The 111,920-nt window shown below is 66.2% G+C and carries 100 protein-coding genes and 4 pseudogenes (1 of these 104 only partly in view); 34 read left to right on the plus strand and 70 right to left on the minus strand.

What is annotated here, in order from left to right:
- The first annotated feature begins 282 nt into the window (after positions 1 to 282).
- The 3 genes from M6E97_RS15630 to M6E97_RS15640 are packed head-to-tail and all read left to right on the plus strand — an operon-like array spanning position 283 to position 2,571.
- On the plus strand, positions 283 to 1,761 hold the full coding sequence (locus M6E97_RS15630) for a flagellar hook-length control protein FliK (RefSeq protein ID WP_015503193.1): 1,479 nt from the start codon (positions 283 to 285) through the stop codon (positions 1,759 to 1,761).
- Positions 1,758 to 2,093 (plus strand): EscU/YscU/HrcU family type III secretion system export apparatus switch protein, encoded by a 336-nt coding sequence (locus M6E97_RS15635; RefSeq protein WP_009314781.1) that lies wholly within the window; start codon positions 1,758 to 1,760, stop codon positions 2,091 to 2,093. Before M6E97_RS15630 ends, M6E97_RS15635 begins: the two co-directional genes overlap by 4 nt.
- Positions 2,053 to 2,571, plus strand: coding sequence for a hypothetical protein (locus M6E97_RS15640; RefSeq protein ID WP_224429331.1), 519 nt, complete (start codon positions 2,053 to 2,055; stop codon positions 2,569 to 2,571). The genes M6E97_RS15635 and M6E97_RS15640 overlap by 41 nt, the downstream gene beginning before the upstream one ends.
- Positions 2,572 to 2,615: 44 nt before the next feature.
- Here M6E97_RS15640 and M6E97_RS15645 read toward each other — a convergent pair whose 3' ends face one another.
- The 4 genes from M6E97_RS15645 to M6E97_RS15660 form a co-directional block, all read right to left on the minus strand.
- Positions 2,616 to 3,353, minus strand: coding sequence for an SDR family oxidoreductase (locus tag M6E97_RS15645; RefSeq protein ID WP_003087132.1), 738 nt, complete (start codon positions 3,351 to 3,353; stop codon positions 2,616 to 2,618).
- Between the two features lie 133 nt (positions 3,354 to 3,486).
- Entirely contained in the window at positions 3,487 to 4,209 is a 723-nt protein-coding gene (locus tag M6E97_RS15650) for a polyphenol oxidase family protein (protein WP_003133181.1), read from the minus strand.
- A gap of 59 nt (positions 4,210 to 4,268) precedes the next feature.
- Positions 4,269 to 4,685, minus strand: a complete 417-nt coding sequence (locus M6E97_RS15655) for a hypothetical protein (RefSeq protein ID WP_003087127.1) — start codon at positions 4,683 to 4,685, stop codon at positions 4,269 to 4,271.
- Positions 4,686 to 4,775: 90 nt separating this feature from the next.
- Positions 4,776 to 5,747 carry a helix-turn-helix transcriptional regulator gene (locus tag M6E97_RS15660; protein WP_003140266.1) on the minus strand — a complete coding sequence of 324 codons (972 nt, stop codon included), beginning with the start codon at positions 5,745 to 5,747 and terminating at the stop codon, positions 4,776 to 4,778.
- 108 nt (positions 5,748 to 5,855) lie between these two features.
- Between M6E97_RS15660 and M6E97_RS15665 the strand changes: the two genes are divergently transcribed.
- Positions 5,856 to 6,542, plus strand: a complete 687-nt coding sequence (locus M6E97_RS15665; protein WP_003083103.1) for a glutathione S-transferase family protein — start codon at positions 5,856 to 5,858, stop codon at positions 6,540 to 6,542.
- 27 nt (positions 6,543 to 6,569) lie between these two features.
- Here the strand turns inward: M6E97_RS15665 and M6E97_RS15670 are convergent, their stop codons facing one another.
- From M6E97_RS15670 to M6E97_RS15790, 25 genes are all read right to left on the minus strand, one after another.
- Positions 6,570 to 6,977: a DUF2802 domain-containing protein gene (locus M6E97_RS15670; RefSeq protein ID WP_003083101.1), complete on the minus strand. Its 408-nt coding sequence runs from the start codon at positions 6,975 to 6,977 to the stop codon at positions 6,570 to 6,572.
- A gap of 30 nt (positions 6,978 to 7,007) precedes the next feature.
- Positions 7,008 to 7,487: a chemotaxis protein CheW gene (locus M6E97_RS15675; protein ID WP_003083098.1), complete on the minus strand. Its 480-nt coding sequence runs from the start codon at positions 7,485 to 7,487 to the stop codon at positions 7,008 to 7,010.
- 45 nt (positions 7,488 to 7,532) lie between these two features.
- Positions 7,533 to 8,423, minus strand: coding sequence for a CheW domain-containing protein (locus M6E97_RS15680; protein WP_003087116.1), 891 nt, complete (start codon positions 8,421 to 8,423; stop codon positions 7,533 to 7,535).
- Between the two features lie 91 nt (positions 8,424 to 8,514).
- Positions 8,515 to 9,303, minus strand: a complete 789-nt coding sequence (locus M6E97_RS15685) for a ParA family protein (RefSeq protein WP_003083092.1) — start codon at positions 9,301 to 9,303, stop codon at positions 8,515 to 8,517.
- Between the two features lie 94 nt (positions 9,304 to 9,397).
- A complete protein-coding gene (gene motD, locus M6E97_RS15690; RefSeq protein WP_003083090.1) occupies positions 9,398 to 10,288 on the minus strand; it encodes a flagellar motor protein MotD in 891 nt (296 codons plus the stop codon).
- Positions 10,289 to 10,300: 12 nt separating this feature from the next.
- Positions 10,301 to 11,041, minus strand: coding sequence for a flagellar motor protein (locus M6E97_RS15695; RefSeq protein WP_003083089.1), 741 nt, complete (start codon positions 11,039 to 11,041; stop codon positions 10,301 to 10,303).
- An 88-nt stretch (positions 11,042 to 11,129) separates the two neighbouring features.
- A complete protein-coding gene (locus tag M6E97_RS15700) occupies positions 11,130 to 12,236 on the minus strand; it encodes a protein-glutamate methylesterase/protein-glutamine glutaminase (protein ID WP_003087115.1) in 1,107 nt (368 codons plus the stop codon).
- 53 nt (positions 12,237 to 12,289) lie between these two features.
- Entirely contained in the window at positions 12,290 to 14,551 is a 2,262-nt protein-coding gene (locus M6E97_RS15705; RefSeq protein ID WP_033989282.1) for a chemotaxis protein CheA, read from the minus strand.
- A 200-nt stretch (positions 14,552 to 14,751) separates the two neighbouring features.
- On the minus strand, positions 14,752 to 15,540 hold the full coding sequence (locus M6E97_RS15710; RefSeq protein WP_003083075.1) for a protein phosphatase CheZ: 789 nt from the start codon (positions 15,538 to 15,540) through the stop codon (positions 14,752 to 14,754).
- A 19-nt stretch (positions 15,541 to 15,559) separates the two neighbouring features.
- On the minus strand, positions 15,560 to 15,934 hold the full coding sequence (locus M6E97_RS15715) for a chemotaxis response regulator CheY (RefSeq protein WP_003083073.1): 375 nt from the start codon (positions 15,932 to 15,934) through the stop codon (positions 15,560 to 15,562).
- 101 nt (positions 15,935 to 16,035) lie between these two features.
- The gene (gene fliA, locus M6E97_RS15720) at positions 16,036 to 16,779 is read right to left on the minus strand and encodes an RNA polymerase sigma factor FliA (protein ID WP_003083070.1); all 744 of its coding nucleotides are present in this window, start codon (positions 16,777 to 16,779) and stop codon (positions 16,036 to 16,038) included.
- Positions 16,776 to 17,618, minus strand: a complete 843-nt coding sequence (gene fleN, locus M6E97_RS15725; protein ID WP_003083064.1) for a flagellar synthesis regulator FleN — start codon at positions 17,616 to 17,618, stop codon at positions 16,776 to 16,778. Before fleN ends, fliA begins: the two co-directional genes overlap by 4 nt.
- Positions 17,619 to 17,756: 138 nt before the next feature.
- Positions 17,757 to 19,046 carry a flagellar biosynthesis protein FlhF gene (gene flhF / locus M6E97_RS15730; RefSeq protein ID WP_009314788.1) on the minus strand — a complete coding sequence of 430 codons (1,290 nt, stop codon included), beginning with the start codon at positions 19,044 to 19,046 and terminating at the stop codon, positions 17,757 to 17,759.
- An 83-nt stretch (positions 19,047 to 19,129) separates the two neighbouring features.
- Positions 19,130 to 21,253, minus strand: coding sequence for a flagellar biosynthesis protein FlhA (gene flhA, locus M6E97_RS15735; protein WP_003083059.1), 2,124 nt, complete (start codon positions 21,251 to 21,253; stop codon positions 19,130 to 19,132).
- Between the two features lie 139 nt (positions 21,254 to 21,392).
- On the minus strand, positions 21,393 to 22,745 hold the full coding sequence (locus M6E97_RS15740) for a TPM domain-containing protein (protein ID WP_033939380.1): 1,353 nt from the start codon (positions 22,743 to 22,745) through the stop codon (positions 21,393 to 21,395).
- 32 nt (positions 22,746 to 22,777) lie between these two features.
- Positions 22,778 to 24,037 (minus strand): TPM domain-containing protein, encoded by a 1,260-nt coding sequence (locus tag M6E97_RS15745; RefSeq protein WP_033939401.1) that lies wholly within the window; start codon positions 24,035 to 24,037, stop codon positions 22,778 to 22,780.
- Between the two features lie 72 nt (positions 24,038 to 24,109).
- The gene (gene flhB / locus M6E97_RS15750) at positions 24,110 to 25,246 is read right to left on the minus strand and encodes a flagellar biosynthesis protein FlhB (protein ID WP_003083056.1); all 1,137 of its coding nucleotides are present in this window, start codon (positions 25,244 to 25,246) and stop codon (positions 24,110 to 24,112) included.
- Positions 25,247 to 25,248: 2 nt separating this feature from the next.
- Positions 25,249 to 26,025: a flagellar biosynthetic protein FliR gene (gene fliR, locus M6E97_RS15755; RefSeq protein ID WP_003083054.1), complete on the minus strand. Its 777-nt coding sequence runs from the start codon at positions 26,023 to 26,025 to the stop codon at positions 25,249 to 25,251.
- Entirely contained in the window at positions 26,025 to 26,294 is a 270-nt protein-coding gene (gene fliQ, locus M6E97_RS15760; RefSeq protein ID WP_003083053.1) for a flagellar biosynthesis protein FliQ, read from the minus strand. The genes fliR and fliQ overlap by 1 nt, the downstream gene beginning before the upstream one ends.
- A gap of 44 nt (positions 26,295 to 26,338) precedes the next feature.
- Positions 26,339 to 27,106 (minus strand): flagellar type III secretion system pore protein FliP, encoded by a 768-nt coding sequence (fliP, locus tag M6E97_RS15765; RefSeq protein WP_003083052.1) that lies wholly within the window; start codon positions 27,104 to 27,106, stop codon positions 26,339 to 26,341.
- Positions 27,103 to 27,555 (minus strand): flagellar biosynthetic protein FliO, encoded by a 453-nt coding sequence (fliO, locus tag M6E97_RS15770; RefSeq protein WP_033939378.1) that lies wholly within the window; start codon positions 27,553 to 27,555, stop codon positions 27,103 to 27,105. Before fliO ends, fliP begins: the two co-directional genes overlap by 4 nt.
- A gap of 1 nt (position 27,556) precedes the next feature.
- Positions 27,557 to 28,030, minus strand: coding sequence for a flagellar motor switch protein FliN (gene fliN / locus M6E97_RS15775; protein ID WP_003083049.1), 474 nt, complete (start codon positions 28,028 to 28,030; stop codon positions 27,557 to 27,559).
- Positions 28,031 to 28,057: 27 nt separating this feature from the next.
- Positions 28,058 to 29,029, minus strand: coding sequence for a flagellar motor switch protein FliM (gene fliM, locus M6E97_RS15780; protein ID WP_003083045.1), 972 nt, complete (start codon positions 29,027 to 29,029; stop codon positions 28,058 to 28,060).
- A gap of 7 nt (positions 29,030 to 29,036) precedes the next feature.
- Positions 29,037 to 29,558: a flagellar basal body-associated protein FliL gene (gene fliL, locus M6E97_RS15785; protein WP_003083042.1), complete on the minus strand. Its 522-nt coding sequence runs from the start codon at positions 29,556 to 29,558 to the stop codon at positions 29,037 to 29,039.
- Positions 29,559 to 29,801: 243 nt separating this feature from the next.
- Entirely contained in the window at positions 29,802 to 31,085 is a 1,284-nt protein-coding gene (locus M6E97_RS15790; protein WP_033939376.1) for a flagellar hook-length control protein FliK, read from the minus strand.
- A gap of 187 nt (positions 31,086 to 31,272) precedes the next feature.
- Between M6E97_RS15790 and M6E97_RS15795 the strand changes: the two genes are divergently transcribed.
- Together M6E97_RS15795 and M6E97_RS15800 are read left to right on the plus strand one after the other, a co-directional pair.
- Positions 31,273 to 31,860, plus strand: a complete 588-nt coding sequence (locus M6E97_RS15795; protein WP_003083037.1) for a YecA family protein — start codon at positions 31,273 to 31,275, stop codon at positions 31,858 to 31,860.
- Between the two features lie 11 nt (positions 31,861 to 31,871).
- Positions 31,872 to 32,279, plus strand: a complete 408-nt coding sequence (locus tag M6E97_RS15800) for a YbaN family protein (RefSeq protein ID WP_003087079.1) — start codon at positions 31,872 to 31,874, stop codon at positions 32,277 to 32,279.
- Positions 32,280 to 32,287: 8 nt separating this feature from the next.
- On the opposite strand, the gene M6E97_RS15805 is transcribed toward M6E97_RS15800, so the two are convergent.
- The 4 genes from M6E97_RS15805 to mexM all read right to left on the minus strand — a co-directional run bounded on the left by M6E97_RS15805 (position 32,288) and on the right by mexM (position 38,768).
- On the minus strand, positions 32,288 to 33,733 hold the full coding sequence (locus M6E97_RS15805; RefSeq protein ID WP_003083034.1) for a sensor histidine kinase: 1,446 nt from the start codon (positions 33,731 to 33,733) through the stop codon (positions 32,288 to 32,290).
- A complete protein-coding gene (locus M6E97_RS15810) occupies positions 33,711 to 34,400 on the minus strand; it encodes a heavy metal response regulator transcription factor (protein WP_003083028.1) in 690 nt (229 codons plus the stop codon). The genes M6E97_RS15805 and M6E97_RS15810 overlap by 23 nt, the downstream gene beginning before the upstream one ends.
- Before the next feature lie 103 nt (positions 34,401 to 34,503).
- Positions 34,504 to 37,614 carry a multidrug efflux RND transporter permease subunit MexN gene (gene mexN, locus M6E97_RS15815; RefSeq protein WP_003109919.1) on the minus strand — a complete coding sequence of 1,037 codons (3,111 nt, stop codon included), beginning with the start codon at positions 37,612 to 37,614 and terminating at the stop codon, positions 34,504 to 34,506.
- Positions 37,611 to 38,768, minus strand: a complete 1,158-nt coding sequence (gene mexM, locus M6E97_RS15820) for a multidrug efflux RND transporter periplasmic adaptor subunit MexM (RefSeq protein WP_003122947.1) — start codon at positions 38,766 to 38,768, stop codon at positions 37,611 to 37,613. Before mexM ends, mexN begins: the two co-directional genes overlap by 4 nt.
- A gap of 180 nt (positions 38,769 to 38,948) precedes the next feature.
- Between mexM and lapG the strand changes: the two genes are divergently transcribed.
- A complete protein-coding gene (gene lapG, locus M6E97_RS15825; RefSeq protein ID WP_003140286.1) occupies positions 38,949 to 39,662 on the plus strand; it encodes a cysteine protease LapG in 714 nt (237 codons plus the stop codon).
- On the plus strand, positions 39,663 to 41,615 hold the full coding sequence (gene lapD / locus M6E97_RS15830) for a cyclic di-GMP receptor LapD (protein WP_033938818.1): 1,953 nt from the start codon (positions 39,663 to 39,665) through the stop codon (positions 41,613 to 41,615).
- Positions 41,616 to 41,721: 106 nt separating this feature from the next.
- Here lapD and lasI read toward each other — a convergent pair whose 3' ends face one another.
- Positions 41,722 to 42,327: an acyl-homoserine-lactone synthase LasI gene (lasI, locus tag M6E97_RS15835; RefSeq protein ID WP_003083017.1), complete on the minus strand. Its 606-nt coding sequence runs from the start codon at positions 42,325 to 42,327 to the stop codon at positions 41,722 to 41,724.
- A 131-nt stretch (positions 42,328 to 42,458) separates the two neighbouring features.
- On the opposite strand from lasI, the gene rsaL reads away from it, so the two are divergent.
- Positions 42,459 to 42,701 (plus strand): quorum-sensing transcriptional regulator RsaL, encoded by a 243-nt coding sequence (rsaL, locus tag M6E97_RS15840; protein ID WP_003083010.1) that lies wholly within the window; start codon positions 42,459 to 42,461, stop codon positions 42,699 to 42,701.
- Here the strand turns inward: rsaL and lasR are convergent.
- Positions 42,691 to 43,305: pseudogene (lasR, locus tag M6E97_RS15845) on the minus strand (transcriptional regulator LasR); the annotation flags it as partial. The gene rsaL and the pseudogene lasR overlap by 11 nt on opposite strands.
- A 49-nt stretch (positions 43,306 to 43,354) precedes the next feature.
- On the opposite strand from lasR, the gene M6E97_RS15850 reads away from it, so the two are divergent.
- A complete protein-coding gene (locus M6E97_RS15850) occupies positions 43,355 to 44,335 on the plus strand; it encodes an IS5-like element ISPst7 family transposase (protein ID WP_014595514.1) in 981 nt (326 codons plus the stop codon).
- Between the two features lie 142 nt (positions 44,336 to 44,477).
- On the opposite strand, the pseudogene M6E97_RS15855 reads toward M6E97_RS15850, so the two are convergent.
- From M6E97_RS15855 to M6E97_RS15865, 3 genes and pseudogenes are all read right to left on the minus strand, one after another.
- Positions 44,478 to 44,606, minus strand: a pseudogene (locus M6E97_RS15855) (LuxR family transcriptional regulator); the annotation flags it as partial.
- 450 nt (positions 44,607 to 45,056) lie between these two features.
- Positions 45,057 to 47,765: a cation-transporting P-type ATPase gene (locus M6E97_RS15860; protein ID WP_033938819.1), complete on the minus strand. Its 2,709-nt coding sequence runs from the start codon at positions 47,763 to 47,765 to the stop codon at positions 45,057 to 45,059.
- Positions 47,766 to 47,930: 165 nt separating this feature from the next.
- Positions 47,931 to 48,362, minus strand: a complete 432-nt coding sequence (locus M6E97_RS15865) for an acetyltransferase (RefSeq protein ID WP_003082981.1) — start codon at positions 48,360 to 48,362, stop codon at positions 47,931 to 47,933.
- A gap of 260 nt (positions 48,363 to 48,622) precedes the next feature.
- Between M6E97_RS15865 and M6E97_RS15870 the strand changes: the two genes are divergently transcribed.
- Positions 48,623 to 50,212 carry an antimicrobial peptide ABC transporter ATPase gene (locus M6E97_RS15870; RefSeq protein ID WP_033938820.1) on the plus strand — a complete coding sequence of 530 codons (1,590 nt, stop codon included), beginning with the start codon at positions 48,623 to 48,625 and terminating at the stop codon, positions 50,210 to 50,212.
- Here the strand turns inward: M6E97_RS15870 and M6E97_RS15875 are convergent.
- On the minus strand, positions 50,178 to 51,794 hold the full coding sequence (locus M6E97_RS15875; protein ID WP_079381500.1) for an ATP-binding cassette domain-containing protein: 1,617 nt from the start codon (positions 51,792 to 51,794) through the stop codon (positions 50,178 to 50,180). The two genes, M6E97_RS15870 and M6E97_RS15875, sit on opposite strands and share 35 nt — an antisense overlap.
- A gap of 196 nt (positions 51,795 to 51,990) precedes the next feature.
- Between M6E97_RS15875 and M6E97_RS15880 the strand changes: the two genes are divergently transcribed.
- Positions 51,991 to 52,326 (plus strand): hypothetical protein, encoded by a 336-nt coding sequence (locus tag M6E97_RS15880; protein WP_033938822.1) that lies wholly within the window; start codon positions 51,991 to 51,993, stop codon positions 52,324 to 52,326.
- On the opposite strand, the gene M6E97_RS15885 is transcribed toward M6E97_RS15880, so the two are convergent.
- Complete coding sequence (locus tag M6E97_RS15885; protein ID WP_033938823.1) at positions 52,284 to 52,895, minus strand: tRNA-uridine aminocarboxypropyltransferase; 612 nt, start codon at positions 52,893 to 52,895, stop codon at positions 52,284 to 52,286. The genes M6E97_RS15880 and M6E97_RS15885 overlap by 43 nt on opposite strands.
- Before the next feature lie 293 nt (positions 52,896 to 53,188).
- On the opposite strand from M6E97_RS15885, the gene bdlA reads away from it, so the two are divergent.
- Positions 53,189 to 54,442, plus strand: a complete 1,254-nt coding sequence (gene bdlA, locus M6E97_RS15890; protein ID WP_073647509.1) for a biofilm dispersion protein BdlA — start codon at positions 53,189 to 53,191, stop codon at positions 54,440 to 54,442.
- 3 nt (positions 54,443 to 54,445) lie between these two features.
- Here the strand turns inward: bdlA and M6E97_RS15895 are convergent, their stop codons facing one another.
- Positions 54,446 to 55,339: a LysR family transcriptional regulator gene (locus tag M6E97_RS15895; RefSeq protein ID WP_003087025.1), complete on the minus strand. Its 894-nt coding sequence runs from the start codon at positions 55,337 to 55,339 to the stop codon at positions 54,446 to 54,448.
- A gap of 207 nt (positions 55,340 to 55,546) precedes the next feature.
- On the opposite strand from M6E97_RS15895, the gene speB reads away from it, so the two are divergent.
- From speB to M6E97_RS15930, 7 genes are all read left to right on the plus strand, one after another.
- Positions 55,547 to 56,506 carry an agmatinase gene (gene speB / locus M6E97_RS15900; RefSeq protein ID WP_003087022.1) on the plus strand — a complete coding sequence of 320 codons (960 nt, stop codon included), beginning with the start codon at positions 55,547 to 55,549 and terminating at the stop codon, positions 56,504 to 56,506.
- Between the two features lie 14 nt (positions 56,507 to 56,520).
- Positions 56,521 to 56,940, plus strand: a complete 420-nt coding sequence (locus M6E97_RS15905; protein ID WP_003087020.1) for a YybH family protein — start codon at positions 56,521 to 56,523, stop codon at positions 56,938 to 56,940.
- Between the two features lie 18 nt (positions 56,941 to 56,958).
- A complete protein-coding gene (locus M6E97_RS15910) occupies positions 56,959 to 58,470 on the plus strand; it encodes a purine-cytosine permease family protein (protein WP_003112429.1) in 1,512 nt (503 codons plus the stop codon).
- Positions 58,471 to 58,563: 93 nt separating this feature from the next.
- Positions 58,564 to 59,955, plus strand: a complete 1,392-nt coding sequence (locus M6E97_RS15915) for a sodium:solute symporter (protein WP_003087011.1) — start codon at positions 58,564 to 58,566, stop codon at positions 59,953 to 59,955.
- 75 nt (positions 59,956 to 60,030) lie between these two features.
- Positions 60,031 to 61,632 (plus strand): 5-guanidino-2-oxopentanoate decarboxylase, encoded by a 1,602-nt coding sequence (locus M6E97_RS15920; RefSeq protein ID WP_024947411.1) that lies wholly within the window; start codon positions 60,031 to 60,033, stop codon positions 61,630 to 61,632.
- Between the two features lie 13 nt (positions 61,633 to 61,645).
- Positions 61,646 to 63,028: an FAD-binding oxidoreductase gene (locus M6E97_RS15925; protein ID WP_033938824.1), complete on the plus strand. Its 1,383-nt coding sequence runs from the start codon at positions 61,646 to 61,648 to the stop codon at positions 63,026 to 63,028.
- 44 nt (positions 63,029 to 63,072) lie between these two features.
- A complete protein-coding gene (locus M6E97_RS15930; RefSeq protein WP_009314810.1) occupies positions 63,073 to 63,801 on the plus strand; it encodes an MBL fold metallo-hydrolase in 729 nt (242 codons plus the stop codon).
- 59 nt (positions 63,802 to 63,860) lie between these two features.
- Here the strand turns inward: M6E97_RS15930 and M6E97_RS15935 are convergent, their stop codons facing one another.
- Positions 63,861 to 63,995 (minus strand): PA1414 family protein, encoded by a 135-nt coding sequence (locus tag M6E97_RS15935; protein ID WP_003087006.1) that lies wholly within the window; start codon positions 63,993 to 63,995, stop codon positions 63,861 to 63,863.
- Positions 63,996 to 64,149: 154 nt separating this feature from the next.
- Complete coding sequence (ptrR, locus tag M6E97_RS15940) at positions 64,150 to 65,022, minus strand: putrescine utilization regulator PtrR (protein ID WP_034005790.1); 873 nt, start codon at positions 65,020 to 65,022, stop codon at positions 64,150 to 64,152.
- A gap of 104 nt (positions 65,023 to 65,126) precedes the next feature.
- Here ptrR and M6E97_RS15945 point away from each other — a divergent pair, with 104 nt between their 5' ends.
- Complete coding sequence (locus M6E97_RS15945) at positions 65,127 to 66,320, plus strand: MFS transporter (protein ID WP_003133268.1); 1,194 nt, start codon at positions 65,127 to 65,129, stop codon at positions 66,318 to 66,320.
- Here M6E97_RS15945 and M6E97_RS15950 read toward each other — a convergent pair.
- The 3 genes from M6E97_RS15950 to aphA all read right to left on the minus strand — a co-directional run bounded on the left by M6E97_RS15950 (position 66,280) and on the right by aphA (position 69,529).
- Positions 66,280 to 67,191, minus strand: a complete 912-nt coding sequence (locus tag M6E97_RS15950; protein WP_033938826.1) for a DMT family transporter — start codon at positions 67,189 to 67,191, stop codon at positions 66,280 to 66,282. The genes M6E97_RS15945 and M6E97_RS15950 overlap by 41 nt on opposite strands.
- A gap of 195 nt (positions 67,192 to 67,386) precedes the next feature.
- Positions 67,387 to 68,478 carry an extracellular solute-binding protein gene (locus M6E97_RS15955; RefSeq protein ID WP_033938827.1) on the minus strand — a complete coding sequence of 364 codons (1,092 nt, stop codon included), beginning with the start codon at positions 68,476 to 68,478 and terminating at the stop codon, positions 67,387 to 67,389.
- 10 nt (positions 68,479 to 68,488) lie between these two features.
- On the minus strand, positions 68,489 to 69,529 hold the full coding sequence (gene aphA / locus M6E97_RS15960; protein ID WP_003082940.1) for an acetylpolyamine amidohydrolase AphA: 1,041 nt from the start codon (positions 69,527 to 69,529) through the stop codon (positions 68,489 to 68,491).
- A 209-nt stretch (positions 69,530 to 69,738) separates the two neighbouring features.
- On the opposite strand from aphA, the gene M6E97_RS15965 reads away from it, so the two are divergent.
- From M6E97_RS15965 to M6E97_RS15975, 3 genes are all read left to right on the plus strand, one after another.
- On the plus strand, positions 69,739 to 72,162 hold the full coding sequence (locus M6E97_RS15965; RefSeq protein ID WP_003124946.1) for a DUF3772 domain-containing protein: 2,424 nt from the start codon (positions 69,739 to 69,741) through the stop codon (positions 72,160 to 72,162).
- Positions 72,163 to 72,228: 66 nt separating this feature from the next.
- Positions 72,229 to 73,170: a class I SAM-dependent methyltransferase gene (locus M6E97_RS15970; protein ID WP_003109570.1), complete on the plus strand. Its 942-nt coding sequence runs from the start codon at positions 72,229 to 72,231 to the stop codon at positions 73,168 to 73,170.
- A gap of 35 nt (positions 73,171 to 73,205) precedes the next feature.
- Positions 73,206 to 73,964 carry a nucleotidyltransferase domain-containing protein gene (locus M6E97_RS15975; RefSeq protein WP_033938828.1) on the plus strand — a complete coding sequence of 253 codons (759 nt, stop codon included), beginning with the start codon at positions 73,206 to 73,208 and terminating at the stop codon, positions 73,962 to 73,964.
- 19 nt (positions 73,965 to 73,983) lie between these two features.
- Here the strand turns inward: M6E97_RS15975 and M6E97_RS15980 are convergent, their stop codons facing one another.
- Positions 73,984 to 75,903 (minus strand): UvrD-helicase domain-containing protein, encoded by a 1,920-nt coding sequence (locus M6E97_RS15980; protein ID WP_049311503.1) that lies wholly within the window; start codon positions 75,901 to 75,903, stop codon positions 73,984 to 73,986.
- 170 nt (positions 75,904 to 76,073) lie between these two features.
- On the opposite strand from M6E97_RS15980, the gene M6E97_RS15985 reads away from it, so the two are divergent.
- Entirely contained in the window at positions 76,074 to 76,301 is a 228-nt protein-coding gene (locus M6E97_RS15985; protein WP_003082927.1) for a hypothetical protein, read from the plus strand.
- Between the two features lie 130 nt (positions 76,302 to 76,431).
- Here the strand turns inward: M6E97_RS15985 and M6E97_RS15990 are convergent, their stop codons facing one another.
- Positions 76,432 to 77,064 carry a TetR family transcriptional regulator gene (locus M6E97_RS15990; protein WP_019485197.1) on the minus strand — a complete coding sequence of 211 codons (633 nt, stop codon included), beginning with the start codon at positions 77,062 to 77,064 and terminating at the stop codon, positions 76,432 to 76,434.
- 92 nt (positions 77,065 to 77,156) lie between these two features.
- Between M6E97_RS15990 and M6E97_RS15995 the strand changes: the two genes are divergently transcribed.
- Entirely contained in the window at positions 77,157 to 77,822 is a 666-nt protein-coding gene (locus M6E97_RS15995; protein ID WP_019485196.1) for an O-methyltransferase, read from the plus strand.
- Between the two features lie 77 nt (positions 77,823 to 77,899).
- Positions 77,900 to 78,307: an ester cyclase gene (locus M6E97_RS16000; RefSeq protein WP_003118664.1), complete on the plus strand. Its 408-nt coding sequence runs from the start codon at positions 77,900 to 77,902 to the stop codon at positions 78,305 to 78,307.
- A gap of 27 nt (positions 78,308 to 78,334) precedes the next feature.
- Here M6E97_RS16000 and M6E97_RS16005 read toward each other — a convergent pair whose 3' ends face one another.
- Positions 78,335 to 81,622 (minus strand): acetyl-CoA carboxylase family protein, encoded by a 3,288-nt coding sequence (locus M6E97_RS16005; protein WP_033938830.1) that lies wholly within the window; start codon positions 81,620 to 81,622, stop codon positions 78,335 to 78,337.
- 204 nt (positions 81,623 to 81,826) lie between these two features.
- Between M6E97_RS16005 and M6E97_RS16010 the strand changes: the two genes are divergently transcribed.
- Positions 81,827 to 82,747, plus strand: coding sequence for a LysR family transcriptional regulator (locus tag M6E97_RS16010; RefSeq protein ID WP_003133284.1), 921 nt, complete (start codon positions 81,827 to 81,829; stop codon positions 82,745 to 82,747).
- A 15-nt stretch (positions 82,748 to 82,762) separates the two neighbouring features.
- Here M6E97_RS16010 and M6E97_RS16015 read toward each other — a convergent pair whose 3' ends face one another.
- From M6E97_RS16015 to M6E97_RS16045, 7 genes are all read right to left on the minus strand, one after another.
- Complete coding sequence (locus M6E97_RS16015; protein ID WP_003086981.1) at positions 82,763 to 83,104, minus strand: hypothetical protein; 342 nt, start codon at positions 83,102 to 83,104, stop codon at positions 82,763 to 82,765.
- Positions 83,105 to 83,483: 379 nt separating this feature from the next.
- Positions 83,484 to 85,721 carry a lipase family protein gene (locus tag M6E97_RS16020; protein ID WP_033938831.1) on the minus strand — a complete coding sequence of 746 codons (2,238 nt, stop codon included), beginning with the start codon at positions 85,719 to 85,721 and terminating at the stop codon, positions 83,484 to 83,486.
- The gene (locus tag M6E97_RS16025) at positions 85,718 to 86,512 is read right to left on the minus strand and encodes a hypothetical protein (RefSeq protein WP_033938832.1); all 795 of its coding nucleotides are present in this window, start codon (positions 86,510 to 86,512) and stop codon (positions 85,718 to 85,720) included. Before M6E97_RS16025 ends, M6E97_RS16020 begins: the two co-directional genes overlap by 4 nt.
- 143 nt (positions 86,513 to 86,655) lie before the next feature.
- Positions 86,656 to 87,447: a hypothetical protein gene (locus tag M6E97_RS16030; RefSeq protein ID WP_033938833.1), complete on the minus strand. Its 792-nt coding sequence runs from the start codon at positions 87,445 to 87,447 to the stop codon at positions 86,656 to 86,658.
- On the minus strand, positions 87,444 to 88,292 hold the full coding sequence (locus tag M6E97_RS16035; protein WP_015503224.1) for a DUF4123 domain-containing protein: 849 nt from the start codon (positions 88,290 to 88,292) through the stop codon (positions 87,444 to 87,446). The genes M6E97_RS16030 and M6E97_RS16035 overlap by 4 nt, the downstream gene beginning before the upstream one ends.
- On the minus strand, positions 88,289 to 90,364 hold the full coding sequence (locus M6E97_RS16040) for a type VI secretion system tip protein VgrG (RefSeq protein WP_033938834.1): 2,076 nt from the start codon (positions 90,362 to 90,364) through the stop codon (positions 88,289 to 88,291). The genes M6E97_RS16035 and M6E97_RS16040 overlap by 4 nt, the downstream gene beginning before the upstream one ends.
- Positions 90,365 to 90,669: 305 nt before the next feature.
- Positions 90,670 to 91,302 carry a response regulator gene (locus tag M6E97_RS16045; RefSeq protein WP_009876145.1) on the minus strand — a complete coding sequence of 211 codons (633 nt, stop codon included), beginning with the start codon at positions 91,300 to 91,302 and terminating at the stop codon, positions 90,670 to 90,672.
- 145 nt (positions 91,303 to 91,447) lie between these two features.
- Here M6E97_RS16045 and M6E97_RS16050 point away from each other — a divergent pair, with 145 nt between their 5' ends.
- Positions 91,448 to 93,070, plus strand: a complete 1,623-nt coding sequence (locus tag M6E97_RS16050; RefSeq protein ID WP_016253649.1) for a two-component system sensor histidine kinase — start codon at positions 91,448 to 91,450, stop codon at positions 93,068 to 93,070.
- Between the two features lie 26 nt (positions 93,071 to 93,096).
- Here M6E97_RS16050 and M6E97_RS16055 read toward each other — a convergent pair whose 3' ends face one another.
- Together M6E97_RS16055 and M6E97_RS16060 are read right to left on the minus strand one after the other, a co-directional pair.
- Positions 93,097 to 93,513 carry a hypothetical protein gene (locus M6E97_RS16055; RefSeq protein WP_003086969.1) on the minus strand — a complete coding sequence of 139 codons (417 nt, stop codon included), beginning with the start codon at positions 93,511 to 93,513 and terminating at the stop codon, positions 93,097 to 93,099.
- 15 nt (positions 93,514 to 93,528) lie between these two features.
- Positions 93,529 to 93,783, minus strand: coding sequence for a hypothetical protein (locus tag M6E97_RS16060; RefSeq protein WP_034005791.1), 255 nt, complete (start codon positions 93,781 to 93,783; stop codon positions 93,529 to 93,531).
- Between the two features lie 505 nt (positions 93,784 to 94,288).
- On the opposite strand from M6E97_RS16060, the pseudogene M6E97_RS16065 reads away from it, so the two are divergent.
- Positions 94,289 to 94,621 (plus strand): annotated as a pseudogene (locus tag M6E97_RS16065) (adenylyl-sulfate kinase); the annotation flags it as partial.
- Between the two features lie 426 nt (positions 94,622 to 95,047).
- Here M6E97_RS16065 and M6E97_RS16070 read toward each other — a convergent pair.
- The 5 genes and pseudogenes from M6E97_RS16070 to M6E97_RS16090 form a co-directional block, all read right to left on the minus strand.
- Complete coding sequence (locus M6E97_RS16070; RefSeq protein ID WP_126620851.1) at positions 95,048 to 96,640, minus strand: hypothetical protein; 1,593 nt, start codon at positions 96,638 to 96,640, stop codon at positions 95,048 to 95,050.
- 254 nt (positions 96,641 to 96,894) lie between these two features.
- Positions 96,895 to 97,875 carry an IS5-like element ISPst7 family transposase gene (locus tag M6E97_RS16075; protein WP_014595514.1) on the minus strand — a complete coding sequence of 327 codons (981 nt, stop codon included), beginning with the start codon at positions 97,873 to 97,875 and terminating at the stop codon, positions 96,895 to 96,897.
- Between the two features lie 69 nt (positions 97,876 to 97,944).
- Positions 97,945 to 98,130: pseudogene (locus M6E97_RS16080) on the minus strand (hypothetical protein); the annotation flags it as partial.
- Entirely contained in the window at positions 98,127 to 98,480 is a 354-nt protein-coding gene (locus M6E97_RS16085; protein ID WP_174217704.1) for a suppressor of fused domain protein, read from the minus strand. The pseudogene M6E97_RS16080 and the gene M6E97_RS16085, both read right to left, overlap by 4 nt.
- Positions 98,481 to 98,628: 148 nt before the next feature.
- The gene (locus tag M6E97_RS16090; RefSeq protein ID WP_019726005.1) at positions 98,629 to 99,162 is read right to left on the minus strand and encodes a GNAT family N-acetyltransferase; all 534 of its coding nucleotides are present in this window, start codon (positions 99,160 to 99,162) and stop codon (positions 98,629 to 98,631) included.
- Between the two features lie 135 nt (positions 99,163 to 99,297).
- Here M6E97_RS16090 and aceK point away from each other — a divergent pair, with 135 nt between their 5' ends.
- Positions 99,298 to 101,031: a bifunctional isocitrate dehydrogenase kinase/phosphatase gene (aceK, locus tag M6E97_RS16095; protein WP_003082886.1), complete on the plus strand. Its 1,734-nt coding sequence runs from the start codon at positions 99,298 to 99,300 to the stop codon at positions 101,029 to 101,031.
- Between the two features lie 34 nt (positions 101,032 to 101,065).
- Here aceK and pdxB read toward each other — a convergent pair whose 3' ends face one another.
- Positions 101,066 to 102,208: a 4-phosphoerythronate dehydrogenase PdxB gene (gene pdxB, locus M6E97_RS16100; protein WP_034005793.1), complete on the minus strand. Its 1,143-nt coding sequence runs from the start codon at positions 102,206 to 102,208 to the stop codon at positions 101,066 to 101,068.
- 214 nt (positions 102,209 to 102,422) lie between these two features.
- Positions 102,423 to 102,929 (minus strand): winged helix-turn-helix transcriptional regulator, encoded by a 507-nt coding sequence (locus M6E97_RS16105; protein WP_003086962.1) that lies wholly within the window; start codon positions 102,927 to 102,929, stop codon positions 102,423 to 102,425.
- A gap of 108 nt (positions 102,930 to 103,037) precedes the next feature.
- Between M6E97_RS16105 and fabF the strand changes: the two genes are divergently transcribed.
- Both fabF and M6E97_RS16115 read left to right on the plus strand, forming a co-directional pair.
- Positions 103,038 to 104,306 carry a beta-ketoacyl-ACP synthase II gene (gene fabF / locus M6E97_RS16110; protein WP_034005795.1) on the plus strand — a complete coding sequence of 423 codons (1,269 nt, stop codon included), beginning with the start codon at positions 103,038 to 103,040 and terminating at the stop codon, positions 104,304 to 104,306.
- A 720-nt stretch (positions 104,307 to 105,026) separates the two neighbouring features.
- Positions 105,027 to 105,500: a GNAT family N-acetyltransferase gene (locus M6E97_RS16115; protein ID WP_071534443.1), complete on the plus strand. Its 474-nt coding sequence runs from the start codon at positions 105,027 to 105,029 to the stop codon at positions 105,498 to 105,500.
- Positions 105,501 to 105,894: 394 nt separating this feature from the next.
- On the opposite strand, the gene M6E97_RS16120 is transcribed toward M6E97_RS16115, so the two are convergent.
- On the minus strand, positions 105,895 to 106,455 hold the full coding sequence (locus M6E97_RS16120; protein ID WP_015503228.1) for a hypothetical protein: 561 nt from the start codon (positions 106,453 to 106,455) through the stop codon (positions 105,895 to 105,897).
- A gap of 250 nt (positions 106,456 to 106,705) precedes the next feature.
- Between M6E97_RS16120 and M6E97_RS16125 the strand changes: the two genes are divergently transcribed.
- Entirely contained in the window at positions 106,706 to 107,542 is an 837-nt protein-coding gene (locus M6E97_RS16125; RefSeq protein ID WP_003109588.1) for a PhzF family phenazine biosynthesis protein, read from the plus strand.
- Between the two features lie 159 nt (positions 107,543 to 107,701).
- Here M6E97_RS16125 and M6E97_RS16130 read toward each other — a convergent pair whose 3' ends face one another.
- From M6E97_RS16130 to M6E97_RS16145, 4 genes are all read right to left on the minus strand, one after another.
- Complete coding sequence (locus M6E97_RS16130; protein WP_031633514.1) at positions 107,702 to 110,143, minus strand: TonB-dependent siderophore receptor; 2,442 nt, start codon at positions 110,141 to 110,143, stop codon at positions 107,702 to 107,704.
- 77 nt (positions 110,144 to 110,220) lie between these two features.
- The gene (locus tag M6E97_RS16135; protein ID WP_003140338.1) at positions 110,221 to 111,063 is read right to left on the minus strand and encodes a FecR family protein; all 843 of its coding nucleotides are present in this window, start codon (positions 111,061 to 111,063) and stop codon (positions 110,221 to 110,223) included.
- Positions 111,060 to 111,584, minus strand: a complete 525-nt coding sequence (locus M6E97_RS16140; RefSeq protein ID WP_034005207.1) for an RNA polymerase sigma factor — start codon at positions 111,582 to 111,584, stop codon at positions 111,060 to 111,062. Before M6E97_RS16140 ends, M6E97_RS16135 begins: the two co-directional genes overlap by 4 nt.
- Positions 111,585 to 111,812: 228 nt before the next feature.
- A protein-coding gene (locus M6E97_RS16145) for a hypothetical protein (protein WP_023112165.1) crosses the window boundary here: on the minus strand, positions 111,813 to 111,920 show its 3' portion. The gene runs 216 nt beyond the window's last position; the window shows 108 of its 324 coding nt (coding positions 217-324); its start codon lies off the right edge, out of view — the gene reads right to left on this strand; its stop codon occupies positions 111,813 to 111,815.

The following is a 111,920-nucleotide window of genomic DNA, read 5'->3' on the forward strand; positions in this document are numbered from 1 at the left end:
ACAACATCGCCAAGCGTCTCTCCTCGTCGCGGCGCCGGAGGCCTTCACGGAACAGACCCTAAAGTCGGGATAAACACGGCCGCTATACTGGTGACGACGCGGCCAGCCTGTTTGACAGGCGCGGCATTATACACGCCCTTCCCCAGCCTCCGCAGGGTCGTTTAAGACAGGTTGTTACCCATGCCAGCCGAGATAGGCGCTTCCCCATCACTACCCCCGGTTTCCGCCCCGCGCCCGCTGCCGCCGGCGCAATCGCAGGGCAACGCCCAGGCCGACGCCGAGATGACCCTGAAGCTGGTGCAGACCCTGGCCGGCCTGCTGGGCGAAGGCGAGTCGGGCAAGGCCGAGGTGCTGGCGGTCAAGGAAGGCCTGGCGAACAATTTCCAGGTCCTGCTCAAGCTGACCCTGGCGAACAGCGGGCAGAGCCTGGTGGAAGTGCAGAGCAACCGGCCGCTGGTGCCGGGCAACCTGCTCAACGTCAGCGCCACCAGCAGCGCCAGCGTGGTTGCCACCCTGCTCGACAGCATGGCCGGCGCTGGCCCGCTGAGCAGCCTCGACCTGGAGCAACTGCCGCCCGGCACCCTGCTCCAGGGCAAGGTCCTGTCCAGCACCGCGCTGCCGGCGGACAAGGCCCAGCAGGTGGTCTACCGGGTCCTGCTGAACCTGCTCAACACGCCGCTCGCCGGCAGCAAGCTGAGCCTCGACTCGCCCCAGGCGCTGCCGGTCGGCAGCCTGCTCACGGCGCTGGTTAAAAACAGCCAGCAGATCGACTTCCTGCCGCTCAGCGGACGCCTCGACCAGCTTGCGCTGGGCCAGCAACTGGCCGGGCAGAGCGCCCGCCAGGCTTCCCTGGAAGGCCTGTTCGCCGCCCTGCAGGGGCTGAACGGCCGCAACGACCTGCCGGACAGCCTGCGCCAGGCCGTGGAGCGCCTCTTCGCCGGCCTGCCGGAGGCGCAGAAGATGGGCGATTCCAAGCTGCTCGGCCAGGCCCTGCAGCAGAGCGGCCTGTTCCTCGAGGCGCGCCTGATGCAGGGCGCCACCGATCATCTCGGCCAGGACCTGAAGGCCAACCTGTTGCGCCTGTTCGCCCAGCTGTCGCCGCTGCCGCCGACCGGCGCCCAGGCGCCGGGCATGTTCGCCGGCAACACGGCGAACCTGGCCCAGGCGCTGCCGGCCTTTGTCCGCAACGCCCTGGGCAACCTGGGACAGAGCGCCAACAAGACCCAGGCACTGAACTTTCCCCTGCCGAGCAAGGTTCTCCAGCTGTTCGACGAAGACATGGAGCTGGAGTCGCTGCTGCGCCTTGCCGCCGCGGCAATCTCCCGCCTGCAGACCCATCAGTTGTCGAGCCTGGCGCAGACCAGCACCCTGCCGGATGGCACCCAACTGGCGACCTGGCAGATGGAGGTGCCCATGCGCCATCAGCACTCGGTGGTGCCGTTGCAGGTGAAGTTCCAGGAAGAACAGCGCAAGACCGGCGAAGAGGCCCGCGAAAGCCTCTGGCGCGTCGAACTGGCCTTCGACCTGGAGCCGCTGGGACCGCTGCACGCCCAGGCGACCCTGCTGCGCGGCAGCCTGTCCAGCCAGCTTTGGGCCGAGCGCGACGCGACCGCGCGGCTGGTCGAGCATGAACTCGGCCACCTGCGCCAACGCCTGCGCGACGCCGGCCTGACCGTTGGCGAGATCACCTGCCAACGCGGCCGCCCGCCCCAGGGCCCGCGAGCGACCATCGAACAACGCTGGGTAGACGAAACCGCATGAACAGAAAGCAGTCACCCGCCCCGCGCCAGGCCATCGCCCTGAGCTACGACGGCCAGGCCGCGCCGACCCTTTCCGCCAAGGGCGACGCCGAACTGGCCGAGGCGATCCTGGCCATCGCCCGCGACTACGAGGTACCGATCTACGAGAACGCCGAGCTGGTCCGCCTGCTCGCCCGCCTGGAACTCGGCGACGCCATTCCGGAAGCGCTGTATCGCACCATCGCCGAGATCATCGCCTTCGCCTGGCACCTGAAAGGCAAGTGTCCCGAGGGATTCGCGCCGGACGCCGCGGATGGCAACGAGATGCTGCTGCTCGGCGGTCCCGGCGACTGAGCGGACCCGCCACACGTCGAAACCGAAGCGCCGGAACCGGAATCCGCGAGAGCGGTCCCAGCACAGTCCACCTGCCACTTCCCAGGCCGCCCATGCCCTCGCCAAGCCCCTCCTCCTCGCCGCCCTGCTGCTTATCGCCAGCCATGTCCAGGCCGCCCCGGCCATCCTCGGCGACGAGGAAAAGGATGCAATCATCGATCGGCACCGGCTGACTCCGGAGTTCCGCATCAATCGGCAAGCCAAGGTACGCCATCACGAAGCAACCATCGACCGCGTGGTCCTGCTTCAGGATAGGGACCGCTTCACCTACCGAAGCTACCTTCGCGACGACCAGAAGGAGCCTGCCACCTTCTGGATCCTGGAGTTCGACGCACGCAGCGGGAAACGGCTGAGCGAACGCCAGACCGATGAGGACGACTATTGGCGTAGACGCGACGCCGACTCGCAACGGGCCGACAGCGGCGAAAGGAACCGATAGATAGCGCAACCGAAACCTTCGACGCGTCGTCCCGGTACAGCGGCTCAGGCGAAACCGCCGTTGACCCGCAGCACCTGGGAATTGACCCAGGCCCCGTCCGGCCCGGCGAGGAAGGACACCGCCGCGGCGATCTCGTCCGGTTCGCCGAGACGCTCCAGCGGCGCCAGCCTGGCGATCTGGTCGATCTGTTCGGCGCTCTTGCCGTTGAAGAACAGCTCGGTGGCCACCGGGCCGGGCGCCACCGCGTTGACCCTGATGTCCTGGCCGCGCAACTCGTTGGCCAGCACGTGCACCAGCCCCTCGACCCCGGACTTGGACGCGATGTACGGACCGTAGCTGGGCAGCGCCCGGGCAATCACGCTGGTGGACAGGGCGATGATCCGTCCGCCGCGCTCGACATGCCGGGCAGCCAGGCCGAGCACGATGAAGGCGCCGCGCAGGTTGGTGCGGATCACCCGGTCGAAGCCCTCCAGGTCGCCATCGGCGATCTTCAGGTAGGGCATCGTGCCGGCGCTGTTGACCACCACGTCGATGCGGCCGAAGGCGCCCCTGGTGGCTTCGAACAGCTTGTCCATGTCCTCCGCGCTGGCCACGTCGCCCTGCACGGCGATGGCCGCGCCGCCGGCGGCGACGATTTCGGCCACGACCTCGTCGGCCATGGCCTGGTTGCCGGCATAGTTGACCGCGACCGCGAAACCGTCGGCGGCCAGCCGCCGGGCAATGGCGCGACCGATGCCGCGGGAGGCGCCGGTGACGATGGCGGCTTGGGTGATGTCAGGCATGCTGGGACTCTCCTGGAATGAGCGTGGCGACAGCCACGCATCGACAAGAAAAGTCTAGAAGCCGGCTATTGGCGGATAAACAGCCGACAACCGTCATGACTATCCAGGATTTCCGGACAATACCGATACGCGGTCACGGCTTGCGCGCGATCCAGGCGTACTGCTGGCGCTTCTCCTCGCCCAGGCGCTGGCGTCGGCGATGACTGGCGAACGCATCGCCGGAACAGTAAGTGCAGACGGCGCTGGCTTCGATCTGCGCCGGCCCGACGCCGGCGGCCTGGAACAACTGGCGACAGAAGGCCACCAGGTCCAGCCAGGCGCCCTGCTCCGCCTGCCTTGGCTCGGGCGGAACGAACCGGGGCGGCCGCTCGGGGAGCGGACGACGCTGGCTCCAGGGCGGCGCCGCGCCCTCCCAGAGGCGGCCGTGGCCGACCTGCAACGCCTCGATGAACCCGGCACTCACCTCGTAGCAGCAGGCTTTGATCCCGGGACCGATGGCGACCCGGATGTCCGCGCTGGCGACGCCGCGCGCATTGAAGCGCGCCACCGCCGCGCCGACGATACCAGCGACGAGCCCCTGCCAGCCGCCATGCAGGGCGGCCACCACTCGACCGTCGCGGCTGCTCATGAGAATCGGCAGGCAGTCCGCGGTGACCACCGCGACCGCCAACGGCCCTTCGCTGAAGACGCCGTCGGCGGCATGCCGTCCCGATTCCGACAGCGAGCGCGCGTCGACGATCTCGGCGCCATGCACCTGCCGGCAATGGAATATCCGCTCGGAGAGTGCCTGGCCGGCTTGCTGGAAGCCATGCTCGATGCCTTCGATCGCCTTGAGGATGTCGGCCTGGACGGTCATGCGCTGTCTCGCCATGGAAGGTTGGAAAACGACCTTACCGCATCTTCCCGGGAGCCGCCTCAGGCGATGCCGCGCAGGAGGTCGGGGCAGCCGCGATCACGCTTGATCAACGCGGCCAGGGCGACCTGGCCCAAAGGCCGGTCGGACACCGCACCGATGCTCAGGCCATGGCCTCTGCTCCACTCGAACAACAGGCGCTTCTCGCGGCAATCGAGCTCGCCCACCAGCAGGAAGCGCCGGATGCTGCCGCTGCGTCCCAGCATCGCCAGCGTGCCCTTGCAGCCCTGGTCCAGGCGGAATCCGTCGTAGAGGAAATAGTCGTACGGGTAACCCTGGTCCAGGGAGCGCCGCAGCTCCCGTCGGTCCAGGCACAGGCTCAGGTGGAAGTAGCCGCAGCGGTTGAATAGCGCTCCGTACCTGAGCAGACGGCCGGGGTTGGCGCACAGCACCATGGCGCGCAGGGGTATTGCAGGCATCCTTGTGGCCTCCTGGAAACGTGCTGGTTGACCAGGACCGATTCTAGAAAGCGGCAGCCGCGCAATTAATAGGACTTTTCCTCTAAATGCCTACCTGTGATCCGAAGCTTCCTCCTGGCCCAGGTTACGCAGGACACGCTCGGCCTGGCGCCTCAACGGCTCGCGCAACTCCAGCGGCTGCCTGACCTCGAAGTCGAACGGCAGGCCGCACAGGCGCCGGGCGAACCAGTCCAGGTCGTCGGTGCTGGCGCGCAACAGCGTACCGCCATCGACCTCGGCGAGCAGACCGAGGGGCTCGCCGAGCACCGCGACCACCTGCTCCCTCGCCGCCCGCATCAGGATTTCCACCGGGTAGGCGCGCGGCATCCGGGCGAAGCTCTCCCGCAGGTGGCGGAGGGTATCGAAATCCGCCGGTCGCTCGAAGCGCTCCGCCAGCATGCGCGGCGCGTCCAGGCGATCGAGACGGAACGAGCGCAACGCCTGGCGCAGGTGGCAGAAACCGCTGACGTACCAGCAGCCGTTGCGATAGACCAGGCCGTAGGGATCGAGTTGGCGGAGGGTTTCGGCGCCCTGCGGGTCGCGATAACGGAACTCGACCCGCGCACGGACCTGGGCGGCTTCGGCGAGGGTCGCCAGCGCCGCCACACTGGTTCCCGCCCGGGCGCGGGCCAGGTCCAGGCTGGCGGTCTCGCGGAGCGCCACGAGGCGCCGCCGCAGCGCATCGGGCATCACCCTGCTCAGCTTGGCCTGCGCGCTTTCCAGGGCCAGCTCGCTTTCGCCCAGGCCGAGACTGCGCACCGCCAGCAGGCCGAGGGACACGGCCAGGGTTTCCTCCGCGCTGAACATCAGCGGCGGGAGCTTGAAACCGGCCACCAGGCGGTAACCGCCATGGCGTCCGCGCTCCGCCGAGATGGGAATGCCCAGCTCCTCGAGGGCGACGATATAGCGACGCAGCGTCCGTCCATCCACCTCCAGGCGCCTGGCCAGCTCGCTACCGCTGAGCTGGCCGTGGCTCTGCAGCAGTTCGAGCAGGGCGAGCACGCGCACCGTGGGCTTGGACATTTTTCGATCCACCGGAAAAATCAGGACCGAATATAGCCTATATCACCCCTACCCTGCGTTCAGCCCGGTTGCGATGCGCAACGTGCGTTACCTGAACGGAGATGGAAAATGGAACCTGTACTGTTTTATGGCGTACCCCACGGCTGTTCCTTCGGCTCGATCGTGGCCCTCGAGTGGCTCGGCCGCCCCTATCGCCTGTGTCGGATCGAGATGCCGCTGGAGACCGGCGAGCGCACCTACGTGCGCCTGAACCCGGCTCGCCAGACGCCTACCCTGCTCCTGGAGGACGGCCGCGCACTCAGCGAAAGCCTGGCCATTCTCCAGCACCTGGCGGCGCGCGACCTGTGCAGGAAGCTCGGCTATCCGCAGGGCAGCGCCGAGTTCGACGAACTGAACTTCGCCCTCGCCCTCCTGCATACCGAATGCCATTCGGCCTGGGGAGCCCTGTTCTATCTGGAGGACGCCGACGCAACCACGACGGCAAGGGCGCTGACGCGCGCGGCGCGAGCCTATGGCCGGATCGACAAGCTGCTCGGCGACCGCAAGTGGCTGGCCGGCGAAGGGCCGAGCGTGGCCGACGCCTACCTCGCGGGTACCGCTCGCTGGGGACGGGAGCTGGGCTACTTCGACCTGCAACACGACTTTCCGCGCCTGCATCGACACCTGGAGAAGCTGGAGCAGGACCCGGCGGTGCGCTTCGCCCATGCCATCGAGGATCGCCTGCCGGCGCAGAGCTGCGGGGAGTTCAGGGGAGAGGTGACACTGGCAGAAGTGGCGAGCCGCCTGCTCGCCTGAAAAGCGCCAGCGCCGGGCCGGCGACCGTCACTTGCCCTTGGCTTCGTGCAGGCGCGCCACCAGCTCGGCTTCGGCCTGCGACAGACCGCAGGCCTGGGTCAGGTCTTCGGCGCTGGCGCCGAGCCCGACCAGGCGTGCGGCCTGGCTGAACGACAGCGTGGTCGGATCGCGCTGCTCCAGGCGCGCGACCCGGTCGGGAAGCGGCGCGAGTTGCTTGCCCAGGTCCTGCAAGGCCTCGCCCATGCGCACGTTGACCTGCTGGTAGGACTCGATGCGCTTGCTCAGCTCCTTGAGCCGGCGCTCGCGCGCCGCGCCCTCCTCCGCCTGCTGCGCCAGCGCAGCTTGCAGGCGGCGCAATTCACGGCGCAGCCACAGGCACGCCGCCGCCAGGCCGAGGCAGGCGGCGAGCGCCAGTGCCAGCGCGACGACCTCCATCTCAGCAGGCCCTCGTGTCGGTCGAACGCATCAGATGCTGCCCAGCTCCGACCATTCTTCCTCGGTCATCATCTTGTCCAGCTCGACCAGGATCAGCAGCTCGCCGTTCTTGTTGCAGACGCCCTGGATGAACTTGGCCGATTCTTCGTTACCGACGTTCGGCGCGGTCTCGATTTCCGACTGCTTCAGGTAGACCACCTCGGCGACGCTGTCGACCAGGATGCCGACCACCTGCTTGTCCGCCTCGATGATGACGATCCGCGTGTTGTCGCTGACCGGCGCAGGGTCCAGGCCGAAGCGCTGGCGGGTGTCGATCACCGTGACCACGTTGCCGCGCAGGTTGATGATGCCCAGCACGTAGCTCGGCGCGCCCGGCACCGGGGCGATCTCGGTGTAGCGCAGCACCTCCTGGACCTGCATCACGTTGATGCCGTAGCTCTCGTTGTCCAGGCGGAAGGTGACCCACTGCAGGATCGGATCTTCGGCGCTTTGCGCGGTGGCTTTGCTCATTCCCCTAACCTCTCGAAAACCGCCGCAAGCGGCGGAAGCTGTCTATCAATGGTCGCCGTGCAGGCGCTTGACGGCGCCGCTGGCGATCAGTTCGGCGAGCGCCGCCACATCCAGCAGCGCACACATGTGTTCGATGACCGTGCCGGCCAGCCAGGGCCGCTGGCTACGCTGGCTGCGCCATTTCACCTCGGCCGGGTCGAGGCGGATCGAGCGGCTCACCTGGTGCACCGCCAGCCCCCACTCGTAGCCCTGGACCGAGATCACGTACTTGAGGCCGTCGCGATAGTCGTCGCGGTAGCGTTCGGGCATCACCCAGCGTGCGGTGTCCAGCACCTTCAGGTTGCCCGCCTGCGACGGCAGGATGCCGAGGAACCAGTCGGGCTGGCCGAACAACGGGGTCAGTTCCTGGTTCTCCAGCGGATAGATCGAGCCGAGGCACACCAGCGGCACCGCCAGGGTCAGCCCGGCGACGTCGAACAGCAGGCACTCGAAGGGCTCCGCCGCCCAGGCCGGACGACCGTCGTCGAGCAGCGGCAGGTCGAGCAGCGCCGGCTCGCTGGCGCTCGCCGGGGCGCTCGGCACGCGCAGTTCGATGACCTCGTGGGGCCGTGGCTCGACCGGCAGCTCGCGCAACGTCGTCGGTTCGTCGAGCAGGGCCGCCGGCGCCGGCGGAACCAGGCGCGCATCGCGGACCTGCTCCTCGAGCACCGCGGCCTCGAACTCGTCGAACCCGTGGTCGACCGGCAGCGTTTCCAGCGCCGGGGCCGGTGTCGCCACTTCGGCGACCGCCAGCGCGACAGGCTTCAACGGCGCGGGCGCAGGCGCTGGCGGCGTCTCGACGGGAGGTTCCAGGTCCTCGAAAGTGGCCTCCTGGAGCAACGCATCCAGGTAGGACTGCAAGGCCAGTTGCGAACGGGTGGCGGTGGCGGCGCTCATGTGGGTATTCCGCGACAGGGGTCTACAACGGTTATCGGCCGCACTCCGGTGCGGCTTGAATGCGCCTGTCGGCGCGGCGACCGGCGCGCCATCAGGCCACCCGGGTGGCCGGCTGCTGCGCCAGCAGATGCTTGAGCAAGGCGCGGTAGGCGATCACCCCGCGACTCTTGCCGTCGTGTTGCGACGGCGTGACCCCGGCCCGGCTGGCATCGCGCAGGCGGGTATCGATGGGAATGAACGCCTGCCACAGGTTGTCCGGGTAGTTCTCGTTGAGAATCCGCAGCGTGCTCAGCGAAGCCTGGGTCCGCCGATCGAACAGCGTAGGTACGATGGTATAGGGCAACGCCTGTTTGCGCGACCGGTTGATCATCGCCAGGGTGTTGACCATCCGCTCCAGCCCTTTCACCGCGAGGAACTCGGTCTGCACCGGAATCACCAGGTGCTGGCTGGCGGCCAGGGCATTGACCATCAGCACGCCGAGCAGCGGCGGGCTGTCGATGATCGCATGGTCGAAATCCTGCCAGAGCTGCGCCAGGCTTTTCGAGACCACCAGGCCGAGACCGCTCTTGCCCGGCGACTGGCGCTCCAGGGTGGCCAGCGCGGTACTCGACGGCAGCAGGGAGATGCGTTCGTTGCTGGTGCTGCGCAGCAGCGAGGCCGGCAGCCCCTCGGGGACGTTGCCCTGGTGCAGGAACAGGTCGAAGGCGCTGTGCTCGAGGGTGTCCGGGTCATAGCCGAAATAGCTGGTCATCGAGCCGTGGGGGTCCAGGTCGACCACGACCACGCGCTTGCCGGCATCCGCCAGCAGGCCGGCCAGGGCGATGGACGAGGTGGTCTTGCCGACCCCTCCTTTCTGATTGGCGACTGCCCAGACTTTCATTGCTCTACTCTTCCTGGCATGGGTCTACCCGGTTGGGGCCGCGCTAATGGCCAGTTCGGCCCCGGCGCCCGTACGCAAACCATGGTTCGCGCGCTCATGGCGAAGGCGACGGGGAATTGACGGTTGCCGGCGCGGGCGCCGGCGTACCGCCAGTATCTGCAGCTTGCGTGCCAGCTGCCGAGCCTGCGTGGCGGAGTGCCGAATCCGGCTGCGCCTTGCCGCTGCCGACCCCGCTGACGCTGCGCCGTACCTCCAGGTTGCGCGAGATCACCAGCACCACCCGGCGGTTCTTCGCCCGCCCTTCGGCGCTGGCATTGTCTGCCACCGGTTGAAATTCACCATAGCCCACCGCAGCCATCCGCGACGGCTCGACCCCATCGTTGCCGAGCAGGCGGACGATGCTCGCCGCCCGCGCCGCCGACAGTTCCCAGTTGGTGGGATAGCGCGGGCTATGGATCGGCACGTCGTCGGTGAAGCCCTCGACATGGATCGGGTTCTTGTAGGGCGCCAGGATCTTGGCGACCTTCTCGACGATATCGAAGGCGGCATCGTTGGGCAGCGCATCGCCGCTAGGAAACAGCAGGCTGGAATTGAGAGTGATCTCGATCCACAGCTCGTTGCCGCGCACGCTCAACTGGTCGGAGGCGATCAAGTCGCCGAAGGCATCGCGCACGCTGTCGGCGATCCGCTCCAGCGAGTCGGCGCTGGCCGCGTTGTCGCTGGGCTGCTCCTCGACGCTGGTGCGCTCCGGCTCGGTGGTGCGCGGCCGCTCGTCGCCGATGGGAATCGGCTTCAACGAGCGGTCGGGCTGGTTGAACACGCCGGTGAGGGTCTCCGAGAGGATCTTGTACTTGCCCTCGTTGATCGAGGAAATCGAATACATCACCACGAAGAAGGCGAACAACAGGGTGATGAAATCGGCATAGGAAACCAGCCAGCGTTCGTGGTTCTCGTGTTCCTCCTGGTGGCGACGGCGACGCTGCATGCTCGGCTCCGGTCAGTCCATGAAGCCTTGCAGCTTCAACTCGATGGAACGCGGGTTCTCGCCCTCGGCGATGGACAGCAGGCCCTCCAGGAGCATCTCGCGGTAGCGCGACTGGCGCAGTACCAGAGTTTTCAGCTTGTTGCCGATCGGCAGCAGGAGCAGGTTGGCAAAGCCGACGCCATAGATGGTGGCGACGAAGGCCACGGCGATGCCGCTGCCGAGCTGCGCCGGGTTGGCCAGGTTGCCCATCACATGGATCAGGCCCATTACCGCGCCGATGATGCCGATGGTCGGCGCATAGCCGCCCATGCTCTCGAACACCTTGGCGGCCTGCAGGTCGCGACTTTCCTGGGTGAACAGGTCGACCTCGAGGATGCTGCGGATGACTTCCGGCTCGGCGCCGTCCACCAGCAGTTGCAGGCCCTTGCGCGCATAGGGATCGGGCTCCGCATCGGCGATGCTCTCCAGGCCGAGCAGGCCTTCCTTGCGCGCGGTCATGCTCCAGGAGACGATCCGGTCGATTCCCCCGGAAAGATCCTCGCGCGGCGGGAAGAACACCCAGCCGAGCATGCCCAGGCCGCGCTTGAGCACGTTCACCGGGGTCTGCAACAGCGCCGCGGCCAGGGTGCCGCCGATCACGATCAGCGCCGCCGGACCGTTGAGCAGGGCTCCGGCGTGGCCGCCCTCGAGGAAGTTGCCGCCGACGATGGCGACGAACGCCAGGATGATCCCGACCAGGCTGAGCACATCCATCAGTGCGTCCCCTCGGCTCGGCGAAGGCGCGCGCAGGTCGTCACGTGGGTGGCCATCGAAGGCAGTCTCCTCATTCCTGCACGCACGCTTACTGGCACGCCTCGACCAGGTGCCGGCCGATGTCGTCGAGCCCGTACACCGCGTCCGCCAGGTTGGCCTTGACCACGGCCATCGGCATCCCGTAGATCACGCAACTGGCCTCGTCCTGCGCCCACACCTGGCTGCCGCCCTGCTTGAGCAGGCGCGCGCCCTCGCGTCCGTCGGCGCCCATGCCGGTGAGGACCACCGCCAGAACCTTGTCGTTGTAGGCCTTGGCCGCCGAGCCGAAGGTCACGTCGACGCAGGGCTTGTAGTTCAGGCGTTCGTCGCCGGGGAGGATGCGCACCGTGCCGCGGCCGTCGACCATCATCTGCTTGCCGCCCGGCGCCAGCAGCGCCAGGCCGGGACGCAGGATGTCGCCGTCCTCTGCTTCCTTGACGCTGATCCGGCACAGCTTGTCGAGGCGCTCGGCGAAAGCCTTGGTGAAGGCCGCCGGCATGTGCTGGATCAGTACCAGCGGCGCCGGGAAGTTGGCCGGCAACTGGGTCAGCACCCGCTGCAAGGCAACCGGTCCACCGGTGGAGGTACCGATCGCGACCAGCCGGTAGGCCTTGCGCTTCGGCGCCGCCGAGGTCGACGCCGGGGCCGGCGACGCGCCGGCACTGGCACGCGCGCTCGCGCCGAGGCTGGAGGACGACGCCGGCGCATGGCTGGACGAGGTGGCCGAAGGCAGCGGCGGCAGGCTGATCGAGCGACGATTGCTACGGGCGATGGTCAGGACCTTCTCGCAAAGCAACTGGCGGACCTTGTCCGGGTTGCGCGAGATGTCCTCGAAATTCTTCGGCAGGTAGTCGACCGCTCCGGCGTCCAGCGCATCCAGGGTCACCCGCGCGCCCTCGTGGGTCAGCGAGGAGAACATCAGGACCGGGGTCGGGCAACGCTGCATGATGTTGCGTACCGCAGTGATGCCGTCCATCAGCGGCATCTCGTAATCCATGGTGATCACATCGGGTCTCAGGGCCAGCGCCTGCTCGATGGCCTCGCGGCCATTGGTGGCGGTGCCGACCACCTGGATCTGTCCATCGGCGGAGAGAATCTCCGAGACACGGCGGCGGAAGAACCCCGAATCGTCCACCACCAGGACTTTGACTGCCATAGCTACTCCTCAGAGGGCGACGCTCCTGCGCCGCCGGAAACCCATACGCGGCGTCAGATGCGCCGTGCGTAACGCTTGAGCATGCTCGGCACATCGAGGATCAGGGCGATGCGCCCGTCCCCGGTGATGGTGGCGCCCGCCATGCCGGGGGTGCCCTGCAACATCTTGCCGAGTGGCTTGATCACCACTTCTTCTTGTCCCACCAACTGGTCGACGACGAAACCGATGCGCTGGGTGCCGACCGACAGGATCACCACGTGCCCCTCGCCCTGCTCCTCGTGGGCCGCGCTCGGCACCAGCCAGCGCTTGAGGTAGAACAGCGGCAAGGCCTTGTCGCGGACGATCACCACTTCCTGGCCATCCACGACATTGGTGCGCGACAGGTCAAGATGGAAGATTTCGTTGACGTTGACCAGCGGGAAGGCGAACGCCTGGCTGCCCAGCATCACCATAAGGGTAGGCATGATCGCCAGGGTCAGCGGCACCTTGATGACGATCTTCGAGCCGGACCCCTTCTGCGAGAACACGTTGACCGTGCCGTTGAGCTGGGAAATCTTGGTCTTCACCACGTCCATGCCGACGCCGCGGCCGGACACGTCGGAAATCTCGGTCTTGGTCGAGAAACCCGGGGCGAAGATCAGGTTGTAGCACTCCAGGTCGGTCAGGCGGTCCGCCGCATCGCGCTCCAGCAGGCCTTTCTCCACCGCCTTGTTGCGCAGCACCTCGGCGTCCATGCCCTTGCCGTCGTCGGTGATCATCAGGAGGATGTGGTCACCCTCCTGCTCCGCCGACAGCACCACCTGGCCGACCCGCGGCTTGCCGGCGGCCTCGCGCTCCTCCGGACTCTCGATGCCGTGGTCGACGGCGTTGCGCACCAGGTGCACCAGCGGATCGGCGAGGGCCTCGACCAGGTTCTTGTCGAGGTCGGTCTCTTCGCCCACCAGCTCCAGGTTGATCTCTTTCTTCATGTTCCGCGCCAGGTCGCGGACCAGACGTGGGAAGCGGCCGAAGACCTTCTTGATCGGCTGCATGCGGGTCTTCATCACCGACATCTGCAGGTCGCCGGTGACCACGTCTAGGTTGGCCACGGCCTTGGCCATGGCCTCGTCGCCACTGTTCAGGCCCAGGCGCACCAGGCGGTTACGCACCAGCACCAGCTCGCCGACCATGTTCATGATCTCGTCGAGACGCGCCGTATCCACCCGCACGGTGGTCTCCGCCTCGCTCGCCGCCGGCCTGTCGGGCGCCGCCGGACGCGCGGCGGCGGCCTTGGCCGGAGCGACCGGTTTCGCCGCGGGACTCTTCGCCGCGATGTTCTTGGCTACCGCCGCGGCGGCCGCCACGGCCTCGGAGGCGCCGTTGAACTTGCCCTTGCCGTGCAGTTCGTCGAGCAGCGACTCGAACTCGTCGTCGCTGATCTCATCGCCGCCCGCGGCGGCCGGCGCCTTGCCCGGCTCCGCCGGCGCAGCCGCTGGAGCCGCGGCAGCCGGTGCGGCGGGTGTGCCGGCGGCTTCCGGGACATCGCCGAACTTGCCCTTGCCGTGCAGTTCGTCGAGCAGCGCCTCGAACTCGTCGTCGCTGATATCGTCACCAGCGGCAGCCGCGGCCGGCTCGACCGCCTCGGCGGGGACTTGCGCAGGCTCGGCCGAGACCGCCGGCGGGACGAACTTGCCCTTGCCGTGCAACTGGTCGAGCAACGCCTCGAACTCGGCGTCGCTGATCTCGTCGCCAGCGGGAGCCGCGGGCGCTTCTGCAACGGCGGAGGCCGGCGCTTCGTCGCCCTGGAGAGCATCCAGCAACTGCTCGAACTCGTCGTCGGTGATATCGCTGGAGCCACTCTGCGCGGGCGCTTCCGGCGGCGCCGCAGGCTCGGCTGGCGGAACGGCCGCTGGCGGCGCTTGCACAGGTTCCGCGGGCGCGGCGCCCTCGGGCTCGGCCAGGCGGGCAAGGGCCGCCAGCAGTTCGGGCGTCGCCGGGGTCGGTTCGGACTGCTCGCGCACCTGGTCGAACATCGCGTTGACCGTATCCAGCGCCTGCAGCACCACATCCATCAGTTCGGAGCTGACGCGCCGCTCGCCCTTGCGCAGGATATCGAAGACGTTTTCCGCAATGTGGCAGCATTCCACCAGCGCGTTCAGCTGGAGGAAGCCGGCACCGCCCTTGACCGTATGGAACCCACGGAAAATGGCATTGAGCAGGTCCATGTCGTCCGGCCGGCTCTCCAGCTCGACCAGTTGCTCGGACAATTGCTCGAGAATCTCGCCGGCCTCAACCAGGAAGTCCTGGAGGATTTCTTCATCGGCGTCGAAGCTCATTCGGCTGCTCCCAGAGACGTGTTACTCGAAAGGATCGGCAGGACCGCTGTCCTGCCGGAAATACCGGCCCGGCTTTCCGGACCGACTTCAGCCCGCCCGCCGGGATCACCGGCATGACGAAGGCTGTGCCGGCAGCCCGCGGATGCCAGCGTTCAATGCTTACTTAACGGCAGCGATGCCGCAGTCTTGAGCCGGGCGGGTCAGAAACCCAGGCTGGACAGCAGATCGTCCACGTCATCCTGCCCGGACACCACATCCTCTCGTTTTTCCGCGGCGACCTGCGGCCCCTCGCCCTTGGCCGAACGCTCCAGCGCGGCCTGATGGCGCATGCTCACGTGGTCGTGCTCGATTCCGGCGTAACGGTCCACCTGGCCGGCCATCCAGACCAGCTTCACGAGGTTGCTCTCGACCTCGGTGACCAGCTTGGTGACACGCTTGATCACCTGGCCGGTCAGGTCCTGGTAATCCTGCGCCAGCAGGATGTCATTGAGCTGCGAGGACAACTGGCCGGCGTTCTCGCCGCTGCGCACGAGGAACTGTTCGATGCGCTTGGCCAGCTCGCGGAAGCCGTCGGCGTCGATTTCCCGGCGCATGAAGCGTTGCCACTCCTGGTGCAGCTCCCGCGAATCGTCGCCCAGTTGGTTGACCAGCGGGGCGCTCTGCTCCACCAGGTCCATGGTCCGGTTGGCGGCCTTCTCGGTCATTTCCACCACGTAGGAAAGACGATCGGTGGCATCGGCAATCTGCGACATTTCCTGCGCGTGGGGGGAATGCGGGTCGATCTGGAAATCGACGATGGCGTTGTGCAGTTCGCGGGTCAGCTTGCCCACTTCCTGGTAGAGGCCACGGTCCCTGGCCTGGCTGAGCTCCTGGATCAATTGCACCGCCTGCTGGAAGTGCCCCCGTTCGAGACAGTCCACCAGTTCGCGCGCGTGTTTTTTCAGGGTCGATTCGAATTCGTCGCCCGTGGAATCGTTACCAAGCACCATGACACCCTCTTGGCCGGCTTCAGCCGTTGACCCGCTCGAAAATCTTCTCGATCTTTTCCTTCAGGACCTGAGCGGTGAAGGGTTTGACCACATAGCCGTTGACCCCGGCCTGGGCCGCTTCGATGATCTGGTCGCGCTTGGCCTCGGCGGTGACCATCAGCACCGGCAGGTGCTTGAGGCGCTCGTCGGCGCGAACCGCGCGCAGCAGATCGATGCCGGTCATGCCCGGCATGTTCCAGTCGGTGACGAGAAAGTCGAAATTGCCGCTGTGCAGCATCGGCAGCGCCGTGGTGCCGTCGTCGGCCTCGGCGGTATTGGTGAAGCCCAAGTCCCGCAAGAGGTTCTTGATGATGCGTCTCATCGTGGAAAAGTCGTCCACGATGAGAATTTTCATGTTCTTGTCCAAGTAAACCTCCGTACAGACCAGAGCGCGCCCCAGGGGACGCGCCACACATTCTTTTGCGTTAACGGTTACAAGCTGCGGTCGAGGCCGGTTCAGGCCGACCGCCAATCGGCCAGGCGCGCACGCAAACGCGCGGCGCACTGGCTGTGCAACTGGCTGACCCGCGATTCGCTGACGCCCAGTACCTCGCCGATCTCCTTGAGGTTGAGTTCCTCGTCGTAATACAACGCCAGCACCAGGCGCTCGCGCTCCGGCAACTTGGCGATGGCATCCGCCAGGGCCGCCTGGAAACGTTCGTCGAGCAGGCCGTGGATCGGTTCGTTGTGACTGAGGCTGGTGTCTTCCGGCAATCCATGTTCGCCGTCCTGCAACAGGTCGTCGAAGCTGTACAGGCGGCTGCCCTGCGTGTCGCTGAGGATGCCGTAGTAATCTTCGAGGCTCAATTGGAGTTCGGCAGCAACTTCGTGATCTTTAGCGTCGCGTCCGGTTCTCGCCTCGATCGCGCGGATCGCGTCGGTCACCATGCGCGTGTTGCGGTGCACCGAACGCGGCGCCCAGTCGCCCTTGCGGACCTCGTCGAGCATGGCCCCGCGGATGCGGATGCCGGCATAGGTCTCGAAGCTGGCGCCCTTGCCGGCGTCGTATTTCTTCGCGGCCTCGAGCAGGCCGATCATGCCGGCCTGCATCAGGTCCTCCACCTGCACGCTGGCCGGCAGGCGGCCGAGCAGGTGATAGGCGATGCGCTTGACCAGTGGTGCGTAACGCTGGATCAGTTGCTCCTGGGAGTTCTGCGCTTGCGCCTTGCTATACATACGCACTCCAGAGGCCGCTGTCATACGGCCGAACCTGTCGCGGGGTGTTGGACCAGTCGTTCGACGAAGAACTCCAGGTGCCCGCGCGGGTTGGCCGGCAGCGGCCAGCTGTCGACCTTCTGCGCGACCGCCTTGAAGGCCAGGGACGCCTTCGAGCGGGGGAATGCCTCGTATACGGCTCGCTGTTTCTGCACGGCCTTGCGTACCGACTCGTCGTAAGGGATGACACCTACATACTGTAGTGCGACGTCGAGGAAACGGTCAGTGACCTTGGTCAGTTTGGCGAACAGGTTGCGTCCTTCCTGCGGGCTGTGGGCCATGTTGGCCAGGACCCGGAAGCGAGTCATGCCGTGGTCGCGGTTGAGCAGCTTGATCAGGGCGTAGGCATCGGTGATCGAGGTCGGTTCGTCGCAGACGACCAACAGCACCTCCTGCGCGGCGCGGACGAAACTGACCACCGAATCGCCGATTCCGGCGGCGGTGTCGACGACCAGGACATCGAGGTTGTCGCTGATATCGCTGAACGCCTGGATCAGCCCCGCATGCTGCATGGGCGAGAGGTGCACCATGCTCTGCGTGCCGGAGGCCGCGGGAACGATGCGCACGCCACCGGGACCGAGGAGGAGGACATCGCGCAGTTCGCAGCGTCCCTCGATCACGTCGGCCAGGGTGCGCTTGGGCGTGAGTCCCAGCAGGACGTCGACGTTGGCCAGGCCGAGGTCGGCATCCAGCAGCATGACGCGACGGCCAAGATCGGCCAGAGCCAGTGCCAGGTTCACCGACACATTGGTCTTGCCGACGCCGCCCTTGCCGCCAGTTACTGCGATCACCTGTACGGGATGCATGCTACCCATCTGCTTCATACCTTGTGTTGTCGTCTTCCCGGAACGCCCCTTCCAGCGCTCTCCGGTATTGGCGGGAACGATGCGCCATCGTTCCCGGCCCGGCGGAAGCCACCTTCGCTTCCGTCACCCGCGCCACGCGCGGTTCTTCCCACGTCCTCAGCCGGCACGCCGCGCCGGTTGCTGGTAGAGCCCGGCGAACAGCTCGGCCATGGCGTCCTCGCTGGGCTCTTCCGGTGCCTGCAGGCTCACCGCCCGGCTGACCAGTTGGTGACTGCGCGCCACCTGCAGGTCGTCCGGAATCCGCGGCCCATCCGCCAGATAGGCTACCGGGAGACGCTGGGCGATAGCCAGCGCCATCGATTCACCGAGGCTGCCCGCCTCGTCCAGCTTAGTCAGGATGCAACCCGCCAGCCCGCAGTGCCGATAGGTCTGGTAGGCCGACTTGAGCACCTGGCTCTGGCTGGTGGTGGCCATCACCAGGTAATTCTTCACGTTCAGGCTCGGCGACGCCAGTGCCTCGAGCTGCATGCGCAATGCCGGGTCGCTGGCCGGCAGGCCGGCGGTATCGATCAGCACCATGCGCTTGCGCGCCAGCGGCGCCAGGGCCTGGATCAGCGACTGGCCGGGATCGACCAGGGTCACCGGTACGTTGAGGATCCGACCGAGGGTCTTGATCTGCTCCTGGGCGCCGATCCGGTAGCTGTCCATGCTCACCAGCGCCAGGCTCTGGGCGCCGTACTTGAGGACGTAGCGCGCGGCCATCTTCGCCAGGGTGGTGGTCTTGCCGGCGCCTGCCGGGCCGACCAGGGCCAGTACGCCGCCCGCGTCGAGCGGGTCCTGCTCGGGGGTCTGCACGGCACGCGACAGGTGCGCCAACAGCATGCGCCAGGCCTGGCGCGTATCGCCCACCGCGGCGACCCGCTCCAGCAACGGCTTGCTCAGCTCCGCCGGCAAGCCCATGCGCTGCAGGCGCCGCCAGAGATTGGCCTGCTGCGGACGCTGGTGCTGCAACTGGCCCCAGGCGATGGAACCCAGTTGTACCTCGATCAGCTCGCGCAGGCCGTTCAGTTCGAAACGCATTGCCTCGAGGGTCTGGCCGCCCGCCTGGGGCTTGGCCTGCGCCGCCGTCATGGACTCGGCCAGGGACGGACGCGCCGGCTTCTCCTCGGCGAACAATTGACGGTCCTTGCGCTGGTTTTCCGCCGGACGCGCCGTCAATTCGGCGCGCGCCTCGGCGATCCGCGCCTGGGTCTTGCGCAGCTCCACTTCCAGCGCCGGGTTGGGCTTGCTCGGCGCCGGCGGGGCCTGGTAATCCAGCGCCGCGGTCAGCTCGATGCCGCCGGCGACCCGGCGGTTGCCGAGAATCGCGGCGTCCGGACCCAGTTCGTCGCGGACCAGTTTCATGGCCTGACGCATATCGGCGGCGAAGAAGCGTTTGACTTGCATTGCCCGAACCCCTCAGTTCAGTAGTCTTGCCGGCAACCTCAGGTTGCCCGGTGTGCCGGCCCTGGAGCCGGCGCAGCCCTCGTTCAGTTCTGCCCCACCGTCGCGACGATGGTGACTTGCTTGTTGTCCGGGATTTCCTGGTAGGCCAGCACATGCATGCTGGGCACCGCCATCCGCGCGAAGCGCGACATCATCGAGCGGATCGGCCCGGCAACCAGCAGGATCGCCGGCTTACCGAGCATCTCCTGGCGTTGCGCGCTCTCGATCAGCGAGCGTTGCAGCTTCTCGGCCATTCCCGGCTCCAGCAACATGCCGTCCTCGGAGCCTTGTCCGGCCTTCTGCATGCTGTTCAGCAAAATCTGTTCCAACCTCGGCTCGAGCGTGATCACAGGCAGCTCCGGCTCAAGCCCGACAATGCTTTGCACGATTGCGCGGGACAACGCGACGCGAACCGCGGCGACCATCGCGCCGGGATCTTGACTCCGCGGAGCGACGTTGGCGATGGCCTCGGCGATGGTACGGATGTCGCGCACCGGCACCTGCTCCTGGAGCAGCGCCTGCAGGACCTTGAGCAGGGTGGACAGGGAAATCAGCCCCGGCACCAGCTCTTCCGCCAGCTTCGGCGAGCTGCGCGCGAGCAATTGCAGGAGCTGCTGCACTTCTTCATGGCCCAGCAGCTCGTGGGCGTGCTTGTGCAGCACCTGATTCAGGTGAGTGGCGACCACGGTGCTCGCATCCACCACGGTGTAGCCCAGCGACTGCGCCTGGTCGCGCTGGCCGGGCTCGATCCATACCGCCTCCAGGCCGAAGGCCGGGTCCTTGCCGGCGATGCCGTTGAGGCTGCCGAATACCTGGCCGGGGTTGATCGCCAGCTCGCGATCGGGATAGATCTCCGCTTCGGCCACGCTGACCCCCATCAGGGTCAGACGGTAGGCGTTGGGCAGCAGGTCGAGGTTGTCGCGGATGTGCACCGAGGGCATCAGGAAGCCCAGCTCCTGGGACAGCTTCTTGCGTACGCCCTTGATCCGCGCCAGCAGTTGCCCGCCCTGGTTGCGGTCGACCAGCGGGATCAGCCGGTAGCCGACTTCCAGGCCGACCATGTCCACCGGGGTGACGTCGTCCCAACCCAGTTCCTTGACCTCCTGGGCGCGCTGCGCCGGCAGCAGCTCCTGCTGGCGCTGTACCTCCTGCTCGGCGACCTGCTTGGCCTTGTTCTGCCGGTGCCAGATCCAGTAGGCGGCAGCGCCGGCCAGGGCGCCGAGGCCGATGAAGGAAACATGCGGCATGCCCGGCACGGCGCCCATGGCAATCAGGATCGCCGCGGAAATCGCCAGCGCCTTGGGCGAGGCGAACATCTGCCGGTTGACCTGCTGGCCCATGTCCTCGGAACTGGAGACCCGCGTCACCATGATCGCCGCCGCGGTCGACAGCAGCAGCGACGGCAGTTGTGCCACCAGGCCGTCACCAATGGTCAGCAGGGCGTAGACCTTGCCGGCGTCGCCGAAGGACATCGAATGCTGGATCATGCCGATGGCGACGCCGCCGATCAGGTTGATGAAGAGAATCAGCAGGCCGGCGATGGCGTCACCGCGGACGAACTTGCTGGCACCGTCCATCGAACCGTAGAAGTCGGCCTCCTGGGCCACCTCGCTGCGGCGCTTCTTGGCTTCCTCCTGCTCGATCAGGCCGGCGTTGAGGTCAGCGTCGATGGCCATCTGCTTGCCGGGCATGGCATCCAGGGTGAAGCGCGCGCTGACTTCGGAAATCCGCCCGGCGCCCTTGGTCACCACCACGAAGTTGATGATCATGAGGATCGCGAACACCACCACCCCGACCACGTAGTTGCCGCCGATCACCACTTCGCCGAAGGCCTGGATCACCTTGCCCGCGGCGCCATGGCCGTCGTGGCCGTGGAGCAGCACCACGCGGGTCGAGGCAACGTTCAGCGCCAAGCGCAACAGGGTCGCCACCAGCAGGATGGTCGGGAACACGGCGAAGTCCAGCGGCCGCAGGGCGTACACGCAGACCAGCAGGACGACGATGGACAGGGCGATGTTGAAGGTGAACAGCACGTCCAGCAGGAATGGCGGGATCGGCAGGGTCATCATCGCCAGCATGGCCAGCAGCAGGACCGGCACGCCGAGGCTGCCGCGCCCCAGTCCCGCCAGGTTGCTGCGCACATTGCTGATCAGTTGCGTGCGATCCACTCTCGACTCCCCTGCCCTGCGTATGGCGCCCGTAGGTGGGCGCCGAACAAACTTTTGACGCCGGAATGCGCGTCGGGCGGGTCATTGCAGGAACCGTTCCAACTTTTCAATTCATTGATTGAAAAAGGGTTTTCGCCAATCACCAACTGCCGGAGGCGCCACCACCGCCACTCGAGCCTCCGCCGCCGGAGAACGAGTCCGAAGACGAACTGGACGAACTCGACGACGAGGAAGACGAGGAACCCGATGAGCTAGCGTAATCGCCGCCGCGCCGACGCCCTCCCCCCGAGCCGCCGGCGCTGAAATTGCAACCGATGAGCAGCGGCAGGCAAGCGGCGGGCAGGATGATCAGCGCCTCGATGCTGTTCAGCGGGTCGTCCACCAGCAACAGCAGACACTCCAGGGCCAGGGTCAGCAGCAGGCCGAGCAGGCCCGGCAGGTAGGCCCAGCGCCGTCCTCTGCGCAGCCCCTGCCAGGCACCGGCCAGCATCAGCAGGGTCAGCCCCAGCGAAAGCGGCACGACCAATCCGTAATGAAGCACCGGCAGGCCATAACGGCCGTAGGCCCAGAACAGCCCCAGCGCATAGAGCACAAGAATGGCGAAGAACCAGCGGGCACCGCGCGAATACTTGAGCAAGGCGCCGAAGCCGACGCCCAGGACCGCCACCATCTCCGCCAGCGCCACCATCGCCCATGCCGGCCAGTGTCGCCCCAGTGCCAACGCCGCAGCGAGCGCCACTACCGTACCCAGGGTCCAGTACCAGGCGCGCGGGCGTACCAGCAGCGCCACCCCGCCGAGAGCGCCGAGCAGGAATGCGATAGCCAGGGTCTGCCGTACCGCGCCGGGCTCCACCGGGTCGCGCGGCGGCGGCGGCAACGCCTCGCCGTCGATCAGTCGTACCAGGCGCTGCGCCGCCGCTTCCAGGCCGCCGGCGTAGTCTTGCTGACGGAACGCAGGGGTCATGTATTCGCGGATGATCCGCCCGGCATCGATGTCGGTGATCGTTCCTTCCAGGCCATAACCGACTTCGATGCGCATGCGCCGATCGTCCTTCGCCACCAGCACCAGGACGCCGTCATCGATCCCCTTGCGCCCAAGCTTCCACGCCTCGAAGACCCGCGTCGCATAGGCCTCGATGCTGTCCGGATAGGTGCTGGGCACCATCAGGATCGCTACCTGGGCACCCTTCCGGGCCTCCAGCGCGGCCAGCGAAGCTTCCAGGCGGGCACGCTCGGCGGCGTCGAGGGTCGCGGTAAGGTCGGTCACCCGCCGCGCCAGCGCTGGAACCTCCGCGGACTCGTAGCCCACATCGCGCGCTGCCTCGGCCTCGGCGCCGACCGCCGATGCCTCCACGGCCTCCTCCTCGACATCGGACGCTGCCACCGCGACGGTGACCGGCACCGTCGCGGTGGCAACGGAGGGAATCGCGGCGGCGCAGAGCAGCATGCCGAACAGCCGAAGCATGGCGAGATAACGCGTGATTGCAGACATCCTTGTCTCCGAATGAAATGAACGGGAACCCATTACCAACTGCCCGAGGCACCGCCTCCGCCGCTGGAACCACCGCCCCCGGAAAAGCCGCCGGACGACAAGGAGGAAGAGGAGGAGGAACCGCCGCCGGAGCTTCCCGACGAGCCTCCACCACCCCCACTCAGGCGTACCTGGCCGAACACCAGCAGCCCGAGCATGAGCTGGAACGGTAGCAGGGCCAGCCAGACCAGCGGTGCGTCCAGGCCACCGGACAGCAATCCGAGCAGCAGGTAGGCCGCCAGCAACGCCCACAGTCGGCGGTGGAAACTTTTCCGCCGCTCGCGCCATAGCGAGCGCATCAGGCGGTAGTTCGACCAGCAGAGAACCGCCAGCATCAGCACCCCGGCCGGCCACAGCAGGCCGTAGATGAAGGACACCGCGCTGAACCAATGCGCCGCCAGCCCGAGCAGGGCTACATAGACCAGTACGCCGATCACCAGGTAGAAGGCCGGGCGCACCGTCCACAGCGCGCCGAAGGTCGCGCCGCCGACCAGCATGCACAGCGGAGCGACCAGCAGCACGCTCATCCATTCGCCGGAAGCGCCGGCCAGCGTGCCCAACAGCCAGCAGAGCAGCGCCCCGCCGAGCAGCCAGGGCCAGCGCAGCGCCCGGGCACTCAACAGCACTCCGGCCAACGATCCGTAGATGAAGGCGACCAGCAGCGCCCAGGCTTCCGCCGGCAATTGCCCCAGCGAGACTTTCGGCGCACCCGACGACGCGGCCGCCGGCAGCGTTTCGCCGTCGACCAGGCGGATCAGCTCGTCCACCGCGGCCTCGATCCCGCCGGCGTAGTCGCCCTCGCGAAATGCCGGGGCCATCCGCTCGCGAATGATCCGCCCGGCGACCACATCGGGCACCGCACCCTCCAGGCCGTAGCCGACCTCGATGCGCATGCGCCGGTCATCCTTGGCCACCACCAGCAGCAGACCGTCGTCGACCGCCTTGCGGCCGAGCTTCCAGGCCTGGAACAACTTGTCGGAGAAGGCTTCGATATCGAGGGTACCGGTAGTCGGCAGCATCACCACCGCGATCTGCGCACCGCGTCGCCGCTCCAGCGCCTCGAGCTTCTCCACCAGGCGTTGGCGCGTCGCCTCGTCCAGCGTGTGGGTGGCATCCACCAGCCGCTCCGACAGGGGCAAGGCGACCCATTCCGCCGGCGCTTCGGCGTGCGCAGGCATCCAGGGCAGCAGCCAGGCCAGGGCGAGCAACAGGAGGACAGGCGGGAAAATACGATCAGACAAGGTTCGATCCATGAACGGCAAAGCTCTCATCCCGAGCGGGTATCGGCCAAGGCTGCCACAGCGCGGCGCGTAGCTCCAGCCAGGTCACTCGTCGCGACGCAGGTCCGGCGGGATCGGCAGGTCCTTCAACGGGCTCGGCCGCTTGCCCTTGCCGGCCTGGTACTGCTTGAGCTGGTAGACATAGGCCAGCACCTGGGCCACGGCGAGATAGAGCCCGGCGGGAATCTCCTGGTCCAGCTCGGTGGAGTAGTACACCGCTCGCGCCAGCGCCGGCGACTCCATGACCATCACCTTGTGCTCCTGGGCCACCTCGCGGATCTTCAGGGCCAGGAAATCGTTGCCCTTGGCCAGCAGCAGCGGCGCCCCGCCGCCCGCCGGGTCGTACTTCAGGGCTACGGCGAAGTGGGTCGGGTTGGTGATCACCACGTCGGCCTCCGGCACCGCCGCCATCATCCGTCTCTGCGCCATCTCGCGCTGCATCTGGCGGATCTTCGACTTGACCTCGGGCTTGCCCTCGGAGTCCTTGTATTCGTCGCGGACTTCCTGCTTGGTCATCAGCAGCTTCTGGCGGTTGTCCCAGATCTGGTAGGGCACGTCCACCGCGGCGATCAGCAGCAGGCTGCAGGCCATCCAGAAGGCGCTCCAGCCGACCACCCGCACGCTGTGCAGGATCGCCTGCTCGAGCGGCTGGTGCGCCAGGGCCAGGAGGGCGTCGCGGTCGGCGGATAGCACCAGCAGGGCCACCGCCAGCACCACCAGGAACTTGATCAGCGCCTTGCTCAGTTCGAGCAGCGACTTGGCGGAAAACATCCGCTTCAGCCCCGACAGCGGGTTGAGCCGGCTGAACTTGGGTTGCAGGGCGTCCATCGAGAACAGCCAGCCGCCGAGGGCGATCGGCCCGACGATCGCCGCCACCAGCAGCATCAGCAGGATCGGCCAGAGCCCCTGGGCAGCCAGGTAGGCCGAAGCGCCGAGCAATTGCAGCATGCTCTCGGTATTCATCGCGGTTTCCCGGGACAGCTCGAAATTGCTGCGCATCAGGCGCAACAGGGCGCCCGCCAGGTCGGCGCCGTAGATCAGCAGGCCGCCGGCGCCGGCCATGAGGATGGCCAGGGTGTTCAGCTCCCGCGAACGCGGCAACTGCCCTTTCTCGCGCGCCTCGCGGCGGCGTTTCTCCGTGGGTTCCTCTGTCTTGTCCTGCCCGCTCTCGCTCTCGGCCATGGCTATTTCGCCCGCACCAGTTCACGGAGGAATTGCAGGGCCTCGCCGGCCAGCACCTGGTACTGGCTGAGCAGGTCGGCGGTGCCGATCCAGAGGATCACCAGGCCCAGCACCAGGGTCAACGGAAAGCCGATGGAGAAGATGTTCAGTTGCGGCGCCGCGCGGGTCATGGCGCCGAAGGCGAGGTTCACCACCAGCAGCGCGGTGATCGCCGGCAGCGCCAGCAGCAGTGCCGCGCCCATCACCCAGCCGAGCTTGCCGGCGATGATCCAGAAATGGTTGCCGCTCAGGCCCTCGCCCACCGGCAGGGTGACGAAGCTCTCGGCGATTACCTCGAACACTACCAGGTGGCCGTTCATCGCCAGGAACAGCAGCGTCACCAACATGGTGAAGAACTGGCCGAGCACCGGCACCGAGACGCCGTTGGCCGGGTCGACCATGGAAGCGAAGCCCAGGCCCATCTGCATCGAGATGATCTGCCCGGCGATCACGAAGGCGTGGAACAGCAACTGCAGGGAAAAGCCGAGCAAGGCGCCGACCAGGATCTGCTCGCCGATCAGCAGCATGGCCTTCATGCTCAGCGCGTCCACCTGCGGCATCGGCGGCAGGTTCGGCACCAGCACCACGCAGACGCCCAGCGCCAGGTACAGTCGCACCCGCACCGGCACCAGCTGGGTGCCGATCACCGGCATGGTCATCAGCAGCGCCGCGACCCGGAACAGCGGCAGCACGAAGCTGGCGATCCAGCCGCCGATCTGTGCGTTGGTCAGCTCCAGCATCAGCCGATCAGCAGCGGGATGTTGCCGATCAGCGTCTGGGTGTACTCCATCAGCTGCCGCAGCAGCCAGGGGCCCAGCACGATCAGGGTGAGCAGGATCACCATCAGGCGCGGCAGGAAGCTCAGGGTCTGTTCGTTGATCTGGGTGGCGGCCTGGAACATCGCCACCACGAGACCGACCAGCAGGCTCGGAACCACCAGCACGCCGACGATCATCGCCGTCAGCCACAACGCCTCGCGGAACAGGTCGAGTGCCACCTCAGGGGTCATGTCTCTCTCCAGCGCGCCAGCGGCGCGTCAAGCCGGCGGCACCGCTAGACGGTGCCGAAACTGCCCGCCAGCGTCCCGATGATCAGCGCCCAGCCATCCACCAGGACGAACAGCATGATCTTGAACGGCAGGGAAATGATCAGCGGCGACAGCATCATCATGCCCATCGCCATCAGCACGCTGGACACCACCAGGTCGATGATCAGGAACGGGATGAAGATCATGAAGCCGATCTGGAACGCTGTCTTCAGCTCGGACGTGACGAAGGCCGGGACCAGGATGGTCAGCGGCGTCGCCTCCGGGCTGCCGATGTCGGTGCGCTTGGACAGGCGCACGAACAGCTCCAGGTCGGAGGTGCGAGTCTGCGCCAGCATGAACGCCTTCAGCGGTACCTCGGCCTTTTGCAGGGCTTCCTGGGCGGGAATCTGCTCGTTCAGGTAGGGCTGCAGGGCCTGGCTGTTGATCTTGTCGAATACCGGGGCCATGACGAACATGGTCAGGAACAGCGCCAGCCCCACCAGCACCTGGTTCGACGGCGTCGATTGCAGGCCCAGCGCCTGGCGCAGGATGGAGAAGACGATGATGATCCGGGTGAAGCTGGTCATCAGCATGACGAACGCCGGGATGAAGCTCAGCGCGGTCATGATCAGCAGGATCTGCAGGCTGACCGAATACTCCTGCTGGCCCTGGCCGTTGGTGGTCACGGTGATCGCCGAGATCGATGTCGGGTCGGCGGCCAGCGCCGGCCACGGCGCCAGCAGCAGGAGGCAGAGCGCGGCGAGCGCGCCGGCCAGGGAGATGCGCGGAGTCATGGCTTACCCTTGGGGTCCTTGTTCAGCAGCTCCAGCAGGCGCTGGGCGAATTCCGGCGTGGCCGGCTCGCCGTCCGGCAGGTGTACCGGCTCCTTGAGCACGTGCAGCGGCGTGATCCGGCCGGGCGTCAGGCCGAGCAGGATCTGCTCCTCGCCGACCTGCACCAGCACCAGCCGGTCGCGCGGACCCAGCGGCTGACTGGCAAGGGTGCGGATCAAGCGGTTGCCGCGCGGACCGGCCTGTTGCACCCGGCGCACCAGCCAGGCGAGCAGGAAGATCAGGCCGATCACCAGGCCCAGGCCGAGCACCAGTTGGGCCAGTTGCGCGGCGGCGCCGGAAGCGGCGCCCACCGTCGGCGCGGCGGCACCCGTCGTCCCCTCGGCGGCGCACAGCGGCGCGCTCAGCGAGGCGAGTGCCGGCAGGAAGCCGGCGAGCAGGTAGCGACGCATGTCAGCGCAGCTTCTTGATGCGTTCGCTGGGACTGATCACGTCGGTCAGGCGGATGCCGAACTTCTCGTTCACCACCACCACCTCGCCGTGGGCGATCAGGGTGCCGTTGACCAGTACGTCCAGCGGCTCGCCGGCCAGGCGATCGAGTTCGATCACCGACCCCTGGTTCAGCTGCAGCAGGTTGCGGATGCTGATGTCGGTATGCCCGACTTCCATGGAGATGGTCACCGGGATGTCCAGGATCACATCCAGGTTGGGCCCCTCCAGGCCGGAAATGGTCGGCGCCTTCGGCGAAGCGCCGAACTCTTCCATCGGCGCCCGCGGGGTGCTCGGCTCCGCCACGGGGGTCGCGCCGCCCTGGGCCATCAGCGCATCGATGTCGTCCTGGCTGGCGTCGCCCGCCTCGGCCAGCGCCGCCGCCCACTCGTCGGCCAGTGCCTGTTCCTCGGTGGTCACTTTTTCTTCGTCTGCCATGGTTCGTCTTTCCTCCGGGGGAAGCGGTCAGCGCGAGCGCTCGACCGCTTCGAGAATCTGTAGCGCCAGGTTGCCCTTGTGGGCGCCCAGCTTGACCTTGAAGGCGGGCACGCCGTTGGCGCGCATCACCATGTGTTCCGGCATCTCCACCGGGATCACGTCGCCCGGCTGCATGTGCAGGATGTCGCGCAGCTTGAGCTGGCGGCGGACCACGGTGGCGCCGAGCGGTACCTGGACGTCCAGCACGTCCTCGCGCAGGGCCTTGATCCAGCGCTCGTCCTGGTCGTCGTGGTCGGACTGGAAACCGGCGTCGAGCATCTCGCGGATCGGCTCGATCATCGAATAGGGCATGGTGATGTGCAGGTCGCCGCCACCGCCGTCCAGTTCGATGTGGAAGGTGGAGACCACCACCACCTCGCTGGGACTGACGATGTTGGCCATGGCCGGGTTGACCTCCGAGTTGACGTACTCGAAGTTCATCTCCAGCACCGCCTGCCAGGCTTCCTTCAGATCGACGAAGGCCTGCTCCAGCACCATCCGCACCACCCGCAGCTCGGTCGGGGTGAACTCGCGGCCCTCGATCTTGGCGTGGCGGCCGTCGCCGCCGAAGAAGTTGTCCACCAGCTTGAACACCAGCTTGGCGTCGAGGATGAACAGCGCGGTGCCGCGCAGCGGCTTCATCTTCACCAGGTTGAGGCTGGTGGGAACGTACAGCGAGTGCACGTACTCGCCGAACTTCATCACCTGCACGCCGCCGACCGCGACGTCGGCCGAACGGCGCAGCAGGTTGAACATGCTGATGCGGGTGTAGCGGGCGAAACGCTCGTTGATCATCTCCAGGGTCGGCATGCGGCCCCGGACGATGCGGTCCTGGCTGGTCAGGTCATAGGACTTGACCGATCCCGGCGTCGCCTCGACTTCGGTTTCCACCAGGCCATCGTCGACGCCGTGCAACAGCGCGTCGATTTCATCCTGGGAAAGCAGATCTTGCACGGCCATGGGATACCTACTGCAGCACGAAATTGGTGAACAACACTTGTTCGATAGCCAGTTGGCCGGTTTCCTTCTTGGCCAGTTCCTGCAATCCGGCGGTCGCCTGCTGGCGGAGCATTTCCTTGCCCACCGGCGTCACCAGCGAGTCGAAACTCTGACTCGAGAACAGCATCACCAGTTTATTGCGAACCAGCGGCATGTGCTCGCGCAATGCGTCCATCTGCGCCTTGTCGCGCCCCATCAACGCGACGCCGACCTGCATGTAGCGCTGCCGGCCGTTCTGGTTGAAGTTGACGACGAAGGCCGGCGCCAGGATCTCGTAGAGCGCCGGCTGCTTGCCCGGCTTCGCCGCCTCGCTGGCGACTTCCTCGGTCTTCTCGGCCTTCAGCGACTTGCTGAGGAAGAACCAGGTGCCGCCCACCGACAGGCCGATCGCCAGCAGCAGGCCGACCACGATCAGCAGGATCAGCTTCAGCTTGCTCTTGCCGCCGCTCGGAGCCCCCGCGTCGGCGGGTGTCGCCTCTTTCTTAGCCATGCCAAAAATCCGTCGCTATAGCGTCAAATGAAGGGTTTCACAGGGGCAGAGCAAGGGTTGTGCCATTTCTGCAACGCCGCCCCGCCCCCTGGGGCCAGCCCCGGAATGCTGTCCGAGATGATAGACGGCGCGGATATTACAGCCTGGCCACAGGAAATCATCCCCGTCTTTTGCGAAATCGCCCGCTCCGGAAAAAGAAAGGCCTCCCGCAGGAGGCCCAAAGGGGAAATGCAGTCGTTCGCCTCAGGCGTAGTAGTCGACCAGACCGCGCGCCGCCGAGGAACCCGGCCGGCTGCGGATCTCGCTGACTCCGGCAAGGGTTTCCTCATCGCCCGAGGCCTCGCCGGCAAAGCCGCGTCCGCGCGCCGATCCGCCCTCGCCCTGCTGCTGGCCCTGCCAGCCCCGCGCCAGCGACTGGTCGGAGACGTTCACGTCGAGCTGGTTCATGCCCTGCTGGCTGAACATGTCGCGCAGCCGGTGCATCTGGCTTTCCAGGGCGTCGCGAACGCCGGCGTTGGGGCTGGCGAAGGTCACCTGGGTCTGGTCGGCGGTCATGTGGATGCGCACGTCCAGGCGTCCCAGCTCGGCCGGGTCGAGCTGGATCTCCGCCGACTTCAGGTTCTGGCTGGACATCCACATCACCCGGTCCACCACCGCCTCGCTCCAGCCGTTCTGCTGTATCGCCACCGGCTGGCCGGGCACCGTACCGTTCACCGGACGGTTGGTCAGGGCCTGCTGCGCCATGGCCTGGGTCAGCCCGTTGAGCTTGGCCGCGAAAGGCTCGCCGCGCGGCTCCGCCTTGCTCTCCAGCAGGCTCTCGGAGGCGGCGCTGGCGATGGCCGGCTCGGCGGTCTGCTGCAACTGGGCCTCGAGCGCCTTGCCGTCGACGGCCTTGGGCAAGGAGTCGGAAGTCAGGCTGGCAAGGGCATCGCCGAGGTTCGCCTGGCGCGGATCGGCGCTCTTCGCCGGCCCGCCTTTCGCCGCCTGCGCGGCGTCCTGGGCACCCTGCTCCAAGGCCATGTTCACTGCCGGAACGCCGTTGAGCTTGACCAGGGTCGGGTCGCTGCTGGCTTCGGTCAGGCTGGCCGGAGCACTGCTAGCCGTCGGCACGGCCGGCGGCAGCAAAGTCGCCTGGGTATTCTCGTCGAGCATCGGCACGGCGCCGCCGAGGCCGAGCAGTTGCAGCGGATCGACCGGCGTTTCGACTTTATCTTCGCCGTCGGCCTTGGCCTGGCCGTCGGCCGGCAAAGGCTTGCCGTCTTCGGCAACGGCCGGTTGCCCGGCGGCATCCGTCGGCTGCGCCTCGGCAGCCTCCTTGCCGGCGTCCCGCGGCTTGTCCCGCGAACCCTTGGAGGGACCGTCGGCGCGCTCGGCGGGCTTCTTCGCGGTCTCCTTGGCATACATGTCGGAGAAGCTGGAAGTCTTGTCGTTACTGGGCTCAGGCGTTTTCTGCTGGCTCTTCGGCGCAGCGGCCTTGGGCTTTACATCAGGCGTCGGCGGCAACAACACACCAGGGGCGACGGCCATGGGAATTCTCCATTTGCGAAGGGATTGCGTCGTGGCTTGCGCAAGGGATGGAGCAAGGTCCGGGCCAACTTCGCCGAGAGCCTCCGTGAAACGCTCGCCAGGGCGCCGCAGCAGGCACGCTCGCTTTGCCCGCAGGTCCCGTCTGGACTACAATCCAGAGCCGCATCCCTCCCGAGGTAGTACCCTGATGTCCTTCGCCGAAAAACTGTCCCGTCTGCAAGCCTTCCTCGATGCCGATGACCTGCACGAAGAAGCGCTGGACTACGTGGCGACCCACGGCTACCTGACCGCCCTCTCCATCTGCCCGGAGCAGGTGCCGGAGCGGGAGTGGATCGACGCCCTGTTCGCCGAACCGCCGCACTACCGCAGCGATGAGGAGCGCCAGGAGATCGAGACTTCCCTCGAGCAGCTCAAGGCGCACATCACCCGCGTGCTGGCCAGCGACGAAGACCTCGAGCTGCCCTGCGACCTCGACCTCGGCGACGAGCCGGACGACTCCGACCTGCGCGGCTGGTGCATCGGCTTCATGGAAGGCGTGTTCCTTCGCGAGGAAGTCTGGTTCGAGCAGGCCGAGGAGGAAGTCAGCGAGTTGCTGCTGCCGATCATGGTCGGCTCCGGCCTGTTCGACGAGCAGCCCGAGTTCGACGAGATCGCCCGCGACCGCCACCTGGTGGACGACATGGTCGCGCAGATTCCCGACCTGCTGACCAACCTGTTCCTGCTCTGCCAGGCGCCGGAAGAAAAGCCCGCCCTGCTCAAGCCGCGCACGCACTAAGGAGCGCCGCGGTGGCGCAGCGGGAAATTCGCCCGAGCGCTCGTGCCTGGGTGCGCTATAGCCTCCAGGCCGTGGGTTTCCTAAGCGTAGCCCTGGGCGTGATCGGCATCTTCCTGCCGGTGCTGCCGACCACGCCTTTCCTGCTCCTCGCGGCGGCCTGTTTCATGCGCAGCTCGCCGCGCTTCTACCACTGGCTGGTCGGCCATCCACGGCTCGGCCCGTGGATCCGCGACTATCTCGACGGCGAAGGCATCCCGCTCAAGGGCAAGGTCTACGCCATCGGCCTGATGTGGGCCAGCATCGCCCTTTCCTGCTACCTGGTCCGACGCCCCTGGGCCCAGGGCTTCATGCTGACCAGCGCGGTACTGGTCAGCATCTATATCCTCCGCCAGAAGACCCGCCCGCCGCACGACGCCTGAGGGCCCGCTCAGGACAGCGCCGGATCGCCCTCGCCCAGCGGCAAGCGGTCGCCGGGCCCGCGCCGCTCGGGGCTCAGCACGGTGAAGCCGAAGGTGTTCCAGCCGTCCGCGCTGTCGACGAACACCGAACCGCCGTGCATGCTCGCCACCGCCTTGACGATGGACAGGCCGAGGCCGTGGTTGGCCTCGCTGTTGCTGCGCGCCGCGTCGACCCGATAGAAGCGCTCGAACAGGTGCCTGCGGTGCTCGTCGGCGATCGGCACGCCGGGGTTGCTCACCGCCACCCGCACTTCGTCGCCACGCCGCTCGACGCCGACCCGCAGCGTGCCGCCGGCGGCGGTGTGCTGGGCAGCGTTGTACAGCAGGTTGGTCACCGCCCGCTGGAACAGGGCGCGCTCGACCAGCGCGCGGGCCTCGCCGCGCACCTCGATACCGACCCCGGCCTCGTCGAAGATCACCTCGAGGAAATCTACCGTGGTGGCGATCTCGCCGGCCAGCGAGGTTTCCTCGCGCTCGCAGGCCAAGCGTCCCTGGTCGGCGCGGGCGAGGAACAACATGTCGTTGACGATCGCCCGCAGCCGCTCCAGCTCCTCCAGGTTGGATTGCAGGACCTCTTCGTAATGTTCGCCGCTGCGTTCGCGGGACAACGCCACCTGGGTCTGGCCGATCAGGTTGGTCAATGGCGTGCGCAGCTCGTGGGCGACGTCGGCATTGAACGACTCCAGGCGCACGTAGGCCTGCTCCAGGCGGTCCAGGGCGCCGTTGAACGCTCCCACCAGTTCGCGCAGCTCGGCCGGCAGCGGCGAGAGCTGCAAGCGCTGCGACAACTGCCGCGGGCTGATCCGCCGGGCCTCCTCGGAGAGCCGATGCACCGGCCACAGGCCCAGGCGGGCGATCCAGTGGCCCAGCAACGAGGCCAGCAGCACACCGAGGGCGGACAGGCCGAGCAGCCATTTCAGGGTGGAGGTCCGCGCCTCGTGGAACGCCGCGCTGTCGATGGCGGTGACGTAGGTCAGCCGCGGCCGCCCCTCGCGCGCCGGCAACACGCCGACCCGCGCAGTCAGCGCGTACCGGTGCTCCGGCAACTCCAGTTCGTAGCGGCCGGCGCCATCGGCGATCAGCCGCTGCACCGGTTCGCTGAAGCGCCCGTAGTGATAGCGCGGGTCGTCGCTGTCGATCCAGAAACGAATCAGCTCGTACTCCTGGCTCAGGTTGTCCAGCTTGCCCTGCAGGTGCGGCCAGCGTTCGGCCAGGTCGGGGTGGTCGAGCATCCGCGAGACCATGTTGAAGCGCACGTCCACCTCGCCCTGCTGCAGGCGCTCGGTCTGGCGGTCGAGGATGCAATAGAGCATGGTGCCGATGAGGGCGAAGATCACCACCGCGGCGCCGGCGAACATTCCCGCCAGGCGGGTCGACAAGGACATGCCCACCTCAGCCCGACTCCGCCAGCGCACGGTTCTCCAGGACGTAGCCCATGCCCCGGATGGTATGCAGCAGCTTGTTCTCGAACGGACCGTCGAGCTTGGCGCGCAGGCGCTTGATCGCCACCTCCACGACATTGGTATCGGTATCGAAGTTGATGTCCCAGACCAATTCGGCGATCGCCGTCTTCGACAGGATCTCGCCGCTGCGCTGGGCCAGCACGCAGAGCAGCGCGTACTCCTTGGCAGTCAGTTCCAGACGGGTGTTGCCACGGAAGACCTTGCGGCTGAGCAGGTCGATGGACAGGTCGGCGATGCGCATCTGCGAATGGCTTTCATGGTTGCCGCCGCGCCGGGTCAGGGCCTGCAGGCGGGCGACCAGTTCGAGGAAGGAGAACGGCTTGATCAGGTAGTCGTCGGCGCCCTCGCGCAGCCCGCGCACCCGGTCTTCCACGCGCTCGCGCGCGGTGAGCATGATCACCGGGGTCTGCCGCCGCTCGCGCAACGCCCGCAGAACGCCGTAGCCGTCGACGCCCGGCAGCATCACGTCGAGCACGATCACGTCGTACTCGCCATGGAGCGCCAGGTGGCGACCGTCGATGCCGTTGTCCGCCAGGTCCACGGTGAACCCCTGTTCACTGAGGCCACGGTTCAGGTAGTCCGCCGTCTTCGCCTCGTCCTCGACAATCAGTACCCGCATCTATCGCCCGATCCTCTGTTCGCCTTCGCATCCCGGGCGGGACGCATGCCTGCCTGCATCCTAGCCACGCGCCGCCGTCCAGGAAAGCCGCGTCCGTTACGCCTCATGACGCCGTCGCCCCAGCGGTTCCGCCGTCCGAGGTCGTCGCCCCGCGCCGGTGGAACAGCCGCTCCAGGGCCAGGTATACCACCGGCGTGCTGAACAGGGTCAACACCTGGCTCACCAGCAGCCCGCCGACCACCGCGATGCCCAGAGGCTGGCGCAGCTCGGAACCGGTGCCGAAGCCGATCATCAGGGGTATCGCGCCCAGCAGCGCGGCCAGGGTGGTCATCATGATCGGCCGGAAACGGGTCAGGCAGGCCTGGTAGATCGCCTGCTCCGCGCTCATTCCCTGCTCGCGCTGGGCGACGATGGCGAAGTCGACCATGAGGATGCCGTTCTTCTTGACGATACCGATCAGCAGCACGATGCCGATCAGCGCCATGATCGAGAAGTCCTGGCCCCAGGCCCAGAGCAGGAACACCGCGCCGATCCCCGCCGAGGGCAGGGTCGAAAGGATCGTCAGCGGATGCACGAAACTCTCGTAGAGCACGCCGAGGATGATGTACACCGCGATCAGCGCGGCGAGGATCAGCAGCGGTTGCGAGGCCAGCGAGCTCTGGAAGGCCTGCGCCGCGCCCTGGAACACGCCGATAATGGTCGAGGGCATGCCGATCTCCTCCTGGGCGCGCTGCACCGCCTGCACCGCCTCGCCGAGGGACACCCCGGCAGCCAGGTTGAAGGACAGGTTGACCGCCGGGAACATGCCGTTGTGGTTGATCTGCAGCGGCCCGGAGCGCGGCGCCGCGACCTTGGCGATGGCCGACAGCGGGACCATCTCGCCGCTCAGCGGCGAGCGCAGGTAGAACCAGTCCAGGCTTTCCGCGCGGCCGCGCTGGCGCGCATCGAGTTCGAGGACCACCTTGTACTGGTTGACCTCGGTCTGGTACTCGCCGACCTGGCGCTGGCCGAAGGCGTCGTAGAGGGTCTGGCTGACATCCTCGGCGCTGAGGCCGAAACGCGCCGCGGCCACCCGGTCGATGTCCAGCGCGGTGACGCTGGCGCCGACCTGCAGGTCGTTGGACACATCCATCAGCCCCGGCACCTGCTTCAGGCGCTCGGTGAGGCGTTGCGCCCAGAGCGCCAGCTGGGTGCTGTCGCTGCTGCGCAGGGCGTACTGGTATTGGGTCCGCGAGGGTCCGGAACTGAGGTTGATGTCCTGCGCCGCGCGCAGGTAGAGCATGATTCCCGGCACCTTGGCCAGTTGCGGGCGCAGCCGGTCGATGAACTCACCGACCGAGACATCGCGCTCGCCACGGTCCTTGAGGACGATCCAGAAACGTCCGTTGGCCAGGCTCTGGCTACCGCCGGTGACGCCCACCGCATGGTTGTAGCTCTGCACCGCCGGGTCGCTGGCGATGATCTCGGCCAGTTGCCGGTGCTTGGCGACCATGTCGTCGTAGGAGATATCCTCGGCAGCCTGGCTCGTGCCGAAGACGAAGGCGGTGTCCTGCAAGGGGAAGAAACCCTTGGGAATCCCGACGTAGCCGGCCACCGCCACCAGCACGGTAAAGGCGAAGCCGACCAGCATCAGCCGCTGGTGCCCGAGCGCCCAGCGCAGGCCGCGTTCGTAGCCGCCGGTCAGCCATTCGGCGAAGCCCTTTCTCGGCGCTTCGGCATGCCGCAATGCCGGCATGAAGCGCGAAGCCAGCATCGGCGCCAGGGTCAGCGAAGCGACCACCGAAATCAGGATCGCCACCGTCACGCTGACCGCGAATTCGCGGAACAGCCGGCCGACGATCCCGCCCATGAACAGCAGGGGAATGAACGCGGCGATCAGCGAGAAGCTGATGGAAATCACGGTAAAGCCGATCTCCGCCGCGCCCTTGAGCGCCGCCTCGACCTTCGAGGCGCCCGCTTCCAGGTGTCGGTGGATGTTCTCCACGACCACGATGGCGTCGTCGACGATGAAGCCGACGGCGATGATCAGCGCCACCAGGGTCAGGTTGTTGAGGGTGAAGCCGAGCACGTACATCGCCGCGAAGCTGGCGCTCAGGGACACCGCCAGCACCGTGGCGACGATCAGGGTCGCCGACAGCTGGCGGAGGAACAGGCCCATCACCAGCACCACCAGGCCAATGGTCAGCAGCAGGGTCAGTTCGACCTCGTGCAGCGACGAGCGGATGGTCCGGGTGCGGTCGTTGAGCACGTCTACCTCGATGGTCGCCGGGAGCATCTCGCGCAGGCGTGGCAGCGCGGCCTGGATCGCGTCGGCGGTATCGACGATGTTCGCCCCAGGCTGGCGCAGGATCACCAGCGCCACCCCGGGCACCCCGTTCGGCCAGGCCTGCACGTAGTCGTCCTCGGGCGCCGAGACGATCCGCGCCACGTCCTTGAGGAACACCGGCGCGCCCTGGCGGTAGGCGACCACCAGGTCGTCATAGTCGCTGGCGTTGAACAACTGGTCGTTGGCCGCGAGGGTCGACACCCGCCCCTCGCCGTAGAGCGCGCCCTTGGCCAGGTTGACGCTGGCCGACTGCAACGACTGGCGCAGGTCGGCCAGGGTCAACTGGTAGGCGGCGAGCTTCTCCGGCTGGGCCTGGATGCGGATCGCCGGGCGCTGCTGGCCGACCACGAAGATCTGCCCCACGCCGTTCACCTGGCTGAGCTGGCGGGCGAGGATGGTCTCGGCGTAATCGCTGAGTTCGATCAGCGGCATCATCTCCGAGTTGACCCGCAGGATCATGATCGGGCTGTCCGCCGGGTTGACCTTGCGCCAGGTCGGCAGGTTCGGCATGTCCACCGGCAGCCGCCCGGCCGCGGCGTTGATCGCCGCCTGGACCTCCTGGGCGGCGACGTCGATGCTCTTGTCGAGGCTGAACTGCAGGGTCAGGGTGGTGGTGCCCAGGGCGCTGCTGGAGGTCATCTCGGTGATCCCGGGAATCGCGCTGAACTGCACTTCCAAGGGGGTGGCCACCGACGAGGCCATGGTTTCCGGGCTACCGCCGGGCAGCAAGGCGTTGATCTGGATGGTCGGGAAATCCGCCTCCGGCAACGGCGCCACGCCGAGCCGGAGGAACGCCAGCAGCCCCAGCAGCAGCGAGGCCAGGGTCAGCAGCGCGGTGGCGATCGGGTGCCGTACGCACCAGCCGGAAATCCCGGCGCGCGGCGTCACGGCTGCCGCTCCGTGGCCTGAGCCAGGCTCGGGCGCGGCTCCTGGATATCGACCAGGGCGCCGGGCATCAGCCGCGAGTGGCCGTCCACCACCACCTGGTCACCGCTGGCCAGGCCTTCCACCACACTGAGGCCGTCGATGTCCTGGAGCACCCGCACCGGCACCGCCTCGACCCGGTCGGCGGCGACCCGGTAGACGAAATTGCCCTCCAGGCCGCGGCGCACCGCCTTGCTCGACAGCACCAACTGGTCGCGCCGGACCCCAGTGTGCAGGCTCACCGCGACGAACTGCCCGGGCCAGAGCCGGGCCTGGCGGTTATCGAAGGAGGCGCGCACGCGGATGGTGCCGGTGGAACTGTCGATCTGGTTGTCGATGGTCAGCAACCGGCCCTCGCCCAGCGCGCTCCCGCCGTCGCGGCTGTAGGCGCGCACCGCCGCCTCGCCGCCGAGCAGCGCCTGCAACTGGGGCAACTGTTCCTGTTGCAGGGAGAAGACTACGGAGATCGGTGCGATCTGGGTCACGCTGAACAGGCCGAGACTGTCGCCGACCCGCACCAGGTTGCCGACATCGACGTTGCGGATACCGACCTTGCCGGATACCGGCGAGGTGATCCGGGTGTAGGACAGGCGCACCCGCTCGGCGTTGATGGTGGCATCGTTGGCCTTCAGGGTCGCGCGCAACTGGTCGACCGTCGCCTGCTGCTGGTCCAGCAGTTGGCGTGACACCGCACGCTCGGCATACAGGCTGCGGTAGCGTTGCAGGTCCTGCTCGGCGGATTTCAGCTGGGCCTGGTTGCTTGCCCTGGAGGCCTGAGCCTGCTCCAGCGCGGCGACGACGGCGCGGTCATCGATGGTCGCCAGCAACTCGCCCGCCTCGACCATCTGCCCTTCGCTCACCAGCAGGCGGGTCAACTGGCCGTCGATCTGGGTGCGGATCACCACGTTGTGCAACGAAGTCACCGTGCCGATGCCGCTGACCTGTTGCTCGACGTCGCGCCGCTCCACCCGCGCCACGTTCACCGGGACCCTGGCCGGCGCGGGCGCCGCCTTCGCCCCGGCGTCGCCGCCGAGCCATGCCCAACCGCCGAAGGCGACCAGGCCCGCCGCCAGCACGCCCACCAGGACCCGCCCCCCACCACTGCGCAACGCCTGCATCTGTCCACCTTTCCCAGTCGCCGGCCTCGCGCGGCCGACTTCGTTCTTCTTTATAAGCAGCGCAGCGGGACCCCACCCTGACCCCTGAATGACAATCCTGTCAGTTTCGCCGGACACCCCGCGCTGGCAGGCCGCCCGGCGCTCTCGTAGACTTCGCTGAGTCCTTCCGGAGCCCGCTCGATGTCCCCACCCCCCGGCGCCCGCCGGCCCTGCCCCAGGGCCTACGCCCCCTGGCTGCTGTCGCTGGCGGCGACATTGCTGCTGGCAGTCGGCGCGGCGCTGGCGCAGTGGGACCTGGAGTCGATACTGAGCCGTGCCGAGCAGCGCTACGGCGAGCTGGGCGCGGCGAAATCACGCCTGGGCGACTGGGGCCGCCTGCTCGAACAGGGCGGCACGCTCGACGAAGCGGCCAAGCTGCGCGCGGTCAACGACTTCTTCAACCAGTCGCTACGCTTCACCGACGACATCGAAATCTGGCAGCAGGAAGACTACTGGGCGACTCCGGTCGAGGCGCTGGTCAAGGGCGCCGCCGACTGCGAGGACTACGCCATCGCCAAGTACGTGACCCTGCGTCGCCTCGGCGTCGCCAGCGACAAGCTGCGCATCACCTACGTCAAGGCCCTGCGCCTGAACCAGGCGCACATGGTGCTGACCTGGTACGCCAGCCCGGGCGCCGACCCACTGGTGCTGGACAACCTGATCGGCGAGATCCGCCCCGCTTCGCAACGCGACGACCTGTTGCCGGTGTACGCCTTCAATGCCGAGGGCCTCTGGCTGCCCGGCGCCGACGGCGGACGCCGGACCGGCGACAGCAAGAAGCTGTCGCGCTGGCAGGACCTGCTGACCAAGATGCGCGCCGAAGGCCTCGACCTCGACGCACCCAAGGAGGATTGAATGTCACTGCTCAAGCAATTGTTCCTCGCCATCTGCCTGTTCCTCGTCGTCGCCTTCAGCGGCAGCTTCGTCAGCAGCGTGGAGAACTCCCGCGAGCAGTTGCGCGGCCAGTTGCGCTCCCACGCCCAGGACGCCGCCACCGCCCTCGGCCTGTCCCTGACGCCGCACGTGGACGACCCGGCGATGGTGCAACTGATGGTCAGCTCGATCTTCGACAGCGGCTACTTCGCCAGCATCCGGGTGATCGACATCAAGAGCGGCAAGCCGCTGGTCGAGCGCGTGCAGGCGCATGACGAGCGCACGGTGCCAGGCTGGTTCGCGCGCCTGGTGGATCTCCAGCCCCAGGGTGGCGACGCGCTGATCATGCGCGGCTGGGAACAGGCGGCGCGGGTCGAGGTGGTCAGCCATCCGCAATTCGCCCTGGCGCGCCTGTGGGACAGCGCCCTGGGCAGCCTCTACTGGTTGCTGGCCTGCGGCGCGGTGAGCCTGCTGCTTGGCGGCTGGCTGCTGCGCCGCCAACTGCGCCCGCTCGACCAGATGGTGCGCCAGGCCCATGCCATCAGCCGGCGGGAATTCCTCAGCCTGCCCAGGCTGCCGCGCACGCCGGAGCTGCGCCGCGTGGTGCAGGCGATGAACCAGATGGTGGAGAAACTTCGCACGCTGTTCGCCGAGGAGGCCGCGCGTAGCGACAAGCTACGCGCCCAGGCCTACCAGGACAGTCTCACCGGCCTGCCCAACCGGCGCCTGTTCGACGCCCGCCTCAACGAACAGCTGGGTGCCGGCGAGCACGAGCATGCCGGGCAGCTCCTGCTGCTGCGCCTGAACGACCTGAACGGGCTGAACCAGCGTCTCGGCGGGCAGCGCACGGATGAACTGATCCAGGCGGTCGCCCGCTTGCTGGTCGACTCCTGCGGCCAGCAAGGGCGCGCCGACTGGCTGCTGGCCCGCAGCCGTGGCGGCGAGTTCGCCGTGCTGTCTCCCGGTTGCTCCCGCGAGCAAGCCGAACGCCTGGCCGAGGAACTCTGCGAAGGCCTGGAGAACCTTGCCCGCACCGGTGCCAGCGATCTCACGCCGGTCGCCTATCTCGGTATCAGCGCGTTCGCCGAAGGCGACTCGCCCGCGGATCTCCTGGCCCGTGCCGACCAGGCCCTGGCCCAGGCCGAAAGCCAGCCCGCCCAGCCCTGGGCGAGCCAGGACGGCACCGCGCTCGCGGCGCTCAACGATAGCCAGGACTGGCACGACTGGATCGACCAGGCCCTGACGGAGCGCCGCCTGCTGCTCTATTTCCAGCCGGTGGTGGACTGCCTGGACACCCAGCGCGTCCTCCACCACAAGGTCCTCGCGCGCCTGCTCGACCCGCAGGCCACGGCCATCGCCGCCGGGCGCTTCCTGCCCTGGATAGAACGTTTCGGCTGGGCCGCGCGCCTGGACCTGGCGATGCTCGAACAGAGCCTGGAGCACCTGCGGCGCCATCCACGGCCGCTGGCGCTGAGCCTGTCGGCCGCCAGCGTCCGCAATGCGCAGGCGTTCGCCCCACTACTGGCCCTGCTCAAGGCGCATCCGCAGGAGGCGCGCCAGCTGACCCTGGAACTGGACGAGCGGCACCTGCCAGCCGCGGCCGAACTGGAGCGCCTCAGCCAGGTCCTGCGCGAACTGGGCTGCGGTCTCGGCCTGCAGCATTTCGGCGGTCGCTTCAGCCTGATCGGCAACCTTACCCATCTGGGGCTGGCCTACCTCAAGCTGGACGGCTGCTACCTGCATGCCGTCGACCGGGAAGGCGACAAGCGGTTGTTCATCGAAGCGGTCTATCGCACCACCCACAGCATCGATCTACCGTTGATCGCGGAACAGGTGGAAACCCACGGTGAACTCGAAGTACTGCGGGAAATGGGCTTGCGTGGCGCCATGGGACGCCTGTTCGGCAGCCCGGCGCCCTGGTCCGGGGATGCCTGATAGCGAGTCCGGAGCGGGTCGGACTCGCTTTACAGCGGATTCGGCATCGACGCCAGGCGCTCCCTCTCCGACAGAGAACGCGCCGGCGCGAGCCGACAGGTCCCCGTCATGAAACCGCCAGTCGCTGTTCCACCAGCACTCCCCCGTAAAGCGCGATCTGGGTCTTGGCATTGAGTTCGATGCGCAAGGCCACCGCGCGCTCGATGCCGATCTTCAGGTGCGGACCGAAGCGCGATACGTCCAGGCCGGCACGGATCATCATCTTCTCCACGCCTACGGTGGTTACCGTCACCAGCGTCTGGATGTCGTTCTGCAGGCTGTAGCGGGCCAGCGCGCGCATCGCCTCCAGCGTACAGTCGGAAAAGCCCAGCGAGCCTTTCTGTCCAGAGTTGATGGCGAAACGGCTGAGTTCCCAGATGTGCGGCGAGCAAGGCGCTTCCTTGCCGTGCAGAAGCTCCGGGAAGGTGTTCTTCAGCATGTAGGGGCCAGTGGTATCGAGAATTCGCCAGCAACCGAAAACCTGGGCTTCAGGAGTATCTTCCTGGATCAACATGTAATAAGGGCTGAGTGCGTCATAACCATCGATTTCCATCTCGTCGATGACACTAACGTCCCAGCCTTTGCGCTCCTTGAACACTTGAGCACGCAACTTGTGCATCTCGCCCAGCAGTTTTTTATCGAACTCTTCGCGCCGACCAATTTGTACGATCATCTTCACTTCCTCCAAATAGGAAGCTGAAGAATTTATGCAAATTTCATAATTTTATAACTAGCAAATGAGATAGATTTCGGTGAACCCGGACCCTTGCTAGGCTCGAAGAAACGTCCGAAAAGATCAGAGCAATGGCTTCACACGAGAGAACACAGCCCCAAAACATGGCCTTCCGGGCAAAGGCCACCCGCACCGCCCGACGGGAAAGCCAGGAAACTTTCTGGAGCCGCTTCGGGATAAGCCAATCCTGCGGCAGTCGTTTCGAGAATGGCGAGAACCTGCCCTTCCCTATATATCTGCTTTTGCATTTCTATATAGAAGGGCAAATTACCGATCGCCAGCTCGCCGACCTGAGAGGCAAGATCAGAGAGTAATAAGACCCAAATTAACGGCCATAATGGCCGCTACGCGGCGGGAGGTCACACCGAACTTCCGCCGAATGTTTCCCATATGGAAGTTCACATTGGCTTCCGAGCAGTTGCAGATAACCGATATCTCCCAACTGGTCTTGCCGATGGCGCACCACTGCAACACTTCCTTCTCCCGGCTGGTCAGAACCACCGGTTTGCTGACCGGATGTTCGAAGGCCAGTCCGGCACCGCTCTGCAGTGCGTAGTCCTTGAGCATCCACAGGGTCGGCAGGACCGACTCCATGAAACGGTTGGCCTCGGCCCGGTTTTCCGCTTCCACGCTGAGGCTCAGCGCGCCGAGTTCGCCGCGAGCACCATGCAGCGGCATGGTCAGCCCATACACCAGGCCGGCGGCCGAGGCTTCCTCGAAGAACTCGTGCTGCTTTCGCGTCTGGTAGATGGACGGTTCCCAGAAAATCGGCAGTACGCTCTGGGTACAGTGACTGACCGTCGGGTCGACCCGCGCGTAGCCAGCCCGGTCGTAATGCTCGCGCCAGGCGGCCGGGTAGTTGCCGACGATGAAGGCGTTCTCGTAGTCCTGGCTGTCCTTAGGGACAGTCTGAAAAAGACTTTCTGATTTTGGCAAAATAGCCGAACGCCACCCACCGAGTTTTCTGATGAAGCAGATGACCTTCGCCGATGCCGAGTACGCCGGCAAGCGCAAGCAGACCCGCAAAGAGCTGTTCCTGATCGAGATGGATCGGGTGGTGCCGTGGAAGGGGTTGATTGCCCTGATCGAGCCGCATTACCCCAAGGGTGAAGGTGGCCGTCCGGCGTACCCGTTGATGGCAATGCTGCGGGTTCATCTAATGCAAAACTGGTTCGGTTATAGCGATCCAGCGATGGAGGAGGCACTGTACGAGACCACCATCCTGCGGCAGTTCGCGGGGCTGAGCCTGGAGCGTATCCCCGACGAAACCACCATCCTCAACTTCCGTCGCCTGCTGGAGAAACACGAACTGGCTGCTGGCATCCTGGCCGTGATCAATGGCTACCTGGGTGACCGTGGCCTGTCGCTGCGCCAAGGCACCATCGTCGATGCCACGCTGATCAATGCGCCGAGTTCGACCAAGAACAAAGACGGCAAGCGCGACCCAGAGATGCACCAGACCAAGAAGGGCAACCAGTATTACTTTGGCATGAAGGCCCACATCGGCGTCGATGACGAATCGGGCCTGGTGCATAGCGTGGTAGGTACGGCGGCTAACGTGGCGGACGTCACCCAGGTCGACAAGTTGCTGCATGGCGAGGAAAACGTGGTCTGCGCCGATGCGGGTTATACCGGCGTCGAGAAGCGTGCCGAGCATGATGGCCGCGAAGTGATTTGGCAGGTGGCAGCACGGCGCAGCACTTACAAAAAGCTGGGCAAGAGCAGCGCGCTGTACAAAGCCAGACGCAAGATCGAGAAAGCCAAGGCTCAGGTACGGGCCAAGGTTGAGCACCCGTTTAGGGTGATCAAGCGGCAGTTCGGTTATGTGAAGACGCGCTTCCGTGGCTTGGCCAAGAATACTGCGCAACTGGTGACGCTGTTCGCGTTGTCGAACCTGTGGATGGCACGCCGACATTTGCTGACCAATGCAGGAGAGGTGCGCCTGTAATGCAGGAAATGGCCGCCGCGAGGTGTTCTCGGCGGCTAGAAACACCGAAATGAGCTGGTTATCTGATCGTTTTTGATCGGTTTGCCGCTTTCAAAATCGGCGGAGGCTGAAGTCAGCCGGAAATGCATGGCTACTTCAGACCATCCTTAGGCAACAGGCCGAAGAGGATCTTCGAGAATCCAAGGTCGCTCGCCATCTTCTGCAGGATGGCGCTCCACTCCAATTTTCCACTTGAGCGTTCCAGCTCAAGAAAACCGTCAACCAAGGCCATAGCGCTACGTTCTTCTTAAACTATTAAACAATCAGCCAAATATGGATTCGGCACCCGATATCCGGCACGTTGTACGGCAGTCCGAGAATCCCGGCTTCCTGCCGAGGCGCATGCGCCCGTGCCCGACGACCCCTGAAGATGTCCAGTCAGCCCACTCTATAGAGTTGGCGTTGTGCCGGAAAGGCACATTTCAGTCCCACTTAACAATAGACCGCGGCGTTTGATGCACCTAGTACGATACCCGTCCTAGAGGGTAAGCAAACGTTTAAATGTGATCTAGATCACATTTTATGCGAACTGAATACCCAGTCACGCCTGGTCCCCGGGTTCACTGTCGGCCCATCGCCACGCGTGCGACCGCTCTCGGCCGGGCGATCCGAGGCGCAGTCGTCGGTGCGCGGCGCACGGGCAAAGGCACAGCGCCGTGGCCAAAGGGGCGACCTCGCGGCATCAGGCCTGCCGGGCACGAACCCGGCGACATAGCCACTTTTCCAGTTCGGCGACGCAGAACAGGCCAAGCCCGGCCAGCAGCACCCGCGCCCACTCGCCCGGGGCCAGGCCGACCGAGCCGAACAGCGCCTGCAACGGCGGCGCGTAGGTATAGAGCAGTTGCAGCACCACGCAGGCGGCGATCGCCAGCAAGACCTGGCGGTTGCCGAACAGGCCCTCGCGGCTGAGCACCGAATCGTAGATATGCCGGCTGTTGAGCAGGTAGAACATCTCGCACACCACCACGCTGTTCACCGCCATGGTCCGCGCGCGCTCCAGCCCGGTGCCATGCTCCAGCTCCCAGAGGAACAGGCCCAGGGCGCCCGCCATCATCAGCAGCGAGACCAGCAGCACCCGCCAGACGAAGAACAGCGACAACAGGGGCTCCGCCGGCGGGCGCGGCGGACGCTGCATCAGGCCGCGCTCGGCCGGATCGAAGGCCAGCGCCAGGCCCAGGGTGCTGGAGGTGACCATGTTGATCCAGAGGATCTGCGCCGGCGTCATCGGCAGGGTCAACTGGAACAGGATCGCGGCGATCACGATCAGCGCCTCGCCACCGTTGGTCGGCAGCATGAAGAGGATGAATTTCTTCAGGTTGTCGTAGACCGCCCTTCCCTCGCGCACGGCATTGGCGATGGTGGCGAAATTGTCGTCGGCGAGGACCACCTCGGCCGCCTCCTTGGCCGCCTCGGTGCCCTTGTTGCCCATCGCTACGCCGACGTCGGCGCGCTTCAGCGCCGGCGCATCGTTGACCCCGTCGCCGGTCATCGCCACCACCTCGCCGCTGGCCTGCAGGGCCTGCACCAGGCGCAGCTTGTGCTCGGGGCTGGCGCGGGCGAACACATCGACGCTCGGCAGCACTTCGCGCAGGCGCTGGTCGTCGAGCAGTTCGATCTCCGCGCCGGTCAGCGCCGGCCGGTCGATGCCGATCCCGAGCATGGCGCCGATCGCCCGCGCGGTGTCGACGTGGTCACCAGTGATCATCTTCACCGCGATACCCGCCGCCTGGCATTCGGCGACCGCGGCCACGGCCTCCTCGCGCGGCGGATCGATGATGCCCACCAGGGCCAGCAGGGTGAAGCCATGTTCCACGTCGGCGAAATCCAGCGTGCGCTGCTCCGCCGGCATCGCCCGTCGGGCGATGGCCAGCAGGCGCAGGCCGCGAGCGGCGGTGTCGGTGGCCAGGCGCCGCCAGTAATCCGGGTCCAGCGGCCGCACCGAGTCGCCCACCCGTTCAGCCTCGCACATGTCGAGGATGCGCTCCGGCGCGCCCTTCAGGTAGACCATCGCCTGGCCCGCGTGGTCGTGGTGCAGGGTGGCCATGAAGCGATGCTCGGACTCGAACGGAATCGCATCGCTGCGTGGCCGTTCCGCCGCCAGCGCCTGCGGATCGAGGCCCAGCTTGAGGCCGAGGCTGAGCAGCGCGCCTTCGGTGGGGTCGCCCTCCAGTTGCCATGCCTCGCCCTCCTGGTGCAGGCGCGCCTCGTTGCACAACAGCGCCGCACGACCGATCTCCTGCAGATCGTCGCGTCCGGCGGGATCGAGGCCTTCGCCGTTGTGGCTGAAACCACCCAGCGGAGCGTAGCCGGCGCCGCTGACCTCGATCACCTGGTCGGCGGTGACGATACGCTGCACGGTCATCTCGTTGCGGGTCAGGGTGCCGGTCTTGTCCGAGCAGATCACCGTCACCGAACCCAGCGTCTCCACCGCCGGCAGGCGGCTGACGATGGCGTTGCGCCGGGCCATGCGCTGTACGCCGAGGGCGAGGATCACCGTCATGATCGCCGGCAGTCCCTCGGGAATCGCCGAGGCGGTCAGCGCCACCACCAGCATGAACATGTCCACCATCGGCTGGCCCTGCCAGAGGGTGCCGAGGACGAAAGTGGCGCCGGCCAGCAGCAGGATCGCCAGGGCCAGCCAGCGACTGAAGCTGGCGATCTGTCGCAGCAGCGGAGTGGCCAGGGTGCGGACTTCGCGCAACAGCGTACCGATCCGGCCCAGTTCGGTATCCCCGGCGGTGGCGACCACCACTCCGCGCGCCTGGCCGCTGGTCACCAGGGTGCCGGAATAGGCCATGCAACGGCGGTCGCCGAGCAGCGCGTCGATGGCCACCGCGACGCAGCCCTTCTCCACCGGCACCGACTCGCCGGTCAGGGCCGACTCGTCGACATGGAAGTTCTTCGTTTCGAACAGCCGCAGGTCGGCCGGCACCCGGTCGCCGGAGGCCAGCAGCACCACGTCGCCCGGTACCAGGCGTTCGGCGTCCAGCGCCTGGCGCTGGCCGTCGCGCAGGACCAGGGCATGCAGCGAAAGCATGTCGCGGATGGCGTCCAGCGCGTTGGCCGCCTTGCCCTCCTGGACGAAACCGATCAGCGCGTTGACCACCACCGCCAGGAGGATTACCGCACTGTCCACCCAGAAGCCGAGCAGCGCGGTGACCAGCGAGGCGAACAGCATCATGTACAGCAGGACGTTGTGGAACTGCCGCAGCAAGCGCAGCAGCGGCCCCTGGCGTTTCGGCGCGGGCAACCGGTTGTAGCCGTGCGCCGCCAGGCGGCGGGCGGCCTCGTCCGCGTCCAGGCCGGCGGCGGAGCTGTGCAATCGTTCCAGCACCCGTTGCGGCGGGCTGGCATGGGCGTCGCGGGAAGACAGGGGTGGGATGCCGTTCATGGGATTCCTGCGCCTCGTTCTGATGAACAGAACTATCGGGCAGGCCTGCGCCGCAACGTTTGACCTGTCTCAAACGGATGCTTGCAGTTGAAAGCATCTGGCCGGGGAAAACTTTTCCGGATGTTGCGCGGCACCTCGCCCCACGTGGCGAGGTGCCGCGCCCTCCTAGAGGCTCATGTGCAGCAGCGGGAACGGCCGCCCCGCCGAGTCGGTCGCGGAGCGGCCGGTCTGGCGGAACCCATAGTGTCGATAGAAACCGCAGGCCTGCGGGTTCTGCTCGTTGACATCGACGCTCAGGCGCGGCCAGGTCGCCCGCGCATGATCGAGCAGGCGTCGGCCGATACCCCGGCCGCGCAGCCCGGGTTCGACGAAGAGCATCTCGACATGCGCCTGGTTCAGGCCAATGAAGCCCTGGGCCACGCCGTCGTCGTCGACCAGCACCCAGACCTCGACGGCCGGCAGGTACAGGTCGCGGACCTGTGGGTAAAGCTCGACGATGTCCGCTTCACTGAGAAAGTCGTGGGTCGCGCGGACGGAACGTTCCCACAGGTCGACCAATGCCGTGTTGTCGGCGTCGACGCGCTTGCGAATGTGCATGCTGGATTCCTTTATCCGAAAGATTCCAGGTAGAACGAAAGGCAGCCGCGACCGCCAGGCCGGGCGCCACGCTGAGGTTCGTCGCCTGGATGCCCGTGGCGCGAATCAACGCATGGACGGTGCACAGCGGCGACGACGAGGGAGGAAGGGAGCGCCATCCTAGAAGAAAACGACCGGTCGGAACAGCCGCGCTTCTCATGCTTTTCCCGAAACGACGAATGAACGACACTGCGCCCGACTCTATTCTCCCGGTATCGCCCATGCCCAGCTCCCCGCTTCCTTCCGGCCGCAGGCTGCCCGCTTGCGCCTTCGCCGACATCGGCGAGCCCTACGCCGTGTTTCAGGCTCCCGGCGGCGCGCTCCTCGCGGTGGCCAGCGCCTTTCATGGGCAACACCCGGGCCGACAGCTCGACGTCTACGAACAGAGCCTGCGCCTGTACCGCGGCGGCGACCTCGAATGCATCGCCGTCCTGCCGGACCTGGGCTTTCCGCTCAACGCCATCGCCTGGCACCCGAGCCGGCCCGTACTGGTGATCGGCGGCGGACGCTACGACGGCGGCGCCTTCTTCGAAGGCGGTCTGCTGGCCTGGGACTACGCGAGCGGCAAGATCCAATCGCTGCTCGCCGACAACCGCGAAGTGCTCGCCTGCGACTTCGAGGACGACGGCCGGCGCCTGACCTTCACCGTCGCCCCCAGCGACGACCTGGAGGACCGACCGTTGTTCCGCCAGCGCCATTCGCTAGCCTTTCCGGTCGACGCCCCACTGGTGCTGGACGACCTGCCCGGCACCCGCCTGCCCTTCGACTGGGCCCTCTACCCTGCCTCGACACAACGCGAAGCAGCGCTGCCGATCCTGGAAAACCTCGCCCTGGGCAAAGATCGGCGGTTCCTGCATCGTCCACCGGTATGGGACCTGTGCTTTCTCGACGGACAACGCCTGGCCATCGCCCGCGCCAGCCCCCGGCTCGAGCTCTGGAATCTGGCCGACGACAGCCTGCGCAGCTTCGAACTGGCCGAACGGGGCCAGTGCCTGCAGGTCTTCCATAACGCCACGGACGACAGCCTGCTGGTCAATCTGCAACTCGGGTATGCCGCCCAGCGACTGTTCAAGGTGCCGCTAACGCCGGGACAACCGCTGCTCCTGAGCGACTGCCGCCATCTGCTGGCGCAATCCGCCCAAGGCGGTTTTCTCGCCCGCCAGATCGCCCTCGAGGGCAAAGACCTGGAAGACCTCGTGCTCGACCCGGCCGGCCGGATCGTCCACAGGCGCCGTCTCGGACACTACGACCTGTTCAACCACCATCTGCGCATCGACCGTGGCGAAGCCTTCTTCTACCTGGCCGGCAATCCGCCGGAGCAGCACCAGGACAAGGGCCTGTTCCGCCTCGACCCGCAGACCTTCAAGACCCGCGAAGTGCTACGCCTGGAGCGCCACCCGGAGCACTTCAACAACCTGCACGGCTGCCTGCTGGGCAATCGCCTGCTGCTCAACGCCAAGGTCTACAACTCGCCGCATCACGCCTACGGTACCCAGCGCCTGACCTGCTACGACCTGGAGAGCCGCGGCACGCTCTGGGGCGCGACCCTGTCCGCCCAGGTCAGCGCCTTCGCGCCGTTCCCCGGCGGACAATGGATCGCACTGGCGCTGGTCGATGGTCAGGTCGAGGTACGCGACCTCGCCAGCGGCGAATGTCGCTGGCGCTACCGCACGGCAGACGCCATACCGCTGTGCCTGGCAGTCAGCGACAAACTCCTCGCCATCGGTTTCAGCCACGGCGGAGTCAGCCTCCTGCAGATCGCGGCGGATGGCCAGCTCATCGGTCCTCCAGGCGCCAACCCGCGGCAGTAGCCCGCAGTTCGCCGTCCAGCGCCAGGTGGCGGAGAAACACCGGGTCGTGGGACACCACCAGCAAGGCCCCACGGAACTGCCCGAGCATGCTTTCCAGGGCCTGCCGCGCAGCCAGGTCGAGGTGGTTGTCCGGCTCGTCGAGCAATAGCAACTGCGCCGGCCGGTCGGCATAGAGCACCAGGGCCAGGGCCGCCTTCAAGCGTTCGCCGCCGCTCAGCGTCGCGCACGGCTGGGAGAGCCGTTCGGCCGGCAAGCCGAGTTGCGCCAGGCGCGTGCGCAGCCAGCTTTCGCCGCGACTGCGATTGACCTCCAGCAACTGCTCCAGCACGCCTCGCCCGTGGTCCAGCACGCTCAGCCGCTGGTCGAGATAGGCGGCGCCCACCGTCACCGCGCAGGTTCCCGCCAGCGGCGCCCGTTGCCCGGCCAGCAGCCGCAGCAGGGTCGACTTGCCGCTGCCGTTCGGGCCGACCAGCGCCAGCCGTCGCGGACCGCTCAGGAGCAGGTCGATTTCGCGCAACGGCCCGCGCAGATGCGGCAGGACCGCGCCCTTCAACTCGACGATCCGGCGCTGCGCCGCCAGTTCGGCATCGGGCGAATCGAGCAGCAGCGGCGACGCCTCCTCGACCTCCCGGGCAGCCTCGCGCACCTCGCGGTCGAGGCGCTCGCGCTCCGCCTGGTGGGCATTGCGCAGCTTGCCGGCGCTGACCTCGCTACGTTCCCTGAACCCACCGAGCAGGATCTTCGCCTGGTTCGCCGTCTTGCCTTCGCGCCGGCCGCTGGCCTGGCGCCGCTCCTGGCGCTGCTGCTGTTCGCGCATGGCCAGGGTCTGCCGCTTGCGCTCCAGACGACGCTGGTCCAGGCGGCGCTCGGCGGCCTCGCGCGCCTCCTCCCGGCTCTGCGCGTAGAAGGAATAGCCGCCGCCATAGCTGCGCAGGCCGAGGGTCGACAGCTCGACGATCCGCTGCATGCCCTCGAGCAGTTCGCGGTCATGGCTGACCAGCAGCAGGCCGCCGTCCCAGGCCGCCAGCCGCGCCCGCAACAAGGCGCGCGCCGGCCCGTCGAGAGGGTTGCTCGGTTCGTCGAGGATGAGGAAGTCGGCGTCGTCGAGGAATGCGCCGAGCAGCGCTACGCGCATGCATTCGCCGCCGCTCAGGCGTTCGCTCGGGGTATCCGCGCGGAGATGGCCGAGCCCCTCGGCGGCCAGGGCGTCGGCCAGGCGTTGGCGGATGTCCCAGCGCTCGCCCAGGCATTCGTAGTCGGCGTCGTCGAGGCTACCCGCCTCGATCCGCGCCAGCGCCTCCAGCCATGGGCGGACGCCAGCCAGGTCGGCGACGGTCGGATACTCGGCCGGATCGAGCTGCTGCGCCAGGTAGCGCACGCGCCCCTGGCGCCGGACGCTGCCGCTGGACGGCTGCAAGTGTCCGGCGAGCAGGCGCGCGAGCAGCGACTTGCCGACGCCGTTGCGTCCCACCAGCCCGGTGTGCCGGGTGTCGAAGGTTTCGTCGAGATCGGAAAACAGAAGGCTGCCGTCCGGCAGCTGGAAAGAGACGCCATCGAGCGTCAGGGTCGACGTATTCGTCATGGATACCCCCTTGATGCCATGCATTCCCCCGGGCCCTCGGGCCAGGGACGGAAAACCGGCCGTGCGGACACGGCAGCATCAAGTGCGCATCGGACGAACACCTCGTAAGGAAGGAAAGACCGCGGCAGTCTACTCCGACCATGCGGTCCCGCCAATCGGGCATACTTTTCGCTTTCGACAGACACGACCGACCGACATGGCCAGACTGCGCATCGCCGAACTCTTCGAACAGGAACCCTCGCGCTGGGGTGGCCGTGGCGACCCCTACCTCTGGCAGGAAATGGCCGGGCAACTGGCGGACGCGCCCTGGCCGGCCTCCGCCGCGGCCCTGGAACGCCTGCTCGGCGAGACCTTCGAGCGCCTCAGCGGCCATCCGCTGGAATACGATGCCCTGATCTACCTCGCGCGCCACGCCCACGGCGGCATGTCCAGCGGCATGGTCAGCCCGGAGTTCTGGCGCGAAACGGCGATCCCGGAACTGCTCGACCGCTATCGGCGGCGGCGCTCCTGGCTGAGATGGTTGCGCCGGTAGGTATCCTCGCCCATCGCCGCGATCTGCCCCTCGATCAGGGCATCGAATGGCTTCAGCAGGGCTTCGTGGGTACGCGGCGCCTCCAGTTCGTCGAGCGCCGCGGCGATTGCCTCGATGGTCGACAGCGCGCCCTCTCCCGGCGCCTTGCGCAGGCGATAACGCGACGCCATGCCTTCGGCCAGGCTCACCCGCGGCAGGGCCGCCAGGGCCGAGTTCAGGTGCAGCAGCTTGCGCGCCTTGCGCCAGGTGCCGTCCGGCACCACCAGCAGGAGGGGCTCGCCGGCGGCCTCGGCGGCCATCCCCGCCAGCGCTCGCGCCTGCTCGCCGGGAAACAGCAGGCAGGCCCGGTAGCCCGGTACCCGCCAGGTCTCCTCGGCGAAACGCTCGCCGACCCGCAATTCCGCATTGCGCAAGCCGAGCACGGCCAACCCTGCGGTATTCAGCGCGTGCCCGACCTCGCTGGGGTGCTGCAGGACCAGCACCCGCGTACGCGACGGCAAGGAGGGAATCAATGCGCAGAGGCAGTGGCTGGCGGGGCGAGCGCAACGCTCGCAGCGGATACGTGACATGGGACGACTCCTGGAAGGGGCCCAGTGTGCCACAGGCGGAGAGGCATTCTCTCGCTCGCAAAAACGTCATATTTCCGACGAATGGCGGTAACTTTCTTAACCCATTAAGAATAACGACGAATTTTTGTCGTTCGATGAAAAAATACAATCGCCCCGCCCTCTCAACTCCCGTCCGTCCGCGCCGAAGACTGGGATGAGCCCCTCTCTATCCAAGGATGTTTCTCATGTTCACTCGCAAGTACCGACAGATGAACGCCGACTTGCAACAGCAACTCGCCGCCGAGCGCCTGCACATGGCAGCGCTGGACCGCTCCATGGCGCGCGTGGAGTTCGACCCCGACGGCAACATCACCGATGCCAATGAGAATTTCCTGACCCTGCTGGGCTACCGCCGCGACGAGATCCTCGGCAAACCGCATCGCCAGCTTTGCGACGGCGCCTACGCGCAATCGGAAGACTACCGGCGCTTCTGGGAACGCCTGCGGCGCGGCGAACACTTTTCCGGCCGCTGCAAACGCCTCACCCGCGAGGGCCGGCCGCTCTGGCTGGAAGCCACCTACAACCCCGTACGCGACGAGCAGGGTCGACTGCTCAAGGTGGTCAAGTACGCCAGCGACATCGATGCCATCGTCCACCAGGAACACGAGATGCAGAGCAAGCTGGATGCCCTGTCCCGCTCGATGGCGATGATCGAGTTCGACCTCGACGGCAATGTCCTCGCGGCCAACGACAACTTCCTCGCCACCATGGGCTATGGCCGAGCCGAGCTGGCCAGCGCCAACCACCGCCAGTTCTGCGAACCGGGCTACCGCGACGGCCCGCAGTACGCCGACCTCTGGCGCCGCCTGAATCGCGGCGAGTACGTCACCGGGCAGTTCCGCCGGGTCCACCGCAACGGCCAGCCGGTCTGGCTGGAAGCCAGCTACAACCCGGTCTACGACGCCGACGGCAAGCTGTTCAAGGTGGTCAAGTTCGCCAGCGACGTCAGCGACCGCATGCGCCGCTACCAGGCCGAGGCGGACAACGCCCACCAGGCCCACACCCTGTCCACCGAGACCCGCACCGTCGCCGAACACGGCGCGCTGATCATCCAGAGCGCGGTGGAGGAAATGCTCAAGATCGCGAATACCCTGGATGCTTCCTCGCTGAACATCGGCGAACTGTCACAGCACTCGCAACAGATCACCTCGATCGTCAACACCATCCGCGAGATCGCCGAGCAGACCAACCTGCTCGCCCTCAATGCCGCCATCGAGGCCGCCCGCGCCGGCGACCAGGGTCGCGGCTTCGCCGTGGTGGCCGACGAGGTGCGGCAACTGGCGGAGCGCACCAGCAAGTCGACCAAGGAGATCGCCGACATGATCGGTCGCATCCAGACCGGCACCCGCAGCGTCATCGACGACATGCAGCACAGCCAGGAACAGGCGCGGCGCGGCGTGGAGCTGGCCAACGAGGCCGGCACGGCGATCCTCGGCATCCGCGAGAGCACGCACAAGGTGGTGGAGGCGGTGCAGCAGTTCTCGCGCACCCTCAACGCCGATCTCTAGGGCTCAGGCCAGGCTCATCTGCGTCCGCAACTGGTCGCGGAAGGCCTGGATCAGCGGCTCGCGCGAGCGGCCGCGGCGGAGGATCAGGGAGAATGGCGCCTGGTAGCCGAAGGTCGCCGGCAGCAGGGCGCGCAGACGGCCCTGCTCGACCCACGGGTGGGCGTAGTGCTCCGGCAGGTAGCCGATGTAGCCGCCGGACAGGATCAGGATCAGTTGCGCCTCCATGCTCTCCACCGTCCCCGCGCTGTGCTTGAAGCCGTGCCGGGCCAGCTCGGCCTGGCTCCAGTAGCCGCGGCCGACCATGCGTTGCTGGGTGATCAGGTCGGCGGGAATCCTCCGCCCGTCGAACAGCGGATGCCGGTCGCTGCAGTACAGCCAGTGCTGTTCGCGGTACAGCGGCTGGTAGACCAGTCCGTTCATGCGACTGGAAAAGGCGCCGATGGCCAGGTCCTGGCGGTTCTCCAGCACGCTCAGTTGCAGTTCGTAGGGGCTCTGCACCAGCAGGTGCAGGTGCACCGCCGGGTGTTCGCGGCTGAAGGCGCCGATCACCTCGGCCAGCGGCAGCGCCGGGTCGCTCACCGTGGAATCGAGCACACCGAGGTTCAGGGTGCCGCGCAGCTCGCCCTTCAACGCCAGCGCGTAGCGTCCGAAGCCTTCCAGTTCGCCGAGGATGCGCAGGGTCTCCTGGTGGAACAGCTCGCCCTTGCTGGTCAGGCTGAAGCCGCCGCGGCCACGGTGGCAGAGCACGATGCCGAGCTGGTTCTCCAGTTGGCTCATGTAGGTGCTGATCGCCGAGGTCGATAGGTTCAACTCCTGCTGGGCGGCGGCGAAGCCCTGGTGGCGCACCACCGCGGCGAAGATGCGCAACAGGCGCAGGTCGGGCAAGGCGTTGGACACGGCGACTCCGGTTTGCGGGGCGAGGATTTCGAACTGCGGGCCGAGGCAAAGGCCGCCGTCCGGGCTCGGCGGCGAAGTCTAGCCGCTTCGCCGTTAGTTTAGAAATCTCTGAACTGATTATTTGTAGCCAGCGATTTGACTCGCTACCGGCTGTGAAGAGAATCCGTCCGACCCCTAAAACAACCACAACGACCGTGAGGCCACCCCGTGGACAAGAATCTCCACCAGCCCCTGGGCGGCAATGAAATGCCCCGCTTCGGCGGCATCGCCACCATGATGCGCCTGCCCCATGTCCAGTCCCCCGCCGAACTCGACGCCCTCGATGCCGCCTTCGTCGGCGTGCCCCTCGACATCGGCACCTCGCTGCGCTCCGGTACCCGCTTCGGCCCCCGCGAGATCCGCGCCGAATCGGTGATGATCCGTCCCTACAACATGGCCACCGGCGCCGCCCCCTTCGACTCGCTGAACGTGGCGGACATCGGCGACGTCGCGATCAACACCTTCAACCTGCTGGAAGCCGTGCGCATCATCGAGCAGGAATACGACCGCATCCTCGGTCACGGCATCCTCCCGCTGACCCTCGGCGGCGACCACACCATCACCCTGCCGATCCTCCGCGCGATCAAGAAGAAGCACGGCAAGGTCGGCCTGGTCCACATCGACGCCCACGCCGACGTCAACGACCACATGTTCGGCGAGAAGATCGCCCACGGCACCACCTTCCGCCGCGCGGTGGAAGAAGACCTGCTGGATTGCGACCGCGTGGTGCAGATCGGCCTGCGCGCCCAGGGCTACACCGCCGAGGACTTCAACTGGAGCCGCAAGCAGGGCTTCCGCGTGGTGCAGGCCGAGGAGTGCTGGCACAAGTCGCTGGAGCCGCTGATGGCCGAGGTCCGCGAGAAGGTCGGCGGCGGCCCCGTCTACCTGAGCTTCGACATCGACGGCATCGACCCGGCCTGGGCGCCCGGCACCGGCACCCCGGAAATCGGCGGCCTGACCACCATCCAGGCGATGGAAATCATCCGCGGCTGCCAGGGCCTGGACCTGGTCGGCTGCGACCTGGTCGAAGTCTCACCGCCCTACGACACCACCGGCAACACTTCGTTGCTGGGCGCCAACCTGCTCTATGAAATGCTCTGCGTCCTCCCGGGCGTGGTGCGTCGCTGAGCCGTAGCGCGACCATGACCGACGACCGCGTCGAACAGGTGCTGGAGGCCGCCCGCCGACTGGTGGCGGCCTTCGCCCGCAACGATGCCGATGCCTATTTCGCCGCCTTCAGCGAGGACGCCAGCTTCATCTTCCACAACTGGCCTCAGCCGCTGCGCTCGCGCGCGGCCTACCGCGAGTTGTGGGAGCGCTGGCGACGCGAGGACGGCTTCGAAGTGCTGGCGTGCGAATCCAGCAATACCTGCGTCAGCCTGCAAGGCGACCTGGCGATCTTCAGCCACGACGTCGCCACCCGGCTGCGCCTCCAGGGAACGGAAAGCCTGAACCGGGAACGGGAAACCATCCTGTTCCGCCTAGAACAACAAGAAGGCCGTTGGCTGGCCTGCCATGAGCACTTGTCGGCGATGCCGGAGTACCTGCCATCGACTAGCTAGCTCTCCCGGGAGAACGTCATGGATAACAACAATAACCAACACGCAATCACACGCATCGAAACCTTCGGGGTCGAACAGATTCCCGACCACGAACGCAACGCCACGCCGGTCGATCTGTTCCGCATGATCTTCGGCGGCGCCAATACCTTCGCCACCGCCGTGCTCGGCAGCTTTCCGGTGCTCTTCGGGCTGTCCTTCCAGGCCGGGCTGTGGGCGATCCTGCTGGGCGTCACGCTGGGCGCGCTGATCCTCGCCCCGATGGGCCTGTTCGGCCCGCTCAACGGCACCAACAACGCGGTCTCCTCCGGCGCGCACTTCGGCGTGCACGGGCGCATCGTCGGCTCCTTCCTCTCGCTGCTGACCGCCATCGCCTTCTTCTCGCTCTCGGTATGGAGTTCCGGCGACGCCCTGGTCGGCGGCGCCCGGCGCCTGGTCGGCCTGGAAGAGAGCGAACTGAACCTGGGCCTGGCCTACGGCCTGTTCGCCGTGCTGGTGCTGACCGTATGCATCTACGGCTTCCGCTTCATGCTGCTGGTCAACAGGATCGCCGTGTGGGCCGCCAGCCTGCTGTTCCTGCTCGGCCTGTTCGCCTTCGCCGGCCCCTTCGACGCCGCCTACGCCGGCAGCGTGCAGCTCGGCCAGCCGGGCTTCTGGGCCGCCTTCATCGGCGCCACCCTGCTGGCCATGAGCAACCCGATCTCCTTCGGCGCCTTCCTGGGCGACTGGGCCCGCTACATCCCCCGCCAGACCTCGCAGGCACGGATCATGCTGGCGGTGATCGGCGCGCAGCTGGCGACCCTGGTTCCCTTCCTGTTCGGCCTCGCCACCGCGACCATCGTCGCCGTCCGCGCGCCGGACTACATCGCCGCCAACAACTACGTCGGCGGCCTGCTGGCCATCGCTCCCGGCTGGTTCTTCCTGCCGGTATGCCTGATCGCGGTGATCGGCGGCATGTCCACCGGCACCACTTCGCTGTACGGCACCGGGCTGGACATGTCCAGCGTGTTCCCGCGCCTGCTCTCGCGGGTGCAGGCCACGGTGCTGATCGGAGTCGCCTCGATCGGCTTCATCTTCGTCGGCCGCTTCGCCTTCAACCTGGTGCAGAGCGTCTCCACCTTCGCCGTGCTGATCGTCACCTGCACCACCCCGTGGATGGTGATCATGCTGATCGGCCTGCTGACCCGTCGCGGCTTCTACCGCCCGGACGACCTGCAGGTGTTCACCCGCGGCCAGCGCGGCGGCGCCTACTGGTTCGAGCACGGCTGGAACTGGCGCGGAATGGGCGCCTGGATTCCCAGCGCGGCAGCCGGCCTGGCCTTCGTCAACCTGCCGGGGCAATTCGTCGGTCCGCTCGGCGAACTGGCCGGCGGCATCGACCTCAGCCTGCCGGTCGCCCTCGGCCTGGCCGCCCTGCTCTACCTGGCACTGCTGCGCCTGTTCCCGGAACCGCCTTGCGTCTACGGCCCGCGAGGACCGCGCTGGGTACGCGCGCACGGCACGCGGAGGGCCCCTGCGATAGCCACCGCCTGAGGCGGGGTACACACACGGCGGGACGCCAGCGTCCCGCGCTTCCGGCGCCTCGCCGGATACAACAATGACAATGAGAAACTTGGGAGACCTGATATGGCCCTCGACATATTCGTCGTTCTGATCTACGCCGCGGGCATGATCGCGCTGGGCTGGTACGGCATGCGCCGCGCCAAGACCCGCGACGACTACCTGGTGGCCGGCCGCAACCTCGGCCCCGGCTTCTACCTGGGAACCATGGCCGCCACCGTCCTCGGCGGCGCCTCCACCATCGGCACCGTGCGCCTGGGCTACGTCCATGGCATCTCCGGCTTCTGGCTGTGCGGCGCGATCGGCCTCGGCATCGTCGGCCTCAGCCTGTTCCTGGCCAAGCCGCTGCTGAAGCTGAAGATCTACACCGTCACCCAGGTCCTGGAGCGTCGCTACAACCCCGCCGCGCGCCACGCCAGCGCCCTGATCATGCTGGTCTACGCACTGATGATCGGCGCCACCTCGACCATCGCCATCGGCACCGTCATGCAGGTCCTGTTCGGCCTGCCGTTCTGGGTCTCGATCCTGATCGGCGGCGGCGTCGTGGTGCTCTACTCCACCATCGGCGGCATGTGGTCGCTGACCCTGACCGACATCGTGCAGTTCCTGATCATGACCGTCGGCCTGGTGTTCCTGCTGATGCCGCTGTCGATCAACGACGCCGGCGGCTGGGACGCCCTGGTGGCCAAGCTGCCGGCCAGCTACTTCGACTTCACCGCGATCGGCTGGGACACCATCGTCACCTACTTCCTGATCTACTTCTTCGGCATCTTCATCGGCCAGGACATCTGGCAGCGGGTGTTCACCGCCCGCAGCGAGACCGTGGCCAAGGTCGCCGGCTCCGCCGCCGGTATCTACTGCGTGCTCTACGGCATGGCCGGAGCGCTGATCGGGATGGCCGCCAAGGTCCTGCTGCCGGACCTGGAGAACGTCAACAACGCCTTCGCCAGCGTGGTCGAGCACAGCCTGCCGAACGGCATCCGCGGCCTGGTCATCGCCGCCGCCCTGGCGGCGCTGATGTCCACCGCCAGCGCCGGCCTGCTGGCGGCGTCCACCACCGTCACCCAGGACCTGCTGCCGCGCCTGCGCCGCGGCCGCGGCCAGTCCGACAACGGCGACGTGCACGAGAACCGCATCGCCACCCTGCTGCTGGGCCTGGTAGTGCTCGGCATCGCCCTGGTGGTCAGCGACGTGATCAGCGCCCTGACCGTGGCCTACAACCTGCTGGTAGGTGGCATGCTGATCCCGCTGATCGGCGCGATCTACTGGAAGCGCGCCAGCACCGCCGGCGCCATCACCAGCATGACCCTGGGCTTCCTTACCGTGCTGGTGTTCATGATCAAGGACGGCCTCGACGCGAATACGCCGATCTACTACAGCCTGGCGGTCGGCCTGCTCAGCTTCGTCCTGGTCAGCCTGTTCTCGCGGCGCCCGACGGGTGTCGCCAGCGCCGCCTGAACCAGGCACAACCCCGACAGGCGAGGGACTTTCCCTCGCCTTTTCCATTCCCGAGAACATGAAAAAGGAACGGCCATGACCACCTGCGGCGAATTCCTCGTCAAGCAACTCGAAGCCTGGGGCGTCGAGACCGTCTTCGGCATCCCCGGCGTACATACCGTAGAACTCTACCGCGGCCTGCCCGGCAGCCGTATCCGCCATGTCACCCCGCGCCACGAGCAGGGCGCCGGCTTCATGGCGGACGGCTACGCACGGGTCACCGGCAAGCCCGGCGTGTGCTTCATCATCACCGGCCCGGGGATGACCAACATCCTCACCGCCATGGCCCAGGCCTACGCCGACTCGATTCCGATGCTGGTGATCTCCAGCGTCAACGAACGCGCGCGCCTGGCCCACGGCAACGGCTACCTGCACGAGCTGCCGAACCAGCGCAACCTGGTAGGCAACGTCTGCGCCTTCAGCCATACCCTGATGAGCGCCGAGGAGCTGCCGGCGGTGCTCGCCCGCGCCTTCGCCGTGTTCGACAGCGAGCGGCCGCGGCCGGTGCACATCGAGCTGCCGCTCGACGTCATCACCGCTCCCGCCGAACACCTGGCCCTGCGCCCGCGCACCGTCGCCAGCCGCCCGGCGCCGGCCCTCGCGCCCTTGCGCGAGGCCGCGGCGCGCCTGCGCAACGCGAAGAAGCCACTGCTGCTGCTCGGCGGCGGCTGCGTCGAGGCCGCCGCCGAAGCGCGTGCCCTGGCCGCCGCGCTGGACGCGCCGACTGCCCTGACGATCAACGCCAAGGGCCTGCTACCGGCCGACCACCCGCTGCTGCTGGGCAGCAACCAGTCCTGCGTGCCGGTACGCGAGCTGGCCGCCGAGGCCGACGTGGTGCTGGCCATCGGCACCGAGCTGGGCGAAACCGACTACGACGTGGTGTTCGACGGCGGCTTCGCCCTCGATGGCGAGTTGATCCGCATCGATATCGACCCACAGCAACTGATGCGCAACTACACGCCTAGCCTGGCCATCCACAGCGACGCCCGGCTGGCCATGCGCGTGCTGCTGGCCGAACTGCCGGGCGGAGAGGCCTCGCCGGACAGCCCCGGGGCCCAGCGCGCCGCCGCCGTGCGCCAGCGTCTGGCCGAAGACTTCGCCGGCTGGTCGCACTATCGCCAGCTGTTCGCCGCGATCCTCGCCGAGTGGCCGGACGCCCGCTTCGTCGGCGACTCGACCCAGACCGTCTACAGCGGCAACCACCTGGTCGATCTCGATGAGCCGCGCCGCTGGTTCAACGCCTCCACCGGCTACGGCACCCTCGGCTATGGCCTGCCCGCCGCCATCGGCGCCAAGCTCGGTGAGCCGGGACGCCCGGTGGTCAGCCTGATGGGCGACGGCGGCCTGCAGTTCACCCTGCCGGAACTGGCCAGCGCGGTGGAAGCCAAGGTCGGCATCGTCGTGCTGCTGTGGAACAACCACGGCTATGGCGAGATCAAGCGCTACATGGAGCGGCGCGAGATCACTCCGCTCGGGGTCGATATCTACACTCCGGACTTCCTCGCCATCGCCCGCGGCTTCGGCTGCGCCGCCGAACGCGCGCGCGATCTCGAGCACCTGCGCGAACTGCTGCGCGGCGCCCCGGCGGACCGTCCGCTGATCGTCGAGGTGCTGCAAGCCGCGCCCTTCCATCCCTGACCCGGAGCCCGCCATGGACGATTCCGAACTCTACCGCTCCCTCTGCGAGATCCTCGGCGCCCGTGGCGTGCGCGACAGTGCCGCGCTCGCCGGGCAGGACCCCGGCTACCATCCGCAGAACCTCGCCGGAAGCTTCCTGGTCCTGCCGGAAAGCACCGACCAGGTCGCTGCCGTGGTGCGTCTGTGCCGCCAGGCGGGACGCGCCCTGGTGCCCCAGGGCGGACTCACCGGTCTGGTCGGCGGCGGCGCCGCGCAAGCCGGCGACGTGCTGCTCTCGCTGCGCAGGCTGAACCGCATACACCGGCTGGATGCGGCCAGCCAGACCCTCGACCTCGACGCCGGCGTCACCCTCGAACAGGCCCAGGCGCTGGCCGCCGAGGCCGGACTCGACCCCGGCATCGATCTCGCCGCGCGCGGCAGCGCCAGCGTCGGCGGGCTGGTCGCGACCAACGCCGGCGGCATCCGCGCCTTCCGCTTCGGCACCATGCGCCAGCGCGTGCTCGGCCTGGAAGCGGTACTCGCCGACGGCAGCGTCTACAGCGACCTGCGCGGGCTGCTGAAGAACACCACCGGCTACGACCTCAAGCAGTTGTTCGTCGGCGCCGAAGGCACCCTCGGCATCGTCACCCGTTCGGTACTGCGCCTGGAGCCGTTGCAGCGTCCCGGCGCCACCGCCCTGCTCGGCCTGCCCGACGTCGACGCGGCGATCGCCATCGCCGCGCGCCTGCGCCGCGAGCACGCCGAACGCCTGTTCGCCTGCGAGATCCTCTGGCACGACTACCTGCAATGCACCGCCGCGCCCATGGGCGACAGCGCGCCGAGCCTGGCGCCCTGCCCTCTCTACCTGCTGGTGGAACTGGCCGAGGACCGCCACCTGGATGCCGGCGAGGCGCTCACCACCCTGCTGGAAGGCTGCTTCGAGGATGGTCTGGTGGAAGACGCCCTGCTCGCCGCCAACGAAACCCAGCGCCAGGCCATCTGGCGCCTGCGCGAAGACTCCGACGCGGCCATCCACGCCGGCGTCGACAGCCTGTCCTTCGACGTATCGCTGCCGGTGCCAGCCCTGGCCGGCTACGTCGAGCGCATCCGGCGGCGCCTGGACGACCTGGTGGAGGGCATGCGGGTCTTCCTCTTCGGCCATTTCCTCGACGGCAACCTGCACGTCATGCTCGCCGCCGACGTCCCGCTGCTGCCGCTGCACCAGGCGGTGGAGGAAATCCTCTACGGCGAGTTGGGCGAATGCGCTGGCGTGATCTCCGCCGAGCACGGCATCGGCCTGGAGAAGAAGGAAGCTCTGGGTCGCTACGCCGATCCGCTGAAGCTCGCGCTGATGGCGCAGATCAAGGAACTGCTCGACCCCAGCGGACTGTTCAACCCGGGCAAGGTCATACCCTGAACGCCTATCCTCCTGGGATAGCCTTTCCACCGACAGAGACCGCGATGAGAATCGTCAGCCGCGACCGCTGGTTCGAAACCCGGCACTTCTACAACGGCATCAGCCTGATCCACGAGCCCTACGTGCGCCCCTTCTATCGCTGCAACATGTGGCATGTCCAGGGCCGCGAGCGCGACGTGCTGGTGGACAGCGGCTCCGGTCTGGTCAGCCTGCGCGAGCAACTGCCCTGGCTCACCGCACGACCGCTGCTGGCGGTGGCCAGCCACACCCACTTCGACCATATCGCCGGCCACCACGAATTCGCCGAGCGCCTGGCGCATCCGGCCGAGGCGGAGATCCTCGCCGCGCCGGACGGCGACAACACCCTGGCGCGCGCCTATGTCGGCGACGAGATGTTCGAGGCGCATCCGGAGTGCCCGCTGTGCTACGCCGAATACCGGGTGCGAGCAGCGCCGGCGACCCGCCTGATCGACGAAGGCGACGTGCTCGATCTCGGCGACCGCGTGCTGCAGGTGCTGCACACGCCCGGGCACTCGCCGGGCGGCATCAGCCTGTGGGAAGCGGCGACACAGACGCTGTTTTCTGGCGACATCGTCTACGACGGTCCGCTGGTCGAGGACGCCTATCATTCCAACCTCGACGACTATGCCGCCAGCCTCGCGCGCCTGCGCGAGCTACCGGTGCGCACCGTGCATGGTGGGCATTTCGCGAGCTTTTCCGGGGAGCGTTTGCGGGAAATGATCGTCGCCTGGTTCAGGAACCACGATCGATAGGCCAAAACCGGGACTCTGGCCAGCGCCACAGGCGGAGGCCAGAGCGTCGGGGAACCGGCTCAGCGACGTTGCCGCGCGGCGAGGCGCCGGCGTTGCTCGTCGTTTTCCACCGGGATGGGTTGCATGCGCGGGGGCTCGATCAGGCCAAGGGCGACACCGAGTTGCCACGCCAGGTTTTGCAGCCAGAGTTTCATGACAGGCCCCTTGTCCAAGGGAAGGAGAATCGGGCGACCTGACAAGTCAGGTCGCCCTAGGAAAGAGTAGACCGGCGTCCCACTCTCCGCACGTTCCACTCCGTCCTTGGAAACAACTTTACTGCGGGAAACCGGCCCCGGACCCTGACCTGAATCAAGCCAACGCCGATTCCCGCCCTTGCAGGAGACCGATCCAGGCCTTCAGGTTGGCGCCGACCATGCCCTTGCGCCAGACCAGCCAAGTACTCGCCCGGGCGAACGGTTCGGCCAGCGCATGCACCGCCACCGACTCCCGCCCCGGCAGGCTTTGCAGCATCGACACCGGCATCAGCGCCACCCCGCCGCCGGCCACCACGCAGGCCAGCATGCTGTGGTAGGACTCGATCTCCATCACCCGGCCCATGCTCACCCGCGCGCTGGCGAACCAGGACTCCAGCAGCAGGCGATAGGAGCAGCGCGGGCGGAAGGCGATCACCGCGCTGCCGGCCACGCCCTCGGGACCGCGCACCGGCGGGTGGCCATTCTCGGTGACCAGCACCATGCGCTCCTCGAACATCGGCAGGCCCTCCAGGCCGTCGAAGTCCAGCGGGCCGTCCACCAGCACGGCATCCAGGCGCCCGCCCAGCAGCGACTCGACCAGCTCGCCGCTGGGCGCGGTCTGCAATTGCAGGTTCACCGCCGGATAGCGCCGGTGGTATTCCGCCAGGCGCGGCGGCAGATGGATCGCCGCGGTGCTGTACATCGAGCCGAGGGCGAAATCGCCCACCGGTTCGCCCCCCTGCACCGCCGCGCGCGCCTCCTCCTGCAGGGCGAACAGCCGCGCGGCGTAGTCCAGCAGGACCTTGCCGGCCGGCGACAGTTGCAGGCGCTGGCGTTCGCGGAGGAACAGGTCGACGCCAAGCTGTTCCTCCAGTTGCCGCAGGCGCGTCGACAGGTTCGACGGCACCCGGTGCAGGCGCTCGGCGGCGCGGGCGATGGAGCCTTCTTCGGCGACCGCCTGGAAGATCCTCAACTGGCCGAACTCCACGGTTAATTCTCCAAAACAGAACAAGTAATTCACGATTATTCATTTTTACAGAATTGCCGCAAGGCCTAACCTGCTGCCATTCATCCCCCGGCAGGAATCCGCACATGTCCCGTGATTTTCTTCGTTCGCCGCTGGTCGGCCTGCTCGCCTGCCTGCTGGCGCTGGTGGTCGCCATGGGGGTCGGGCGCTTCTCCCTGACCCCGCAACTGCCGCACCTGATCCGCGAAGGCCAGCTCGACCTGACCGGCGCCGGCCTGCTGGCCGCCGCCAACTACCTCGGCTACCTGGTCGGCGCGCTGGACGCGCTGTTCGCCCGCGAAGCGCGGCAGGCGCGCTTGCGCCTGCTGGTCGGGCTATGGGCCTGCTTCGGCCTGACCCTGGCCTCGGTCTGGGCCGAGGGCTTCTGGCCGCACGCGCTGCTGCGCTTCGGTCTTGGCGTAGCCAGCGCCTGGGTCCTGATCATGGTCACCGCCCTCAGCCAGCGCCTCGCCGCGGAAAGCGGTCGGGCCCGGCTGGGCGCGCTGGTGTTCGCCGGCCCCGGCATCGGGGTGATGGTCACCGGCCTGCTGGCGGCATTGGGCAACGCCCTGGGCCAGGACTCGGTGTTCATCTGGAAGCTCTTCGCCGACCTCGCGCTGGTCCTGATCCTCATGCTCCTGCCGCTGCTGCCGCGCCCGGCCGCACGCAGCGCCGGCCACGACGCGCCTGCAACGGCAAGCGAGAACGCCGGCCTCGGCCGCCTGACCTGGGCCTACGGACTGGTCGGCCTCGGCTACATCATCCCGGCCACCTTTCTCTCGCAGATGGCCGCGGCGCGTTTCCACGGGCAATGGCAGGCCGATCTGTTCTGGCCCTGCTTCGGCCTGGCCTCGGCCACCGGGGTAGTGCTGATCAGCCTGCGCCGGCAGCGCCCGGACGGGACCCGCCGCTGGCTGGTCGGCGCGCTCTGGCTACAGGCCCTCGGCGTGCTCGCCTGCCTGCTGCCGGGGATCGGCGGACTGGCCCTGGGGGTAGTGCTGACCGGCCTGCCGTTCCTCGCCGGCATGCAACTGGTGATGCAATACGCCCGCGAACTGGCGCCGCATACGCCGCAGCGCAACGCCGGCCAACTGACCACCGGTTTCGCCCTCGGCCAGTTGCTCGGCCCGCTGCTGGCGGCGCTCAGCACGCATTTCGCCGGCGGCCTGCAACCGGCGCTGGCGCTCGCCGGGCTCGGCCTGGTCTTCGCCGGCCTGCTGTTGCGCCGGTCGCACTCGCTCAGCGTCGCAGCAGGCGTCGCAGCCACTGCTCGCCGCTGACCAGGGTGATGCCGGCGAGGACCAGCGCCGCGCCGGCGACGAAGTTCAGGCTGAGCGGCTCGCCCAGCAGCAATACGCCGAAGGTGACGCCGAACAGGGGGGTCATGAAGGAGAAGATCGCCAGGTTGTTCGCCAGGTAGCGACGCAGCAGCCAGAACCAGCAGAAGTAGCTGGCGAACGACACCACCACGCCCTGGAACAGCACGCTGGCGGTGCTCACCGGGGTCCAGCGGACCTCGCCGAACTGGCCGCTGAAAAGAGCGATCAACAATAACCCGGCGCATGCCACGAACAATTGGTAGAACAGCGTCAGGCTTGGCGGTGCCTCGGACAGCCGGGTGCCGCGCACTGCCACCGTGGTCGCGCCCCAGGACATCCCGGCGAGCAGGCCGAAAGCGTCGCCGAGCAGCATCCGCCCATCCATTTCCGCCCACGACAGGCCTCCGCCGAAGGCCATCGCGATGCCGCCGAAGCACACCGCCACGCCCAGCCACTGCAAGGGCCGCAGGCGTTCGCTGGGAAGCAGGAAGTGCAGCCCGAGGGCAGAGAAGATCGGCGCGGTATAGAGGAACACCGACATGTGCGAAGCCGTGGTGTATTGCAGGCCGAGGGCGATGAACAGGAACTCCAGGGCGAACAGCGTGCCGGTCAGCAGGCCGGCGCCCAGGGTGCCCTGGCGCAAGCCCTCCCAGCCGCCGCGCCAGCACATCAGCAGGCCGACCAGGGTGGCGGCGATGCCGGAACGGATGGCCGCCTGCATCACCGGCGCGATGTCCGTCGCCGCCCACTTGATGGTCACCTGCTGGATGCCCCAGATCACGCAGAGCAACAGCATCGTCTGGAAGGCGAAGGCATCGGCGGACTTACGCATGGCGGACTCACAGGCAGGCATGGAAGGAAGCGGCCGCCAGCGGCGACCGTCGGGCAGCGCCATTATGGACAAGCCGGCGCGCCCGGTCGAAGCCTGGAAGCGACCTCCAGCGGGTCGTGGGCGGCGGTTCCGGCCTGCTTGCCTGGCCTGGGGGACGCTATCCGTCCTGCGAACCCGCCATCTGGCCGCGGCCGCTCACTTGCCGGTCTTGATCCTGCTCCAGGTCCGCGTGCGCAGCCGCTCCAGCTTCGGCGGCAGCATCTCCACCGAATACAGGCTGGCCTGCACTTCTTCCGGCGGGTAGACGTTCGGATTGTCGCGCAACTCCGCCGAGATCAAACCGTCCGCCGCCTTGTTCGGGTTGGCGTAGGCCACGTAGTCGGAGATCGGCGCCACCACCTCCGGGCGCAGCAGGTAGTCGAGGAAGGCGTGCGCCTGCTCGACGTTCTTCGCGTCGCGCGGAATCGCCAGCACGTCGAACCAGGCCGCGGCGCCCTCCTTCGGAATGCGGTACTCGATGCGTATGCCGTTCTTCGCTTCCCTGGCCCGGTTGGCCGCCTGCATCGCTCCGCCGGACCAGGCGATGGCCACGCAGACGTTGCCGTTGGCCAGGTCGCTGACGAACTTCGAGGAACTGAAGTAGGTGATGTACGGGCGCAGCTTCGCCAGGTGCTCCTCGGCTCGGCGGTAGTCTTCCGGTTGGTGGCTGTTGGGCGACAGGCCGAGATAGTGCAGCACCTCGGGGATCACCTCGGTGGGCGAGTCGAGGAAGGCCACGCCGCACTGTTGCAGCTTCGCCAGGTTCTCCGGCTTGAACACCAGGTCCCAGGAGTCCAGCGGCGCATCGTCGCCGAGCACCGCGCGGACCTTGTCGAGGTTGTAGGCGATGCCGTTGGTGCCCCACATGTAGGGCATCACGTAGCGGTTGCCGGGGTCCTTGCCCGCAAGCACCTTGAGCAGGGCCGGGTTGAGGTTCTTCCAGTTCGGCAGCTTGCTCTTGTCCAGCGGCTGGAACACTTCGGCCTTCAGGTAGTTGGGCAGGAAGCTGTCGCTGGGCACCACCAGGTCGTAGCCGGAATGCCCGGACAGCAGCTTGGCCTCGAGCACCTCGTTGCTGTCGTAGACGTCGTACTTCGGCGCGATGCCGGTCTGCGCCTGGAAGTTCTTCAGGGTGTCCGGGGCGATGTAGTCGAACCAGTTGTAGATCCGTACTTCCGGCGCGGCCTGGACCAGCCCGGCGGAAGCGGCCAGCGCGAGGCCGGCCAGCAGCTTGCGAGTCGATTGCATGCTTCGCTCCTCAGCGGGCCGCGCCTTCGTAGCCCTGCAGCACGTTGACCGCGTTGATGCCGATGGCTTCCACCGCATAGCCGCCTTCCATGATGAACAGGGTCGGCAGGCCCAGCCGGGCGATGCGCTCGCCCATCCGCAGGTAGTCCGGCGAATCCAGCTTGAACTGGGAGATCGGGTCTTCCTTGTAGGTGTCCACGCCAAGGGAAATCACCAGGGCATCCGGGGCGTAGCCGGCGATCCGCACGCAGGCGTCGTCGAGCGCCGCCGACCAGAGGTCCCAGCCGCTGCCGTGGGCCAGCGGATAGTTGTGGTTGCAGCCCTCGCCGGCGCCTTCGCCGCGCTCGTCGGCGTAGCCGAGGAAGTACGGGTATTCGACCCGCGGATCGCCATGGATCGAGGCGAACAGCACGTCGTCGCGGCGGTAGAAAATGTCCTGGGTGCCGTTGCCATGGTGGTAGTCGACATCGAGGATCGCCACGCGCCGGGCGCCCTGGTCGAGGAACGCCTGGGTGGCGATGGCGGCATTGTTGAGGAAGCAGTAGCCGCCCATGAAGTCGCCACCGGCGTGATGGCCCGGCGGACGGCAGAGAGCGAAGGCGCTGCGGGCGCCCTGGCGCATATGCTCCTGGGCGGTCAGCGCGACCTGGGCGGAGCTGTAGATGGCCTGCCAGGTGCCGGCGGTGATCGGCGCCTCGGTGTCGAAGCTGTAGTAGCCCAGCTCGCCCATCAGCGCCGTGGGGATCGGCCCGTCGCGGCGCAGGCGGCGGCCGGGGAAGGTGGTGGACACCAGGTCGCCGCTGTGGCCTTCGGCGGTCCAGCGGGCCCAGGCGCCCTGGAGGAAGTCCAGGTAGGCGGCGTCGTGGATGCGCAGCAGCGGCTCGCGGCCGAAATCCTTCGGCGCGATCACCTCGCCAAGGTTCTGCGACTTCACCCGGGCCAGCACGGTGTCGGCCCGGCTGGGCATTTCGAAACAGGGTTGCAGCTTGCCGTCGACCAGTTCCGACTGGCCGAAGTGCAGACGATGATCGTCGCTGTAGACGCTCAGCATGGAGAGACCTCGCAGGTTTCTTGTTCTTGGTGGAGGGATTCTGCCCAGCGCGCGGTCGCGGCAAAACGGCGGCGGCGGCCAAAAAGGGATCGATATGGCCAGAATCCATGTCCCTTTAGCGCCGCCTGGCGATTATCGACGCGGGGAATTACTCGGCGCCCGCACCGGTCCATACTGCTTGAGCCAGTCAGGATCGAAAGGGGGATTCGATGAGGCGCGCTAGCCTGCATATGTTGCTCTGCCAGTTCGCCATGGCCCTGGGCCTGCTCCTGAGCCTGGGCAGCGAGGCCTGGGCCGCCAGGCCGGCTCCGCAGGCGGCCGTCGACCTGGAAGCGCCGGCCGCCCTGGCCGAGGACGCCAGCCTCGACCAGCTCAACGCGCAACTCGACCTGATCCGCCAGCGCGTCACCGCCGACGCCAGCGACGACCTCCTCGCCGAGTTGCGCCAGAGCGCGCTGCAAGTCCAGCGCCAGGCCGACGCCCTGCTCGCGCTGCGGGTGGCCGACATCGAGCGGCTCGACGATCAGTTGAAAGTGATCGGCCCGCCGCAGCCCGACGAGGCGGAAAGCCTCGCCGCCCAGCGCCAGGCCCTGACCCGGCAGAAGAACGCCCTGCTCGATGACGAACGCCAGGCCACCCAGCTCGGCCAGTCGTCCCGCGACCTGGCGGCACAGATCGTCAACCTGCGCCGCAGCCTGTTCAACTCGCAGATCAGCAGCCGCGCGGCGACACCGTTCAGCCCGAGCTTCTGGTCGACCCTGATCCGTCCCACCGACGACGACCTGCGCCGGCTGGACAAGCTGAAGGCGGAGGCCCTGGTCGCCTTCGACAGCGCCATCGCGCCCGGACACCGCTGGGCCTTCGCCGGAACCCTGCTGGCCACCGTGCTGGTCTGGAGCTTCGGCCGCCGCCTGCTGGAGCGCATGCTTACCTGGGCGATGATCCGCTGGCTGCCGGAAGGCCGCCTGCGGCGCAGCGCCCTGGCCCTGGCGGTCGGGCTGGCGACCATCCTGACCATCGTCGGCGCGGTGTCGCTGATGCGCTGGGGCCTGGAAAGCAACGCCAGCCTGAGCCCCGACATGGCCAGCCTGACCGATCAACTGGTGAGCCTGGCGACCTTCTGCGCCTTCATCGCCGGCCTCGGCCGCGCCCTGCTGATGCTGCCGCGACCATCCTGGCGGCTGCCGGCGATCCCGGACAGGATCGCCAGCGCCCTCGGCCCGTTCCCGGCGATCCTCGCAGTGGCGCTGATGCTGGTGGCCACCGAGGAACGGATCAACAGCGTCACCGGCACCAGCCTGGCCCTGACCGTCGCCCTCAACGGCCTGACCGCGCTGGTCACCGCGCTGATCTTCGCCGCCGCCCTGCTGCGCTACCACCATGTGCGGCGCAAGCACGACCTGGAGCGGCCAGGCGGGATCGCCGGGCTGATCCCCTTCGTCGCCTCGGTATGGATCGCGGCGATCCTCCTCGCCCTGTTCACCGGCTACCTGTCGCTGGCCTACTTCCTCACCGGCAAGCTGCTGTGGATCAGCGTGATCGCGGCCACCACCTACCTGCTGATCGCTTTCTTCGGCGACATCTGCGAAACCCTGCTCTCGCCCAAGCACCCCAGCGGCCTGGCGCTGGCCAATGCGCTCGGCCTGTCGCCGCGCCACCAGGCCCAGGCCAGCACGGTGCTGGCCGGGGTCGGCCGCACCCTGCTGCTGCTCACCGCGCTGTTGCTGGCCTTCCTTCCGGTCGGCTCGAGCCCCAGCGAACTGCTGCAGGGCTTCGCCCAACTGGGCGAAAGCAGCAAGACCCTGGGCAACCTGAACATCGTCCCGCAGGACATCCTGGTCGCCCTGCTGCTGTTCGTCGGCGGCCTGTTCGCCCTGCGCATCGTCAAGCGCTGGCTGAGCGAGCGGTTGCTGCCGGAAACCAACATGGACGCCGGCATGCGCGCCTCGCTGGTGACCCTGGTCGGCTACCTCGGCTTCGTGCTCCTGGCGATGCTGGTGATGTCCACCCTGCGCATCAACCTGACCAGCCTGACCTGGGTGGTCAGCGCCCTCTCGGTAGGCATCGGCTTCGGCCTGCAGGCCATCGTGCAGAACTTCATTTCCGGCCTGATCCTGCTGACCGAGCGGCCGGTGAAGGTCGGCGACTGGGTCAGCCTGGGCGGGGTCGAGGGCGATATCCGGCGGATCAACGTGCGCGCCACCGAGATCCAGATGGGCGACCGCTCCACGGTGATCGTGCCGAACTCGCAGTTCATCTCCCAGACCGTGCGCAACGTGACCATGGGCAATGCCCTCGGGGTGGTCGGGGTGAACCTGACCCTGCCGCTGGACACCGACGCGATGAAGGTCCGCGAACTGCTCTTGCAGGCCTTCGCCGAACACCCGGCGATCCTCGACGCACCGGCGCCCTCGGTGACGTTCAAGGATCTCGCCAGCAACGGCCTGGTGCTCAACGCCAGCGGCTTCGTCAACAGCCCGCGTTCGGTGGCCGGCGCGCGCAGCGACCTGCTCTTCACCATCCTCGACCGCTTGCGCAGCGAAGGCATCGCGCTGTCCTCGCCACAGAGCCTGCTGATGATCCAGGATGGCGGTCCGGCCAGCGCCGCGCCTGCGCCCGCGACGCCCGATTGAAGCGAAGGGGCGGACTGTCCGTCACGCAACGGGTAGAATCCGCCCCTTTTTCAACGCCGAACCGCCATGAATCGCGAAGCCCTCGATACCCTCCTCCAGCACCTGCTCGCCGCGCTGTCCCCGGCGCCGGCGGAGACCCGCCGTCTGTTCCATGGTCGCGGCCGCTGCTGGCCGGGCCTGGAACAATTGACCGCGGACTGGCTGCAGGGCGTCCTGCTGGTGACTCTGTTCAAGGAGCCGCAGCCGGAGGAACTGGAGGCCTTGCGTCGGACCCTGGAGCAACTGACCACGGCGCCGGCCTGGGCTGCGAGCCAGGGCCGGCACCTGGTCCTGCAGCACCGCTACCGCCCAGACAGCGCCTGCGAATGGCTGTCGGGCGAGCCGCTGGAAACCTGGGACATCGTGGAAAACGGACTGCGCTTCCGCCTCGACCTGGGACGCAACCAGAACACCGGGCTATTCCTCGACATGCGCCTGGGCCGCCGCTGGGTGCAGGAGCAGGCCGCCGGCCGCCGCGTGCTCAACCTGTTCGCCTACACCTGCGGCTTCTCGGTGGCGGCCATTGCCGGCGGCGCCAGCCAGGTGGTCAACCTGGACATGGCCCGCGGCCCGCTCAACCGCGGCCGCGACAATCACCGCCTGAACGGCCACGACCTCGGCCGGGTGAGCTTCCTCGGCCACGAACTGTTCAAGTCCTGGGGCAAGCTGCGCAAGCTCGGCCCGTACGACCTGGTGATCGTCGATCCGCCGAGCTTCCAGAAGGGCAGCTTCGTCCTGACCCAGGACTACCGCAGGATCCTCCGCCGCCTGCCGGAACTGCTGGTGCCCGGCGGCACCCTGCTGGCCTGTATCAACGACCCGGCCATCGGCCCCGACTTCCTCCTCGAGGAAACCGCCCGCGAGGCGCCGTCGCTGCACTTCGTCGAACGCCTGGAGAATCCGCCGGAGTTCCCCGATGTCGACCCCGCGGCGGGCCTCAAGGCGCTGCTGTTCCGCAACGCAGGCTGATCGACGCGCGGGCGGCGTGTCGCTAGGCTGTCGGCATGGACATGCCCGATGGCTTCATTCCCCTGCCGCCACGCGTCGAACCGCAGGCGGCCTTTCGCCCCCTGCTCGACGACCTGCGCCGAACCCTGGCCCGGCCTCCGTTCGAGCAGGCCGTGCACAGCGTCTACCTGTACGGCAGCGTCGCCCGCGGCGAGGCCATCACGGGGCACTCCGACCTCGACCTGACCCTGGTCCTGCGCGACCCGCCCAGCCCCGAACTGGCCGCGCAACTGGAAACCGCGCGCCTGGCATTGCAGGCGCGCCACCCGGAAGTCAGCAAGATCGATTTCGATATCGGCCACCTGGGCCAGGCCCGCGATCCGGCCAACCGCGATAGCTGGGGCTATTGGCTCAAGCACCGCTGCCGCTGCCTGTGGGGCGAAGACCTGGCCAGCGCCCTGCCGCCCTTGCGTCCGGCGAAAGCCATCGCCCTGGCCCTCAACGGCGACTATGCGCAGGTGCTGGAAGACTATGCGCGACGCCTGGAAAGCGCGTCCTCGGAGGAGGAGCGCCGCCGCCTGCAACGAGAAGCGGCGAAGAAGCTGATCCGCTCCAGCGACATCCTTCGCGGGGAGACGGAAAGCGTCTGGCCGGAGACCCTGGAGCATTACCTGGCGCTGTTTCGCGCGCGGCACCCCGGACAGGCGCCGGCCCTGGAATATTTCAAGGCCGTGCTGGACGGCCAGGTCACCGACCCGGCGGTGTTCATCGAGCGCCTGCGCGCGTTCAGCGCCTGGATGCAGCGCCAGGCGTAGCCCGCCGAGACGGTCGTCCTCAGCGTCGGGCCAACAGGGCCGTGGCGCCCTGCGCCTTGCGCGTGTACCAGAGCACCCGGCTGACGCCACGGGTGATCGCCACGTAGGCCAGGCGCAGGCTTTCGTCCTCCATGGCCTGGTCGTAACTGTTGCGGAAGAAGCCCGATGCCGCGTACAGCGCGTTGCGCAACGGATGCTTCTCGCCCGGCAGGCAGTCGTCGACGACGATCGCCACTTCGGCCTGGAGGCCCTTGGCGCGATGGATGGTCATGCCCTTCACCGGCAGCGCGCGATCCAACTCCGCCTGGATCGCCTGCAACGGCTCGTTGCGCCGGCTCAACAACAGCACCGCGGTGCGCTCGCTGCTCTCGCGAGCGGCGGCGTGCTCGCACTGGGCGCGGATTTCCGCCAGTAGCTTCGGCAGTTGCGCACGCAGGTCGAAACGCTGCACCAGCTTCACGCCATGGTCGCCCGGCTGGATCGGGCGGAACGCGCGGCAGGTCTTGTCCTGCTTGAAACGCACCCCGGCCAGCACCTTCTCGCCGTCGCGAATGATCGGTTCGACGGAGCGGTAGTTGGTTTCCAGCACCAGCAGCGCGCTCTTGCGTCCCCGCCCACGCGAAGGGAAATGCCGGTCGAAGTCGATGAACAGCTCCGGCGAACTGCCGCGCCAGCCGTAGATCGACTGCCAGTCGTCGCCGATGGCCATCAGGCTCGGCGCGGTGCCCTGGGTCGCCAGGCGACGGTGCAACGCCTGTAGCCAGAGGACGATCTGCGGCGAGACATCCTGGAACTCGTCGATCAGCAGATGGGTGAACGGCGCCAGCGCCGTTTCCGCCAGGGCCCCGCCGGCCATCCGCTCGCCGAGCTGCTGGAACGCGGCGTCGAAGGTCATCAGGCCCTCCTCGCGCAACAGCGCCTGGAACCTCGCCCAGAACAGTGCCATGGCTTCGACGAAGATCTTCTCGCGCAACCCGCATTCCAGCTTGCCGCTGTCCAGGCGTTCGACGCGCAGGCCCAGGCTCTCGGCGAACCCGGCCTGGGCATGGAAGGCTTCGTACAGCGGCAGCGTCTGGAACTCGCCGGCCAGCTTGAACGGCTCCAGCGGCGCCTTCGGCTGCCGCCGCGCGCCCTCTTCCGGCTCCGCCGGCGGCGGCAGTTTCAGCAGTTTGTGGGTCTTGGCGCGGAACGCCGGGCTTGCCGCGTAGCACTGCTGGTAGGCCTGCTTCAGCAGGCGCTGCTGGGCCGGACGCAGGCGTCCGGCGGCAAGGGGGTTGTCCGGCTCGGCGGCGGGGTCGCGGTCGTCCAGTTGTTCGAACCAGCGCGGATTGCCGAGCACCTCGCGGGCCAGGCTGCCGAGCGCCGAATGGAAAGTGCGCACGCACTGCCGCGCCCGGGCCGCGTCGAACGGGTATTGCCAATGGGCGAGCACGCGCAGCAATTGTTCGCGCAACTGCGCGCAGGAGGCGTTGGTGAAGGAAATCACCGTCAGCCGCTGCGGCTCGACGCCCAGGTGGCAGAGCATGAACACCACCCGCAGGACCAGGGTGGTCGACTTGCCCGAGCCGGCACCGGCAAAGATCCGCGCCAGCGGCTGGCGGCAGAGGATCATCGCCCACTGTTCCTCGGACGGCGGGCTGACCACGCCGAGCGTCGCGGCCTGCGCCACCTGCTCGCGCATGGCGCGCTCCTGGGATTCGTCGACCTTCAGTGCGGCAGCCGGATAGATTCCCTGCGGCGCGCGCCGCGAGGCGGCAGCGGGCTTGCCGGCGGCCTTGGCCGGAGCCTTCGCGGCGTTCTTCCTGGAGCGGGCCTTGGCCGGCTGCAACAAGGCTTCGCGAGCCTCGCGCTCGGCCTGCAGGTAGGCGGTGGTACGCGGGAAACAACGCGCCAGGGCGCTGGAGAGCATCGACTTGTAGCGCCGTACGGCAGACAGCATCGGGGACCGGTCCAGACAAAGCATGTGGCTGAATCATAAGTGTTTTCCGCCCTCGGCCGACAGTCGGACGGGGACCGCCCATCGCGCCAGGGCAACCCTTGCGCGACCGCACCGGTCTACCCTTCGGGCCCTGCCGGCCTGCCAACTCAGCGAAAACAAGGAGCCTACCCATGAGCGATTGGGCAATCACCTACAGCAAGGACGAAGCCACCGAGCGCCAAGTCCTGCCGTTCCCCCACAAGCCGAGCCCCGAAGAGGTCGCCGAGCACCTGCTGGAATGGGCCGAGGCCAACCTCAAGCCGGGCCACTACAGCACCGGCAAGCTGGAAAGCGACGAGCCGGCGGAACTGCTGCTGCGCCGCTTCGGCATCGTCGTCACCGGCATCGCCGAAGCCTGATCCCTCCCGCGACCGGCAGGCGCCGGTCGCTTCGCCGATACACGCCTGCTCCGCCAAGCCTACGAACGCGCCAGCCGCGTACCTGGGGCCGCTGGGCCAAGCGACGGTTTTGCTCCGGCCACACGGCACCTCAGCGCTCGCCAAGGGCGGCGAGATAGGCGCAGAGCATATCGGCCAGGGCCTCGGCGTAACGCTCGATCTCCGCCTCGCTGCGTGGCCGTTCGGAGAACTGCTTGCCGACCGCGCCGAGGGTGGTGGTGAGCAATTCGCCGGCCAGGCCACGCTCGGCCTCGGCGACCTCCGGCAAGGCCTCCCGGAGAAACGCCTGGAACACCCGCGCGCCCTCCGCCTTCACCTCCCGCGCCTCGTCGGCGTCGCGATACAGCGGCGCCGCGTCGCTCAGCGCCACGCGTATCGCCGCCTCTTCGCACTCCGAGCGCACGAATGCCAGCACCAGCCGGCGCAAGCGCGCCAGCGGCGGCCGGGCGGTGTCCTCGAGGATCTCGCCGAGCAGACGCGTGGTGCGCCGCCACTCGTCGCTTTGCAGGCGGAAGAGGATCGCCGCCTTGTTCGGGAAATACTGGTACAGCGAACCGATGCTCACCCCGGCGCGCTCCGCCACCCGCGCGGTGGTGAAACGTTGCGCGCCTTCGCTGGCCAGAACCTGAACAGCCGCCTCCAGGATGCTCGCCACCAGTTCGCTGGAACGGGCCTGCTGCGGCTGCTTGCGCGAGGAAATACGCGGGTTTCGCTTGTCGCTCATGGAAGGCTCCGGAATGCGAATGGCGGAATGCGATGAATCCGTCGCATTCTAGGTCCACGCACTTACGCGCTCAAACATTCCCGGAGCCATCCATGAATACCCTCACCAACGCCCCGCTCGCCGATCTCCTGCAACGCCTGTTCGCCGAAGCCGAGGCCAGCGCACCGGGCGACAGTCCCGCCCTCGCCGACCTCTCGGAGGCCGAGCTGAAACGCCTCATGGGCAGCAAGACCGAATACCGCGAGCTCTACGGTCGCCTGAAGGACCTGGCCCTGCCCGTCTCCCGCGAAACCGGCAGCCTGCTCTACATGCTGGCGCGCAGCAGCTCGGCGCGCAGCATCGTCGAGTTCGGCACGTCCTTCGGCCTGTCCACCCTGCACCTCGCCGCGGCGCTGCGGGACAACGGCGGCGGCCGCCTGATCGGCAGCGAGTTCGAACCCTCCAAGGCCGAGCGGGCACGGCACAACCTGGCCGCCGGGGGGCTGCTCGACCTGGTGGAACTGCGCGAGGGCGATGCCCTGCAAACCCTCGCCAAGGACCTGCCGGACAGCATCGACCTGGTCCTGCTGGACGGCGCCAAGGCGCTCTACCCGGAGGTCCTTGCCCTGCTGGAAAGCCGCCTGCGCCCCGGCGCGCTGGTGATCGCCGACAACGCCGAGCATAGTCCCGAGTACCTGGCCCATGTCCGCTCGCCGGCCAACGGCTACCTGTCGACGCCCTTCGCCGAGGATGTCGAGCTGTCCATGCGCCTGGGCTGAAGCCTAGCGACTGACGGCGTCTCGCGGGTTTGCTAGGGTCTGGCTCATGCCGCCCGGACAGCTCGAAGGAGACCCGCATGACCCGTGACCGACTCGCCGAGCGCTACCGCGCCTACATCGACTGCCTGAACCGCCAGGACTGGGCGCGCCTGGGCGACTTCGTCCATGACCGGGTGCGCTACAACGACGTGCAGATCGGACTCGACGGCTACCTGCGGATGCTCGAAGGCGACTTCCTGGCAATCCCCGACCTGCGCTTCGAGATCGAACGCCTGCTCGTCGATCCGCCGGGCGTCGCCTGCCGTCTGCACTTCGACTGCACACCCAGCGGCCGGCTGTTCGGCATCCCGGTCAACGGCCAGCGGGTACGCTTCGCCGAGAACGTCTTCTACGAATTCGAAGACGAGCGCATCGCCGGCGTCTGGTCGGTGATCGACAAGGCGGCGGTCGCCGCGCAGGTTCAGGCGACGCCGCCGTCGTCCTGAGGCGCCAGGGCACTGCGGGCCGACCATCTACCAGGTATCCACGAACGGCCGCTTGCGCCCCGCCCTCGGCGCCGGTTCTCCGGCGACGGCCAGGCCGCGCAGGAGCCAGGCACGGGTCTCCGCCGGGTCGATCACCGCGTCGATCTCCAGGTAGCTGGCCATGTTCAGCGCCTTGCCGTTGCGGTAGGCCTTGTCCACCATGCCGCGGAACAGCGCCTCGCGCCGCTGGGGATCTTCCTCGGCCGCCAGCTCCTTGGCGAAGCCCAGCCGCACCGCGCCTTCCAGGCCCATGGCGCCGAACTCGCCGCTGGGCCAGGCGACGGTGAACAGCGGCGAATGGAAGCTGCCCGCCGCCATGGCCTGGGCTCCCAGTCCGTAGCCCTTGCGCAGGACCACGGTGAAGAACGGCACCGTCAGGCTGGCGGCGCTGACGAACATCCGCGAGACGTGGCGCACCGTGGCCTGTTTTTCCGCCTCCGGGCCAACCATGAAGCCAGGGGTGTCGCAGAGCGAGACGATCGGGATGTCGAAGGCGTCGCACAACTGCATGAAGCGCGCGGCCTTGTCGCCGGCCGCGGCATCGATGGCGCCGCCGAGATGGCCAGGGTTGTTGGCGATCAGGCCGAACGCCCGGCCCTCGATGCGCAGCAGCGCGGTGACCAGGCCGGGAGCGAACTGGCGCCGCAGTTCCAGCACGCTGCCCCGGTCGGCCAGGACCTCGATCGCCTGGCGGATGTCGTAGGCACGCAGGCGGTTCTCCGGCACCAGGTGGCGCAACTCGCGCTGGTCGGCGCAACTCCAGTCGGGCAGCAGGCCCTGGAAATAGCCGAGGTAGCGCCTGGCCACCGCGACCGCTTCGGCCTCGTCCTCCACCAGTACGTCGATCACTCCGTTGGGCCCCTGCACGCCCGTCGGACCGACCTCCTCGGCGGCGAAACGGCCCAGGCCGCCGCCCTCGATCATCGCCGGGCCGGCCATGCCGATGGTGGCGTCGCGGGTGGCGATGATCACATCGCAGCAGCCCAGCAACGCGGCATTGCCGGCGAAGCAGCGACCGGAGACCACTCCCACCAGCGGCACCAGCCCGGAGAGCCGGGCCATGCCGACGAAGGTATGGCAATCGAGGCCGGCGACGCCGACGAAATCGGTATCGCCCGGGCGCCCGCCGCCACCCTCGGCGAACAGCACCAGCGGCAAGCGCCACTGTTCGGCCAGGCCGAGCAGGCGGTCGGTCTTCTTGTGGTTCATCACCCCCTGGGTGCCGGCGAACACCGTGTAGTCGTAGGCCAGCACCAGGCAACGCGCGGCCTGCGCGCCGAAGCTGGCGGCCCCCACCGTACCGGTGCCGGCGACCAGGCCATCGGCGGGGCTCAGTTCCAACAACTCTTCGGCGGAGCGCCTGCGACGCTGGGCGGCCAGGGCGAAACCGCCATATTCGCTGAAGCTGCCCTCGTCCAGCAGGTCGAGCACGTTCTCCCGCGCGGTACGCTGTCCGGTCTTACGCCGCCTGGCCAGCGCCTGCGGACGACGCTCGTCGCCCAGCGCTGCCTGGCGCTCGAGTACCTCGGCGAGATCGGCGCGGATATGCGCCAGGTCCAGCGCCTGTTCGGTCGGTGCCTGCTCGTCGTCATCCTCCGTCGGTTCGAGGAACAGCAGCGTCGCGCCCTCCTCCAGAGGCTCCCCGAGGCTCGCCGCGAGCCGCCGGACGATACCGCCGCCGGGTGCCTTGACCTCGAATTCCATCTTCATCGCTTCCAGGATCGCGACCCGCTGGCCGGCACGCACCCGCTCGCCCTCGGACACTTCCAGGGCCACCAGCACCCCGCTGCTCGGCGCAGGCAGCGGCAGGCTGCCGAGTGGCGCCTCGACCCGCGCAGGCGCGGCGTCCTTGGCGAGCGGGCACTCGGCGCGGAGCCGCGGATGGCTCGCCGGGATAGGCGCCAGCAGTGTCTCCAGGTGGCTTTCGACGAAGCGGGTGTCGACCCGGTTGGCCTGTACCGCCGGATGCAGCAGAAGGTTGCGCAGCAGATCCAGGTTGCTCGCCACGCCCTCCAGGCGGAATTCGCAGAGCGCCCGGTAGGCCCGGCGCAACGCGGCGGGATAATCCGCACCGCGCACGACCAGCTTGGCCAGCAGCGAATCGTAGCTGGGGCTGACCCGATAGCCGGCATAGCCGTAGCCGTCCACCCGCAGGCCGGGACCGCTGGGCGGTTCGTAGGCGCCGATAGTGCCCACCGCCGGACGGGCGCTGCCGTCGGCCGCCAGGGTCTCCAGGTTGATCCGCAGTTGCACCGCGCAGCCGCCGATCGCCGGCGGTCGCTCCAGGCCGAGGGCGGCAAGCTCCATGCCGGCGGCGAGACGCAACTGGGCGTGCAGCAGGTCGACCCCGGTGACTTCCTCGGTGACGGTGTGCTCCACCTGGATGCGCGGATTGGCTTCCATGAAATAGAAGCGCCCGGGGCGCTCCTCGTCGACCAGGAACTCGAAGGTACCGATCCCCCGATAGCGCACCGCGCCGGCCATGCGCAGGGCGCAATCGATCAGCGCCTCGCGGGTGGCCTCCGGCAGGTCCGGGCTGGGGGCGATCTCCAGCAGTTTCTGCTGGCGCCGTTGTAGGCTGCAATCGCGCTCCCAGAGGTGGCTGACCGCACCGCTGCCGTCACCGAGCACCTGTACCTCGATGTGCCGGGCCCGCGCCACCCGTTGCTCGACGTATAACTCGTCCCGGCCGAACGCCGCCTGCGCCTCGGCACGGCAGCGGCGGTAGGCATCGGCCAGTTGCGCGACCTCCTCCACCGCGCGCATGCCACGTCCGCCGCCGCCGGCAAGGGCCTTGAGCATCACCGCGGCGCCATCGCCCAGCCCTTCCAGGAACGCCTCGGCCTCTTCGACGCTGACCGCATGGTTGATCCCGGCCACCAGCGGCACCTCCAGGCGCTCGGCCAGGGCACGCGCGGCAGCCTTGTCGCCGAACAGGTCGAGCACTTCCGCTTGCGGCCCGACGAAGTGGATGCCCGCGCGCTGGCAGCGCCGGGCGAATTCGCCGTTCTCGGCGAGGAAACCGTAGCCCGGATGGATCGCCTCGCAGCCCTGCTCCAGGGCCAGCGCGACCAGCCGATCCATGTCGAGATAGGCCGCCACGCCACGGCCGGCCAGCGGCAGCGCGACATCGGCCTTGCGCACGTGCAGGGAAGCGGCATCGTCCTCGGCGAACACCGCCACCGAGCGGATACCCAGGTCGGCGCAGGCGCGAGCGATGCGAATGGCGATCTCGCCGCGGTTGGCGATCAGCAAGGCGTTGAAGGGAGCGGTCACGGCAGGTTCTCCGGGGAGCGGGTCAGGCGGCCGGCGAAAGGAGCTGGCCCGGCGGCGCGTTGGTCATCGTCGCAGGCATCTTAGGCAGCCGAAGGAAGCGGCAGAACTGAGGCTTATTCATCGCCATCCATGAAGCCTATGCATGGTTCTATCGGCGAGCATGCCTGCTAGGCTGGCGCCTTCCCCAGACAGGCGCGCGCAAACATGAATCAGCCACATGAATGGTCGCCCCTCAGCCGTTTCGATCTGAACCTGTTCCGGGTCTTCGAAGTGGTCTATCGAGAACGCAACCTGACCCGCGCGGCGGGCCTCCTGCATCTCAGCCAGTCGGCCGTCAGCCACGCCCTGGCGCGCCTGCGCGACCAGCTCGGCGACCCGCTGTTCGTTCGCCAGGGGCGCGGGGTTGCGCCGACGCCGCTGGCCGATCGACTGGCGCCGGGCATCCATGACGCCCTCGCCGGCCTGCACCGCAGCATGAATCGCTGCCAGACATTCGACCCTCGGCGCGACGCGCGGACCTTCCAGTTGAACATGCCGGAGCAACTGGAGCCGCTGGTGCTCCCGGCGATCCTCGACCACCTGCGCCAGGCCGCGCCGCGCATCGAGATACGCTGCAACAGCCTGCACTGGGCGGACCTGAAGGCGGAACTGGGCGCCGGACGCATCGACCTCGCCATCGAGATCGCCCGGCCCACCGACGCCGCCCTGCGCCGCCAGCACCTGCTCGACGATAGCCTGTGCGTGATGGCCGGGCCGGGCTTCGCCGGCGAACTGAGTGCGGAGGAGTACCTGGCGGCGGACCATGTCGCGGTGACCTCGCGGCGACGCGGCATCTGCATCGAAGACCTGGCCCTCGGCCACCTCGGCCTGACCCGCCAGGTGCGCCAGCGCTGCCAGCACTACCTGTCGGCGGCGTTGCTGGTGGCCCAGGGCGGCTACCTGCTGACCCTGACCCGAGGCTACGCCGAACTGATCAACCGCGGCCTGGGCAACCGCCTGCTGCCGATGCCGCTGGCCCTGCCAGCGGTGACTCTGAATCTCTACTGGTCGCGCCAGGCCGACGACGAAGCCGGCAGCCTCTGGCTGCGCGGCGAACTGGCGGAGCTGGCGACGCGCCTGCGCTGAGCGCGGGCGCTGCGACTAGGGCTTCGCCGCCTTGGCGCGGGCCTTCTGCAGCCACTGCCCGGCCTTCGCCGAACACTCCGTGACATAGGTCGTATCGATCGCGCAGCGCTCCCCGGTGGCCTTGAGCAGGTAGGCGGCATCGGCTACCTCGTAGTCGGTGTGCCGGCGCGGCGTACCCTTCGCCTGGGATTCGCGTTCGTCCTCGCGGATGTCGCAGTACAGCGCATTGCTGCGGGCGAACAGTTCGAGGCACTCGGCATCCTTGCCCAGCAACGGGTTGGCGCTGTCCTCGGCGGACTTGGAGCAGCCGCCGAGCAGCAGGCAGGCGCAGGCGATCGTGGCAAGCGGGCTACGCATGTGTCCGTTTCCTTGGCCATGGAGAGTGCGCCATTAAAACAGCCCCGGCGCCTCGGCGCATCCGCCATCGCCTCAGAGCCGCTCCCACGCGGCAAGCCGTGCCCAGCCAGCCATTTCTCCCAACGGCAGATGGCGGCCGAGCGGCTAGCCTGTCCGATGGTCCTCGGCCTGGAGATGCCCCACAAGCCACGCCTGCTGCGCTTCTTCACCGCGCTTCAAACCGATGCCCTGAAAGACGGGCGTCGCCAGCACGTGTCGGTATTGCGCGAACGTCGCAACGACGCGCGCCTGCCCATGTGGCTTGGAACAGGTCCCAGGCAAAAAGCCGAGGGGAGGCGGATATGGATAGAGCCCTCGATAGGGTTTGTTTGACTCCGCTCTATCCAAGCGTATCGATGTCCAGATCGAACACCGCTCCAGGGGCATGGCCGCCTACCAGGGTAGCGATCGCGCGCTCATTGCTGTCGGCATCCGGCGGGGCCATCGCGAGTTGTTCATGCGAGCGATTGAACGAGTGCGCCAGCCAGCGCTCCAGACTCACCGCCAGCGCCTCGGGCCGCTCGGCAACCCGGCCGTAGACCTTGGCCTCGCTGACACGTTCGACACTCAATGCTTTCAGTCGCACAGCGGTCTGTTGCAACCTGCCGATTTCAGCGCGCAATGGCCCCATTATCTGTTGTTCCCTGGCAGAACCGTAGGCCGCCGCCTCCTTTTCCCGCAACTGCGCCTTGAAGTCCTGCAGCGCTTCCCCGACCCGCTCGTACTCGGTCGGGGTCACCACGGTGCGGCCTTCTTCCAAGGCCTCTTGTGCGCGGCGCAAGGAAGCCCAGCAATGCGGAATGTAGCTGGCGACCATCTTGTGATCGGCATTATCCAGCATCTGCCGCAGCAGACCGCCTCGCTCCGGCAAGCCATTCCTTGCAGCCAGTGCCTTGGCGCAAACCGCCGCGCCGCCGCGCTCGGTAATGCTTTCGCAGCCGGGCGTCCACAGGATCGCGGACTTGTGGCCATCGGCAAACGACACGGGCATGAAATGACGCAGTTTGCCGTGGTGCGTGTAAGGCTCGCCGACGATGTTGACGGGACTCAGGAGCACCACCGCCCCTCCGATGGCAGGGTTGAAGAGCACCAGCAGGACGCCCGCCCCCGACATGCGCCAGGACGTTTTCATCCAGGCCGCCGGGACACTGGGCACCGGATCGTTCTGGTTGACCATGCGGTGATGTACCAGAGGCCTGGCGTTTTCCACGAAGGTCTTGTCGCCTACGCGCGGGCTGCCGTAGGTGTAGAGCACGATGTCATATTTTTCTGGTTGTTGCCGCAACATCTCGGCGACCAGCAAAGCCACCGCGCCACCAAGGCTATGGCCGGTGATCACCAGCTTCTGCCCGTTGTAGAACTTATCCAGGTAGGTTGCAAAGAACTTGATGGCCACCTTGGCCGACTCGTAAAAGCCGTTGTGTACCTTGCCGCTGGTTTCCTCGAACGGCGTCTGCGCAGCATCCACATCGCGCAGAACGTCAGCCATACTCGCGGTGCCGCGTACCACCAGCAGGATCAGCTCATCGTTGTGGGTGACATAGGCTTGCGTATCGGTACTCCCCCGTTTTTTGGCATCGTCCAGGTAGTGGAGCCTGGCTGGATGTTCCTGATCCGCCCCGAGTTCGGGGCTGTTCACTTCGGGGTATAGCTCGGGGTCGAACGGTATGACCTCCAGGCGCCTGGAGTAGGCCACGTCTTCATACAGGGGGTAGTAAGCCTTCCCGCCGGACTGAGTTGCGTCCACTTGCCACAGCTCATCGGACCTGGCCAGGGCATCGCCGAACCAGTTGCCGACGCTGGGTTGCGCCGGAAAGCTCACGCTGTCGGTTTCCACCGGTTGCGTATCGGGCTCCTGGCCAAACGGGCTATAGCTCAGGGTCGACATCAGCGCCAATTGGTACAGGTTGAGGTAGCAGAACGCTTCACCCGTGGACAGGAGCGGACTCAGCGCCCGCAAGGGGCGCACCTCCAGCACATGGTGCCGGTTCGGCAACAGCGCGATACCGCGAACCCGGGGAGGCCTGGGAGCAAATCCCAACTCCGCCATGGCGGCCGAGGGACGGCGCATCAGCGCATGCACCTGGTGCCGAGGCGGAAAGCACCGGAGCGCCAGGGGCGGAAGATGGGCCCGGTGCTCCACCAGTTCGCTCACCTCGACCTGGCAGAAAGAATCGGCCTGGCCTTGGGCGGGGTTGGACCGGGTGCGGGCGCCGTCAGGGTTTACAAAGCGGGTCTTCTCGGCACGCACTTGCAGTTCGGTGATAGGTAGAGGGTAGTGATCTCTCCCACTTAAAGCTGTATAGATATCCTCAATCCCTTGATAGGCTTTATCGAATTTGAGCACCACCGGCCCGCAATAGTGCCGATTGATCTTCCCAGTCCCTGTTTCGTCCAGAATGCCAAGGTAGACAACCTCCTCAGAATCGCTGACTTCATAGGCCAGGCCGGCATAGGGCCTGCCATCCCCCCGCTCATCCACCAGTTGAAAACTGGTCGAGTGGGTGCGTCGCGGGCAAGCATGGATGCGTTCGCTGAAAAACGGCTTTTCCCACTCCTCCATCGGCCCCAAAGTCATGGGGTCACCGCCTTGTTTTCCGTACAGCCGGGATAGAGGGTGCAGTAGTCACGACCATCCGGCATTCTGAAGGTACTGAAGTCCTTATAGTTTCCGTAGCAGAATGCATATTGATCTTCAAACCCTTTCCCCATACAGCGCTTCCACCCACCAGGAACCTTGACCCAGGTATCCTTCATATAGGGGCGCTCTTCGTCAGCCAGCTTGATCCTCAACCTCACCGTCTTGCCGGGCAGTTGATCCAGGGTGTAAGCCACGAAAGGTTTCGCTTTGCGCCGTACACCCGTCTCATCCATCCTTTTGCAATCAAGGAGCTTTCTCAGAACACGGGTCTTCCCGGCTGTACGAAACAGCCACTGGCATTGCCCGGCAAACTCGCTTTCCCCGGCCGCATTGAAAGTGCCTTTTTTCACCTCGACCAGCTTGTCTCGTACGACGATCAGGGCCGAGTCACGCCCGAAATCCCTCCAACTCTTGCCATACCAGCCATAGATATAGAAATCGATGTTTTGCAGTACCAAAGGGCAGCCACTGACCGTACGACGTAACAATATCTTCGAATCCCGTTCATATTTTTCACGACCCGAGTTGTAGCCAACTTGGGTATCCTTTCCCCCCGGCACCGTACAGGTTTCACCTTTGGCCGGCACATAAGTTGCCGTGGCTTCGTAAGTGAACTCAGGTGGCAGGTCCGCCGTAACGGTAAAACTGTTGGACGTGCCCAAGGCAGTGCAGCCCTGGGCCAGCGCAAGGCAACTGGCAAGGGTCATGTTTTTAAGGGTGCGGTTCATCTGGAGGCGTCTCCTTGCCAATAACTGCAGTCTTGGACGTTATTCGTCCACGGGTTGAAAGTTGTTGGAGTGCGAGCGCAACGGGCAGGTATGGATACGCTCAGCGAAGAATAGCTTTTCCCATTCCTCCATCGGCCCAAGAGTCATGGGGTCACCGCCTTGTTTTCCGTACAGCCTGGGTAGATGGTGCAGTTGCGCCCATCCGGCATTCTGAAGGTGCTGAAATCCTTGTAGTTGCCGTTGCAATAGGCTCTTTGATCGTCAAAACTCTCGCCCATGCAGCGCCTCCAACCACCGGGCACTTTGACCCAAGTGTCCCCCCATCCCGGCCTCTCTTCGTCAGCCAGCTTGATCCTCAACCTCACCGTCTTGCCGGGCAGTTGGTCCAGGGTGTAAGCCACGAAAGGTTTCGCTTTGCGCCGTACACCCGTCTCATCCATCCTTTTGCAATCGAGGATTTTTACGATACGGCGCAATTTTCCTACCGTGCGGAATAGAAACTGGCACTGCCCGGAGAACTCACTTTCCCCGGCGGCATTAAAAGTACCCTTTTTCACTTCGACCAGCTTTTCGCGCACGGCAATCATTGCTGAGTCTCGTCCGAAATCCCCCCAATCCTTGCCATACCAACCATATACATAAAAATAGATATTCTGCAGTACCAAGGGGCAGCCACTGACCGTACGGCGTAACAATATCTTCGAATCCCGTTCATATTTTTCCCGCCCCGAGTTGTAGCCAATTTGCGTATCCTTTCCCCCCGGCACCGTGCAGGTTTCACCGTTGGCCGGCACATAAGTTGCCGTGGCTTCATAAGTGAACTCAGGCGGCAGGTCCGCCGTAACGGTAAAACTGTTGGACGTGCCCAAGGCAGTGCAGCCCTGTGCCAGCACAAGGCAACTGGCAAGGGTCATGTTTTTAAGGGTGCGGATCATACGGGGGCGTCTCCTTGCCAGAACCGCACCTCCTGATACACACGCTCGAAATGCGTCGTGGGGGTTTCGTCAGGCAGGGGTGACCAGGACCTGGGCAGGGCGTCATCCGATGCGAACAGGCGTTGAAGCAGTAGAAAGCGGATCTGTTCAGGCGCCCGCCAGCCCCATGTGCGGGCCAGTTCCAACTGCGCCCGAAGCCAGGCGTCGGCATCCCGCTGCCCGGCCAATTCCGCAAACGGCTCCGTCCACTCGGCGATCAGGTAGCGCCAGGCGTTGTCGAACTGAATACCTGCCGCCGTCTCCGAAGCCGTGGGGACAACGAGCCACGCCGGTTCGGCCGGCACGGGATGGTCGCCAGGGGCGGGGTTGTCGGCATGGAGCCATCGCCCGGCCAGCCAGTAGCACGCGCTGGAGATCGGTCCAAGGAACGCCGGGCGCTGCTCCGGCTGCAGGTGTGCCAGGGCGCGACCCAGCACGCGACTGTCGTGAAAGCGATAAAGCGCCTGGTTTGGCCGCTCGCCCGTTACCAGGCGAGCGCGCCAATGCCGGGCCAGCGACTCCAGATCGCTGCTCACGCTGCTGGCCAGCCAGCCCCAATGACGTTCGGGCGATTTGAGCAACGCCTGAATGACCGGATGGTCCAGCGCATCGAGCCGGAACAGGTAGGGACCTATCGCCGCCAGCGAACTGGCGGGCGTACCGCTATACAGATTGCCGTACTGATGGGGTTCGCGCCCTTCGAGCAAGGCATCGCGCTCGTCGAGCTGGCCATCGGAGTCCAGTACCAGGTACAGGTATCGGCCCAGCTCGCCTTGTTTCTGCAGCCATTGTTCGGCCGTGGTCATGCGGCACCTCCAACACTGCACAGTCCATCGCGACAGATTTCGCAGAGCGGGCAGAAGTCCGCGGCGCGTTGCCTGGCGGCAGCCACGAGAGGCAGCGAATTGGCGACGACGGTCTGTGCTGCTTCGGCCAGAGCCTGGAGTGCCTGCTGCGGTGCGATGCCGGCCATGGGGGCTCCGCCCTGCACGATCGGCACGCTGCTGAAAATCCCTGCGGAGTTGATGACGATATGCTGTCCACCGGCCTTGAGTGTCAGGTTCACGCCGGCATCGACTAGCACATTGGTGGCGGTGACGCGGGCCTGTGATCCGGCTTGCACGACCCAGGTGCCGTCCACGGCGATGCTGCCGGCGCCGCTGATGGAAAGCAGTTCGTTGCCGCCGATCCGGGTGTGGCGCTCACCCTGGGTGGTATGCAGCTCATCGCCCTTGATCAGGCTGGAACTGTTCATGTTCACCTGCTCAAAGCGGTCGTTTTCGACCAGGCTGCGGCTGTCCCGGCTTATCCGTTCGTGACGGTCATTGCCGATGCTGGTGTGACTGTCGTTGAGGATCAGTTGCTCGATATCACGCTGCGCGCGCAGGAAGATCTTTTCCTGGCCTGCCCGGTCTTCGATCGAAAGTTCGTTGTAGCCGCCGCTGTTCGGCGTACTTCGGCTACGCAATACGGTTCTGCTTTTGTTCGCCGGCAGCGCGTAGGGCACAGGCGTGGTCTTGTTCGGCACGACACCGGTAATCAACGGGCGGTCCGGGTTGCCTTCGAGGAAGCTCACCACCACTTCCATGCCAACGCGCGGAATGGTCACCGCGCCGAAACGCTCGCCTGCCCAACTGGAAGCAACCCGCAGCCAGCAACTGCTTTTGTCGCTTCCCAGTTCCCGTCTGTCCCAATGCAGTTCGACCTTCACCCGCCCGTATTCATCACAGAAGATTTCCTCGCCGGCCGGACCGGTGACCCGAGCGGTCTGGCACCCCGGCAGGGGCCGGCGCGTCAGCAGCGGCGGCCGGAAAAACACATCCCATGGAATGGCGGTGAAGGTATTGCGATAACCCTGGGTGAAGCGGTCTTCTGCCTGGCTATCGCCGGTCACGGACTCTTCGAGTGACTGGGGTTGCCGACCAGAGTGCGTGACGCTCAGCAACAACCACAGTTCGTTGCATGTCTTGCGCGGATGTTCGGTCAGCTTGAAGAAGTGACCGCTGCGCAACGTCGGCTGATCGCTCTGGCCTTCGGCCAACTGGTAATCGACACGATGCCGTTCCAGAGCCTGTCTGGCCAACACCTGTCCACGCTCCAGCGTGGTGATCGGCGAAGGATAACGATAGTCCTCGAGGGCCGGCTCGAACTCCGCGGTGAACTGGCTTTCCAGCAACAGGCTTGGCCGCTGCAGGTCGTAGTCGCGGCGAGTTACCTTGCTGGTGCGGGAACTGAAACGCTGGGAAAAACGATTGACCACCGGATGATCGGCGACCGTCCCAGTATCCTGGCGGTATGGCGTACATCCCAGCAAGGGGAACCAGGCCTGGTCCTCGGTGAACACCAGCAGGTGATTCTCCGCTGAATGCTGGTGGTGCCAAGCGATACCGTCCTCGGCACACAGCCGCTGGATGAAATCGAAATCACTTTCACCGTACTGGGTGCAGTATTCGCGTTCCGGGCTGGTGTGGACATTGAAGACGTAGACATCAGGCGGGATACCATGGCCTGCCAGCACCTGTGCGATGATCTGCGGTACTGTCAGGTGCTGGAAAATGCGCTGGTTGAAGCTGAACTGCAGGTAGTGCAATACCGGCACCAGGGTCAGGTGATAGCGCGCCAGGCGCCTACCGGCTTCGCCCACGTACACGTCTTCGATATGCCCATGGATCCCTTCGCCGCTCAGGCCGAACTGGAGAAATGCCGGTTGACCGAGCAAACCCTCCAGGTCGAAATCGGGGTTCTCGCTGAGCAGTTCGATACGGACGGCATACAGGGTGCTGATGGCTTCGGCGCCATCGAAAGCCAGTACCTTGAAGTCGTTGCGTACGGAGGGGATCGATAGCGCAAAGTGCGCACTATTGGCTGGCGCGAACATTTTGCTTTTCCTTAAGCTGGACAGCGCACTTGTAAAAATGCAGCTGCGCGGGCATGGAGCGAGGACTCTAGCAAGTCGCCCTTCGAACGTATGCGCAGAAAATTCTGAAAACGCTGTCTGACCAGAAGTGGTTCTGTCGGGACCTGCTGCCGTCTCACTCAGGCAGTCAAGCGACTGTCAAACCATGCTCGCAACGCTATTGAACGTGCCGAGCCGCATGGTCTTGGCCTGTTAGGACCAAGCCCCATGCCGGCGGCAGGACAAGGCGCACGACGTCTGATCTGCGCCGGGCCCATCGGCCGCCGCTACTCCCCGTCGCCATGCCCCAGAGCCGCCCGGTACTTCACCGCCGCCGCGGTCCGCGACGGCACGTCCAGTGCCCGCAGCAGCGACGACACATGGATGCGCACCGTGTAGTGGGAGATGTCCAGGGCGCGGCCGATCTCCTTGTTGCTCTTGCCCTGGGCCAGCAGGCGCAGGACATCCAGCTGGCGCTCGGTGAGCCCCTCCAGGCGCGGGCTGGGCTGCAGCGGCAGGAGGCCGGAGGGTTCGTAGCGCACCAGCACTTCCCCGGCGCGGATGGCCAGAATCGCCTGGCCGAGCTCCTCGGGCGCGATGCTCTTGCCGAGGAAGCCGTCGGCCCCTGCGTTCATCACTTCGCCGATGAGTTGCGGGTCGTCGACCATCGAGACGACGATCAGGGTGGTGCGCGGGAACCGGCGGCGCAGGTCGGCGAGCATCTCGATGCGGGTCAGGCCGGGGAAACGCAGGTCGAGGATCAGCGAATCGGGCTGCTCGCCTTCACCAGCCAGGCGCAGGACCCCGGCGAGATCGCCGGCCTCCTCGATCCTGGCCTCGGGCAGCAGGCGCTGGAGGATACTCAGCATGCCCTCGCGAAACAGCGGATGATCATCGGCGACGATGATGCGGCCAGTCATTCTTGTAGTCTCCAGGAGTCGCAGTTTCCGCCGCGCATGCTACCTTAGCCCGCTACCGCCGCGCCCACCCTTCGTCCGTCTTCGTGACGAAGGGGGCGAAACAGAGGAAAAGGCGCGCGGCGCTCCCATGCACACGGAGGTGCACATGAAGTTCGAGAAGAATACCGAGCTGGACCAGGCCAACCTGCGACTGATCGTGGCCACCTGCGCGATTCTCTACGTGGTGCTGATCGGCCTGCTGCCCGGCCTGAAGGTCGAGACCTACCTGCCGATCGTTGCCTACTACGGCCTGTTCCTGATCGCCTCCATACTGCTGCGCCAGGCCATCGTGCGCTGGCCGGGGCACTACCCGGCGCGGCGGATCTTCTGCATGCTGCACGACTACGCCGGCACCTCGTTCGGCCTGATCGTGGGCGGCGAGGCGGCGCTGCCGCTGTACGCGGTGATGGTCTGGATCAACCTGGGCAACGGCATGCGCTACGGCTCGCGCTACCTGGCCATCGCCACCGCCCTGGCGCTGCTCGCGCTACTGGTCATCTATCGCCTGACCCCGGCCTGGCAGGCTCAGCCGTTCATGGTGCTGATGCTGATGACCACCAGCACCGTCATTCCCTTCTACGCGCACCTCCTGCTGGAGCGCACGCGCAAGGCCACCGAGGAAGCGTTGCAGGCGAACCAGGAGAAATCGCGCCTGCTGGCCCAGGCCAGCCACGACCTGCGCCAGCCGATCCACTCCATCGGCCTGTTCACCGCCTGCCTGCGCGACGCCCGCCTGGGCGACGAGGAACGGCGCCTGGTGGACAACATCGACCGCTCGCTGCTCAACGTCTCGCAACTGTTCCGCTCCATCCTCGATCTCTACACCCTCGACAACGGCCGGCTCCAGCCCAAGCAGGAGAACGTCCACCTGGGCGAGTTGCTGCGCGACCTGGTCCGGCGCAACGCCGAGGCGGCGCGCTGGGCCGGGGTGGAGTTGCGCCTGCGCCCTTGCCGCCTGTGGACGCGAACCGATCCGGGGCTGCTGTCGACCATGCTGCAGAACCTGCTCTCCAATAGCCTCAAGTACGCCGCCGAGCGCCCGCTGCTGATCGGCGTGCGGCGGCGAGGCGACGGCCTGGCCGTAGCCATCTACGACCAGGGCCGGGGGATCGCGGAGGAACACCTGCCGCGGGTGTTCGAGGAGTTCTACCGGGTACGCGAGACCCGCGACCGCGACGTCGAGGGAATCGGCCTGGGGCTGTCCATCGTCCGTCGCCTGGGGCAGTTGACCGGGATCGAGGTGACGCTGCGCTCGCGGGTCGGACGCGGCACCGCGGTGACCCTGCACGGCCTGCCGGCGGTCGCCGCGCAAGCCCTTCCCCGCCGCGACGATCCCCTGCAGGCCGGCCTGCTCACCGGTTTGCGGGTGTGCCTGGTGGAAGATGATCGCAACGTCCTGCGCGCCACCTCGGCGTTGCTCGAACGCTGGGGCTGCACGGTCCAGGCGGAAACCGAGGCGGACGGCTGGCGAACCGATTGCGACATCCTGGTCGTCGACTACGACCTCGGCCCCCACGCCTCCGGCGTCGAGTGCATCGAGCGGGTACGGCGGCAACGCGGAGAGGCGATACCGGCGCTGGTGATCAGCGGCCACGACATCGAGCGTATCCAGGCCAGCGTCGAAGACACCGACATCGCCCTGCTCTCCAAGCCCGTGCGCCCCACGGAATTGCGCGCCACCCTGCGCGCCCTGCGCGAGCGCCCGGAGACCGCCAGCCACGCTTCCTGAGGCAAGGCAGGTCGAGGAGCGCAGGCCTACGGCGGGCCGTACTTCATGCCGGCGCAGCCGTGGGACAGCAGCAACTCGCCGTCGTCGGCCTCGAACTGGGTGATCCGCTTGCTCTTGTCGACGGTGACGGAAATGATGCAGCGATTGGGGTGGTTGACGGTATCCCAGTAGTTGGTGTTCACCATCACGTTGCCCTGCATCTCCGAGCTGGAGCCCACCACTTCATAGCGGGAATAGCTGGTGTCGGTGTACCACTGCATCACCACCTGCGAGCCGTCGGCGGTGCGCTCCATGTTCTGCGGCGTACCGAAGAAGGCTATCGCTTCCTCGGCGGAACGGCCCTTCCACTGGCTGCGGGCGTAGACCTCGGGCAGCGTGTCCATCTGGATGCAGCCGCCCAGGGAAAGCGACGCCAGTAACGGCGCGATGAATATCCGGCGCATGGGTTGACTCCGTGTCTAAGGGTTCTTCGGCGGGTTGCCAGGCAGCAGATCGAAGGCTCGCAGGCCCGGCGCGGCGTCCTGCCCGGACGCTTGCGCGCGGTTCGCCTGCTCGGCCACGGCCATTCCGCGCGGTGCGGCGGAGGGTTTTCTCGACGCCGCAAGCGAACGCCCACCGGCAGAGAACGACTCGCGCGCCGGCTCGTCGCCGCTGCCGAAGCACCACCAATCGCTGGCCTCCGGGCCGGTGGCGAGTACGGATTGCCGAGTCATGGTTCCTTCCAAGTCGCGTGCGTCCTGCACAACCGGTTTCCGCGAAACGCGGGGATCAAGGGCGGGACTATAGCGTCGCGGCGAAGAAGCTCGAATAGCACAGAGGTACTATTTTCTCGGCTCGTCCGATCGGGAAGTCACCTGCGGTGAGTTCCGGTCGAAGCGGCGCCATTCCATCGACCAACTCTGCGCCCCGGAAAACGCTGGATGCGTTCCCCTGTTTTCTCGGTCTCCAACAGCACCCTCGCGACCGAACACTGCACGGCCATGGCTGGAAGACAAATGAAACCAGCCACTTGCTTAAATACCTAAGGGAAAGAACATCCTACTGAAAATAAAGAAATTTCTTATACGCACTTATTTGGCGCAACGTTAACTTAACTAACTGCACAAACACGCCCTGACCGCGCATTAGAAGAAGTACCGGCCTCCAACGGAATCCAATTCCAACTTCGGGAGGTCCCCCTTCCCATGCAGTTAACCAATCCTCCAGGCAGAAACAGCGATGAACCCTCGTGAACATGGAAAACGATCGATCGATAACGAGACACGCAGTGCGCTCAAGCGCCAACGCCCAGCGGTCATCTGGCTGACCGGGTTGAGTGGCGCTGGAAAATCCACTATTGCGAATGCCCTGGAACTAGCGCTTTTCGAACAGAAGAAACATACGTTTCTCCTGGACGGCGACGATCTCCGCCTTGGCCTGTGCCGAAACCTTGGTTTCACCGGGATCGACTCGATCTACGAAACGCCCGCACAGCCGAACATAACTATCGATACACTTTCAGAAGAACCCGACCTAGTGGTGAAGCGAATCATTTCCTACCTAGAGACGAACGGGCTCTATCCCGATATATCGGACGATCTGCTGAACATCACCCATCTATCGAGACGGGCCTTGAATGGAGACTATGATTTCGACCTACCTCCACCGAAAACACTGAACTTCCTCCTAGAGAGTCACGACTTCATGTCAGTCGGTCGAGTGAGCATCGGCCAAGAGGGCTGACGGTTCTATTCACACAATCCTAGATAGCTCACTTTGAGAATGCCGAGTGGCGAGACGATTGCTAAGGTGGCAAGAATCCCCGGGCATATAAAGCGGGGACCTTAACGAAGAGGAAGGAGACAACCTATAGCGTCCCTTGAATGCTAAACCCGCCTTTGCGGCGGGTTTACTTTTCCCATTAACGTCGTCTAAAATTTAGCTTAGGGCATTCGCCGAAAATACCAGAACAACTCTGCGATGAATCCTCTCACACCTTCAAGCATACAGAGCGAACCAAATAGAAGTTGGATCACTCGCGACACCAGAGGTACTGTAAGTCCTAATTTCGAATACCGTAGTACTGATCGGCGAAAACTCTACTACCATCCCTGTAGTTGACCTTGCCGTTGAATTTACAACATAATTTGCATCAGGCATAGGCGAACTTAATACAACTCGCACAACGCCAACCGCAGTTCTTGTCGTGGTAAATCCCCTCCCAGTCGACTTAACTACCGAAGCAACCCCTGAAGTTACAGATATACGCCCATGGCTTATCGCTGCACCCGGCTCAACACTAAACCCATAATTATACGAAGAGACCGCCCTATCAACATACCTTTCTCCAGTTCGATTATTTCTAATAACACCCAACCCCGTCACAGACAGGCTTGTATTCACCAACCCACTTGCACTAACGCTACCTTCGAATGCAGACGAGATTACAAAAAGTTCTGCAACAGTTGAATTGCCTGTCACCCCAGAAATAACATTAACCTTCGGCGATTGCGAATCAGTCTGACTAAGAGATACCCCTACTGCTGACTGTTCTACGTGAACCCCATTAGCTATCAGATTATCTTTAAGCATGAGAATTGCTTGATCCAACCTATACGTTGCCCCTCCAGTGATAGTGCTCCTATCAACAACAATCAAGGATCCACCTGCTTGACATACGAGTCCTCTTTTCGTCCCCGCGGAAGGGGAAGTATCCGAGCCATACATCTCAACATCGGAGAAGCTAAATGACGCAGGACCGCCATTCCCTGTATTATAATTCACCCCCCATGACACAAAATCCCTAACCACAACATTAAACAATCCGCTATGCTCATGCGCACCATCTGTGTACACCATTGCGCGCTCAAGCCCTCTGTAAATATTTGCTCCAGAAATTGCTAAATTCTCAATCCGAGTACCAAATACCCAGTGGCCGGAAGGATGGATAGGGTGTCTAGGGCCAGTAGGCCCTAGTGTGATGCAGTTACCTGTACCTGTGCCATAAAACTGAATTATAGTTGCGCTAGTTCCCTCCCCTCGCAATACCGTTCTATCTCGCACAGAAAAATACACTGTAAACCTATAATTCCCACGAGGAAATTCTACTACCCCTCCAAACCCACCGCTTATTGCGGACTCTACATAATCAAGAAGCGGCTGAATCACGGCATCATTTGCGCCATTGGCTGTCGCATCATTTCTTGCCCCCCACTGCAGGACATCAAAGACTCCAGGCTTGTCCAGCAGCACCCAGCATCCTACACCGGATGGGTCTGTCTCCCCGTACCCGCTTATGTAGTCAGAAAATGTAGACTCACTCCCGTCCCATGGAACAGTTGGGCTGAAATACTTCCCTGCATTGTGATAAGCCTTCGGCTTGCTCGGCATCCAGACATAGACGCCACCGCCCACCGGGCCTACATCTCTTGACTCCCACCCCGGCCAGTAGCTAGTTGTAGCAACACGCTCCCCTGCGTATTGACCAATAACCCCTATCAGAGATTGAACATTGTCAACATTTCTGGCCTCCATTTTCGCGAGTCCTAGAGGAACCGGATCGTCTCCTTGCATTTCAAGAAAATCACTCATCATTTTCTCCAAATTATGAAACCCACAGTAAAAGACAGAAATTCTTGAAAAATCTGTTTATGTACTGCTTACTGGTGAAGTTTTTCTACGTTTACTCTAGCCCTCTAAGGATGGTCTGAAGTAGCCATGCATTTCCGGCTGACTTCAGCCTCCGCCGATTTTGAAAGCGGCAAACCGATCAAAAACGATCAGATAACCAGCTCATTTCGGTGTTTCTAGCCGCCGAGAACACCTCGCGGCGGCCATTTCCTGCATTACAGGCGCACCTCTCCTGCATTGGTCAGCAAATGTCGGCGTGCCATCCACAGGTTCGACAACGCGAACAGCGTCACCAGTTGCGCAGTATTCTTGGCCAAGCCACGGAAGCGCGTCTTCACATAACCGAACTGCCGCTTGATCACCCTAAACGGGTGCTCAACCTTGGCCCGTACCTGAGCCTTGGCTTTCTCGATCTTGCGTCTGGCTTTGTACAGCGCGCTGCTCTTGCCCAGCTTTTTGTAAGTGCTGCGCCGTGCTGCCACCTGCCAAATCACTTCGCGGCCATCATGCTCGGCACGCTTCTCGACGCCGGTATAACCCGCATCGGCGCAGACCACGTTTTCCTCGCCATGCAGCAACTTGTCGACCTGGGTGACGTCCGCCACGTTAGCCGCCGTACCTACCACGCTATGCACCAGGCCCGATTCGTCATCGACGCCGATGTGGGCCTTCATGCCAAAGTAATACTGGTTGCCCTTCTTGGTCTGGTGCATCTCTGGGTCGCGCTTGCCGTCTTTGTTCTTGGTCGAACTCGGCGCATTGATCAGCGTGGCATCGACGATGGTGCCTTGGCGCAGCGACAGGCCACGGTCACCCAGGTAGCCATTGATCACGGCCAGGATGCCAGCAGCCAGTTCGTGTTTCTCCAGCAGGCGACGGAAGTTGAGGATGGTGGTTTCGTCGGGGATACGCTCCAGGCTCAGCCCCGCGAACTGCCGCAGGATGGTGGTCTCGTACAGTGCCTCCTCCATCGCTGGATCGCTATAACCGAACCAGTTTTGCATTAGATGAACCCGCAGCATTGCCATCAACGGGTACGCCGGACGGCCACCTTCACCCTTGGGGTAATGCGGCTCGATCAGGGCAATCAACCCCTTCCACGGCACCACCCGATCCATCTCGATCAGGAACAGCTCTTTGCGGGTCTGCTTGCGCTTGCCGGCGTACTCGGCATCGGCGAAGGTCATCTGCTTCATCAGAAAACTCGGTGGGTGGCGTTCGGCTATTTTGCCAAAATCAGAAAGTCTTTTTCAGACTGTCCCTAAGGAAATGCTGGAATACGCCTTCGAGCGCGTGCGGATGACGCGGAACTCGACACGGTCCGCATGCAGGACCAGCCGCGGGGACAGGTCGCTGTGGGCCCAGCATAGCCAGGGAATGCCTTTCCAGCCGGCGAACGCGGCGACCAGGCGCACGTTCAGGCCGCTGTCCGTCGCAGGATCCTTCGTCACGCGCCCTCGCCTCCCAGATAACAGCCGCGCTGCTTGTCCACTGTCACCGGATGCGCGTTTTCCGCAAAGACCGGCATCAATCCATCGATTCCCTGTTCGCGCTTGAGCCGGTATTCCCGTTCGGAAAGCGGCACGACCCACAACAGGTCGACGGGATGGGCTGCCGCGTGGAAATCGTCGAACAGCCGCGCATCGATCTTCACCAGGGTATTCAGCAGCAGGAAATGGCGCAGGTGCCCACCCTCGAAGATCGGCATGCCGAAGTGCACCGTATGCCCGAAGCCCAGGACGAACCTGTCGTAGAACGGAAGCCCGGCCAGCCATTGGGTGGATAGCAGAGCCTCGCTCATGAAAAAATCCCCGAAGGTGACCGAACTCTAGCTGGGGGGAGCCACACTTCTGCACTGCTGAGTTTCGCGTGGCTGAGTCACCTGTATCGGTGGGCTGGAGCGGTCCTTAATAGGCCGCTGCTGGCCGGAGGCAGACTCCCGGCCACTCTCACTCCCCCACCCGCCCCTCGACCCTCCGCAAGCGCGCCATGCTGTACACGTCCACGAAGCGCCCATCCCGCACCGCGTAGTCGCGCATCTCTCCTTCGGTCTCGAAGCCGAACTTGCGATACAGCGCCAGCGCCGGGGCGTTGTCGGTGTAGACGGTGAGTTCGACGCGGCGCAGGTTCATCCAGTTGTCGGCGATGTCCAGCAGTTCGCCGAGCAGGCGGCTGCCGACGCCCTTGCCCTGCCAGGCGACGGCGACACCCATGCCGATGCTGCCGCTGTGGCTGCGGCGGATGCGCGGGTGCTGTTCGAGGCTGGCGCTGCCGATGACGTCCCCCTGGTGCAAGGCGACGAGGATCAGCAGGCGGTCGTCGTCCACGCTGTCGTGCAGGCGCTTGAGCCGCTGCTCCACCGACTGGTAGGGCATCTGCAGGACCTGGCGGGCCACGGCGGGGTCGTTGTACAGGGCGGTGAGGCCTTCCACGTGGCGTTCGCTGTAGCGTTCGAGGCGGATCGTCGGCGATTCGGCGGTCATTGCGGTCATCCCTGGGCTGTCTGGCCACCCAGCATAAGCGTCTGCGCCGGGCTCGACCAGCCGGTCGGAGATCGCGCTTTCCCTGCCGCGCGGCTCTGGCTAAGCTCGACCTTCGAACAACGAAAGGACGCCAGCATGGTCCAGAGCGCCCCAGCCAGCGAAATCGCCGCCCTCATCCTGCGCGGTTTCGACGATTACCGAGAGCAGTTCCGCGAGATCACCGACGGCGCCCGTGCCCGCTTCGAGCAGGCGCAGTGGCAGGAAGCGCAGCGCGCCTCGGCGCAGCGGATCAACCTCTACGAGGAAAAGGTCGCCGAGACGGTGGCCGGGCTGCGCGCGGGGCTGGCCGACAGCGAGCTGCTGGACGTGGAGCGCTGGCCGATCATCAAGAGCGCCTACATCGCGCAGATCGACCTGCGGCTGGACGACGAGCTGGCCGAGACCTGGTTCAACTCGATCTTCTGCGGGCTGTTCAGCCACGACAACATCAGCGACGGCACGATGTTCGTGCACACCACCCGGCCCTCGCTGCGCGCCCACGCCCGCGCGCCCTACACCCGCACCTACCGGCCGGGCGGCGACCTGCGCCAGGCGCTGGAGAAGATCTTCGACGACTACCGCTTCGACGTGCCCTACGACGACCGCGAGCGCGACCTCGAACGGATCGACGCACTGCTGCACAGCAACCTGCCGGACTGGGTGTGCAAGGACCCGGACCTGGCCATCGAGCTGATCGGCTCGGTGTTCTATCGCAACAAGGGCGCCTACCTGGTGGGCCGCCTGTTCACCCCGGACGAGCAGTGGCCGCTGGTGTTCCCGCTGCTGCACCGCGAGGGCCACGGCATCCAGTTCGACACGGTGATCACCGACGAGGCGGAAGTCTCGATCATCTTCTCCTTCACCCGCTCCTACTTCATGGTCGACGTGCCGGTGCCGGCCGAGCTGGTGGCCTTCCTCAAGCGCCTGCTGCCGGGCAAGCACCTGGCCGAGCTGTACACCTCGATCGGCTTCTACAAGCAGGGCAAGAGCGAGTTCTACCGCGCCCTGATCAACCACCTGGCGACCACCGACGACCGCTTCGTCATGGCCCCCGGCGTGCGCGGCATGGTGATGAGCGTGTTCACCCTGCCCGGCTTCAACACGGTGTTCAAGATCATCAAGGACCGCTTCAACCCTTCGAAGAGCGTCGACCACGCCACGGTGATCCAGAAGTACCAGTTAGTGAAGAACCACGACCGGGTCGGACGCCTGGCCGACACCCAGCAGTTCGCCGACTTCCGCTTCCCGGTGAGCAAGTTCGAGCCGGAGTGCCTGGCAGAACTGCTGGAAGTGGCGCCGTCGACGGTGGTGATGGAAGGCGACGTGGTGCTGATCCGCCACTGCTGGACGGAGCGGCGCATGACCCCGCTGAACATCTACCTGGAGAACGCCAGCGAGGCGCAGACCCGCGAGGCGCTGAACGACTACGGGCTGGCGATCAAGCAACTGGCGGCGGCGAACATCTTCCCCGGCGACATGCTGCTGAAGAACTTCGGCGTGACCCGCCACGGCCGGGTGGTGTTCTACGACTACGACGAGATCTGCTACCTCACCGAGGTGAACTTCCGCTACATCCCCGAGCCGCGCTTCCCCGAGGACGAGATGTCGTCCGAGCCCTGGTATTCGGTGGGGCCCAACGACGTGTTCCCGGAAGAATTCCCGCGCTTCCTGTTCGTCGACCTCAACCAGCGCCGGCTATTCGCCAAGCTGCACGGCAACCTCTACGACGCCAAATACTGGCAGGGCCTGCAGGAGCAGATCCGCGAGGGCAAGGTGATCGACGTGTTTCCCTATCGGCGGCAGGAGACGCCTGAGCAGTTGCTCGGGTAGGTGCAGAGGCAGGAATCGAACCAGTCGCACGCTCCTAGACCAACTGCGCCCCCAGCGCCCGCACCACCCGCTGCAACTCCGCCTGTCCACCGGTGGTGACGCGCAGGCCGGTGATCTCGCGGCGCGTCGGGTAGTGTTTGCGCAGGGCGTCGAAGGCGGCGCGGCGGGTGGCGCTGTCGCCGGTCAGGCTGCGGCGGAAGGCGGCATCGTCGCTGCGCGGGTCGTATACCGCGCGGCACAGCGTGGCCAGCGCCCAGGCCGGGTCGCAGCCGGGGTTGAGTTGCAGGCCGGCGAGCCAGGTTTCCGGCAGCACGTCTTGCAGGCTCACACGTTCGGCGATGCCGCGCCAGGCGCAGTAGGCCTGGTAGATCTGCGCGGTGCCGCGCAGCTTGCCTTCCAGGCTGTAGCCGGCGATGTGCGGGGTGGCGATCAGGCAGTGCGCGGCCAGCTCGGGGTCGGCCTGCGGTTCGCCTTCCCAGACGTCCAGCGCCACTTCCAGGTCGGCGCCGCCTTCGAGCAGGCGGCGCAGGGCCTGATTGTCGACCACCGCGCCACGGCTGGCGTTGACCAGCCAGGTGCCGGGACGCAGGGCGGCCAGGCGGGGCTCATCCAGCAGGTGGCGGGTAGGGTGTTCGCCGTCGCGGTTCAGCGGAGTGTGCAGGCTGATCACGTCGGCCTCGGCCAGCAGCCGTTCCAGCGAGACGAATTCGCCGTCCGGCTCGCGCGCCTGGCGCGGCGGATCGCAGACCAGCACTTTCCAGCCCAGCCCGCGCAGCACCTCCACCAGCCGCCCGCCGACCTGCCCGGCGCCGACCACCCCATAGGTGCGTTCGGCCAGGTCGGCGCCGCGCACCTCGGCCATCGCCAGCAGGCAGCCGAGCACGTAGTCCACCACCCCGCGGGCGTTGCAGCCGGGTGCGCTGGACCAGGCGATGCCGGCCTCGGCGAAGTAGTCGAGGTCGAGGTGGTCGGTGCCGATGGTGCAGGTGCCGACGAAGCGCACCGGCGAGCCGGCCAGCGCGGCGCGGCTGACCTCGGTGACCGAGCGCACCAGCAGCACGTCGACCTCGGCCAGCGCCGCGCGGTCGATGGCGCGCCCGGGCAAGCGGCGAATGGAGCCCTGGTCGGCGAAGAAGGCGTCGACCACGGGAATGTTTTCATCGGCGAGAATACGCATGCAGACCTCCGCGAACGAGGCTGCACACTCTAGCAGGCCGAGGGCTCGCGGTGTTGCCGAACGGCTCGCGAGGCGGACCTGCCAGCGCCATGCGCAAGCCTCGACGATCGCGTTTTTCCCAACCACGACCGCGAACGATGGCCAGCTACAAGGAACAGAACCGCGAATGCCTCGTCCGCCTCCTCGACCAGGCGGCGTACGCCAGGGAGCCCGTTCATCGAGCCGGTAGCTCGCTCCGCTCCGGCATGGCCGCCAGGCGCTGGCGCATTTCCTCGCTGGCGGCAGGCCCGGCCTGCACGGTGCATTGCTCCAGCGGTACCGTTCGGCCATCGGCGAGAGCCGCCATGAACGAGCGCACCGGCCGCCCGCTTGTTCGCTCGACGAGCTGCACGCTCTGCCCTTCCTCTGCGTAGTGGCGATTGCCCCAGGCGACGAAAGCCATGAGCACGACGCGAAAATCCTCGCCCTTGGCCGTGGGCACGTACTGATAGCGCAGCGGACGCTGGCTGTAGGGCTGGCGTTCGAGCAGGCCCGCCTCCACCAGCGCGTTCAGGCGCCGGGTAAGCATGTTCGGCGCGATATCCAGGCTGCGGGAAAATTCGTCGAAGCGGCGCAGGCCCTGTAGCGCATCGCGCATGATCAGGATGCTCCACCATTCGCCGACCCGTTCCAGGCTGCGGGCGATGGGGCATTCGGCATCGGCGAAGGTCTTGCGTTGCATGGTTCTTCCTTGGCGAGGCTCACAAAGTGCTGGTCCGCATGTTACTTTCATTATGATAGTTACGTCCACTGACTGCTATTCCATCGGAACAGAAGGACTCGGACCCTCATGAGCAAACGTATCGTCGTCACCGGCATGGGCGCGGTCAGCCCGCTGGGCTGCGGAGTCGAACCCATATGGCAACGCCTGCTGGCCGGGCAATCGGGCATCGCCACGCTCCCGGCGGAGCTGATCGGCGACCTGCCCATCAGCATCGGCGGCCAGGTTCCCGACCGCGCCCAGGACCCGCAGGCCGGCTTCGATCCCGACCTGCTGCTGGCCGCCAAGGAACAACGCAAGATGGACCGCTTTATCCTCTTCGCCCTGGCCGCCGCGCAAGAGGCCCTGGCGCAGGCCGGCTGGGCGCCGCAGAGCGCCGAGGCGCAGGAGCGCACGGCGACCGTCATCGCCTCCGGGGTGGGCGGCTTCCATGCCATCGCCGAAGCGGTGCGGACCACCGACGGCAAGGGACCGCGGCGCCTGTCGCCCTTCACCATCCCGTCCTTTCTCTGCAACATGGCGGCCGCCCATGTGTCGATCCGCCATGGCTTCAAGGGACCGCTGGGCGCCCCGGTGACCGCCTGCGCGGCGGGCGTGCAGGCCATCGGCGACGCGGCGCGGATGATCCGCGCGGGAGAGGTCGACGTGGCGCTCTGCGGCGGCGCGGAAGCGACTATCCACCGGGTGAGCCTGGCCGGCTTCGCCGCCGCGCGCGCCCTGTCCAGCGATTTCAACGACAGCCCCGAGCGCGCCTCGCGCCCCTTCGACCAGGCCCGCGACGGCTTCGTCATGGGCGAAGGCGCTGGCCTACTGGTCATCGAGGAACTGGAGCACGCCCTGGCGCGCGGCGCCAGGCCCATCGCCGAGCTGGTGGGCTACGGCACCAGCGCCGACGCCTACCACATGACCGCCGGGCCGGAAGATGGCAGCGGTGCCCGCCGGGCCATGCAGCAGGCGCTGCGCCAGGCCGGCGTGGAAGCGGCCGCGGTGCAACACCTGAATGCCCACGCCACCTCCACCCAAGTAGGCGACAAGGGCGAACTGGCCGCCATCAAGGCCGTGTTCGGCGCTGGCAGCGGGCTCGCCATCAGCGCGACCAAATCCGCCACCGGCCACCTCCTGGGCGCCGCCGGCGGCATCGAGGCTATCTTCACGGTCCTGGCACTGCGCGACCAGCTCGCCCCCGCCACACTCAACCTGGAAACGCCCGACACCGACGCCGAGGGCCTCGACCTGGTTCGCGGCGAAGCCCGGCGCTGGCCGATGGAACACGCGCTGTCCAATGGCTTCGGCTTCGGCGGGGTGAATGCCAGCCTGTTGTTCCGGCGTTGGGTGTAGGGTGGGCGACCCCTCTGCCAGTCGTTCCTGAGCACGCTGGCGGAGGGGAAGCCACTCATGTCGCATTGCCCCAGAGCGTGTGGGTTTTCCTATGCTGTAACTGCGTCGTGATGGTCTAGGCGCGATCTGGATTCGTGGGGCAATTGCTTGTGGAGTGGGCGTTCAATGACCGCTTTCGGCCAAGAGCGGACTTACCCTTTCGTTTAGATTGATCTGCCCAGCAGGGAGTCAGTAAGGAAATGGAATGATCGAAGGCCGCTGAACTGATCTTGCTTACTCAATCATGATGGCCATCGCCCTTGGACTTTATGTCAGTGCAAGCGGTGTAGTGCAGCGTGCTCTCGTGGGGAGCGTGACGAGCCAGCGTTAGCTGTCCTCCACGAGAAGCGGCTAGGGCTCGGAAGCTGCCGTTCGACCAAAGAAGACGAACTACCTAACAGAGTTTGCACCATGAGTTGCCCTCGGCAATGATCGGCAGGCTCTCGGGTCGAATAGCCGACCCAGATGTTTACCAGACTTAAGAGAGACGATACGGTAAACTCTCATGGGCGGGTGTAAGTCTGGTCTTTCCGTTAGTGCTGGCGGAACCCTTTCGGGCTCTATCGTGAGATGATGTCATGCCTTTGGTAGCTGATTATTATCGCGCTAGCGCTGTGAAATTCTCACTTTTTGAATACTTATGTTCTGCCAAGAAAAAACATTAAAAAATGGAAGCGTCCAATGATCTCGTTAAGACCTATGCGAGAAAGCGAATTCTCAGGTTATCTCGATTATTTTGTCCCTGCCTATGCATCTGAGATTTCATCCAGTCATAGGCTTTCGTACAGTGAATCTCTTGTGCAAGCCAAATTGGAAATAGCAGATGATTTACCTGACGGTATCAATACGGCTGGACAATTTTTGCTGTGCCTGTACGATCCGGCAGATGGCCCCGAAGAAGTCATAGGATATCTGTGGTACGAAGAGGATCTGTCCCTGCACTTGGCATTTATAAATGATTTCCACATTCTTCCCGTCCACCAGGGAAAAGGTCTCGCCAAGCAGGCCTTGGAGTCTTTGGAGCGGGAGCTTAAACTTCGAGGATTTCAACAGATAAAATTACGAGTAGCTGGCGACAACGAACGAGCCAAACATGTTTATGAAGGCAGTGGCTTTTGTGTGACCGGTATCAATATGAGCAAGCCGCTCGTTTAGTAGTGAGGTTGCTACCGTTCGCGTACTGGCGTTTGATTACAATGAGTTCGAGGTAATGATGCGAAATTGCCCATCAGAGTAAGCGCTATTGCCTGCACTTTGGCAGATATCTGAGTGTGCGGTGGAGCATACCACGCCTCGCTTCGCTGCACTGCTCTGCTCTGCTCTGCTCTGCTCTGCTCTGCGATAACTCTATGAGTCGCGGTAGGGTTTTGTGTAGACATGGATTTTTAGTTTTGGGTTGAACGTGTCCTTGGCTTGGCTTCACAAAACTCCTTGTGGCCTTTTCTGTCAGCGGCTGACGGCAGCCAGGGGGCGAAAGCAGCCGGTAATGAGCGATAGCTACCGGCCACAAGCGGGCAGTAGCCTCTGAGTGTTGAAAAGCGCTAACTTTCTACGCTCCCAACGAAACAGCGATATCTATCATTGCCAAGGGTAGATACACCAGTGTCAGTGGCGCGTAAAAGCGGCGAGAGCGAGAGAAGAACGCTGCCAGCGATACTGTGAACATGACCAAATCCAACGCACCCCATAGCTGGAGTGGTGAGGCGTTGAAGAACAGGATATTGGTCGTACTTCCTAATCCTAGATAAATGCAGATCGCCAATAGGGCAAAGCGTCCATCTTGTTCAAAGTAGACCTGAAGGCCATCGGCCTCGTCTTCGCTGCGACTTGGCAATATCAACGCCGCCGCACTAAACAGCGATAGTGACAGGCAGACCAAAAGCAGGAACTCGATGAACGAAAAGGCATTCTTTAAGGTGGGGAGGTCGTTTAGGGCCCACCAGAACTGCAGTTGGAACAGGAAAAGCACGAGTGCCCAAGCAAGTGCGACCCAGTCTGGCCGTGCCGTGCGGCGAATCCTGAAAACGGTCATGGCGCCCAACAGGACCCTGGTGATGGACAAGCCCAGAATCATCGAAAGCACGGTCGCCAGAATATGGAAGTTTTCCACGACTGCCCCCTTGCTTGGACTTCGCTCTCGCCTGCCGCGTGCTTCACACCGCAGCCTGCCAAATCCCGACTGATGACATTAGTAATAGACTACGCAACGCCACAGGTAAGATTCAGCCCAAATCGAGCGGCTGCTTCTGGCCGATTGCAGCCCCTGACGAGAGCCCCCAAGCCCCCTCGAAAGTCCGCACCCCGGTTTCAGACATCCGCCCCCTGCCCTATCCTCCCCCGCCACAACCCCAGGAGGCGCCATGCCGGTTTCGTTACCCTTCGAGCAAGTCGATGTCTTCTCCGAACAGCCCTTCAAAGGCAACGCCGTTGCCGTGGTGATTGGCGCCGACCGCCTGAGCAGCCAGCAGATGCTCGAGTTCGCCGCCTGGACCCAGTTGAGCGAGACGACCTTCCTGCTGCGGCCGACCGTTGCCGAAGCCGACTATCGCGTGAGGATCTTCACCCCGCTGCGGGAGTTGCCCTTTGCCGGGCATCCGACGCTGGGGAGCTGCCAGGTCTGGCTGAACCAGGGGGGCGGCAATGCTGCTGACGAGATCGTCCAGGAGTGTCTGGCGGGCCTGATCCGCATCCGCCGCAAGGGCGCCTTGCTGTCGTTCGCGGCGCCTCCCCTGCTTCGTGGCGGAGCGGTCGAAGACGAGGTGTTGCGACGGATCGAGAGCGGGCTTGGCCTGTCCCCGGGGCAGGTACTCGGCAGCCAATGGGTGGACAACGGACCCGGCTGGGTCGCCGTTCGGCTGGCCACGCGTGACGAGGTCCTGGCCATTCGCCCGGACTACGCGAAGCTCGACGGGCTCAACGTGGGCGTGGTCGCGCCCTGGCAAGGTCCCCAGGCGGAGGCGGATGTGGAAGTGCGCGCCTTCATGGGCGAGGAACTCAATGAAGACCCCGTTACCGGCAGCCTCAACGCGAGCCTGGCGCAATGGCTGATCGGCACGGGAGTCATGCCCGGGCGCTACACGGCGAGCCAGGGCACGGCCTTGGGTCGCCGGGGGCGGATAAGCGTCGAGCAGATCGGCGGCGATATCTGGATCGGCGGTGAGGTGCAGCCGGGCATGTCGGGGCAGGTCGTGTTCTGAGCGGGACGGCGTACCCTGTCCTTCCCCATTACCTGGCCGACCTGGATCGGCGTCCGGCATTGGACGGAAATGCCTGCCCATGACAACGGGGCCGCCTTCCCTCTGGAAGCACCCTCCTGCCCACCGGGCCCGCCCAGCCCCGGTGGCTCCGCCCTCCCCTCACCAGTTGTGCGTATAGCTCGCCGTCAGCACCGTGCCCGGCGCCGGCAGGTGGCTGGTGTTGTTGTTGTTGCGCAGCAACTGGCTGTAGAGCGGGTAGTAGTCGCGGTTGAACAGGTTCTGGATGCCCAGGCTCAACTGGTCGTCGGGGGTGATGCGGTACTGGCTGACCAGGTCGACCGTGGTGTAGGTGCTGACCTGGCGCCGGCCGAAGCTTTCCACGCCGTCGAGACGGTAGTCCTTGGAGTCGAAGAAGGTGGCCTGCAGGCGGTTGTTCCAGTCGGCATCCGGCTTGTATTGCAGGTAGGCGGTCAGCTTCAGCGGCGGCACGCGGTAGCCGGTCATGTCCTGCCAGTCCTTGCCGTCCGGCTTCTCGCGTCCGCGCATCCAGGTGGCGCTGCCGCCCGCGCCCCAGACTTCGTCGTCGCTGAGCCAGTCGGCGCTGGCCTCGACGCCGTAGATGCGCTCCTTGGTGCGGGTGAGGATCAGGCCGTTGTTGAAGCTCTGCACGTCGCCCAGCTTGGAGGTGGTGTAGAACAGCGCCAGGCTGCCCAGGGTGTTGCCGCCGATGGCGCCGCGCCAGCCGAGTTCGTAGTTGTTGGTCTTCACCGGTTCGAGGTTCGAGGAGCCGATATCGAAGCCACGGCGGGCGTTGCGCAGCTGGATGCCGACGTCGGGCAACTGGAAGCCCTGGCTGAAGGAGGCATAGATTTCCTGGCCAGCCACCGGCGAATAGACGATGCCGAGGTTCGACAGCACCGCGTCGTAGTCGAGGTCGCCGCCCTTGACGGTCACCGGCGAGGCGGCCTTGGACTCGGAGAGCGGGACGAAGTCGTCGAATTCGGCGGTGGAGTATTCGTAGCGCAGGCCGCCGTCGATCGACCAGTGTTCGTCGAAGCGATGCTGCAACTGGGCGAACGCGCCGGCGCTGCGGGTGCGTAGCGGCGGCATGTAGGTGAGCTTGCCGATCTTGTCGAAGACCAGCCCGCCGCTGGCGTCGTAGGCCGCCGGGTCGAACACGTCGAGCGGCATGTCGCTGCGTTCCTGGTTGTAGTCGCCGCCCCAGACCAGTTCGGTATTGCCGCTTTCGCCCAGCGGCGTGCGCAGGGTCAGGCGGCTGCCGAACACTTCGCTGTTCTGCATGATCTGGTCGACGTTGCCGCCGCGGGTGGAAACGGCGCGGGCGTCGAACGGGGTGAAGCGGGTGAAGTAGTCGCGGTAGTAGAGCTGCGCGGAGAGCCGGCTGCCGAGGATGTCGAGGTTCTCGTACTCGAGGTTCGCCAGGGTGTTGCGGATTCGGTTCTGCTCGTCCAGCTCCAGGCCCTTGATCGCGTTGGCCGGGACCGAGCCCGGCGGCAGCCTGGCGACCCTCGGGTCGGTGGCGTAGTCGGTGTCCTGGCGGGCGTCGTAGTGGCTGAGGGCGAGCTGCACGCGCTGGTTCTCGTCGATGCGCAGGCCGAGCTTGCCGCCGATGTTGTAGACGTTCGAGTCGAACAGGTCGCCCTGGCTGGGTTCCGGGGCGATGCGGTCGCCATGGGCGTCGTAGGAAGCGCCGACGTGGCGGGTGCCGAAGTCGAACGAATAGTCGAGCGCCCCCAGGGAGCCGGCGAAGTATTGCTGGAACTGGCCGCCGAGGCCATCGCTGCCCAGCCGGGTCAGCGGCGAGGTGGCGCTGAGGCGGGTTTCTGCGCGGTTCTCGCCGCCGGCCGGACGGGTGGTGATGGAGATGATCCCGCCGGTGGCGCCGCTGCCGTAGATGGCGCTGCTGCCACGGATCACCTCAATCCGCTCGATCAGCGCCGGGTCGATGTTGGCCAGGTTGCGCGAGGAGTCGCGGTTGGTGTTCAGCGGCACGCCGTCGACCATCACCAGCATGCTGCGCCCGCGCAGGGTCTGGCCGTATTCGGTGATGGTGCGGCTGGAATCGGACATCCCCGGCACCGCCTTGGCCAGCACCGTGGCCAGGCTGTCGGAGCCCTGGCGCAGCTCCTCCAGTTGGGCATGCTCGATGACGGTGGACTGGCGCGTGGCGGAGACCAGGTCGCTGCTGGTGCGCGAGGCGGTGATTTCCATCTGCTCCATGTCCAGCGGTTCGCTGCGGGCATGCGTAGCGGGCACGGCGGCTTCGCTGGCCGGAACGACGATGAAGGTATGTTCGTCCCTGGCCTGCGCCTTCAGGCCGCTGTCCCTGAGCAACTGGCGCAATGCCTCTTCGGGGGTGAAACGCCCCTTCAGCGCGGGCGCCTGGCGGCCGGCGCCGAGATCGCCGGCGAAGAGGATCTGTACCGAGGATTGTTGCGCGAGGGCGTTGATCGCCTGGCCGAGCGGCGCGGCGGGCAGATCCACGTCGAGCTTTTCCTGGCCCTGGGCCGACACCGCCAGGAGCAGGCTGCTGGCGAGCAATGAAGGACGCAGGTGGCGACTGCGGAGGGAAAAATGCACGTCTCGATTTCCTATGCAGGTTGGCTTTTCCTGGATAGCCGCCACGGCGCGCGGGAAACCCTACCTGCGTCCGAGAATTATTTTCGCGTCGATTTGCGTTGGATCTCGACGCTGCCGTCCTCCTGCCGCGACACGGCCACGGGAAGGATGCTCGGCAGCAGGTCGAGCAGCCGGTCGACGTTGTGCGCGGCGAAGACGCCGGTCAGCCGGAGGGAGGCCAGGCTGGGGTCGTCCAGGAGAATGGGCGCCTTGCGGTAATGGCGCAGCAGCGCGACGGCTTCGCCCAGGGGCGTGCGCTCGAAGACCAGGCGGTCGTCTTTCCAGGCCATCGCCGTGGCGGCATCGACCTTGGCCAGCGGCATCAGTTGCCCGCCAATGGCATCGACCTGCTGGCCCGGCAGGAGCACGACTGGCGCTTGCGCCGTAGCCGAGGTGCCGACCTCCACCCGGCCACGCTCCAGGGTCACGCGGACGTCGTCGTCCAGGCGGCGCACGTTGAACCGGGTGCCGAGCACGCGGACGTCGGTCGACCCCGCGGACACCACGAAGGGCCGATAGCGCGCCGGGGATACCTCGAAAAGCACCTGCCCCGCGCGCAACGCGACCCGGCGGCTGAGCGGGTGCCAACTGACCTCGATCTGGCTGCCGCTGTCGAGCAGGAGCTGGCTGCCGTCGGCCAGGGTCACGTCGCGCCGCTCACCGATGGCGGTGGCGAAGCGCTCGCGCTTGTAGGCCGGGTCCAGCCAGGTCAGGGCGCCGATGGCCAGCGCCAGCAATAGCGCGACGCCGGCCGCCTTGCTTGCCTTGCGCGATTTCGGCCGGGAGGGCGGCAGCGGAAACAGGTCCTTCAGCGCGTCGCGATGGCGCTCCAGGGCGTCGTCCAGCGGAACCTGCCCATTCCGTTTCGAGGGCTGGGTCATGGCCGTGCCTCGCCGCGGCCGAGCCGTTCCCGGCAGGCCGCCAGTCCGAGGCGCAGGTGCTTTTCCACGGTCTTGACGGAAATGCCGAGGCGGTCGGCGACTTGCGCCTGGGGAATTTCGTGGATCTTGTGCATGACGAAAACGGCCTGGCAGCGAGGAGGAAGCGTGGCGATGGCGTCGACCAGTGCCTGGAACTCGCGCTCGGCCTCGTGGCGACCCATGGGCGTCGCCGCCATGCAGGCGACTTCCGGTAGCTCGGCGACGGCTTCCACCCAGGCGGTTCGACGACGGTCGCTACGATAGCGGCTCACGGCGGCGTCGTGGGAGATTTTCCGCAGCAGGGCCAGGTGTGTGTGCACGTCCTCCTTCTCGTCGCGTTCGAGCAACTGCACGCACACGTCGTGCACCACTTCGCGCGCCATGCCCCGGTCGCCGAAGCGCCGGCGAACATGGTCGACCAGTTCCTCGTAGTGACGAACCAGTGTGGACAGCAGCGTCGGCTTGGCGGGATCGAACGGCACGATGCACCCAGGAAAGGAGCCTGGCTCCGAAGAATGGGGGTCGAGTGTAAATGAGAAACAGTCGCAGATGAAAGACCGGTCATCGTCAGGGATTGCCTGGGCTGGCGTGCGTAGCGGGCGGGTGGCTTTCACCCGCCCGCGCAACTGCCGAGCCAGGGCGGAGAGGGATCCCCTTTTCTCCCCGCTACTCAACCCCCCGGCCTTGCCGGGGGGCACCGCCTCCGTCGGTTATCGGTGTCTGCGTGCGTATTCCGCCTCGAACAGCGACAGGGCGTCGCTGAGCAACGACAGCAGGGAACCGGTGATGCGGCAGATGCTTTCGCCGGGCTCTTCGGT

The organism is Pseudomonas sp. B111 (assembly GCF_026428275.1).
Taxonomy (GTDB): domain Bacteria; phylum Pseudomonadota; class Gammaproteobacteria; order Pseudomonadales; family Pseudomonadaceae; genus Pseudomonas; species Pseudomonas aeruginosa.

What these genes read in the sequence shown, in the direction of transcription:
- M6E97_RS15915 (WP_003087011.1), top strand. Translation starts at nt 58,564, where the DNA reads ATGGCCCTCGACATATTCGTCGTTCTGATCTACGCCGCGGGCATGATC.
- M6E97_RS16075 (WP_014595514.1), bottom strand. Translation starts at nt 97,875, where the DNA reads ATGAAGCAGATGACCTTCGCCGATGCCGAGTACGCCGGCAAGCGCAAG.
- M6E97_RS15955 (WP_033938827.1), bottom strand. Translation starts at nt 68,478, where the DNA reads ATGCAATCGACTCGCAAGCTGCTGGCCGGCCTCGCGCTGGCCGCTTCC.
- M6E97_RS15860 (WP_033938819.1), bottom strand. Translation starts at nt 47,765, where the DNA reads ATGAACGGCATCCCACCCCTGTCTTCCCGCGACGCCCATGCCAGCCCG.
- M6E97_RS16090 (WP_019726005.1), bottom strand. Translation starts at nt 99,162, where the DNA reads ATGACCGCCGAATCGCCGACGATCCGCCTCGAACGCTACAGCGAACGC.
- M6E97_RS15795 (WP_003083037.1), top strand. Translation starts at nt 31,273, where the DNA reads ATGTCCTTCGCCGAAAAACTGTCCCGTCTGCAAGCCTTCCTCGATGCC.
- M6E97_RS15700 (WP_003087115.1), bottom strand. Translation starts at nt 12,236, where the DNA reads ATGGCAGTCAAAGTCCTGGTGGTGGACGATTCGGGGTTCTTCCGCCGC.
- fliO (WP_033939378.1), bottom strand. Translation starts at nt 27,555, where the DNA reads ATGCGTCGCTACCTGCTCGCCGGCTTCCTGCCGGCACTCGCCTCGCTG.
- aphA (WP_003082940.1), bottom strand. Translation starts at nt 69,529, where the DNA reads ATGCTGAGCGTCTACAGCGACGATCATCGTCTGCACTTCGGCCAGTCG.
- M6E97_RS15665 (WP_003083103.1), top strand. Translation starts at nt 5,856, where the DNA reads ATGGAACCTGTACTGTTTTATGGCGTACCCCACGGCTGTTCCTTCGGC.
- M6E97_RS15740 (WP_033939380.1), bottom strand. Translation starts at nt 22,745, where the DNA reads ATGTCTGCAATCACGCGTTATCTCGCCATGCTTCGGCTGTTCGGCATG.
- M6E97_RS15995 (WP_019485196.1), top strand. Translation starts at nt 77,157, where the DNA reads ATGAATACCCTCACCAACGCCCCGCTCGCCGATCTCCTGCAACGCCTG.
- fliR (WP_003083054.1), bottom strand. Translation starts at nt 26,025, where the DNA reads ATGCTGGAGCTGACCAACGCACAGATCGGCGGCTGGATCGCCAGCTTC.
- M6E97_RS15990 (WP_019485197.1), bottom strand. Translation starts at nt 77,064, where the DNA reads ATGAGCGACAAGCGAAACCCGCGTATTTCCTCGCGCAAGCAGCCGCAG.
- lapG (WP_003140286.1), top strand. Translation starts at nt 38,949, where the DNA reads ATGTCCCCACCCCCCGGCGCCCGCCGGCCCTGCCCCAGGGCCTACGCC.
- fabF (WP_034005795.1), top strand. Translation starts at nt 103,038, where the DNA reads ATGAGCAAACGTATCGTCGTCACCGGCATGGGCGCGGTCAGCCCGCTG.
- M6E97_RS15710 (WP_003083075.1), bottom strand. Translation starts at nt 15,540, where the DNA reads ATGGTGCTTGGTAACGATTCCACGGGCGACGAATTCGAATCGACCCTG.
- M6E97_RS16060 (WP_034005791.1), bottom strand. Translation starts at nt 93,783, where the DNA reads ATGACTCGGCAATCCGTACTCGCCACCGGCCCGGAGGCCAGCGATTGG.
- flhB (WP_003083056.1), bottom strand. Translation starts at nt 25,246, where the DNA reads ATGGCCGAGAGCGAGAGCGGGCAGGACAAGACAGAGGAACCCACGGAG.
- M6E97_RS16045 (WP_009876145.1), bottom strand. Translation starts at nt 91,302, where the DNA reads ATGACTGGCCGCATCATCGTCGCCGATGATCATCCGCTGTTTCGCGAG.
- aceK (WP_003082886.1), top strand. Translation starts at nt 99,298, where the DNA reads ATGGTCCAGAGCGCCCCAGCCAGCGAAATCGCCGCCCTCATCCTGCGC.
- M6E97_RS15980 (WP_049311503.1), bottom strand. Translation starts at nt 75,903, where the DNA reads ATGCTGTCTGCCGTACGGCGCTACAAGTCGATGCTCTCCAGCGCCCTG.
- mexM (WP_003122947.1), bottom strand. Translation starts at nt 38,768, where the DNA reads ATGCAGGCGTTGCGCAGTGGTGGGGGGCGGGTCCTGGTGGGCGTGCTG.
- M6E97_RS15670 (WP_003083101.1), bottom strand. Translation starts at nt 6,977, where the DNA reads ATGGAGGTCGTCGCGCTGGCACTGGCGCTCGCCGCCTGCCTCGGCCTG.
- M6E97_RS15640 (WP_224429331.1), top strand. Translation starts at nt 2,053, where the DNA reads ATGGCAACGAGATGCTGCTGCTCGGCGGTCCCGGCGACTGAGCGGACC.
- M6E97_RS15920 (WP_024947411.1), top strand. Translation starts at nt 60,031, where the DNA reads ATGACCACCTGCGGCGAATTCCTCGTCAAGCAACTCGAAGCCTGGGGC.
- M6E97_RS15660 (WP_003140266.1), bottom strand. Translation starts at nt 5,747, where the DNA reads ATGTCCAAGCCCACGGTGCGCGTGCTCGCCCTGCTCGAACTGCTGCAG.
- M6E97_RS15810 (WP_003083028.1), bottom strand. Translation starts at nt 34,400, where the DNA reads ATGCGGGTACTGATTGTCGAGGACGAGGCGAAGACGGCGGACTACCTG.
- M6E97_RS16030 (WP_033938833.1), bottom strand. Translation starts at nt 87,447, where the DNA reads ATGATCCGCACCCTTAAAAACATGACCCTTGCCAGTTGCCTTGTGCTG.
- M6E97_RS15965 (WP_003124946.1), top strand. Translation starts at nt 69,739, where the DNA reads ATGAGGCGCGCTAGCCTGCATATGTTGCTCTGCCAGTTCGCCATGGCC.
- M6E97_RS15715 (WP_003083073.1), bottom strand. Translation starts at nt 15,934, where the DNA reads ATGAAAATTCTCATCGTGGACGACTTTTCCACGATGAGACGCATCATC.
- M6E97_RS15630 (WP_015503193.1), top strand. Translation starts at nt 283, where the DNA reads ATGACCCTGAAGCTGGTGCAGACCCTGGCCGGCCTGCTGGGCGAAGGC.
- M6E97_RS15645 (WP_003087132.1), bottom strand. Translation starts at nt 3,353, where the DNA reads ATGCCTGACATCACCCAAGCCGCCATCGTCACCGGCGCCTCCCGCGGC.
- M6E97_RS16105 (WP_003086962.1), bottom strand. Translation starts at nt 102,929, where the DNA reads ATGCAACGCAAGACCTTCGCCGATGCCGAATGCCCCATCGCCCGCAGC.
- M6E97_RS15650 (WP_003133181.1), bottom strand. Translation starts at nt 4,209, where the DNA reads ATGACCGTCCAGGCCGACATCCTCAAGGCGATCGAAGGCATCGAGCAT.
- M6E97_RS16085 (WP_174217704.1), bottom strand. Translation starts at nt 98,480, where the DNA reads ATGAGCGAGGCTCTGCTATCCACCCAATGGCTGGCCGGGCTTCCGTTC.
- M6E97_RS15950 (WP_033938826.1), bottom strand. Translation starts at nt 67,191, where the DNA reads ATGCGTAAGTCCGCCGATGCCTTCGCCTTCCAGACGATGCTGTTGCTC.
- M6E97_RS15905 (WP_003087020.1), top strand. Translation starts at nt 56,521, where the DNA reads ATGACCGACGACCGCGTCGAACAGGTGCTGGAGGCCGCCCGCCGACTG.
- M6E97_RS16115 (WP_071534443.1), top strand. Translation starts at nt 105,027, where the DNA reads ATGATCTCGTTAAGACCTATGCGAGAAAGCGAATTCTCAGGTTATCTC.
- bdlA (WP_073647509.1), top strand. Translation starts at nt 53,189, where the DNA reads ATGGCAGCGCTGGACCGCTCCATGGCGCGCGTGGAGTTCGACCCCGAC.
- fliN (WP_003083049.1), bottom strand. Translation starts at nt 28,030, where the DNA reads ATGGCAGACGAAGAAAAAGTGACCACCGAGGAACAGGCACTGGCCGAC.
- M6E97_RS15880 (WP_033938822.1), top strand. Translation starts at nt 51,991, where the DNA reads ATGGCCAGACTGCGCATCGCCGAACTCTTCGAACAGGAACCCTCGCGC.
- M6E97_RS15655 (WP_003087127.1), bottom strand. Translation starts at nt 4,685, where the DNA reads ATGCCTGCAATACCCCTGCGCGCCATGGTGCTGTGCGCCAACCCCGGC.
- M6E97_RS15925 (WP_033938824.1), top strand. Translation starts at nt 61,646, where the DNA reads ATGGACGATTCCGAACTCTACCGCTCCCTCTGCGAGATCCTCGGCGCC.
- fliP (WP_003083052.1), bottom strand. Translation starts at nt 27,106, where the DNA reads ATGACTCCGCGCATCTCCCTGGCCGGCGCGCTCGCCGCGCTCTGCCTC.
- fliM (WP_003083045.1), bottom strand. Translation starts at nt 29,029, where the DNA reads ATGGCCGTGCAAGATCTGCTTTCCCAGGATGAAATCGACGCGCTGTTG.
- lasI (WP_003083017.1), bottom strand. Translation starts at nt 42,327, where the DNA reads ATGATCGTACAAATTGGTCGGCGCGAAGAGTTCGATAAAAAACTGCTG.
- M6E97_RS16020 (WP_033938831.1), bottom strand. Translation starts at nt 85,721, where the DNA reads ATGACTTTGGGGCCGATGGAGGAGTGGGAAAAGCCGTTTTTCAGCGAA.
- fliQ (WP_003083053.1), bottom strand. Translation starts at nt 26,294, where the DNA reads ATGACCCCTGAGGTGGCACTCGACCTGTTCCGCGAGGCGTTGTGGCTG.
- fliA (WP_003083070.1), bottom strand. Translation starts at nt 16,779, where the DNA reads ATGACAGCGGCCTCTGGAGTGCGTATGTATAGCAAGGCGCAAGCGCAG.
- M6E97_RS15675 (WP_003083098.1), bottom strand. Translation starts at nt 7,487, where the DNA reads ATGAGCAAAGCCACCGCGCAAAGCGCCGAAGATCCGATCCTGCAGTGG.
- fleN (WP_003083064.1), bottom strand. Translation starts at nt 17,618, where the DNA reads ATGAAGCAGATGGGTAGCATGCATCCCGTACAGGTGATCGCAGTAACT.
- M6E97_RS16015 (WP_003086981.1), bottom strand. Translation starts at nt 83,104, where the DNA reads ATGCGTAGCCCGCTTGCCACGATCGCCTGCGCCTGCCTGCTGCTCGGC.
- fliL (WP_003083042.1), bottom strand. Translation starts at nt 29,558, where the DNA reads ATGGCTAAGAAAGAGGCGACACCCGCCGACGCGGGGGCTCCGAGCGGC.
- M6E97_RS15985 (WP_003082927.1), top strand. Translation starts at nt 76,074, where the DNA reads ATGAGCGATTGGGCAATCACCTACAGCAAGGACGAAGCCACCGAGCGC.
- M6E97_RS15705 (WP_033989282.1), bottom strand. Translation starts at nt 14,551, where the DNA reads ATGAGCTTCGACGCCGATGAAGAAATCCTCCAGGACTTCCTGGTTGAG.
- M6E97_RS15680 (WP_003087116.1), bottom strand. Translation starts at nt 8,423, where the DNA reads ATGAGCGCCGCCACCGCCACCCGTTCGCAACTGGCCTTGCAGTCCTAC.
- M6E97_RS15945 (WP_003133268.1), top strand. Translation starts at nt 65,127, where the DNA reads ATGTCCCGTGATTTTCTTCGTTCGCCGCTGGTCGGCCTGCTCGCCTGC.
- M6E97_RS15695 (WP_003083089.1), bottom strand. Translation starts at nt 11,041, where the DNA reads ATGGATGTGCTCAGCCTGGTCGGGATCATCCTGGCGTTCGTCGCCATC.
- M6E97_RS15790 (WP_033939376.1), bottom strand. Translation starts at nt 31,085, where the DNA reads ATGGCCGTCGCCCCTGGTGTGTTGTTGCCGCCGACGCCTGATGTAAAG.
- M6E97_RS15910 (WP_003112429.1), top strand. Translation starts at nt 56,959, where the DNA reads ATGGATAACAACAATAACCAACACGCAATCACACGCATCGAAACCTTC.
- M6E97_RS16135 (WP_003140338.1), bottom strand. Translation starts at nt 111,063, where the DNA reads ATGACCCAGCCCTCGAAACGGAATGGGCAGGTTCCGCTGGACGACGCC.
- M6E97_RS16050 (WP_016253649.1), top strand. Translation starts at nt 91,448, where the DNA reads ATGAAGTTCGAGAAGAATACCGAGCTGGACCAGGCCAACCTGCGACTG.
- flhF (WP_009314788.1), bottom strand. Translation starts at nt 19,046, where the DNA reads ATGCAAGTCAAACGCTTCTTCGCCGCCGATATGCGTCAGGCCATGAAA.
- pdxB (WP_034005793.1), bottom strand. Translation starts at nt 102,208, where the DNA reads ATGCGTATTCTCGCCGATGAAAACATTCCCGTGGTCGACGCCTTCTTC.
- M6E97_RS15975 (WP_033938828.1), top strand. Translation starts at nt 73,206, where the DNA reads ATGGACATGCCCGATGGCTTCATTCCCCTGCCGCCACGCGTCGAACCG.
- M6E97_RS16040 (WP_033938834.1), bottom strand. Translation starts at nt 90,364, where the DNA reads ATGTTCGCGCCAGCCAATAGTGCGCACTTTGCGCTATCGATCCCCTCC.
- M6E97_RS16070 (WP_126620851.1), bottom strand. Translation starts at nt 96,640, where the DNA reads ATGAGTGATTTTCTTGAAATGCAAGGAGACGATCCGGTTCCTCTAGGA.
- M6E97_RS15870 (WP_033938820.1), top strand. Translation starts at nt 48,623, where the DNA reads ATGCCCAGCTCCCCGCTTCCTTCCGGCCGCAGGCTGCCCGCTTGCGCC.
- M6E97_RS15865 (WP_003082981.1), bottom strand. Translation starts at nt 48,362, where the DNA reads ATGCACATTCGCAAGCGCGTCGACGCCGACAACACGGCATTGGTCGAC.
- motD (WP_003083090.1), bottom strand. Translation starts at nt 10,288, where the DNA reads ATGCAGCGTCGCCGTCGCCACCAGGAGGAACACGAGAACCACGAACGC.
- M6E97_RS15970 (WP_003109570.1), top strand. Translation starts at nt 72,229, where the DNA reads ATGAATCGCGAAGCCCTCGATACCCTCCTCCAGCACCTGCTCGCCGCG.
- M6E97_RS15930 (WP_009314810.1), top strand. Translation starts at nt 63,073, where the DNA reads ATGAGAATCGTCAGCCGCGACCGCTGGTTCGAAACCCGGCACTTCTAC.
- M6E97_RS16025 (WP_033938832.1), bottom strand. Translation starts at nt 86,512, where the DNA reads ATGAACCGCACCCTTAAAAACATGACCCTTGCCAGTTGCCTTGCGCTG.
- M6E97_RS15875 (WP_079381500.1), bottom strand. Translation starts at nt 51,794, where the DNA reads ATGACGAATACGTCGACCCTGACGCTCGATGGCGTCTCTTTCCAGCTG.
- M6E97_RS15885 (WP_033938823.1), bottom strand. Translation starts at nt 52,895, where the DNA reads ATGTCACGTATCCGCTGCGAGCGTTGCGCTCGCCCCGCCAGCCACTGC.
- lapD (WP_033938818.1), top strand. Translation starts at nt 39,663, where the DNA reads ATGTCACTGCTCAAGCAATTGTTCCTCGCCATCTGCCTGTTCCTCGTC.
- M6E97_RS16000 (WP_003118664.1), top strand. Translation starts at nt 77,900, where the DNA reads ATGACCCGTGACCGACTCGCCGAGCGCTACCGCGCCTACATCGACTGC.
- rsaL (WP_003083010.1), top strand. Translation starts at nt 42,459, where the DNA reads ATGGCTTCACACGAGAGAACACAGCCCCAAAACATGGCCTTCCGGGCA.
- M6E97_RS16010 (WP_003133284.1), top strand. Translation starts at nt 81,827, where the DNA reads ATGAATCAGCCACATGAATGGTCGCCCCTCAGCCGTTTCGATCTGAAC.
- M6E97_RS16055 (WP_003086969.1), bottom strand. Translation starts at nt 93,513, where the DNA reads ATGCGCCGGATATTCATCGCGCCGTTACTGGCGTCGCTTTCCCTGGGC.
- M6E97_RS15635 (WP_009314781.1), top strand. Translation starts at nt 1,758, where the DNA reads ATGAACAGAAAGCAGTCACCCGCCCCGCGCCAGGCCATCGCCCTGAGC.
- M6E97_RS16035 (WP_015503224.1), bottom strand. Translation starts at nt 88,292, where the DNA reads ATGACCACGGCCGAACAATGGCTGCAGAAACAAGGCGAGCTGGGCCGA.
- M6E97_RS16125 (WP_003109588.1), top strand. Translation starts at nt 106,706, where the DNA reads ATGCCGGTTTCGTTACCCTTCGAGCAAGTCGATGTCTTCTCCGAACAG.
- M6E97_RS15935 (WP_003087006.1), bottom strand. Translation starts at nt 63,995, where the DNA reads ATGAAACTCTGGCTGCAAAACCTGGCGTGGCAACTCGGTGTCGCCCTT.
- M6E97_RS15745 (WP_033939401.1), bottom strand. Translation starts at nt 24,037, where the DNA reads ATGGATCGAACCTTGTCTGATCGTATTTTCCCGCCTGTCCTCCTGTTG.
- M6E97_RS15850 (WP_014595514.1), top strand. Translation starts at nt 43,355, where the DNA reads ATGAAGCAGATGACCTTCGCCGATGCCGAGTACGCCGGCAAGCGCAAG.
- M6E97_RS15685 (WP_003083092.1), bottom strand. Translation starts at nt 9,303, where the DNA reads ATGAAAGTCTGGGCAGTCGCCAATCAGAAAGGAGGGGTCGGCAAGACC.